The organism is Oculatella sp. FACHB-28 (genome assembly GCF_014696015.1).
GTDB lineage: Bacteria > Cyanobacteriota > Cyanobacteriia > Elainellales > Elainellaceae > JAAUTN01.
This window is the reverse complement of the sequence record NZ_JACJPJ010000082.1, coordinates 57,196-151,888: the sequence shown is the minus strand read 5'-3', so window position 1 is coordinate 151,888 and position 94,693 is coordinate 57,196. Positions and strand designations below refer to the sequence as shown.

General features: G+C 49.4%; 80 protein-coding genes and 5 pseudogenes (1 of these 85 cut by a window edge). 49 read left to right on the top strand and 36 right to left on the bottom strand.

Annotated features, from left to right (window positions below; translation table 11 throughout):
* A pseudogene (locus tag H6F88_RS20185) lies at positions 1 to 105 on the top strand (IS1 family transposase); the annotation flags it as partial.
* Between the two features lie 11 nt (positions 106 to 116).
* Here H6F88_RS20185 and H6F88_RS20180 read toward each other — a convergent pair.
* From H6F88_RS20180 to H6F88_RS20150, 7 genes are all read right to left on the bottom strand, one after another.
* Entirely contained in the window at positions 117 to 464 is a 348-nt protein-coding gene (locus H6F88_RS20180) for a PAP/fibrillin family protein (RefSeq protein ID WP_190644513.1), read from the bottom strand.
* Positions 465 to 519: 55 nt separating this feature from the next.
* On the bottom strand, positions 520 to 882 hold the full coding sequence (locus H6F88_RS20175; RefSeq protein WP_242050620.1) for a hypothetical protein: 363 nt from the start codon (positions 880 to 882) through the stop codon (positions 520 to 522).
* Positions 883 to 1,044: 162 nt separating this feature from the next.
* Positions 1,045 to 1,443 (bottom strand): RidA family protein, encoded by a 399-nt coding sequence (locus tag H6F88_RS20170; RefSeq protein ID WP_190644512.1) that lies wholly within the window; start codon positions 1,441 to 1,443, stop codon positions 1,045 to 1,047.
* A 108-nt stretch (positions 1,444 to 1,551) separates the two neighbouring features.
* Positions 1,552 to 1,803, bottom strand: a complete 252-nt coding sequence (locus H6F88_RS20165) for a helix-turn-helix transcriptional regulator (RefSeq protein WP_242050619.1) — start codon at positions 1,801 to 1,803, stop codon at positions 1,552 to 1,554.
* A 39-nt stretch (positions 1,804 to 1,842) separates the two neighbouring features.
* On the bottom strand, positions 1,843 to 2,208 hold the full coding sequence (locus H6F88_RS20160) for a nuclear transport factor 2 family protein (RefSeq protein WP_190644511.1): 366 nt from the start codon (positions 2,206 to 2,208) through the stop codon (positions 1,843 to 1,845).
* A 177-nt stretch (positions 2,209 to 2,385) separates the two neighbouring features.
* Complete coding sequence (locus H6F88_RS20155; protein ID WP_199333711.1) at positions 2,386 to 2,871, bottom strand: SDR family NAD(P)-dependent oxidoreductase; 486 nt, start codon at positions 2,869 to 2,871, stop codon at positions 2,386 to 2,388.
* Positions 2,868 to 3,665: an alpha/beta hydrolase gene (locus H6F88_RS20150; protein ID WP_199333720.1), complete on the bottom strand. Its 798-nt coding sequence runs from the start codon at positions 3,663 to 3,665 to the stop codon at positions 2,868 to 2,870. The genes H6F88_RS20155 and H6F88_RS20150 overlap by 4 nt, the downstream gene beginning before the upstream one ends.
* On the opposite strand from H6F88_RS20150, the gene H6F88_RS32765 reads away from it, so the two are divergent.
* Entirely contained in the window at positions 3,620 to 3,760 is a 141-nt protein-coding gene (locus H6F88_RS32765) for a hypothetical protein (RefSeq protein ID WP_199333710.1), read from the top strand. The genes H6F88_RS20150 and H6F88_RS32765 overlap by 46 nt on opposite strands.
* Positions 3,761 to 3,862: 102 nt before the next feature.
* On the opposite strand, the pseudogene H6F88_RS20145 reads toward H6F88_RS32765, so the two are convergent.
* The 4 genes and pseudogenes from H6F88_RS20145 to H6F88_RS20130 all read right to left on the bottom strand — a co-directional run.
* Positions 3,863 to 3,997: pseudogene (locus tag H6F88_RS20145) on the bottom strand (cupin domain-containing protein); the annotation flags it as partial.
* 284 nt (positions 3,998 to 4,281) lie between these two features.
* Entirely contained in the window at positions 4,282 to 5,217 is a 936-nt protein-coding gene (locus H6F88_RS20140; RefSeq protein ID WP_199333709.1) for an MBL fold metallo-hydrolase, read from the bottom strand.
* A 946-nt stretch (positions 5,218 to 6,163) separates the two neighbouring features.
* Entirely contained in the window at positions 6,164 to 6,988 is an 825-nt protein-coding gene (locus H6F88_RS20135) for a PIN domain-containing protein (RefSeq protein ID WP_190644509.1), read from the bottom strand.
* 2 nt (positions 6,989 to 6,990) lie between these two features.
* Entirely contained in the window at positions 6,991 to 8,508 is a 1,518-nt protein-coding gene (locus H6F88_RS20130) for a site-2 protease family protein (protein WP_190644508.1), read from the bottom strand.
* Between H6F88_RS20130 and H6F88_RS34110 the strand changes: the two genes are divergently transcribed.
* From H6F88_RS34110 to H6F88_RS20120, 3 genes are all read left to right on the top strand, one after another.
* A complete protein-coding gene (locus tag H6F88_RS34110; protein WP_277881925.1) occupies positions 8,501 to 8,632 on the top strand; it encodes a hypothetical protein in 132 nt (43 codons plus the stop codon). The genes H6F88_RS20130 and H6F88_RS34110 overlap by 8 nt on opposite strands.
* A 406-nt stretch (positions 8,633 to 9,038) precedes the next feature.
* Complete coding sequence (locus H6F88_RS20125; protein WP_190644507.1) at positions 9,039 to 11,114, top strand: NACHT domain-containing protein; 2,076 nt, start codon at positions 9,039 to 9,041, stop codon at positions 11,112 to 11,114.
* 756 nt (positions 11,115 to 11,870) lie between these two features.
* On the top strand, positions 11,871 to 12,179 hold the full coding sequence (locus H6F88_RS20120) for a hypothetical protein (protein ID WP_190644506.1): 309 nt from the start codon (positions 11,871 to 11,873) through the stop codon (positions 12,177 to 12,179).
* Here H6F88_RS20120 and murQ read toward each other — a convergent pair.
* Together murQ and H6F88_RS20110 are read right to left on the bottom strand one after the other, a co-directional pair.
* The gene (gene murQ / locus H6F88_RS20115; protein ID WP_190644505.1) at positions 12,176 to 13,111 is read right to left on the bottom strand and encodes an N-acetylmuramic acid 6-phosphate etherase; all 936 of its coding nucleotides are present in this window, start codon (positions 13,109 to 13,111) and stop codon (positions 12,176 to 12,178) included. The two genes, H6F88_RS20120 and murQ, sit on opposite strands and share 4 nt — an antisense overlap.
* Before the next feature lie 3 nt (positions 13,112 to 13,114).
* Positions 13,115 to 13,513, bottom strand: a complete 399-nt coding sequence (locus tag H6F88_RS20110) for a DUF3110 domain-containing protein (RefSeq protein WP_190644504.1) — start codon at positions 13,511 to 13,513, stop codon at positions 13,115 to 13,117.
* An 847-nt stretch (positions 13,514 to 14,360) separates the two neighbouring features.
* Here H6F88_RS20110 and H6F88_RS20105 point away from each other — a divergent pair.
* Positions 14,361 to 19,259 (top strand): translocation/assembly module TamB domain-containing protein, encoded by a 4,899-nt coding sequence (locus H6F88_RS20105; RefSeq protein ID WP_190644503.1) that lies wholly within the window; start codon positions 14,361 to 14,363, stop codon positions 19,257 to 19,259.
* Positions 19,260 to 19,409: 150 nt separating this feature from the next.
* Here the strand turns inward: H6F88_RS20105 and H6F88_RS20100 are convergent, their stop codons facing one another.
* The 3 genes from H6F88_RS20100 to H6F88_RS20090 are packed head-to-tail and all read right to left on the bottom strand — an operon-like array spanning position 19,410 to position 21,917.
* The gene (locus tag H6F88_RS20100) at positions 19,410 to 20,450 is read right to left on the bottom strand and encodes an aldo/keto reductase (protein WP_190644502.1); all 1,041 of its coding nucleotides are present in this window, start codon (positions 20,448 to 20,450) and stop codon (positions 19,410 to 19,412) included.
* A 15-nt stretch (positions 20,451 to 20,465) separates the two neighbouring features.
* A complete protein-coding gene (locus tag H6F88_RS20095) occupies positions 20,466 to 21,002 on the bottom strand; it encodes a nuclear transport factor 2 family protein (RefSeq protein ID WP_190644501.1) in 537 nt (178 codons plus the stop codon).
* A gap of 18 nt (positions 21,003 to 21,020) precedes the next feature.
* Positions 21,021 to 21,917, bottom strand: coding sequence for a glucose 1-dehydrogenase (locus tag H6F88_RS20090; RefSeq protein WP_242050618.1), 897 nt, complete (start codon positions 21,915 to 21,917; stop codon positions 21,021 to 21,023).
* Positions 21,918 to 22,043: 126 nt separating this feature from the next.
* On the opposite strand from H6F88_RS20090, the gene H6F88_RS20085 reads away from it, so the two are divergent.
* From H6F88_RS20085 to H6F88_RS20065, 5 genes are all read left to right on the top strand, one after another.
* Entirely contained in the window at positions 22,044 to 24,452 is a 2,409-nt protein-coding gene (locus H6F88_RS20085) for a response regulator (RefSeq protein ID WP_190644526.1), read from the top strand.
* 87 nt (positions 24,453 to 24,539) lie between these two features.
* Positions 24,540 to 26,549, top strand: coding sequence for a PAS domain S-box protein (locus H6F88_RS20080; RefSeq protein ID WP_190644500.1), 2,010 nt, complete (start codon positions 24,540 to 24,542; stop codon positions 26,547 to 26,549).
* A gap of 34 nt (positions 26,550 to 26,583) precedes the next feature.
* Complete coding sequence (locus H6F88_RS20075) at positions 26,584 to 26,970, top strand: response regulator (RefSeq protein ID WP_190644525.1); 387 nt, start codon at positions 26,584 to 26,586, stop codon at positions 26,968 to 26,970.
* 52 nt (positions 26,971 to 27,022) lie between these two features.
* Positions 27,023 to 28,489 (top strand): xylulokinase, encoded by a 1,467-nt coding sequence (gene xylB, locus H6F88_RS20070; protein ID WP_190644499.1) that lies wholly within the window; start codon positions 27,023 to 27,025, stop codon positions 28,487 to 28,489.
* A gap of 222 nt (positions 28,490 to 28,711) precedes the next feature.
* Positions 28,712 to 29,074 (top strand): hypothetical protein, encoded by a 363-nt coding sequence (locus H6F88_RS20065; protein ID WP_190644498.1) that lies wholly within the window; start codon positions 28,712 to 28,714, stop codon positions 29,072 to 29,074.
* Here H6F88_RS20065 and H6F88_RS20060 read toward each other — a convergent pair.
* Positions 28,994 to 29,956, bottom strand: a complete 963-nt coding sequence (locus H6F88_RS20060; protein WP_190644497.1) for a sugar-binding transcriptional regulator — start codon at positions 29,954 to 29,956, stop codon at positions 28,994 to 28,996. The two genes, H6F88_RS20065 and H6F88_RS20060, sit on opposite strands and share 81 nt — an antisense overlap.
* Positions 29,957 to 30,129: 173 nt before the next feature.
* Positions 30,130 to 30,945 (bottom strand): SDR family NAD(P)-dependent oxidoreductase, encoded by an 816-nt coding sequence (locus tag H6F88_RS20055; RefSeq protein WP_190644496.1) that lies wholly within the window; start codon positions 30,943 to 30,945, stop codon positions 30,130 to 30,132.
* A gap of 238 nt (positions 30,946 to 31,183) precedes the next feature.
* On the opposite strand from H6F88_RS20055, the gene H6F88_RS20050 reads away from it, so the two are divergent.
* The 8 genes from H6F88_RS20050 (at position 31,184) to H6F88_RS20015 (ending at position 42,654) form a co-directional block, all read left to right on the top strand.
* On the top strand, positions 31,184 to 32,557 hold the full coding sequence (locus tag H6F88_RS20050) for a sugar ABC transporter substrate-binding protein (protein WP_190644495.1): 1,374 nt from the start codon (positions 31,184 to 31,186) through the stop codon (positions 32,555 to 32,557).
* 172 nt (positions 32,558 to 32,729) lie between these two features.
* The gene (locus H6F88_RS20045) at positions 32,730 to 33,635 is read left to right on the top strand and encodes a sugar ABC transporter permease (protein WP_190644494.1); all 906 of its coding nucleotides are present in this window, start codon (positions 32,730 to 32,732) and stop codon (positions 33,633 to 33,635) included.
* A gap of 16 nt (positions 33,636 to 33,651) precedes the next feature.
* On the top strand, positions 33,652 to 34,482 hold the full coding sequence (locus tag H6F88_RS20040; RefSeq protein ID WP_190644493.1) for a carbohydrate ABC transporter permease: 831 nt from the start codon (positions 33,652 to 33,654) through the stop codon (positions 34,480 to 34,482).
* Positions 34,483 to 34,514: 32 nt separating this feature from the next.
* Positions 34,515 to 35,621 (top strand): sn-glycerol-3-phosphate ABC transporter ATP-binding protein UgpC, encoded by a 1,107-nt coding sequence (gene ugpC / locus H6F88_RS20035; RefSeq protein ID WP_190644492.1) that lies wholly within the window; start codon positions 34,515 to 34,517, stop codon positions 35,619 to 35,621.
* A gap of 39 nt (positions 35,622 to 35,660) precedes the next feature.
* Positions 35,661 to 37,151 (top strand): mannitol dehydrogenase family protein, encoded by a 1,491-nt coding sequence (locus tag H6F88_RS20030; RefSeq protein WP_190644491.1) that lies wholly within the window; start codon positions 35,661 to 35,663, stop codon positions 37,149 to 37,151.
* Positions 37,152 to 37,414: 263 nt separating this feature from the next.
* Positions 37,415 to 39,124, top strand: coding sequence for an urease subunit alpha (gene ureC, locus H6F88_RS20025; RefSeq protein WP_190644490.1), 1,710 nt, complete (start codon positions 37,415 to 37,417; stop codon positions 39,122 to 39,124).
* A 369-nt stretch (positions 39,125 to 39,493) separates the two neighbouring features.
* Complete coding sequence (locus tag H6F88_RS34575) at positions 39,494 to 40,969, top strand: imelysin family protein (RefSeq protein ID WP_347277715.1); 1,476 nt, start codon at positions 39,494 to 39,496, stop codon at positions 40,967 to 40,969.
* 206 nt (positions 40,970 to 41,175) lie between these two features.
* Positions 41,176 to 42,654 (top strand): di-heme oxidoredictase family protein, encoded by a 1,479-nt coding sequence (locus tag H6F88_RS20015; RefSeq protein WP_190644489.1) that lies wholly within the window; start codon positions 41,176 to 41,178, stop codon positions 42,652 to 42,654.
* A 90-nt stretch (positions 42,655 to 42,744) separates the two neighbouring features.
* Here the strand turns inward: H6F88_RS20015 and H6F88_RS20010 are convergent, their stop codons facing one another.
* Entirely contained in the window at positions 42,745 to 43,419 is a 675-nt protein-coding gene (locus H6F88_RS20010; RefSeq protein ID WP_190644488.1) for a Fe2+-dependent dioxygenase, read from the bottom strand.
* A 169-nt stretch (positions 43,420 to 43,588) separates the two neighbouring features.
* Complete coding sequence (locus H6F88_RS20005; RefSeq protein WP_190644487.1) at positions 43,589 to 44,071, bottom strand: DUF2243 domain-containing protein; 483 nt, start codon at positions 44,069 to 44,071, stop codon at positions 43,589 to 43,591.
* A 234-nt stretch (positions 44,072 to 44,305) separates the two neighbouring features.
* On the opposite strand from H6F88_RS20005, the gene crtO reads away from it, so the two are divergent.
* From crtO to H6F88_RS19990, 3 genes are all read left to right on the top strand, one after another.
* Positions 44,306 to 45,997 carry a beta-carotene ketolase CrtO gene (gene crtO / locus H6F88_RS20000; RefSeq protein WP_190644486.1) on the top strand — a complete coding sequence of 564 codons (1,692 nt, stop codon included), beginning with the start codon at positions 44,306 to 44,308 and terminating at the stop codon, positions 45,995 to 45,997.
* A gap of 599 nt (positions 45,998 to 46,596) precedes the next feature.
* A complete protein-coding gene (locus H6F88_RS19995; protein ID WP_190644485.1) occupies positions 46,597 to 47,400 on the top strand; it encodes an iron-containing redox enzyme family protein in 804 nt (267 codons plus the stop codon).
* 79 nt (positions 47,401 to 47,479) lie between these two features.
* Positions 47,480 to 48,406, top strand: a complete 927-nt coding sequence (locus H6F88_RS19990; RefSeq protein ID WP_190644484.1) for a glycosyltransferase family 2 protein — start codon at positions 47,480 to 47,482, stop codon at positions 48,404 to 48,406.
* Positions 48,407 to 48,458: 52 nt separating this feature from the next.
* Here the strand turns inward: H6F88_RS19990 and H6F88_RS19985 are convergent, their stop codons facing one another.
* Positions 48,459 to 49,628 carry a zinc-dependent alcohol dehydrogenase gene (locus H6F88_RS19985; RefSeq protein ID WP_190644483.1) on the bottom strand — a complete coding sequence of 390 codons (1,170 nt, stop codon included), beginning with the start codon at positions 49,626 to 49,628 and terminating at the stop codon, positions 48,459 to 48,461.
* A 210-nt stretch (positions 49,629 to 49,838) separates the two neighbouring features.
* Between H6F88_RS19985 and cobN the strand changes: the two genes are divergently transcribed.
* Positions 49,839 to 53,705, top strand: a complete 3,867-nt coding sequence (gene cobN / locus H6F88_RS19980) for a cobaltochelatase subunit CobN (protein WP_190644482.1) — start codon at positions 49,839 to 49,841, stop codon at positions 53,703 to 53,705.
* Between the two features lie 381 nt (positions 53,706 to 54,086).
* A pseudogene (locus H6F88_RS19975) lies at positions 54,087 to 54,443 on the top strand (hypothetical protein); the annotation flags it as partial.
* 347 nt (positions 54,444 to 54,790) lie between these two features.
* Here H6F88_RS19975 and H6F88_RS34105 read toward each other — a convergent pair.
* Positions 54,791 to 54,913 carry a hypothetical protein gene (locus H6F88_RS34105; RefSeq protein ID WP_277882207.1) on the bottom strand — a complete coding sequence of 41 codons (123 nt, stop codon included), beginning with the start codon at positions 54,911 to 54,913 and terminating at the stop codon, positions 54,791 to 54,793.
* A gap of 48 nt (positions 54,914 to 54,961) precedes the next feature.
* Here H6F88_RS34105 and H6F88_RS19970 point away from each other — a divergent pair, with 48 nt between their 5' ends.
* Positions 54,962 to 56,608, top strand: a complete 1,647-nt coding sequence (locus H6F88_RS19970) for a tetratricopeptide repeat protein (RefSeq protein WP_190644481.1) — start codon at positions 54,962 to 54,964, stop codon at positions 56,606 to 56,608.
* A 77-nt stretch (positions 56,609 to 56,685) separates the two neighbouring features.
* Here the strand turns inward: H6F88_RS19970 and H6F88_RS19965 are convergent, their stop codons facing one another.
* Both H6F88_RS19965 and H6F88_RS19960 read right to left on the bottom strand, forming a co-directional pair.
* Positions 56,686 to 57,918, bottom strand: a complete 1,233-nt coding sequence (locus H6F88_RS19965; RefSeq protein ID WP_199333707.1) for a M20 family metallopeptidase — start codon at positions 57,916 to 57,918, stop codon at positions 56,686 to 56,688.
* Between the two features lie 113 nt (positions 57,919 to 58,031).
* Positions 58,032 to 58,547, bottom strand: a complete 516-nt coding sequence (locus H6F88_RS19960) for a GNAT family N-acetyltransferase (protein ID WP_190644480.1) — start codon at positions 58,545 to 58,547, stop codon at positions 58,032 to 58,034.
* A 214-nt stretch (positions 58,548 to 58,761) separates the two neighbouring features.
* Between H6F88_RS19960 and H6F88_RS19955 the strand changes: the two genes are divergently transcribed.
* The 8 genes and pseudogenes from H6F88_RS19955 to H6F88_RS19920 all read left to right on the top strand — a co-directional run bounded on the left by H6F88_RS19955 (position 58,762) and on the right by H6F88_RS19920 (position 65,411).
* Positions 58,762 to 59,457: a hypothetical protein gene (locus H6F88_RS19955; protein ID WP_199313827.1), complete on the top strand. Its 696-nt coding sequence runs from the start codon at positions 58,762 to 58,764 to the stop codon at positions 59,455 to 59,457.
* Positions 59,458 to 59,497: 40 nt separating this feature from the next.
* On the top strand, positions 59,498 to 59,953 hold the full coding sequence (locus tag H6F88_RS19950) for a hypothetical protein (protein ID WP_190644479.1): 456 nt from the start codon (positions 59,498 to 59,500) through the stop codon (positions 59,951 to 59,953).
* Between the two features lie 6 nt (positions 59,954 to 59,959).
* Positions 59,960 to 61,690 (top strand): serine/threonine-protein kinase, encoded by a 1,731-nt coding sequence (locus H6F88_RS19945; protein ID WP_190644478.1) that lies wholly within the window; start codon positions 59,960 to 59,962, stop codon positions 61,688 to 61,690.
* Between the two features lie 10 nt (positions 61,691 to 61,700).
* A pseudogene (locus H6F88_RS33480) lies at positions 61,701 to 61,910 on the top strand (nucleotidyltransferase family protein); the annotation flags it as partial.
* On the top strand, positions 61,907 to 62,260 hold the full coding sequence (locus H6F88_RS19935; RefSeq protein WP_190644477.1) for a HepT-like ribonuclease domain-containing protein: 354 nt from the start codon (positions 61,907 to 61,909) through the stop codon (positions 62,258 to 62,260). The pseudogene H6F88_RS33480 and the gene H6F88_RS19935, both read left to right, overlap by 4 nt.
* A gap of 103 nt (positions 62,261 to 62,363) precedes the next feature.
* Complete coding sequence (locus H6F88_RS19930) at positions 62,364 to 62,639, top strand: UBP-type zinc finger domain-containing protein (protein WP_190644476.1); 276 nt, start codon at positions 62,364 to 62,366, stop codon at positions 62,637 to 62,639.
* A 44-nt stretch (positions 62,640 to 62,683) separates the two neighbouring features.
* Positions 62,684 to 64,018 carry an FAD-binding oxidoreductase gene (locus H6F88_RS19925; RefSeq protein WP_242050615.1) on the top strand — a complete coding sequence of 445 codons (1,335 nt, stop codon included), beginning with the start codon at positions 62,684 to 62,686 and terminating at the stop codon, positions 64,016 to 64,018.
* Positions 64,019 to 64,034: 16 nt separating this feature from the next.
* Positions 64,035 to 65,411, top strand: coding sequence for a heterodisulfide reductase-related iron-sulfur binding cluster (locus H6F88_RS19920; RefSeq protein WP_190644475.1), 1,377 nt, complete (start codon positions 64,035 to 64,037; stop codon positions 65,409 to 65,411).
* Between the two features lie 185 nt (positions 65,412 to 65,596).
* Here the strand turns inward: H6F88_RS19920 and rsmI are convergent, their stop codons facing one another.
* Positions 65,597 to 66,445, bottom strand: a complete 849-nt coding sequence (gene rsmI / locus H6F88_RS19915; RefSeq protein ID WP_190644474.1) for a 16S rRNA (cytidine(1402)-2'-O)-methyltransferase — start codon at positions 66,443 to 66,445, stop codon at positions 65,597 to 65,599.
* A 431-nt stretch (positions 66,446 to 66,876) separates the two neighbouring features.
* Here rsmI and H6F88_RS19910 point away from each other — a divergent pair, with 431 nt between their 5' ends.
* The 7 genes from H6F88_RS19910 (at position 66,877) to H6F88_RS19880 (ending at position 74,258) form a co-directional block, all read left to right on the top strand.
* Positions 66,877 to 67,563 (top strand): sugar transferase, encoded by a 687-nt coding sequence (locus H6F88_RS19910; protein WP_190644473.1) that lies wholly within the window; start codon positions 66,877 to 66,879, stop codon positions 67,561 to 67,563.
* 355 nt (positions 67,564 to 67,918) lie between these two features.
* Positions 67,919 to 69,001 carry a hemolysin family protein gene (locus H6F88_RS19905; RefSeq protein ID WP_190644521.1) on the top strand — a complete coding sequence of 361 codons (1,083 nt, stop codon included), beginning with the start codon at positions 67,919 to 67,921 and terminating at the stop codon, positions 68,999 to 69,001.
* A 461-nt stretch (positions 69,002 to 69,462) separates the two neighbouring features.
* Positions 69,463 to 70,446, top strand: coding sequence for a hypothetical protein (locus H6F88_RS19900; protein ID WP_190644472.1), 984 nt, complete (start codon positions 69,463 to 69,465; stop codon positions 70,444 to 70,446).
* A 149-nt stretch (positions 70,447 to 70,595) separates the two neighbouring features.
* A complete protein-coding gene (locus H6F88_RS19895) occupies positions 70,596 to 71,744 on the top strand; it encodes a hypothetical protein (RefSeq protein WP_190644471.1) in 1,149 nt (382 codons plus the stop codon).
* A 26-nt stretch (positions 71,745 to 71,770) separates the two neighbouring features.
* Entirely contained in the window at positions 71,771 to 72,157 is a 387-nt protein-coding gene (locus H6F88_RS19890) for a VOC family protein (protein WP_190644470.1), read from the top strand.
* A 27-nt stretch (positions 72,158 to 72,184) separates the two neighbouring features.
* Entirely contained in the window at positions 72,185 to 73,231 is a 1,047-nt protein-coding gene (locus tag H6F88_RS19885; protein WP_190644469.1) for a dipeptide epimerase, read from the top strand.
* Between the two features lie 19 nt (positions 73,232 to 73,250).
* The gene (locus H6F88_RS19880) at positions 73,251 to 74,258 is read left to right on the top strand and encodes a DUF1611 domain-containing protein (RefSeq protein WP_190644520.1); all 1,008 of its coding nucleotides are present in this window, start codon (positions 73,251 to 73,253) and stop codon (positions 74,256 to 74,258) included.
* A gap of 154 nt (positions 74,259 to 74,412) precedes the next feature.
* On the opposite strand, the gene H6F88_RS19875 is transcribed toward H6F88_RS19880, so the two are convergent.
* A complete protein-coding gene (locus H6F88_RS19875) occupies positions 74,413 to 75,039 on the bottom strand; it encodes a fasciclin domain-containing protein (RefSeq protein WP_190644468.1) in 627 nt (208 codons plus the stop codon).
* Between the two features lie 298 nt (positions 75,040 to 75,337).
* Here H6F88_RS19875 and H6F88_RS19870 point away from each other — a divergent pair, with 298 nt between their 5' ends.
* Positions 75,338 to 76,633 (top strand): damage-control phosphatase ARMT1 family protein, encoded by a 1,296-nt coding sequence (locus H6F88_RS19870; RefSeq protein ID WP_190644467.1) that lies wholly within the window; start codon positions 75,338 to 75,340, stop codon positions 76,631 to 76,633.
* Here the strand turns inward: H6F88_RS19870 and H6F88_RS19865 are convergent.
* Positions 76,593 to 77,429 carry a cyanophycinase gene (locus H6F88_RS19865; protein ID WP_190644466.1) on the bottom strand — a complete coding sequence of 279 codons (837 nt, stop codon included), beginning with the start codon at positions 77,427 to 77,429 and terminating at the stop codon, positions 76,593 to 76,595. The genes H6F88_RS19870 and H6F88_RS19865 overlap by 41 nt on opposite strands.
* 304 nt (positions 77,430 to 77,733) lie before the next feature.
* Between H6F88_RS19865 and malQ the strand changes: the two genes are divergently transcribed.
* The gene (malQ, locus tag H6F88_RS19860; RefSeq protein WP_190644465.1) at positions 77,734 to 79,245 is read left to right on the top strand and encodes a 4-alpha-glucanotransferase; all 1,512 of its coding nucleotides are present in this window, start codon (positions 77,734 to 77,736) and stop codon (positions 79,243 to 79,245) included.
* A 202-nt stretch (positions 79,246 to 79,447) separates the two neighbouring features.
* On the opposite strand, the gene H6F88_RS19855 is transcribed toward malQ, so the two are convergent.
* Positions 79,448 to 80,056 (bottom strand): HdeD family acid-resistance protein, encoded by a 609-nt coding sequence (locus tag H6F88_RS19855; protein WP_190644464.1) that lies wholly within the window; start codon positions 80,054 to 80,056, stop codon positions 79,448 to 79,450.
* 246 nt (positions 80,057 to 80,302) lie between these two features.
* Between H6F88_RS19855 and H6F88_RS19850 the strand changes: the two genes are divergently transcribed.
* The 4 genes from H6F88_RS19850 (at position 80,303) to H6F88_RS19835 (ending at position 84,510) form a co-directional block, all read left to right on the top strand.
* Complete coding sequence (locus H6F88_RS19850; RefSeq protein ID WP_190644463.1) at positions 80,303 to 81,286, top strand: protochlorophyllide reductase; 984 nt, start codon at positions 80,303 to 80,305, stop codon at positions 81,284 to 81,286.
* 92 nt (positions 81,287 to 81,378) lie between these two features.
* On the top strand, positions 81,379 to 82,572 hold the full coding sequence (locus H6F88_RS19845) for an NAD(P)/FAD-dependent oxidoreductase (RefSeq protein WP_190644462.1): 1,194 nt from the start codon (positions 81,379 to 81,381) through the stop codon (positions 82,570 to 82,572).
* Between the two features lie 45 nt (positions 82,573 to 82,617).
* Positions 82,618 to 83,304 (top strand): HAD family hydrolase, encoded by a 687-nt coding sequence (locus H6F88_RS19840; RefSeq protein WP_190644461.1) that lies wholly within the window; start codon positions 82,618 to 82,620, stop codon positions 83,302 to 83,304.
* A gap of 189 nt (positions 83,305 to 83,493) precedes the next feature.
* On the top strand, positions 83,494 to 84,510 hold the full coding sequence (locus H6F88_RS19835) for a TOBE-like domain-containing protein (protein ID WP_190644460.1): 1,017 nt from the start codon (positions 83,494 to 83,496) through the stop codon (positions 84,508 to 84,510).
* 38 nt (positions 84,511 to 84,548) lie between these two features.
* On the opposite strand, the pseudogene H6F88_RS33475 reads toward H6F88_RS19835, so the two are convergent.
* A pseudogene (locus tag H6F88_RS33475) lies at positions 84,549 to 84,872 on the bottom strand (dihydroorotase); the annotation flags it as partial.
* A gap of 461 nt (positions 84,873 to 85,333) precedes the next feature.
* On the opposite strand from H6F88_RS33475, the gene lepB reads away from it, so the two are divergent.
* Positions 85,334 to 85,867: a signal peptidase I gene (gene lepB / locus H6F88_RS19825; RefSeq protein WP_347277327.1), complete on the top strand. Its 534-nt coding sequence runs from the start codon at positions 85,334 to 85,336 to the stop codon at positions 85,865 to 85,867.
* Between the two features lie 50 nt (positions 85,868 to 85,917).
* On the opposite strand, the gene H6F88_RS19820 is transcribed toward lepB, so the two are convergent.
* From H6F88_RS19820 to H6F88_RS19800, 5 genes are all read right to left on the bottom strand, one after another.
* Positions 85,918 to 87,156 (bottom strand): NupC/NupG family nucleoside CNT transporter, encoded by a 1,239-nt coding sequence (locus H6F88_RS19820; protein WP_190644459.1) that lies wholly within the window; start codon positions 87,154 to 87,156, stop codon positions 85,918 to 85,920.
* A 28-nt stretch (positions 87,157 to 87,184) separates the two neighbouring features.
* On the bottom strand, positions 87,185 to 88,000 hold the full coding sequence (locus tag H6F88_RS19815) for a creatininase family protein (protein WP_190644518.1): 816 nt from the start codon (positions 87,998 to 88,000) through the stop codon (positions 87,185 to 87,187).
* Positions 88,001 to 88,264: 264 nt separating this feature from the next.
* On the bottom strand, positions 88,265 to 88,909 hold the full coding sequence (locus tag H6F88_RS19810; protein WP_190644458.1) for a hypothetical protein: 645 nt from the start codon (positions 88,907 to 88,909) through the stop codon (positions 88,265 to 88,267).
* Positions 88,910 to 89,393: 484 nt separating this feature from the next.
* Positions 89,394 to 91,193: an alpha/beta hydrolase gene (locus tag H6F88_RS19805; protein ID WP_190644457.1), complete on the bottom strand. Its 1,800-nt coding sequence runs from the start codon at positions 91,191 to 91,193 to the stop codon at positions 89,394 to 89,396.
* 15 nt (positions 91,194 to 91,208) lie between these two features.
* Positions 91,209 to 92,303: a tetratricopeptide repeat protein gene (locus tag H6F88_RS19800; RefSeq protein ID WP_206756457.1), complete on the bottom strand. Its 1,095-nt coding sequence runs from the start codon at positions 92,301 to 92,303 to the stop codon at positions 91,209 to 91,211.
* Between the two features lie 316 nt (positions 92,304 to 92,619).
* Between H6F88_RS19800 and H6F88_RS19795 the strand changes: the two genes are divergently transcribed.
* Both H6F88_RS19795 and H6F88_RS19790 read left to right on the top strand, forming a co-directional pair.
* Positions 92,620 to 92,946: a YbjQ family protein gene (locus tag H6F88_RS19795; RefSeq protein ID WP_190644456.1), complete on the top strand. Its 327-nt coding sequence runs from the start codon at positions 92,620 to 92,622 to the stop codon at positions 92,944 to 92,946.
* 126 nt (positions 92,947 to 93,072) lie between these two features.
* Positions 93,073 to 93,699 (top strand): hypothetical protein, encoded by a 627-nt coding sequence (locus H6F88_RS19790; RefSeq protein ID WP_190644455.1) that lies wholly within the window; start codon positions 93,073 to 93,075, stop codon positions 93,697 to 93,699.
* Between the two features lie 124 nt (positions 93,700 to 93,823).
* Here H6F88_RS19790 and H6F88_RS19785 read toward each other — a convergent pair whose 3' ends face one another.
* Together H6F88_RS19785 and H6F88_RS19780 are read right to left on the bottom strand one after the other, a co-directional pair.
* Positions 93,824 to 93,985, bottom strand: coding sequence for a hypothetical protein (locus H6F88_RS19785; RefSeq protein ID WP_190644454.1), 162 nt, complete (start codon positions 93,983 to 93,985; stop codon positions 93,824 to 93,826).
* Between the two features lie 63 nt (positions 93,986 to 94,048).
* A protein-coding gene (locus H6F88_RS19780; RefSeq protein ID WP_190644453.1) for a pentapeptide repeat-containing protein crosses the window boundary here: on the bottom strand, positions 94,049 to 94,693 show its 3' portion. 1,500 nt of this gene lie beyond the right edge of the window; 645 of the gene's 2,145 nt are visible here — the last part of the coding sequence; the start codon falls outside the window, past its right edge; the stop codon is at positions 94,049 to 94,051.

Below are 94,693 nucleotides of genomic sequence, written 5' to 3'. Positions count from 1 at the left end.
CACCGTAAAACCTTGTGCTACTCCAAATCCCTTGAGATGTTGAAATGTTCACTCCGTTTGCTGCTTCACTATTTGAAGTATCGAGCTATTCCTCTACCTACTTAACCATTACGGTTTCAGCAACGCCATAGCAGCAATTCCAACTCTGCGCCATTGGTAGCAGAGAGTGTTGCTTCACCCGCTGCGCTCAACGTCTGCCAAATTGCATTAATAGTGATGCCACCCATTAGTCTGCGAGTGACCACTGTGCCGTTAGAGGCATAGAGCAGTTTCCAATCGCCCAGAAGCAGCGATCGATTCTCAGGAGCGAGGGGTAACGGTGTGGGATTCAGAGTTTCTAGCTGCTGCACGATCGCATCCAGTTCACTTTTTTCGGTTGGCAGCAGCGCCTGTTGTCCTAAAGTGGTTGTCCGATCCAGTAAGTCTTGTTTTAGGATTTGTCGTGTTTCAGTGTTTAAACTCATGAATGAGGAGTCCGTCTCTGCTTGATCGCTAGAACAGTTTGTAATCTAGTATCCCTTAAACCGGTATTGTCTCCAGCTGCTCAGGAGTTGTATTGAGGTAAGCTAAGAGATACAACTGCTGCCGGATCGGTAAACTGGCAATGCCATCAACGACAAAATTGTGTTCAGTTTGAAATCGTTGAATTGCCACGATCGTGAGCGTATTGTAGAAGGGATAATTATCAAGAATATGTGTCCCGAAAACCTGGTTTAACTGGATATGAATCATACTCATCTTGCGCTCTGCGGTTGCCATCGTTTGTGAACTTGCAATGCCATCCGAGACGAGATGAAAATAGGTAACTTCATAACCATTTATTCCGGGCATTTGAATATCGAGAAAAATCAAATCGGGAACCAATCCTTGAACGCCGATCAATGCTGTTGACCCGTTATTAACGCAACGCACTTCATATCCTTGCTCATCAGCATGGCAGAGAGCAATCGAAGACTATCTAACGCATTATCAACGATCAGAATATCTCCCTTGACAGGTTGAGTACACACATCAGCTCAACAGCTATGAACAGTTGAACATTGGTTATTGAAGTGCTGCTGTTGCCTCAATCTCAACCAACATCTCTGGAGAGGCAAGTGAGGAAACACCGATACCAGTAACAGCGGGGCGTGATTCTGCCAGAAATTGCGCGACGATGGGTGCGATAGTTCCCATAAGGTTTCCAAGCTCACCCCGAATATAGATGCGAAGGCTAAGCAAATTCTCGACAGAGCTTCCTGCTGCGTCCAGGACGACCGTTAGGTTATTGAGCACGTTTGAGAGTTGCCCCTCGACGGTATGGCATGAAACTTGGTAGTCCGCGTCCCAGTCAACCTGACCAGAAATGTAAACGATACCCGATGCGGTATCAACAACAGCATGGGACATTCCATGTGGTTTTCCATCATAGAGTTGTGGTGGATTAACAAGTTGTTTTCTCATTGTGTCTAAGTTCTTTTTCTACTGATCTGGAGTGTAACCAGTTCTAATGCTCGGTTTCTTTCAGATTCTTACAACGGTTTATTAGATTTTTATGGTGTTAGCATCGTGTTAGCGAACTTGCTTGGGTGTCATTCCAGTGATTCGCTTAAACTGTTGTGTTAAGTGGTTTTGGCTGGAAAAGCCGACTTGTAAGGCAATGTCTGCGATCGCCAAATTTGTTCTCTTCAACATCAATTTCGCCTTCTCTACTCGCTGCTGAATCACGTACTGATGGGGCGAAATTCCCATTGCCTGTTTGAATAAACTTGCGAAATAAGTGGGGCTAATATTGATTACGCCTGCAACCTCAGCCAGTGACAAATCTCAATCGAGGTGAGTTTGGATATAATCGATCGTGAACTACGGAAGCGAACAGATCTCCATGCTTTGAATCAGTCCATGCTCAATGGTGAAACGATGTCCCACATGCTCATCGGCAAGGATCGTTCCAGCCAAGTCGCGTACAATCTGATGCACCTCAACTACAATACGTCCGGCATCCTCCGGTTGGAAGATCGTCGGCTCCACATGCGGGTCGATCTCGCTCCATTGCTCCGTCCAATAAGCGCGGACTTCCTCCGATCCACGAACAAATCCACCCTTGAACGCTCTCGGCCAAGCCACGTCGGGAGTCATAAGGGCAAGGGCAGCATCGATGTCTCGCGCGTTGAAGGCGGCGTAAGCTGCGTGCAGCAGCTCAATTTCTGGTACAGGTTGATTTGACATAAAGTAGATGGTTGAAGACGAGAAACAGTGTCTAACTATCGTAGATCAGGTGCTATCTCCCTGAAGTGTAATGAGTTTCAACGCTCTACTTCTTTCAGATTCTTACAGTGATTTGTCGATTTTTATAGTGTTAGCGAATCTGTTTCGATATCATTCCAATAAATTGCTTAAAAAGTACTAGACAGTGATTCCGCCATCAACGCTCAACCTAGAATAAGGACGAATCCCCAGAAAAGAAGCTGTGTTAACGATCGCACCGCCGCCAGATTTGAGTGTGACTTCTGTCATGGGAGCAGATTCGGGAAAAACACCCGCGTTGTTGAAGCCAATGTCTGACCTGCCGAACGATTCCAGGTTTTTTGCTACCATTGCGCCAACATCAGCTTCGATTGAGACATCCGCTTGGACGAAAAGTCCTTTACCACCCGCTTGCTCAATTAGCGCAATGGATTCTGCGCCCTCACCTTCTCGTCGTCCAACAACGCTGGCTCCTTCTTGAGCAAAGGCAAGAGCAGTGGCGCGTCCAATACCAGAGATGCCGCCGGTAACAAGAACTACTTTGCCGATAAATGCTTTCATCAGGCTACACAAATGAATTGTTATGGCGATCGTGTAAATGAGAAAGTGAATCTGTAATGAGTCATGGCTAATGTGCTTTCTCAAGATGCAGAGTGAACCAGAAATTTAATGAGCAATTGATTGACCTCTGTCGGTCGTTCTTGCTGAATCCAATGTCCCGCATTGGGCAGCAATACCTGTTTTCTCAAGTTCGGCATTGTTGTTTCTAGCTGGTTGATCAGATCTTGATTCATCATCACGGCTGCATCAAACTCTCCCCCAATAAACAAAGCAGGTTGTTGCAGCTTTGCGCCACTCAGAAAGGACGTGAGTTCCCAATCTCTATCCAGGTTGCGATAGCGAGCCAGCCCACCTCGAAATCCGGTTCGCTCAAACTCTTGGGTGAGAAAATCAAGGTCCTGCTCACTCAACCAGCTTGGTAGCTGCTCCGGTTCAGCCATACTGTCCAAAGATGTTTCTGATTTGTCGAATAGAAACCGCCACCGTTTTTCAGCAGGTGCATTCCCAGAAGCGGAATAGAGCATCCTGCGAAGCGATCGACGAACGTTATCTTCTAGTTCCGCCTCTACTTTGCCCAGTTCCTGAAAATACAACACATAGAGCTGTTGTTCACCCGCCATCCGTTTTAGTATTTCTGTCGGAGGGCTACTGTCCCAGGTTCTGGCACGATAAGGAACACTCAACAGGGCGATCGCCTTGAACAAATCTGGGCGCAATAATGCACAATGCCAAGCCAAAGGGGCACCTTGATCATGCCCGACAATCATCGCTTGTTCGTGATCCAGTGCATGAACAAGCCCAACGATATCGCTCGTAAGCTGAAGAATGTTGTATGCCTCAACAGACTTTGGTTGATCGGTTTGTCCGTAACCCCGCAGATCTGGCGCAACAACGTGAAATCCAGCTTCTGCAATTGCACCAATTTGATGCCGCTAAGTGTACCAGCACTCCGGAAACCCGTGACACAGGATGACAAGATCGCCTCGACCTTGTTCAGCAATATGCATTTTGATGCCATTTGTCTCGATGAAGCGATGATTTATGGCTTGCATCATTTTCCTCCTAAGTCATCCAGTTAACCTGAAACAGGTAAAGCTTTTCCCTGCAACACCGCTAAATCTTCCGCATCCAGTCCTGTTGGGGTACCGCTGTAAATCAGCTCAGCAAACTCTTCATTAGGCACCATCACTGTCAAAGTATACAGACGGTTTTTCCTATGTTCCCAATGATATGAGTGCCGCGCAACGAGATGGGTAGCGATTCGGTATCTTCGAACAGAGTCTCTGGCTCAGACTACTGAAAAATCAGACTTTGTCATTAACTAAATAGCGATCGCCCCCATTAGAATCAGGGCTAATAGAGGCAGTCAGTGCCCCTCCGCTAGAGAAGGCTTGATAACAGTGGCGCGATCGCGTGCGGCAATTCTCACGGTGTTAGAACGTAAGGTATAGATCCCTGGTTGCGGAGGAACAGTAATTTCTGTAATCAAAGGCGTTAATCGCGCCAGCGATAATCCATAGGCACCCAGGCATAACCCTGATCTTCTGCGCGGATGTGCCCCACGCCTGGAAAGGGCAAATGTGCCGTAGCGACTAGACGGCGTGATTCTGCTAAACGGCTAAACTGTCTAGCTCGTTGCTCTGCTGCGGCATTAGCATCGACATCGTAGGCAACAGTAATTTCAGGATTTGGAAATTGGATCGAACCGAAATGAAGAATATCGCCACAAAACTCAATGCTCTCGCCCCTACTTTCCACGACATAAAAGCTGTGTCCGGGGGTGTGTCCGGGGGTTGGCAACGCAGTGATGCCCGGTAAGATAGTTGTCTCGCCAGAAAACATTTCCAGCTTGCCTGCATCAAGGTAGGGTTTTACCGTTGTGACGGCTTCATCAAAATATCTGCGATCGAGATGCGATCGCTCTGCATTCACGGGATCGAGCCATAAATCAACATCAGGCTTGCCCACATAAACAGTGGCAGTTGGAAACATGAGTTGCCCGTTTTCGACCAAACCGCCACTGTGATCGGAATGAATATGAGTCAGAAGAATCATGTCGATCTCATCGGGTGTGTAGCCTGCTGCCTCTAGCGACAGTTGCAGTTTGCCACCTTGCCCGCCAAACAATTGTCCAACCCCTGTATCTATCAATACCTGCTTATCTCCGGTATCAATTAGAAACGTATTAATTGAGGCTTCAACAGGGTTTGTCAGGAAGTTGCGATGGAGGAGCTGCTCAACCTCTGCCGAGTTTGCGTTTGTTAGCACCTGATTGAGATCTTGCGATACTGTACCATCGCTCAGTGCTGTAATCGTGAATTCTCCTAACCTAAATGAGTAAACGCCGGGTACTTGAGTTTTTGCAGTTTCACCTGTAGCACTTCCTGAGGAAATGGATGAAGTTGCAATAATCAGTGCTACGGTTATCACAGCGAAAATCGCTCTAAAGAGCATGATAAATGTACTCCAGAATCTTTAACAAGAATTGTGGAAAAGGCAGCTACAGTGGTTCTGAAGTCGCTTCTACGTCCTATTTACCTGATAGTGTAATGAGTTCCAATACTCAACTTCTTTCAGGTTCTTACAACGCTTTATCAGATTCTTATGGTGTTAGCCTGAACGTTCACCTTGCCCTTGAACTTTTCGGAGTGGTTGCTTCGCAGTTGCGCTTCGCGCTAAACGCCGCAATCCTGTCAACCGACTGCAAGCGATCGACAAGGGGATGAATGAACTGGGGCAATTGCTGATTTATGTTGCTCCGTCCCATCGCCTGTTCTAAACAATTGGGCGAACTGAAGCAGCAAAACTCACAGCTCCAGCTCACCCGCGACAGATTGCCAATCTGGAACTGATTTTAACTGAATTTGCTGGGCGACGAAATGAATGGCTCCTTTGGGCGCGGTCGCTACTCCCTGTCAAGTCGGCTCTACTGGAGTCTGCTCAACTAGATTCAACTAGCGATCGCTCTCCCTAACAAAGCAATCTGCTCTCAATAGAATTTCTACTCATAGGATTACTTTATGAACGATAGGCGAACGCGGCGTTGAGGGCAGCACTGCTCTGACAAAATGACACATCATCCTTCGGTTAGGTTTTCTCTAAAAATTGATGGCTTAAAAAACCTTAAGACCTTATCCTGCAAAATTTTGAGCCGAAGAGCGGTTATGACCTTCCTTCCTTCAGTTTTGGCACTTATTCCTTCGCTCTACAAATGCCATGATCCGAGACAACAAAACCTGGCCATCTCCGGCTCAGCCCGCTGCATCACCAACTTACGACAAGATAACGGGTCGCTAAACCCGTCATCTTGCCATGAACGTCTACAGATTAGAACTTTTTCCTGCTTTCCTCTTGACTCCCAAGACAATCGCTACTTCTAGCTGAATGTTCCTGTAGTTTGCTCTGAGGAATTGGAGGAAGGAATAATCTGCTGTGGGTTAAATTCTTTGCCTAAAAATAGTGTCCAAACAATCCAAGCGACAACTGCCAGTGCTCCCAGGGTAAACCCGATCGCAATCAGTTGAGACACCAGACCTGAGATCCCTAAAGAGGGGCGCATTAGAGCTCTTTTGGGCGTGATGCTGGTGTTGTGGGTAGGCGAAGCTGCTGGAATGGAAGTCTTTTTAATTCCAGTTGTGGCAGTTTTGGAGCTAGTAACAGGTTTAGTGGAGCCAACAGCTGTCTTGGTACCCACCTTTGCCCGTAGCTGCTGGATTTTTTGAATGACGGCGATCGGTCGCTGTCCGCTACGGCTCCACTGGATCAGCCCTGAGCCAGGAATGGCACAAAGATTATCAACCTGCATGTCATAGACTTTTTGCTGCAACTCGCGATCGCTTGCAACCAGCACAATCAGATTTTGCGGAAACTCTTGCGCCAGCCCATACGCACACTTTGCAACGGCCAGAGACACCCTGGCCCGTTTTGTTAAAGCATGGGACGTATTCGTTTTGAGTGCCGCGTGATGCCCCACTACATCTGTAATCTTCCAGCCGCTATGGGGATAAAAGCGGTTAAATTCCCGTGAAATTCTCTCTAGATCAGGATCAGGAGAGCGATCAAACAAAAGTCGCATTTCCTCATAAATTACTTGAGGAATACAACAAGTCCCTACCCGCGAAAACTCTATCCACTCCCGTGGAGTAGCCGACGAAAGCGTACTAATATCCAAGACCAGCATAACAGGAGGAATCGCTGCCATTCCTAACCTCCAATTCCGAGACGACCCGCCAGACTGGGGGTGATAGGGAGTAAAGTCGCTGCCATTAAAAACAGAACTAGTAATCCTAAAGCTGCCCTCGCATCATCTGGCTCAGAAAGTTCATTGAGACTGGGACGCTCCAGGTCGCGTTGTAGAAATAGAAGTACAACCGCCCAATAGAGCGCTAACGGATTAACCAAAGATGCCAAACCCAGTACAATCAAAGTCGCGATTGTAGTGCGTCTGGCAACTTTACGACCATAGATAGAAAGAACAATCCTTCCACCGTCCAACTGTCCAGCAGGCATCAGGTTGATAGCTGTGATGACTAACCCTAGCCAGCCGATCACAGTGAGTGGATGAATGTCTACCAGGGGCTGTTGAAGAGCAGATCCTAACACAACCCGTGCCAGCGTCCCAACTAAAATCGAACCTTGAAAAAACTCTGCTGGAATTTGGAACTGACTCCCCTGATGGGATAATAATAACCCGATGATTAGCATACCGAGCGAAATTATTCCAGCGGCGGCCGGTCCGACAAAGGCTATGTCAAATAGCACGCTGCGGTTTGGCAAGTTTGACTCAAATCGGGTGAGCGCTCCAAAGGAGCCAATTTGCCAGGTGGGGATGAAATAGGGAGGGCTGATTCGTGCCTGATGGTAACGAGCGCTGATTCGCCGCCCAATTTCGTTAACTGCCAGGACTATGAGAATGCCGCTGGCAATCGGTAAAACTTCTCGAACTCGACCTAGCTCCATTGACAGGTCAAAGCCCAGCAGCAAACCAGCCGTTTCTAAACTGGTGGCGATCGTTGCTAATAGCAGAATCAATGCAATGTTCCACTGCACTAGAGTAGTTGGCTTGGGATCGTTAGTGCTGGGCAGGATGACGACGACTGGCTTGCCGTCAGGGCCTTCGACAAAGAATAGACGGTAGCGATCGCCCACTCTTTCCTTCAAAACTGCTGACAGGTGACTATAGCTCGACTCCACTTCACCACGCAGATTGCCCTTAAAGATCGCTCCATTCTGATAAGGGATCGTCTCGGTCGCAAAGAACGTATCCGAACCAAAGATCCCCTGAATGGCTTTGAGGTCATCCGCCGGAATCGCCATAGCATCTTCACGCACAGCGGCAACGGGTTCTGCCTTTTTCTCTACAGGTGCAGCATCAGCTTGATTATCGGGGTTAGCCCCTGTCGTAGCCGGATCTGCCTCACTGGAGGGTGGGGCATCTGTAACGGCAGAAAAGTTTTTTAAGGCAGCGAGATCTTGCCCCGCTTCCCTCAACCGACCTCCTAGAAAAATGTACAGCCCAATAGAAACCACAAGCAGCAGCAGCACACCCGCCAAATTCAGGTAAATTCCTGCTGCAAACAGACCAAAAAACACCAGCCAGGGAGCCATCAGCACTACGGACTGAAGCCACGCCAAAATACCCAGCTTGCCAAACGGCCTAGCTCGGTAGAAGCCCCAACCCAATACCCCTAAAGCAATTAACAGAATTAAAACAGTGACCATCGTTAAATTTTCTCTGTTCTATAAGACAGAGCCAAAGCAGGACAAGCCAATGGAGATGTCACGCTTGCCTTACCCTAAACCTAGCAAGCCACCCACCGTAGTTCAACGGATGGAGCTAGGATAAGCGATCTTGGTCAGCAGTGGAAGATTGCTGTAACCACTGTGTTAACAAAGCTTTCGGTTGGGATTAGAGGCTGAATGCTGAGGGTTGTTTTGCAGTAAACGGTTTACAAAACTTGAGATTTTGGGGCAACAGGGGTGGGGATTAGACGCATCCTACTGTTACAGCAAGCTTAAGGTGTTGGGTTACGCTCTGCTCCACCCAATCTACGGTTTTACTACAAATTCCCCCTTCTTCCCTCACAGCCGTTTTTACATGGGTCGTGTAGCAGTGTAGGTTGGGTAGAGGAACGAAACCCAACAAGTGCAAAGGTTGTGTTGGGTTCCGCTTTGCTTCACCCAACCTACAAATTCTCTATTTGCTAAGCTGTGCCTAAAAATGGCTGGTTGCTTACTCCACAGGTGCCTTCATGACAGGACTTGAACCCTTCTTGCTGGAAGCTGCCAAAGGTCTGACAGGACTGGTGATCAAAGCGGGATGGGAAATGGCAAACATCCCGATCGATAAACCTGTCAAGCAGTTAATTTTTAGAGCCTCGCAGCAATATGTTCGCAGCTACACTGAGCGACACGGCATCTTGAAGGTGCTGGGAATGCGGGAGCCAATTCCGCTGGGGTCGGTTTATGTGGCGGTGCAGTGTTTGGATAACGCGACGCTGCGCGGATATGAATCAATTGAAGGTTTAGAGCAGGCGTATCGGGAAAGCAAGCGGCGACAGTTTGGGGTCAGGGAGCCGTCGAAGCAGCCAGGGTTAACCATCGCGAATCAGAAGCAATACCTGATGGTGCTGGGTGGGCCAGGAATGGGGAAATCAACTTTCCTGAGAAAAATGGGGCTGGAAGCCCTGAAGGGAAGGCGGAAAGAAGGATTTCATCATGCTTGTCTGCCTGTCTTTGTGGAACTGAAGCTGTTTCGGGCTGGGGAGATCGATATTCAGAGTGCGATCGCCCACGAGTTCGCCACCTGCGGCTTCCCCGACCATGAGCGGTTTACCAACACGATGCTAGAGCAGGGCAGACTGCTGATTTTGCTAGATGGGCTGGATGAAGTGCCCACCGATCGCATGAGCGATGCGATTACCAAGATTCAGGACTTTGTAGACCTTCATGACAAAAACCGTTTCATTGCGTCGTGTCGGGTTGCAGCTTATCGTCACAACTTTCGGCGGTTTACAGATGTGGCGATCGCAGACTTTGATGATGACCAGATTCAAGCTTTTATCGCCAACTGGTTTCACAGTCAGCCAAAGCTAGGGCAGGAATGCTGGGAGAAGTTAACCAGTGCTGAGTATGCCGCCGCAAAGGAGCTAACACATACGCCGCTGCTGCTGACTCTAGCCTGTCTGCTGTATCAACGGGCAGGACAGTTTCCAACGAATCGCGCCACTCTCTATGAACGAGCGCTGCGGGTGCTGCTAGAGGAATGGGCGGCTGAGAAGGAACTGCCGCGAGACAGTTTTTACAAAGGGTTAGACACTAAGCGCAAGGAGTTGATGCTGTCGGAGATCGCTTACGAAGCGTTTAAGGAAGACCGTTTGTTTCTCTCGAAGCGGGAAGTGGTGGAGCAGATTGAGCGATCGCTCAAGGACATGTTGCCGGATGAGAAGTTTATTGATGGGGCAGCGGTACTCAGGTCAATTGAGGTTCAGCATGGGGTGCTGGTAGAGCGAGCAGAGGGAATTTACTCGTTTTCGCATCTGACACTTCAGGAGTTTTTGACGGCTCAACATATTGTGGAAGACCATCGCCAGGTTGAACAACTGGTGGTCGATTATTTGAGTGATGAGCGCTGGCGAGAAGTATTTCTGCTGCTAGCTGGATTGAAAAAAGCAGATGACTTACTGGTGAAAATGCAGCAACAGGCTCAAACTTACCTCACCCCGAAGCTGCAAGAGTTACTGCGTTGGGCTGACTGGATAACAACTGGTTCAGAAGGAAATTATGACCCTGTTGCTAAACGTGCTGCTGCAATTTATTTCACTCGCGCCCGCGCCCGCGCCCGCGCCCGCGCCCTCGGACTCGCCCGCGCCCTCAACCTCGACCGCGCCTTCGCCCTCGCCCTCAACCTCGACCGCGCCCTCGCCCTCGACCTTGACCACGACCTCAACCTCGACCGCGACCTCAACCTCGACCTCAACCTCGACCGTACCCTCGACCTCGACCTCGCCCGCGCCCTCAACCTCGCCAAAATCTTCAAGAATGTGAACTTTAAAAGCTTAGTCGCTAAATTAGAGGTTTTGAGAGCGCGGTTCTCAAACCGAAAGCTGTCCGGAGAAGAAGCCCTTAACTTGGCTAAAGACATTCAGAAGCTCTGGTTCGATGCTCTACATCTCAATCCAGAGCTAGTCAATTTGTCCGAAGCAGAGGTAGAGACACTCACCACCTACCTGAATGCTAATCTTCTCCTGGTGGAGTGCAGGCAGTCTGCCGTTCGGGTATCTACGGCAGTATGGGAGGCGATTGAGGCGCAGATGCTACGAGCTTAAAGGTAGGACGAGCAGGCATTGCTGATTTGATGCATGGATCTTGTAGGGGCGTTTCGCGAAACGCCCCTACAGTTGGAATGAATACTTGGTGAGTGATATCTACGTTCAGCAATGCCACAAGTGAGTTTGAGGACTTGGGCTTTAGAATGCAAGTGCTGTACCTAGAAGAACGATCGCCCCTATCGCCCCTATGGATGCCTTACCGTCGCTCTCTCTGCTAACTGCTCTAGCGGTTTCTGTTGCTTTGACTGGAATTGTTTTTATGGTGCTGGTGTTGCGCGATCGCTCCTCAAGCTAGTTTTACTGGGGCGATCGGAGGTAGGGGCGAAGCGTTTGGACACAGAGCTTGCAGCTCGATCACAATTTCCCTGCCGAACGCTTCGCCCGTACACAAGGACAATGCCTCGTTACGAAGTCGATTCTGTATTAACGTGAGTTCGGGATAAGAAATCGTCAGAACCCCTGATTTTTCGTACCTCATTTCGTTGCAGTGAATCAAGCTATTGTCAGCAAGGTCCACAGATGCAATTTTTCTCAATAAACAACCTTATTGAGAAGAGCCTACAGCAATACCCTTTGCCTAAAGCCTTTTATACCAAACCTTGCAGCGTTTAGCTTAACCCGAACTCACGTTGTATTACAGGGTTGTTAAGTCTTTGCCATTCCGCGCGGAAGGTTTAGTCTGTACGTTGCATCACCCGCTATCGACGGGCATTGATTCAGGAGCAGTGCAAAATCATTCAGGAGCAGTGCGGAATGATTCAGGAGCTATACAAAACTACTCAGGAGCTATACAAAACTACTCAGGAGCAGTGCGGAATGATTCAGGAGCAATGCAAAACTACTCAGGAGCAGTGCAAAACTACTCAGGAGCAGTGCAAAACTACTCAGGAGCAGTGCGGAATGATTCAGGAGCTATACAAAACTACTCAGGAGCAGGATTTTCTAGAAGGGCGTAGCATTCGGGCAAAAATTTGGGGCGATCGCAAAGGTTATCTGCCGAATGCTGCGCCCCTACGTTGTTTCCTGAACCTCCAGAATCCCGTTAAAGAAGGCGTGACCTAGACCGCCTTACTCTGCAATGCCTGACGCAAGTTCCCCTGATGGTCTGCCAACAGCCGATCGCCCTCTTCCGCACTCACCCCTGCCCAATGCATCAGTAGGGCTAGCTTGACGCGGCGATCGCTCTTCTCTAGCAGGACGGCGGCGGCTTCGCGGTTCAAACCGGTCAGGTCTTGGATCATTCGCATCGCTCGGTCGTGCAGCTTGCGATTGGTGACAGCGACATCAACCATGCGATTGCCGTAGACTTTGCCCAGCTTCACCATAACTCCGGTTGAGAGGGTATTGAGGGCGAGTTTGGTGACAGTTCCAGCTTTGAGTCGAGTGGAGCCAGCCAAAATTTCAGCGCCGACCAGCAGGCGAATGTCGATGTCTACCCCAGCGCTGACCTGCTCAGCGGGCACACAGGCGATGAAGATGGTGGTGGCTCCGCGCTGACGGGCGGCTTGCAGTGCGCCATGCACGTAAGGGGTGGTGCCGCCAGCGGTGATGCCGACAACGACATCCAGGTCGTGAATTTGGTGATGGGCGATCGCCGCTGCGCCATCTTCTGCAAGATCCTCTAGCCCTTCGGAACTGCGAACGAGTGCCCCTGCACCACCTGCAATAATCCCCTGCACTAGCTCTGGCGGGGTGCAAAAAGTAGGAGGGCACTCTGCGGCATCCAACACGCCCAGTCGACCGCTGGTGCCTGCACCGATGTAAAACAGCCTTCCACCCTGACGTAATGCTTCAGCGGTGTGGTCGATGGCAGCCGCCAGGGGTTCACGGGCAGCGGCGATCGCCTCAATCACCTGGGCATCTTCCCGGTTAAACAGATCGACTAGCTCCAGGCTGCTAAGCTGGTCAAGATTTTGGCTATTAGGGTTGCTTTGCTCGGTCAGCAAGTGCCCCCGCTCGTGGGTCGGTTCAATGTCCGGCACAGATTCCTGCATGAACTACAGCAGTCCTTCTAGCTGACGGCGAATTCGGTCTAGTTCAGAATTGGAGAATTCTGGCTTCTCAGAGGCGCTCGTTCCCGGCTCAGAGAATTCGGGAGGGTCCGCCTCAGGTCGCCAGTCGGGGCTGTCTACATTGGTTTCGGGGGGAACGGCGAGCGAGCCGTCGGGCACCAGTTTAGATTCGTACCCGGCGCTCTGGCAAAACTCTTCGACTTCTTCAGCCTCTAGACCTTCCACATCGGGACTGCCAAAGTCCTGCGCCTCTAGCATCATGGCGTAGCGGGTGGCATCGTCCTCCGTCTCAAACATGAGAACGACATTGCGATCGCCAATCTTTAGCGTGTGGATGCCTTCGTTTTCTGTTCCGGCGTTGTAAAGTAACACAAAAACTTGCATAGATCTTTAAGCTTGGTTAGAACTAACTGAATTTGAAACTTCTGAGCCAAGATTTCATTCGTTTATCTATGTTCGTCCATCAAGTGGGGATCAGTTGTTTCTGGTTTAGAAACGTAGCAAATTAGGACTTGCAGACCTGTTAAGATACACGTCTCAACGTCTAAGATGCCTGTCTCAATGTTCGTACTGCTGGCTTAATCTACCGTAAATCGTGACTGATTGAGCGATCGCTCCTCAAATTAGATTCAGAAATTTGTAGGTTGGGTAGAGTTTTGCAAAACCCAACATCCCTGGAACCTTGGGTTTCATTCTTCAACCCAGCCTACGCAGGTTCTTCAGCCCGCAATTCTGAGATTCAGAAAAACAACTTCTCTTCCCCAAAATGCAACTTAATTTGGCGATACCTATATAGATCCACTCGTTTAAGGAACGTTTAAGAAGTCCAACCTTGAGCTCAAGAATACGTAGGGGTCATAGACATTCGGGCAAGGAATCCCGGCTCTCTAGGATTGACCTGCCGAATGCTACACCCTTACAGAGGATCTTGTTTACCTCTCAGCTCCTCTCAAGCCCTCTACCAAGACTGCATGACTTCAAGCAGGGATGCTTCAACTCGGTGCAGCTTCATTCCGAACGACGCAAATAACTTCCTGAAAAAGTACAACCTGATCTGTGGAAATAGTTGGCTCCTCCGTTATTCTGTCTTTGGCAGCATTCTGGTTGAGTCTGTAAAGTTCCCCTGTATTTCTCAGCACTAGGTTTTATTGCCCGTTTGCCCGTCAGCGATGCAGCCTTTTTCGCCATCAACCCTTGAGTCTTAGACACCTGGTCATCCCCCAAGAACGACATGACGAATTCGCCGAATTCAGGTCATGAACCTGAACCCACTCCACAACCCACTCCAGAACCGACTCCACCTAGAAGAAATCGTCGTTTGAGGAGGTTCTTGTTTCGCACGACCTTATTGTTCAGCAGCATTGCCGTTGTCGGTGGGGCAGTCGGGGCATGGTGGGTCTGGATTTTTATTCAAGAGCGACTGTCTCCCCTGGTCGAGCAAAATCTCACCCAGACGCTCAATCGTCCGGTCGATTTAGGAGAGGTCGAGAGCGTTTCGTTCAACGGAATTCGCTTTGGACCGTCCTCTATGCCCCCTACCGAAACTGATGCAGATCAGATTTCGGTAGAGGCAGTCGATGTTGGCTTTAGTCTGCTTCCCGTGCTGTTAGACCGCAGGCTAGGGCTAAACATTACCCTGATCCGTCCCGATGTCTATGTAGACTCTGCACCGGACGGTCGCTGGATTGGTACCCAGATTCGGACCCAGGAAGGCGAAGGGGGACTCAAAACCGAGCTAGAAACGATTCGCTGGCAAAACGCCAAGCTGGTGCTAGCGCCTGAGCCTGAAATTGTTGAACCAGAGATCGAAGAAGAAGTTGAAGCCGCCGAGGGTTCGGATAACGACGCTGCAACACGTGACACTGCCAGAGATGAGCAGGCTGCGGAAGAAGCGGTTACCACTCCAACTTTGGTAACGGTTGAGAATCTGAACGGGGTTGCCAGCTTTTATGACAACAACGATCGCATTGCCTATGAGCTAACCGGACAAATTGCCTCCGGCGGTACACTCCAGCTTGATGGTGAAACGCTGGTGCCAGATCAGGCAACCAATTTAGTGGTGCAGGGTCAGGAGCTATTAGCCACCGATGTTGGGGCGCTCTTGCCCTTGCCCTTGCGGTTTCGGGCAGGACGCCTGGGCGGCAATTTAAAAGTTCAGTTTCGGGCAGACCAACCGATTGAGCTATTTGGGGCAGCTCGATTTCGCGACGTGACAATGGAGATTCCTGGCGTTCCCAACCAATTCAGCGAAGCGGACGGGGGACTGCGGTTTGAGGGACAGCGAGTGGCGCTGGAGGACATTGAAACGCTGTATGGGCAAATTCCGGCGCGAGTCGGCGGCAGTTTGCACACTCAGGAGGGCTATGACATTACCGCTCAGGTAGAGTCAGCTAGCGCTAAGGACGTACTGGAAACCTTTGATTTAGAGTTTCCGATCGCCACTTCAGGCAATTTCAGAGCTGACCTTAACCTCGTCGGCCCGATTGACAAGCCGCAACTGAATGGCGTTGCCGTCAATCGGACGGTCGCTAGGGTTGACCGAGTTGACCTATCAGCAGTCCGTGCCGAATTTAGCGTCACACCTCAAGCACTGACCTTCACTCAAATTCAGGCGACTCCTGCCGATGGCGGCTCGGTCAGTGGCAATGGCGAAATTGCCTTTGGCGACAATGGCGGACTGGTGTTTGATTTTGAAGGCAGAGATTTGCCGGGAGATGCACTCGCTCGTTCCTATGGCGCAACTTCTTCCAACTTTACGGTTGGGACAGTTGGCGCTGATGTGCAGGTCTTTGGACCGCTAGGAGATTTTCAGGTGGTGATCGATTGGCGTGCCCCTGGTGCAACCTATCCCGGTCAGGGCGAAATTTTGTATGCGGGTGGCGGACTTCAGTTTAGAGATACCGTGCTTCAGGTAGCAGGCGGGACGGTCACGGGCACTGGCTCCGTTTCTGAGGGACGCTGGCAGGCGGCGGTGAGAGGGGCAGGCATTCGGTTAAGCCAGTTCTCTGACCAGTTGCAGGGGCTATTTAGCGGCAACTTGACGCTGTCGGGCAGCCTGGATGCACTAAATCCGGCAGGCGTTCGGGCAGAGGGTCAGGTCAACTTTTCAGAAGGACTTGGACCGCTCAATCGTCCCATCACTAGTGCGATCGCCTGGAACGGGGAACGGCTCCAGATTCGTCAGGCGACCGGTCCTGGCTTTAGCGCCAATGGCTTTATTGCTGCACGGCTCCAGGGTGCAGGTGCGCCTGCGGTTTCTAACATCGACCTGAACGTGCAGCTTCAGGACTACAACCTGGCAGCGCTGCCTGTACAAACTCCGCAAAACATCCAGGTTGCAGGACTAGCTGACTTTGCCGGACGCATCACGGGCACTCCCGCTGCGCTCAACGTGGTCGGAAGAACCGGGCTGAATAATTTCGTGCTAAATGGCGTCGCCTTTGATCCGGTGCTCTCTGGCGATGTTCGCTATGCCGGGGGGCAAGGGTTACGGCTCGACCTGAGGGGCAACCAGGATCGGATTGCAGTAGCGCTAGATGGCAACAATCGCCCAATCTCCTTCTTTGTGCAGCGCGATCAGGCGATCGCCCAGGGTAGACGGGAGGGCGATCGCCTCCTGGCAAATCTGGAAAGATTCCCGCTAGAAATTCTCAACCTCACACCAGCCGCCACTGTTGGGCTAGGAGAAGTGGGTGGCGAACTGACGGGCAATCTGGATATTAACCTGAATACTTATGCAACTGTGGGTGAAGTGGCGATCGCCCGTCCGGCTTTGGGCTATCTCAGAGCCGATTCCTTTGCCGGACGAATTCACTACGCCAATGGGGTAGCCAGCCTGACAGGTGGTGAACTGCTGCGCGGTGGCAGTCGTTACCTGATTACGGGCAATGTTGACCAGAATGCCGGTTCTCAGTTTGAGGGGCAGATTATTGCCGACCAGGGCACGGTCCAGGACATTCTCGAAACTCTGCAAATCTTTGAACTGGCGGACTTTTCCAGGGGCATCGCGCCACCCACCTATGGCAATGCCTCCGCCGTTGCACCGATTCCGATTAGCGTTCCAGATGAACCGCTGATTACCCAACTGCGCCGATTTTCAGAAATTGTGGCCCTGCGGGATCAGCAAATTGAGCAGCGGGAAGAAGCCTCAATCTTGCCTGACCTCTCAGAACTGGAAGGCACCTTTACGGCTGAGCTCAATCTTTCCGGCTCACCCCAAACAGGCGTAGCGCTGGACTTTAACCTATTGGGCGAAGGCTGGACCTGGGAAAACTACGACATCGATCGCGTCATTGTCGATGGCACCTTTGCGGAAGGCGTTCTCACCCTATTGCCCCTGCGATTAGAATCCGATGAAGCGCTGCTAGCCTTCTCAGGACAGGTCGGCGGCGAACAGCAGTCCGGTCAGTTGCGGGCTGAGAATATTCCGGTTGAGGCACTGCGCGATTTGTTTGAGGTTCCGGTTGATGTAGAGGGTGGGTTAGACGCAACTGCAACGCTGGCTGGCAGTTTGGGCAACCCTCAAGTATTGGGTGAATTTAGCCTGAATAACGGAAGTATCAACGACACGCCTGTGCAAGAAGCGCGAACGGTGTTTGGCTACAACGATGCGCGACTCAACTTTGACGGTCGAGTGGTAGTGTCAGAGCCAGAACCTTTGACGATCGCAGGCAGCATTCCCTATGCGCTGCCGTTCATGGACGTAGAATCAGACGACAAGAGCATCCGGCTAGATGTCGATGTGCGAGATGAAGGACTGGCGCTGTTGAATCTGTTTACCGACCAGGTCGCCTGGGAAGGTGGGGAAGGCTTTGTCAGCCTGGAAGTAGACGGCACCTTGAAAGAGCCGATCGCCACTGGCATTGCTGAGTTTGATGGCGCGACTTTTTCGGCTAGAGCGCTGCCTGACCCACTCACTGACGTTAGAGGCAGGGTAGAGTTTAACGGTAGCCGCATTCAGGTTGCCTCGCTTCAGGGGCAGTTGAGCAACGGTCAGGTGACGGCTCAGGGGATCATTCCTATTTTCAATCCGTTTGATACAGAACTTATACCGGGAACAACCACTCCAGCCAATCCGCTAGTGGTGACGCTTGACCAACTAGCGCTTAATTTCAAAGGACTTTATAACGGTGGCGTGGATGGTCAGGTGACGGTGAGGGGTTCGGCGATCGCCCCGGTCATTGGCGGTGAAATTCGGCTGGCAAACGGTCGCGTCTCTCTGGCAGGCAGTGGTGAAGATGCTGCCGCACCCCCTGTCGTCACAGAAGAACCTGCTGAAGAAGGCTTTACCTCCCCTCCCCGTCTAGATGACCTGCGAATTGTGCTAGGCGATCGCCTGCTCATCACCCGTGAACCGCTGCTCAACTTTGTCGCCACCGGAGAGCTAAACATCGACGGCACCCTGGATGACCTGCGGCCCGACGGCACGATTAACCTGCGAAGCGGTCAGGTCAACCTGTTTACCACTCAGTTCAACCTGGCACGAGGCTATGAGCAGACGGCAACCTTTGAACCCAGCCGAGGGCTCGACCCATTCCTGGATGTGCGACTGGTGGCTTCTGTCCCAGAAGTTACCCGAACCCCCATCACCACCACCTCCCCCTTTGTCAGCTCCGAGATTGCCGATACTAGCTCAGTTACCACCTTTGGTGCAGTAGAAACGGTACAAATTGAAGCCTCGGTTGTTGGCCCTGCCAGCCAACTGTTTGACAACCTGGAGCTAACCAGCAGCCCCTCCCGCAGTGAGAACGAAATCATTGCCCTGATCGGTGGCGGCTTTGTTGATACGCTGGGCCGAGGAGATACGACTTTGGCGATCGCCAACCTGGCTGGTTCAGCCCTGCTCACCAACGTACAAAACCTGGTTAGCGACGCGTTGGGTCTGAGTGACTTCCGCCTCTTCCCCACGACGCTTACTTCTGAGGAGAACGAATCTACCTTTGGTCTTGCTGCCGAGCTAGGAGTCAACATCACCGGCGACCTCTCTGCCTCAGTGCTGCGAATCCTCACTGCTCAAGAACCCACTCAGTTTGGTCTGCGCTATCGCCTGAGTGACGAATTCTTGCTGCGTGGCTCTACTAATTTGGATGACGACAGTCGAGTCATTTTGGAATACGAGACCCGATTCTAATACGGAATCTGTTTCGTAAAGAGACACTATCTTTGTGTAGGGGCGAAGCATTCGGCAAAAGAATTGTGCTTCAGTTGCAAGGATTGTAACCGAATGCTTCGCCCCTACCGATGTCGCTACTCCACAGACAGATTTGGTATGAAATTTAGGTTAATGACTATCTGAACCATCCAAAGCCGATTTCACCTTGGCATCCCATCCTAATGGCTGCATCCATCCTGGATAAACAGGACGAGGAGCGGTTAGCTGATCAAGTTGCTCAATCTCTGTGGTGGAGAGGGTAAGATCTGCGGCTTTCAGGTTGTCCTCAAGCTGGTGCATTTTGTTTGCGCCAACAATGATTGAGGAGATGAAAGGTTTAGTGAGAATCCAGGCGATCGCCACCTGTGCCGGGGAAGCCCCATGTTCCTGAGCAATTTGGCGAGTCACGTCCACCACGTCATAGCCCTGTTCCACATCAATCGGGGGAAGTTTAAACTCATTTAACCTTCCTCCCTCCGGGTTTGGATTGTCGCGAGTGTATTTACCGCTCAAAAAGCCACCTGCTAAGGGACTCCAGACCAACACGCCAATTCCCGCATCTTCCACAAAGGGAACCACTTCATACTCCAAATCACGTCCCAACAGTGAGTAATACATCTGAGCCACAACAAATGGAGCATAGTTGTACTGTTTCTGAATTCCTACCATCTTGGCCGCTTTCCACGATGGGAAGTTGGAGTAGCCGATATAGCGCACCTTACCCTGCCGCACCAAGTCCTCTAGAGCGCGTAAGGTTTCCTCTAAGGGGGTAATCGGGTCAGGAATGTGAAGCTGGTAGAGGTCAATATAGTCTGTGTTTAGCCGTTTTAGGCTGGCTTCGGCTGCCACCATGATGTGACGATAGGAAGAACCTGTATCAGTAATCGCGTTACCTACTCGAAAGCCCGCTTTAGTGGCAATGATTACCTCATCTCGGTGATTTGCCAGGGCTTTGCCGAGGATAACTTCAGATTGTCCATTGGTGTAAGCATCCGCCGTATCAAACAGGTTAATTCCAGCCTCCAGAACTCGTCCGATCATTTGATCTGCTGCCATCTGGTCAATATCGTTGGTCACTCCAGGCACAAGTTGACCTTCGCCAAAAGTCATTGCGCCAAAGGAAAGGCGTGAAACAACTAAACCTGTTTTTCCAAGTGTGGTGTATTGCACAAAAAAGATCCTCTACTACACTAATCGGTCTGGGATGGGCTTCAGATCATAGGTCTTCCAGAAAAATGCGTCAGCCACGTGTTGGTTTCCAGGAAAATTGATGGCTTCTGCAATGCGGCTATTTTCAATCCGGAATAGCAGCGACCATAGCTCATCAATATTTTCGCCTTGTTCCAAATTACTCCAACCGCGATGTACATCTACAACATAATTATCGTTACCCCCAAGAAAAAGCACCTCTGCTCTAAACTGTGCTTTGGCAAGCTGATCAAAAAAAGCAAGTACTTCATCTACTCCACGCTTAGTTCCAGCGAGAGGGTGATGACCTGGAATAGTCCATGTAATATCTGGAGCAAAAATTTCTCGAACTGCCGCTAAATCACTGCGCCCATAGGCTTGATAATAGCGCTGCACGATCACCACATTAGGGTGATCAGTTGATGGAGTTTGGGCAATCGCCTCTCTAGAAGAACTCTGGCTTCCCAGAAATAATGAAGCAGCAGAAACGGCTCCAAATTTCAGAAAATCTTTGCGGGTTTGTCCATTAGCCATTGTTATGTTCTGCGTAAGTTATTTTGTGAGATAACCGCCTGTTGCATCTAAATCTGTACCTGTGATGCAGCTTGCATCATCAGAACTGAGAAACATAACGCTTCTCGCAATCTCCTCAGGCATAACAATTCGCTTAATCGGATAGTCTTGTGAAACAGTTTCAAAGTCAGTATTCCATGCAGCTAGAGCACGTCGTAGCATGGGGGTATCGACTGCACCTGGAGCAATTGAATTGATGCGAATGTTTTGATCTGCATATTCTAGCGCTGCCACTTTCGTGAGTGAGAGTACAGCGTGTTTACTGGCACTGTAAGGAGCAATTGTGGCAAAGCCGACATGGCTAGAAACAGATGCATTATTGACGATCACTCCACCTCCCTGACGCACCATGTGGGGAATTTCATACTTCATAGACAGGAAAACGCCTGTAGCATTGGTCATCATGACGTCCATCCAATCAGATAGGGAGCGATCGGCAATGGTGTTGGGAGAACTTTCAATTCCAGCATTGTTGAAGGCGATGTCGATCTTTCCGTGTTGCTCCACACAGGTATCAACAAAAGATTTCACATCCTCTTCAACCCGCACGTCAGCTCGTTGATAAGTGGCATTGCCGCCGCCATCCCGGATACTTTGAGCCACCTGCTCTCCTAAGGTTTCGCGCCGACCACAAAAGTGAACGGTAGCACCTTCAGCAGCAAAGGCGCGAGCGGTGGCTTCTCCAATTCCAGATGTGGCTCCTGTAATCAGGACGACTTTACCCGCAAAGCGACCATTAGGATTCACACTTGCCTGCGGCTCTGGCGGATTTTGGGTGTTGGCTTGAGCGGTTTGAGTGGCTATCGCCGCTGCAAATCCAGCTGCCCCAATTGCTCCCGTAGTCAGGATTCGGCGACGACTAATATCTGACATCATGCTTCTACCTATCTTGCTCAAAAATCGGTAATCAGCAGGATACAGGCAATGTTCTCAAACAGTCTAGGAAATTCTTGCTATTTTGTTGCTAGGGCGATCGCCGCTTTAAAGTTGCGCTTTAAATTCATGAAGATTTTAGTAGTAGAAGATGACAAACTCACAGCCGAAGCACTAGTCGCAACACTTGCCAACCAAAACTATACGGTCGAAACAGTCGCAACAAGTGAAGCAGCCTGGGATTTAACAGAAGCCTTTGCCTATGACCTGATTTTGCTAGACGTGACGCTGCCTAAACAAGATGGGATTAGCCTATGTCAACAGTTGCGATCGCACGGACATCAAATGCCTATTCTCCTGCTAACGGCTCGAAATAGTAGCCAAGACAAGGCGATCGGCTTAGATGCAGGCGCAGACGATTACGTCGTAAAACCCTTTGACCCAGAAGAATTAGCCGCCCGAATTCGAGCCTTGCTGCGTCGCAACCAGGGAATCGCCCAATCAGTGTTGGAGTGGGGAGACTTGCAGCTTGACCCCAAAAGTTGTGAGGTAACATATCGTGACAAACCAGTATCGCTCACAGCTAAAGAATACGCACTGCTAGAGCTATTTTTGCGAAACAGCCGCCGTGTATTTAGCTGTGGGGCAATTTTGGAAAATCTCTGGTCATTTGGAGAAATTCCCAGTGACGAAGCCGTTAGGACTCACATTAAAGGACTGCGACAAAAGTTAAAAGCAAAAGGTGCCCCGCCCGATTTGATCGAAACAGTTTATGGCATCGGCTATCGCCTGAAACTTGGAAAACAGCAAGTCGAAAAAAGCCACCCAGACTCAAAAGAGCAGCGAGACACAGAAACACTCCATTCTTCTATCCAAAATTCACTCGCTCAAATTAGTCAGCCGACTCAACAGCAAACTCTGGCACTGGTCAGCAAAGTCTGGTATCGGTTTAAGAAGCGGGTGGGTGAGCAGGTTGGGGTATTAGAAACAGCCATTTCCGCGCTACAGCAGCAGCAATTAGACTCAGAATTATGGCAACAAGCCAAGCAGGAAGCTCATACGTTAGCAGGTTCTTTAGGCACATTTGGCTTATCCGAGGGGTCGCAACTAGCCCGATGGATTGAACAAACGCTCAAAACCGAATCGCCCTTGAGCCAGGATGAAGTCACCTATCTGCAAGAGTGGGTCAGCTTGCTGCGGCAGGAGGTTGAGCGTTCCACAACTGAAGATACAACCCAAACCCCAATCGAAGACGAGCATCCATTGCTGTTGATTGTAGATCGCGATCGCCCCTTAGCCAACCAACTCATTGCTGAAGCGCCAGCCTGGGGATTTCGGGCCGAAGTTGCAGCGAACTTGACCCGTGCTAGAGATAAGATTCATCTACAACCGCCCGATATCGTGCTCCTAGATCCAGCCATTTCTCCAACGATGGCAGAAAGCCTCACTTTGTTGGCTGATTTAAATAAACAGGTTCCTCCCATTCCGGCGATCATTTTCACCGAACATAATGAGTTAACGGAGCGCTTGGAGGTAGCACGATTGGGAGGACGCACCTTTTTGCAAAAATCGCTGCCGCTTTCACAAGTGCTGGAGTCGATCAACCAGGTTCTACATCAGGCAGATCAAGCAAAAGCGGGCGTGATGGTGGTTGATGATGATCCAAAGCTGTTGGCAATTGTGCGATCGCTGCTAGAACCCTGGGGACTCAACATCACAACCCTTGCCGATCCACGCCAGTTTTGGGAAACCTTGGAAGCCACCTCCCCTCGCCTGCTGATTCTAGATATTGAAATGCCGCAAATTAACGGCATTGACCTCTGCCAAATCGTCCGAAATGACTCCCGCTGGAGCAGCTTACCGATTCTGTTTCTCACCGCGCATACCGATGCTGACACTGTAAACCAGGTATTTTCGGTCGGTGCCGATGACTTTGTCAGTAAACCGATTGTCGGACCAGAACTCGTCACACGCATCATCAATCGTCTAGAACGAATCCGGTTCTTGCAAAACTTAGCTGAAACTGACCCACTCACTCAAGTTTCAACTCGGCAAAAGGCAGCTCAAGAGCTGGATAAGTTGCTCCGGTTGGCAAAACGGCATAATCAACCCCTATGCCTATTTGTTCTAGGTTTAGAGCAATTTGAGCAGGCTGGCGATCGCCCCCATCACTCCCTGACAAGTCACTCCCCGGCAAATGAAATACTACGCCAAACTGGAGAACTGTTGCGCCGCTCATTTGAGCCAGAAGATGTAGTGGCTCGTTGGAGTGAGAAAGAGTTCGTGATTGGTGTGTATGGCATAGACAAGCAAGACGGTGCACAGCGGTTAAAGAATCTGCTAAACGCCTTGCGGCAAGAGTCTTTTGCAGATTCTGGCATGCCTAACTCTAATACACCTAACTCTAATACGTCTAAACGGGCAGCCCAATCGCTCGATACTTCTCGGCTGACATTTAGTGCAGGAGTAGCTCAATATCCCGAAAATGGAGACAGTTTAAACACACTGTATCAAGCTGCAAATTCAGCACTTCTATGAGCAAAGACGACTGGTAATGGTCACATCACCGGAGTGTAGCTTAGACTACACCAATGGCTATAATTTAGCCTTCTTTCGAGAGGTATTATGCAGGATTTAATGCAAGTTTTTACTGCTGAGAGATTTATTCCCCACGGGCATTGTTACCTTTGGAAGCCAGAGTTGGTTTGGCTTCATGTCGTATCAGATACTTTGATTGCGATCGCCTACTATTCAATTCCTCTAGCCCTAATTTACTTTGTAGGCAAACGAAAAGATTTACCCTTTAATTGGATCTTTTTGCTCTTTAGTAGCTTCATCGTTGCCTGTGGTACGACTCATTTAATGGAGGTATGGACGCTCTGGCATCCAACCTACTGGTTATCAGGGACGCTCAAAGCAATCACAGCTGCAGTCTCGCTCTACACCGCAATTTGCCTCATCTTTTTACTTCCTAAAGCACTGGTTTTTCCGAGTTTGGCAGCCATTAATCAAGACCTTGAACGGGAAATGGGCGATCGCCAACAGGTAGAAGAAGCCCTAAAAGTGAGTGAACAGCGGTTGCGGCTAGCCTTAGAAGCAGTTCAAATGGGCACCTGGGACTGGAACTTGTTAACTCACCAACTGATCTGGTCTGAAGAACATGAACGTTTGCTAGGTCTAGCTTCCGGTACGTTTGATGGAACTTATGAAACCTTTGTTGCCTGTCTCCATCCAGAAGACCGTGAGAGTTTAACAGAAGCAGTCGATCGGGCCCGTCAAGAACAAACTGACTACAACCAAACGTATCGAGTTATCTGGCCCGATGGCAGTACTCACTGGATTGAGGGCAGAGGCAAATTTTTTTATAGTGAAACGGGTGAACCTGTACGAATGATAGGTACTGCCAGGGATGTCAGCCCTCGCAAACAAGCTGAAACAGCCTTACAAATTGAAAAAAACAATTTAGAACTGAGAGTTGCAGAACGCACTGCAGAACTACTCCAAGTCAATGAGCGATTGCAATCAGAACTGGAAGAACGGAAGCGTATTCAAGAGGCTCTGGAGGTTTCTCAGGCTCGGTTTGCTGGAATTTTGGATATTGCAGAAGATGCCATCATTTCCATCGACCGCAATCAGCATATTACTTTATTTAACCAGGGAGCAGAAAGAATCTTTGGCTATTCCGCAGCGGAGGTAATCGGGCAGCCGCTCGACATCCTATTACCCTTAGGCACTGCTCAAATACACCGCCACCATGTAGCTGACTTCGGGCACTCTGAGGTGCAGTCTCGCCGCATGGGAGAACGGCGCGAAATTTTTGGTCGCCATAAAGACGGTAGCGAATTTCCAGCAGAAGCCTCTATCTCCAAGCTGAACTTAGACAGAGAAGTATCCTATACCGTGTTTCTGCAAGATGTTACCGATCGCAAACTAATTGATCGGATGAAAAATGAGTTTGTTTCTGTGGTGAGTCATGAACTCCGCACCCCTCTAACCTCCATTCATGGTTCGCTAGGAATGCTTGCCAGTGGGCTACTCAAGGCAGACTCACAGCAGGGCAAACGAATGTTGCACATTGCAGTAGACAGCACCGATCGCCTGGTGCGCTTGATCAATGACATTCTCGACATTGAGCGCATTGAATCTGGACAAGTGCAAATGGAGAAACAATGCTGCAATGTTGATGACCTCATTACAGAAGCCGTGAATGTGGTACAAGCCCTGGCTGATAAAGGTGAAGTAACGTTGTCTGTTGCCAGTTTATCGATCCCACTTTGGGCTGACCCCGACCGGATTGTGCAAACCCTCACCAATTTACTCAGCAATGCAATTAAATTTTCTCTAACTGGAAATACAGTTTGGTTAACCGTTCAACAGCAGCAAGAACTGGTTTTGTTCACCGTTAAAGATCAGGGGCGCGGCATTCCTTTAGATAAACTGGAGAGCATCTTTGAGCGCTTTCAGCAGGTAGACTCCTCCGACTCGCGCAATCATGAAGGCACCGGCTTGGGACTAGCGATCTGTCGCAGTATTGTGCAACAGCACGACGGTCAAATCTGGGTTGAAAGTGTTTTAGGTGAGGGCAGTACTTTCTATTTCACTCTTCCAATTCACCCCTCTGATTCACCCTTATGAACAGCAGACCTAAATCAGTGACTCGGAGGAAATGATGACAGCAAAACGGATTTTGGTGGTGGATAACGAGCAGTATATTCAGGAGGTAGCGCAGGTATGCCTGGAAACTGTAGCGGGTTGGGAAGTGTTAATTGCCAGCTCTGGTCAGGAATGCTTGCATCAAGCCGAAGCTGAGCAACCGGATGCCATTCTGCTGGATGTGATGATGCCTGATATGGATGGCATTGCAACCTTTCAAAAACTTCAAGAAAATCCAGCCACAAAAGCGATTCCCGTAATTTTATTGACGGCAAAGATTCAATCTTCTGACCGTCGTCGCTATATACAAATGGGGCTGACTGCGGCGATCGCCAAACCCTTTAACCCGCTCGAACTGGCTGGTCAAGTTGCTACTGCGTTGGGTTGGACATTAGAACGCTGATAGCATGGACGTGTGGGGGAGATTGATAGAAGCCATAAATTAGGACAAAAAGATGGGTGATATCGTCATCGGACTGGATTTAGGGACAGGGGGTGTACGGGCGATCGCCGTCGATCTGCAGGGGAGGTTAGTCGCGCAGGCAGTAGGCAGCTATCCATTGCTTACCCCAAAACCAGGTTGGACAGAGCAACATCCATCCGACTGGGTAACGGTCAGCCTAACTGCCTTGTCCACTCTGGCTCAACAGCTAGAAAGTCATCGAATCATTGCCCTGGGGCTATCCGGTCAGATGCACGGCATGGTTCCTCTCGATGCAGCAGGAAATGTGATTCGTCCGGCAATTTTATGGAATGACCAGCGTACCGGCAAGGCAGTAGAAGAGATTGAACATATCATTCCCCGACAGAAATTAATTCAACGCACTGGCAATCCTGCCATTACTGGGTTTCAGCTTCCTAAATTAGTGTGGCTGCGGACAGAAGAGCCACAAGCCTATGCTCAGGTACAACAGATTTTGCTGCCTAAAGATTATCTGGGCTATGTACTAACTGGAGAATCGGTGACGGAGCCATCTGATGCATCGGGTATCGGCTGTTTAAACCTGGCAAAACGCCAGTGGGATACTGATTTACTCGATGCACTACAGATTTCACCGAACTTGTTTCCTCAGGTCATTGCGTCTACAGCGATCGCAGGTCGCTTAAAACCTGATATTGCCAGTCAAATAGGACTTCCCGCTGGCTTACCCGTAATTGCAGGTGGGGGCGACAATCCCGCTGCTGCGATCGGGCTGGGTATCTCATCCAACAACTTGAACCGGGGAGGGTTGAGTATTGGCACGTCAGGGGTAATTTTTGTTCCGTGCGATCGCCCCACCCCAGACCCAGAGGGACGTGTGCATCTGTTTTGTCATGCGGATGGTGGCTATCATTTATTGGGAGTCACTTTAGCGGCTGGAGGTGCGCTGCGCTGGTATCGTGACACATTTGCTCCCAAAGTAGACTTCAAAGAGTTGATGGTGTTAGCGGAGCAGTCTCCACCGGGGGCAAATGGCGTTTTGTTTTTGCCACACCTATCTGGAGAACGCAGTCCCTACCTCGACCCAGATGCCCGTGGGGCCTGGGCAAACCTATCTCTCGCCCATACACAGGCAGATTTAGTAAGGGCAGTGTTAGAAGGTGTAGCGTTGGGCTTGCGCGAGGCATTGGAAATCGTGAATGCGATCACATCAGTGCATCAACTTACGGTTACTGGAGGTGGAGGGCGATCGCCAGTATGGGTCAAAATTCTGGCTGATGTTCTCAGTACAGAACTGGTCATGCCCCAAACCGAAGAAGGAGCCGCCTATGGAGCCGCACTACTAGCAATGGTAGGGGTTGGAGCCTATGCCGATTTAGAAAGTGTGTTTAAACTAATTCCCGATAGCAGCGCAAGAGTTCAACCTGAACAAAATTCTGTTTATGACACAGCACTTAAGCAGCATCGATCTTTGTACAAAGCCTTTAAAGCTATCCGCTAAGGAATGAAAATTAAATAACAGGCAGAATTCGTAGTAGCGCAGCAAGTCTAAAACGTTGGGTTGCGCTGCGCTTCACCCAACCTACGGTTCTGCTATTTGTAGGTTGGGTGGAGCAGAGCGAAACCCAACATCTTAAGTTCGACATACTACTACTGAATGTGGCTCTTCCTGCAAACAATGATGCTCTTGAGAAGGTGCGATCGCTCTTCCTAACCTACAGCAATGATCAAATGGTTAAGTCCCGTAGGTAACGGCACGCAAACTGCCCTTACAGAAATTTGTGGTTTACCCAAGCGAAAACCACTGCAAGGAAAGCGACCGTATGAAACGAGGTTAGTTAGCAATGGCGATCGGTCTTTGCCTCGTTTCCAGGCTTTACCTGAAAATGCCAAGCTGGAGGCTCTGCCTCCTCTAGCTGTAGGAGGCAGAGCCTCTAGAACTGCATTGCTGGCTGGAAGCCAGGAACGAGAGAGCAAACGAGAGAGCGAGGGATATTTCCCACGCTCAAATTTTGCTGAGAATTGCTTCAGCGGCGGCTTCGTCAGTAATCAATCCGGTGATCAATTTACCGCGCAGAGCCGCTAAGATTGCATCGGCTTTTTTAGCGCCATTCGCTAAACCGATTGTTAGCCGCTTTGCCGGTTGTTCCAGCGGAACGCCAGCCACTCGGTTGTTGGTTCCCTGTTTCAGCAAAATGCCGTGCTGGTCGTATGCCCATCCAGCAATTTCACCCGTAGCGCCCAGTTCAATCAGTTCGGTGAGTTCGTTGTCATTAATGAATCCATCATTGTGCAGCGGGCCATTCCAGGCAATTTGACCAATACCAACATAGGTTGCTTTTGCCTGCTCTACCAATGTTTTGACCGCAATAAACGATCGCTGCGTTTGCAGTAGATCTCGTTCTTCAACACTGGTAGCCACGACCGGAGTTGGAACTGGGTAAACCTGAGAACCGACGCGATCAGCTAAGTGAATCACGACTTCGTAGCGTCCCGCTCGCCCATACTGAGACATGTTGCCAATGATGGAGACAATTTTGTGTTGGGGCTGGTACATAGACGAGATTTGATCAACCATTGCTCGCAGTGTCCGACCTGACGAAAAGGCGATTATCGTCGGCGTTTTGTTGACCAGATAGGATTCTAAATGAGTGGCTGCACACACTCCAATTCCTGTCAGGTTATCCTGATTAGCTGCATCAGTGGGCACGACTTCACACAGCGCCAACCCAAACTTATCGCGCAGAGACTCCGCTAGCGCAATGCACTCACTCAAGGGATGATCGAGCCGAAACTTAATCAGCTTCTCACTCACCGCCAGGGCAACCAATCGCTGTGCGGCTTGGCGCGACACATTGAGTTTTGTCGCGATCTCTTCTTGAGTGTTTCCAGCAATGTAGTAGAGCCAGGCCGCATGAGCTGCCAGGTCAAGTTTGCGATCGCGCCGTTCTGTCCAGGGTTCTCTCATATGCCGTTGATCGAAAGGAGGGCTAAGAAGACAATCACTTTCACCGTCAAAATATCGTCTATGCCCAAAATTATGACGTTTCTAAAGCAACTCAGAGAGAACATCTACTGAATGAGAGATTTACGTTCTGGGCATATCAACAAGTATGAAGCTTTTGCTCAAGAGGCGATCGCCTATATTCCCCCTGTCACCTCCAAGTTGAATCCTGTAATATAGCTCGACTCATGGCTCATCAAAAAAGCGACCCCATTGGCGACTTCCTCCAAATGCCCCAAACGTCGCAATGGAACAGAGTTAATCATCTGCTGCTCAACTACTTTGGGGTCGGCATCAAAGTACTGAGATCCTACCGCTGCCTGTAGTTCGGTCTGTCGTGTCCACATTGCCCCAGGTCCAATCAAGGCGGGAGCAAGCGAATTCACCCGAATTCCATAGGGAGCCAAATCCCTTGCAGCCGTTTGCGTCATCCCCACGACTGCAAATTTAGAAGTGCCATAGGCCAACATATTAGGGGGACCAGAAACCCCTGCATGACTCGCCATGTTGACGATCGCTCCCCCACCTGATTGGCGCATCTGTCGTGCTGCCGCCTTCAGCACATGAAAGACCCCAAGAACGTTAATCTCTATCACCTTTTGGAAGTCATCTTCGGGATATTCATCTGTTGTAGCGAATACTCCCTGATACCCTGCATTGTTGAACACATAATCAACTTGGCGATCGCTCTGTTTCAATTGTGCTGCCGCTTTGGTAAAGGCTTGGGTCACATCGCTGGAACTCGTTACATCACAGCACAGCGTGACAACGGGAACATCAAAGCTTATTAATTCCTGTGCCACATCTGCCAGCTTTGCTTCATTCAAATCGACCAGTACCACACCTGCCCCATTTGCTGCAAAGCGATGGGCCGTTGCTCGCCCAATATCTCCAGCACCACCCGTGATCAGAATGGCTTTACCTGAAAAGTTATAGGTTGCTTGAGTCGTCATCTTTTAATTCCTTGTGAATAAATATTGCAAATGTTGCTTTCTTTCTCAGTAATCTTCGAGAGACGGATATGATTTCAATTATTGAGCAAATGCTCAGCATTGGAGCATAATATCAACTTCTGTAACAAAGAAAGCCCCTCCACATTCAACTTAATGCTGCCAATTTAGATTCAGTTGTGCGGACGTTTCATGCACAGTTTGTCGTGATTGGATTTTTAATAAAAAAAGGAGTCGTGCGATGCGTCAATTTCGCTTCGCTAAAATGATTGCGGCATTCCTGATAGGAATTCTGCTAGTCCAAATCCATGCCTGTTCGCCCAGTTCACAGGATTCCGAAGGAGCATCGGGTTCGCAGGCAAATGAGAATACAACTTTGACGATCGCCACAGTCAACAACAGCGACATGGTGGTCATGCAAGATCTTTCAAAACAGTTTGAGGAAGAGAACCCTAACATCAGCTTGAAATGGGTGGTGTTAGAGGAAAACGTGCTGCGTCAGCGCGTCACCAACGACATTGCCAACCGGGGTGGTCAGTTTGACGTACTCACTATTGGCACCTACGAAACACCTATCTGGGCAGAGCAGGGCTGGTTACTTCCGTTTGAGAATTTGCCCGCAGAGTACGACGTAGAAGACATCCTGCCACCTGTGCGCGATGCACTTTCCTATGAAGACAAGCTCTATGCGCTGCCTTTCTATGCGGAAAGTTCAATGCTTTACTACCGCAAAGACTTGTTTGACGCAGCAGGTATCACGGTGCCCGATCAGCCGACCTATGAGCAGGTGAGAGAATGGGCAGGAGCGGTACATGATCCTGATAATGGCGTGTACGGCATTTGTTTGCGCGGTAAGCCCGGTTGGGGTGAGAATACGGCGTTCTTTACCACAATGGTGAATACCTTTGGCGGCAAATGGTTTGATACAAACTGGCAGCCTACTTTGGATAGCCCACAGTGGAGAGAAGCGCTAACGTACTACGTTGATATTCTTAACCAGTATGGACCGCCGGGAGTCAGTTCTAATGGGTTTAATGAAAACTTGGCTCTGTTCTCGACCGGCAATTGTGGGATGTGGATCGATGCAACCGTTGCTGCGGGTAAACTTGCCGATCCAGATGAATCTCAGGTAGCCGATACGGTTGCTTTTGCTCGTGCGCCTGTCGCAAGCTATCCCAACGGTTCTAACTGGTTGTGGGCATGGTCGCTGGCGGTTCCTGCTTCGACCCGATCGCCTGAAGCGGCACAAACCTTTATCCAATGGGCAACCTCTAAACCTTATGTGCAACTAGTGGCTCAAGAGCGGGGCTGGGTTGCTGCACCTCCCGGAACTCGACGCTCAACTTATGAGCAGGCAGAGTATAAAGAAGCGGCTCCGTTTGCTGATATTGTGTTGACCTCGATCGAGTCTGCTGACCCTAGCAAACCAACCGCTGACCCGGTGCCTTACAAAGGAGTGCAGTTTGTTGCAATTCCTGAATTCCAAGCGCTTGGAACCCAGGTCGGACAAACGCTTGCAGCAGCTCTAACGGGGCAAGTTTCGGTGGATCAAGCGTTGCAGCAAGCTCAAGCTAATGCAGTAGAAACGATGAAACGAGCAGGTTACATATCGTAGCTTAGTTCTCGTTATCGGGTAGGGTGCGTTAGCGTTCAGCGTAACGCATCTCGGTTAGCTCAAATCACGCCTGATGTAAGGCGATCGCAACAAGTATGCCTTCAATTACAACGGTGCGTTACGGCGCTGCCTGACGCACCCTACGGGATTCCCACATTAACTCTTAAAAGCTATGTCCTCTACATTGGCAGTTAAGCCTCACAATACAAAGACCTCTAAACGGCAGGTAGCAACGCTGCCGCTGGTTGCACCTTCTGTCTTGGTTTTGCTGATCTGGATGATTGTGCCGCTGTTGATGACGCTGTGGTTTTCACTTCAGCGGTACAACCTACTTAACCCAGCAAATACTGGTTTCGTAGGGCTAAACAACTACATTTCGTTGCTTTCCACTTCGTCACTGTGGATCTCGATCTTCAATACGCTGGTACTGGTGGGTTCTGTCCTGGTCATTACGATCGCCCTGGGAACTCTTTTAGCCGTTCTATTCAACGAAGAATTTTGGGGACGCAGCATTGCCCGACTGTTGGCGATCGCCCCTTTCTTTGTGATGCCAACAGTGAGTGCCTTGATCTGGAAAAATATGCTGATGCATCCGGTCAACGGACTGTTCGCCTTTGTGACGCGATCGCTAGGCTTGGGGTCGATCGACTGGTTTGCCCAATATCCCATGCTGTCGGTGATTTTGATCGTGTCGTGGGAATGGTTGCCGTTTGCCCTGTTGATTCTACTCACAGCAATTCAATCTTTGGATCACGAACAGGTAGAAGCCGCTCGCATGGATGGGGCAAAGTCAACGGCAATTTTTCGGTTTATCACCCTGCCTCACTTGGGACGGGCGATCGCAGTTCTGGCAATGATTGAGATGATATTCTTTCTCACCATTTTTGCCGAAATTTTCGTCACCACCTCCGGTGGTCCTGGACTAGCAACAACAAACCTCGCCTATTTCATCTATCTCAGAGCCTTGTTTGAATTTGATGTCGGTGGCGCGTCTGCCGCAGGTTTAATTGCCGTCATTCTGGCGAACATTGTGGCGATCTTCTTAATGCGTCTTGTTGCTCGTAATCTAGACGTTTAGTGAGGGAATTCAACTCATGTCATCCGCATCCTCAAAACGCTATCGTTACCTATTTGTAACTGTTCTGGGCTGGCTGGCAGCCGCACTTTTGTTTTTTCCAATTTTCTGGATGGTTCTCACTAGCTTCAAAACTGAAGTTGAAGCGATCGCTCTTCCTCCCAAACTCTTTTTTCAACCGACCTTTGAGAATTACATCACGATTCAGGAACGGGCAGATTATTTCTCATTCGCCATGAACAGTATTGTCATATCCGTTGGCTCTACGCTGTTGGCGCTTATCCTAGCGATTCCTGCTGCTTACGCAATGGCGTTCTTTCCCACGAAACGCACCAAAGGCACATTGCTGTGGATGCTCTCCACAAAAATGCTGCCGCCTGTGGGGGTATTGGTTCCGATCTACCTGTTATTTCGGGACTCCAATTTGCTTGACACACGAATTGGATTAACCATTATTTACACCTTGATCAATTTACCAATCGTGGTCTGGATGATTTACACCTTCTTTAAAGACGTTCCCAAAGATATTCTCGAAGCGGGACGGATGGATGGTGCATCCCCTAAGCAAGAAGTGTTTCATGTGTTAATGCCGCTGTCGTTACCGGGTATTGCATCGACCGCACTACTTGCCATCATTCTGTCTTGGAATGAGGCTTTTTGGAGCTTGAATTTAACCACCACTAATGCTGCTCCATTAACCACTTTTATCGCGTCCTTCTCCAGTCCTCAGGGCTTGTTTTGGGCACAGTTGTCTGCTGCCTCTACGCTGGCGATCGCTCCCATCCTAATTTTTGGCTGGCTCAGCCAACGGCAGCTTGTTCGGGGTCTGACTTTTGGGGCTGTGAAATAGATTCTGGTTAAATGCATCAATAGGAGTCTTCTATGTCAACCGTTACGTTACGAGATATTCGCAAGCGGTATACCGACGCTGATGTAATCAAAGGAGTTGATCTCGATATCAACGATGGTGAGTTTGTGGTGTTTGTAGGTCCCTCTGGATGCGGCAAATCAACCCTGCTCCGCATGATTGCTGGATTAGAGGAAATTACGTCTGGTGACTTGCTGATTGATAGCGATCGCATGAATGATGTGCCGCCCGATAAGCGGGGATTGGCAATGGTGTTTCAAACCTATGCGCTGTATCCACACATGACCGTTGCTGAGAATATGGCATTTAGCCTGCGCTTGGCGGGTGTGCCCAAAGCAAGACGGCATGAACGGGCACAGGACGTTGCCCGGATTTTGCAGTTGGAACCGTTGCTCAATCGCAAGCCCAGAGCATTGTCTGGAGGACAGCGACAACGGGTGGCGATCGGCCGGGCACTGGTGCGAAATCCAAAAGTATTTTTGTTTGATGAGCCTTTGTCAAACCTGGATGCAGCCTTGCGGGTTCAAATGCGAATTGAGTTGGCTAGCCTGCACGACACTTTGAAATCGACCATGATCTACGTGACTCACGATCAGGTAGAAGCAATGACTCTGGCAGACAAAATTGTGGTACTGCAGGGTGGCGTGATCGAGCAGGTAGGTTCACCCTTAGACCTGTATCATCATCCCCATAACTTGTTTGTGGCTGGATTTATTGGTTCACCCCGCATGAACTTCTTGACGGTAACCGTCACAGATGTCAACAGTTCTGCAACAATGGTCAAACTTCCGGGTGGCGAAACGATTTCTATTCCCGTACAGCCCAGAAACCTAACCGTGGGCGATCGCCCCACGCTTGGTATTCGTCCTGAACACCTGCGGTTTGATCGCACCAATGCCACCATTCACGGGGAAGTCAAAGTGGTTGAGCGGCTGGGAGGAGAAACTTTTGCCTACGTCAACTTACCTGGTGGCGACACGATGGTTGTGAAAACGGACGGAGATACTCCGGTGCAACTCCACGATCAGGTGCCGATTTATCTGAATGGCGATCGCTGTCATTTATTTGACCCTCAGGGAATGACTATTCCTAGAGCCGAATTACGTCCTCTCACTGTTTGAATAAACCGCGTAAATAGAAAAACTGTGTAAGTAAACGATATGAATACTCATCGCACAGCAGTGACAAAGCTGAATGAGCAATCTCTACCCCATTTACCCGATACCGTTCAAATTCCTAAATACGATCGCCATCAGGTCACAAATGGCATTGTTCACATTGGGGTCGGTGGATTCCACCGCGCTCATCAGGCGTTATATCTCGATAACTATCTACATCAAACGAGCGATCGCCACTGGGGAGTTTGTGGGATTGGCTTGCTGGAATATGACAAGAAAATGCGGGATGCGCTTCAGTCTCAGAACTGCTTGTACACATTGGTGGAGCGATCACCAGAGAGCGATCGCGCCCGCGTCATTGGTGCAATTACAAAATACCTGTTTGCTCCGGACGATCGGCAAGCCGTGATTAACGCAATGGTTGATCCAAAATGCCGAATTGTCTCACTCACCATTACCGAAGCAGGATATTACTACATTGAAGGCACGGGCGAACTGGATGTCAATCATCCCACCATTCAGCACGATGTACAGTATCCGAATGAGCCTATTGGGGTGTTTGGTTTTCTGACCGCTGCCCTCAGTCAACGCTTGCAAGCAGGATACAAGCCATTCACCGTATTGTCCTGTGATAACTTGCAGGGAAACGGCAAAATTGCTCAAAAAATGCTGATTTCCTTTGCCCAGTTGCAAGACCCAGAATTAGCTCATTGGATTGCTGAGAATGTCACCTTTCCAAACAACATGGTCGATCGCATTACACCTGCAACGACTCCTGCCGACGTTGAAATGGTGAGAACTCAGTTTGGCATTGAAGACGGGTTTCCAGTGGTTGCGGAGCCGTTTTTACAGTGGGTAATCGAAGATAATTTTTGTGCCGGAAGACCTGATTGGGAAAGTGTTGGCGTTCAAATGACCGACGATGTTCATCCCTACGAGATGATGAAAATTCGCCTGTTGAATGCCAGTCATCTGCTGATTGGTTGTCTCGGCACATTGGTCGGTTACACCTATGTGCATGACGTAATGGCTGATCCACTGATTCGGCAAGCAGTCGATCGCCTGATGAACGAGGTCACGCCTACCCTGCAGCCAGTTCCTGGCATCGACCTGGATGATTATAAGAAAACTTTGATTGAGCGGTTTGCCAACCCAAAAATTCGTGACCAACTACCGCGTTTGTGTCTCTACAGTTCCGCCAAGATTCCCAAGTTTCTCTTAGGTTCGGTGCGAGATGCATTGAACCAGAATGGAGCAGTTGAATACATGAGTTTGGCGATCGCCGCCTGGTTTCGCTATCTCAAAGGACAGGATGAGCAGGGCAACCCCATTCCCATTGACGATGCAATGGCAGATGTGTTGACCCAGCGGGCTAACACGGGTGGCTCTGATCCTCACTCTTTGTTTGAACTCACTGAAATTTTTGGAGACTTATCCCAGTCGTCTCACTTCGTCAAAACGGTTGCAAAACACTTACAAAATTTTGATCAACTTGGAGTCAAAGAAACCCTCGCTCAACTCATGCAGCATTAACTGTAGTAGTACGTCTAACCTAAATTTGTAGGTTGGGTGAAGCAAAGCGAAACCCAACACAATCTTTACGCTTGTTGGGTTTCGTTCCTCAACCCAACCTACGTCTGCCTGGTAACTCTAAGTCTTCTGACAAAGATCGCTCAACCAAGCAACGCGATGTATCCCAATTTGCTGTAGGCTGTTTGACTATATATCTAGTCAGACTTGCTCTATAGTACTTGGGGCGAGTTGCCATTCTTGTTGTGCTGTGAAGGAGTGCCCCGATGAGTTACCGCATGGATCGCCGTGCCTACGCTGAAACCTATGGACCGACGGTAGGCGATCGCATCCGTCTAGCTGACACCGAGTTAATCATTGAGGTGGAAGAAGACCGCACGACCTATGGTGATGAGGTCAAGTTTGGCGGCGGTAAGGTGATTCGGGATGGCATGGGACAATCTCCCATTTCCAATGCAGATGGAGCGGTAGATGCAGTCATTACAAATGCGCTAATCCTGGATTGGTGGGGCATTGTTAAAGCAGACATTGGGATTAAAGACGGCAAGATTTTCAAAATTGGCAAAGCTGGAAATCCTTACATCCAAGACAATATCGATATCATCGTTGGACCTGGAACAGAGGCGATCGCTGGAGAAGGGTTAATTCTCACTGCGGGTGGAATCGATTCTCACATTCACATGATTTGTCCCCAGCAAGTTGAGGTGGCGATCGCTTCTGGCGTAACAACCTTGATCGGTGGCGGCACCGGACCCGCCGCAGGCAGCGCGGCCACAACTTGCACACCTGGACCCTGGAACATTTATCGAATGATGCAAGCTGCCGACGCGTTCCCGGTCAACATTGGACTGCTTGGCAAAGGCAACAGTTCTCAGCCCAAGGGATTAACCGAGCAAGTACTCGCTGGCACAATCGGCTTGAAGCTGCATGAAGACTGGGGAACCACTCCCGCGACAATCGACACCTGTCTCAGCGTTGCCGATGACTATGACATTCAGGTCGCAATTCACACCGATACTTTAAATGAGTCTGGATTTGTCGAAAATACCGTTGCTGCGTTCAAAAATCGCTGTATCCACACCTACCATACGGAAGGAGCAGGCGGTGGACATGCTCCAGATATCATTAAGGTTTGTGGTGAGTTAAATGTTTTGCCCTCTTCCACCAATCCGACCCGTCCTTATACCCTCAATACCTTAGAGGAACATCTGGACATGCTGATGGTTTGCCACCACCTCGATCGCGGCATTCCAGAAGATGTGGCGTTTGCTGAGTCACGGATTCGACGAGAAACGATCGCGGCTGAAGACATCTTGCACGACTTGGGTGCTTTCAGCATGATTTCTTCTGACTCGCAGGCGATGGGGCGGATCGGAGAAGTGGTGATCCGCACCTGGCAAACGGCTCACAAGATGAAAGTGCAGCGAGGTGCATTAGCTGAGGACTCCGATCGCAACGATAATTTCCGTGCCAAGCGCTACGTGGCGAAATACACGATCAATCCTGCGATTACTCATGGCATTGCTGAATATGTTGGCTCCGTTGAGGAAGGGAAAATCGCCGATTTGTGTCTGTGGCGACCGGCGTTCTTTGGGGTAAAACCAGAGATGGTGATCAAAGGAGGTTTGATTGCTTGGGCACAAATGGGCGATGCCAATGCCAGCATTCCTACGCCACAGCCTGTTCACATGCGACCAATGTTTGGTAGTTTTGGTGGGGCGATCGCCACTACCTCTTTCACCTTTATTTCTCAAGCGGGTTTAGACAACGATATTCCCAAACGCCTGAAGCTACAAAAAGCCACCCTTCCTGTTTCCGGGATTCGCAAACTTACCAAGCGCGATATGAAACTGAACGATGCGCTACCGCAGATGGAAGTCGATCCCGAAACTTACGAAGTTCGAGCTGATGGGGAGTTGCTCACCTGTGAACCCGCTACTGTTTTACCAATGGCTCAGCGATATTTTCTGTTTTAGGAAATTGTTTTAGAGTTCTGATACCCTACATCCTAAATATAGAGATTCTCAATTGCGTGGCATATAGCGGCGATACACCTCACTGCTGCTGTATGCCACATTTCGTATTCCGCTCAAGTAACCGCTCATAGAGCTTACACAGTATTTACTGCTATTCCAGAGACGGATTTAGGATTAGATTCTGAAGCATCTCTCACTTCTGTTGCTCTAGCTTAAGTGACTAGACTTCTGAACTGGCGCGAGAATTTAATTTCTTATTGGGAAGAAATCTCAATAATTAGGGGTACAATACTTCATGCTTATGACACGTCCCAGGTAAAAAGCTGGGGAATTAATGCATTTTTATTCCAAAAAAGCAAGGAGAAAACTGTGGGGAAACGGCTAAAAATTTGGACAGGAATTGGTACCTATGCCCTGGCTCATGCAGGGGCGATCGCCTTTACCATTGCAGATCCTGCCAATGCTGAAGTTTCAGAGAGTCTGAGCGAAACACCTGTGCTAATCAGCCAGAGCAATACTTGCGCCGCTGTAGCCGTTGAAGGGGGCGGTGAAGGCGGTGAAGAACCCGCACCAACTGAGCAAGTCCAAGGTGGCGAGGGCGGTGAAGGTGGTGAAGGTGGTGAAGGTGGCGAAGCTGCTGCACCCACTGGACAATCCGAAGGCGGTGAAGGTGGCGAAGGTGGTGAAGCCGCTGCACCTACCGGACAAGCCGAAGGCGGTGAGGGCGGTGAAGGTGGCGAAGCTGCTGTACCTACTGGACAAACCGAAGGTGGTGAAGGTGGCGAAGGCGGCGAAGGCAGCAGCGCTACTGGTGCACCAACGGGTGTAACAAGGATATTTTTACCGCCTGCAAGACAATTTCGCGATCGCCAAATCATTACAGATTTTGTTGACCAACTGATCATCCCCAACTACCAGCTTTTGACAGAGCGTTCGGGTAACTTAGCCACCGCAATTGATGCATTTGTCAGCAATCCTGATGAGACAACGCTAGAAGCTGCTCGTCAAGCATGGTTGGCGACCCGCGCCCCTTGGGAGCAAAGTGAAGCATTTGCCTTTGGCCCAGCCGCATCCCTGGGACTAGATGCAGAGTTGGATGACTGGCCGCTGAACGAGGCAGATGTGCAAGCTGTTCTCAATAGCTCAGATACACTCACGCCAGAATACGTTGACAGTTTGCAAACTAGTCAGAAGGGCTTCCATGCCATCGGATTTTTGCTATTTGGCACCGAAAGTGATAAGTCTTTGCAGGCATTTACTCCTCGCGAACTGGAGTATTTGGGGGCGATCGCTCCCGTTTTCGACCAGACCGCCAATGATCTGTTGAGCAGTTGGACAGAAGGCGTAGACGGTTATTCCGCTTATCGTAGTGAGTTTGTCAACGCGGGTGAAGGCAGCAGCGCTTACCCCACCGTGCAGGCAGCTGGGGAAGAAATCGTTCAAGGCATTATGGGCATTTTGGACGAACTAGGTAACGTCAAAATTGGCGAAGCGCTAGAAGCCCAAAACCCCTTCCTGCTAGAGGGACGCTTTGCCCAAAGCTCTCTGCAAGATTTTCAGAATAATTTGCTCAGTGCCAAAAATGCTTATCTGGGAGAATTTCCCGCAGCAGGTACGGATGGTCGCAGCCTCAGCGATTTTGTTGTAGCAATCGATCCCAGCCTGGATGCCCAAATTCGTCAGCAGATGGAAACCGCATCAACCGCATTAGCAGAAATTCCTGCACCGATCGAGCAAACCCTGTGCGATCGCAGCGCCCGACCACAAATTGAAGCCGCTCAAACCAGCGTCATCGAACTGTTTGAAACGTTTGAACAGCGTGTTTTACCTCTGGTGCAACAGTGATAAATAGAGAATAGGGTGTAAACATAAGTCCTTTCAGCCCCGTTAGGTCCCCATTCTGAGGTACTTGGAGTCACTTTAAATCCTTTATGGATGCGGCTCAAAAGTCCTTCAGAATGCGGAGTTAGGGGCGAAATGAGAGGTTTGAGTCCAATCACAAGTAATGTGTTTACACGGTAGGAAATGAGAGGAGAGGAAATAGGGAAGCAATGGTAAGACAATCGATTCAGGGGAATAACAGAGAGCCATCTCACCACTCAAAGCAGAGACTCAGTTTCTCTGTACGCCCTATTCTCTTTCCTCAGCGCCATCTCATTCTGGGATTCGTGGCTGCGATCGCCGGAATCTTCCTCTCTACGCTGCTCCACCTGCCAGCACAGTCCCAAATATCACCCCCCTTGGCAGGAGGGGAAACAACCATCCAAAATCGCACTTCTCGTGCCTTTGAACAGCCTGCTCCAAACCTGGATGCCTATTGGCTTGACCGCCATGCTGTGGGGGATCTGGCTTTTGAAGCGGCGTTTGTGACAGCACCCGCCAACGTCAATCCAGGTTTGGGCCCCCTATTCAACGGCACATCCTGTGCTGGATGCCACATCAAAAATGGGCGAGGAATGCCAGAAAAAGGGCAGCGAGTCGTGCGCCTTAGCCAACTAACTGTTGAGCAGACAGCCGAGAATTCTGGCGCTCCCCCTGAATCCGGCTCTTTCCATGCCTTGGAAACCGAAGCACCAGGAGAAAATATATTACCCGTCCTGGGAATTGGTACTCAGGTGCAGGAACAAGGCGTATATGGATATGAACCAGAAGCGGTGGTGCAGTTAGACTGGCAAGAACAGCAGGGCACCTATGGAGATGGCACCGCTTACTCGTTGCGATCGCCCCAAATACAACTGTCCCTCTGGGATGGCACACCTTTTCCAGAAGGGGTCGCTATTTCCAACCGAATTCCTCAACCTGTCTTTGGGGCGGGACTATTAGAAGCGGTTCCAGAATCTGAAATTTTAGGGTTAGCAGACCCTGAAGATGGCGATCGCGACGGCATCTCTGGTCGCCCAAATCGAGTGTGGGATGTAGTTCAGCAAGCCGAGGCATTGGGGCGATTTGGCTGGAAAGCAAACACACCCACCTTGCTACAGCAGTCCGCATCCGCCTACGTTAATGACATGGGGGTTACCAATCCCCTGTTTCCAGACACAGATAACACCCAGGATATTAACCAAGACATCCTCGAAGCGGCTGCGGTCTACGTGCAAACAATCGCGGTTCCTGCTCGTACCCTGTTAGACAGTCCACAGGTGCAGCAAGGAGAACGGTTGTTTGCTGCGAACTGTGCTTCCTGCCATGTGGCTGAGCTACACACAGGCGAACACGAAATTCCAGCTTTGACGAACCAAACCATTCATGCCTACACCGACCTGTTGTTACACGATATGGGAAGCAAGTTAGCAGATGGTCGTCCCGACTTTCTTGCTGACGGAAATGAGTGGCGAACACCACCCTTATGGGGCGTTGGACTGACGCAAACTGTATTACCCTATTCGGGTTATCTACATGACGGTCGTGCCCGCACCCTGGAAGAAGCTATTCTTTGGCACGGGGGCGAAGCCGCTACCGCAAAAGAGTCTTTTCGCACCCTATCAGCAGAAGACCGTGCTGCCTTGATTCAGTTTTTGCGATCGCTTTAGTCCACTTTCCTAGACTTAGGATAGGAGAAAAAAGGGACAAGGAAAAGCCTTGTCCCTTTTCTCTCCTATCCCGTATGACTCAGCTATAAGTCACACCTCAACCCACTTTCTCAGTAAATTCGCATGAGTTTTAGAGAGCAAATCAAACTCTCTCGTTTTTCCCTGTTGCTTGAACAATGCCTGCCGTGCCGTATCCAGGTCAAACAAGATTTCTCGCTCCTGCGGGTCACGGATCAAGCTTTGCACCCAACTGACTGCCGCCAAACGTACTCCACTCGTGACCGTTTCAACCCAATGAAGTGTAGAAGATGGATAAACGATCATGGCACCTGCCTCTAGTTTGTAGGGTTGTTCGCCTTGAGTGCTGTCGATTACCAGTTCACCCCCCTGATACTCTTCTGGTGAGTTAAGAAACAGCGTAAAGGAGACATCCGATCGCATCAACTGCTGTTGAGAATTCATCAATGCATCGTCGGTGTGGACCCCATAAGCCATACCAGTTTGGTAGCGGCTGATCAGCATTGGGTGAATTCGCTTTGGACGCACCGCCATCTGAAATAACCGATTGCGCTGCAACGCTGCGCTAATCAGCTTGCGAATATCATCCAGTTCTGGTGCGTCTTTGGGAAGTTGAGTGTTGTGCTTGACCAGGCTGGCGTGCCAACCTGCTGTTGTTTTGCCATCGACAAACTCAGCTGCTTCAACCATTGACGTAATTTTGCTTAGTTCATCAGGCGTTAAGACATCGCCAATGCATACAATCATGCAACGTTAGATTAGTTGAGAATACTCCCTCTAGCGTATCTTGATACTGGCAATTTGATAGCAATCTTTGCTTCGCCCACCTACGCTTAATCCACTGTTTTAGCCATGCTTTAAAGCAGGAGTTGGGTTCCGCTCTGCTCCACGCGACCTACATCAGAAGATTTGTCAGTCAATCAGCCGTTTCTGCATTCTGCTTGCCAGACTGCAAAGTCAACCAACCGATCGCCAAAATTACAGCGTTAACGATTAGAAAGCCTATATCCCAAGCCAACTCATGGGGACCTGACTTAACATGATGAATTCCTAAAACTTGATGGTCGAGGATGCCTTCAACTACGTTAAATAGTCCAAAACCCAGCACAAAAGCACCGAGAAAAGTTTGCGTGGAAAAAATTACGTTGCCCTGCCTGCCTGCCCGCCAAAGCAAAAAAATTCCTGTCAGTGTAATCAGCCAATCTGCCAGATGAAACAGCCCATCTCCAAGCGTGTTTAACTCTAATCCCGAAACGGTTGTATCGGTGGCAACACTGCTAAACATGTGATGCCATTGCAGCAGTTGATGCAACACAATGCCGTCAAAAAATCCTGCTTGCCCAATACCCAAGACTATTCCCGCTAAAACGATGGGGCGATGGGTAAGAGTCTTCTCCACTAGCTTTCCCTGATCTACGTTCAACACAAGTTTTAAAGGTGTTTAGTTTCATTCCGACAGGCAAGTTGAATTTGACCAACTCTCCAAAGACGTAGATCTTTGAGATTCTCATAAAGTTGTTACTAATTGCAAACTTCCCTCTTCAGTCAGAGGTCCAGCATTGCTCCAACAACCTACGTTTGGAATCACGATTAAATTGACATCGTCGGTTAGTAGGTTGGGGAAACGGTTTAGATGGAATTTGATGTTGTTGTCATTGGGGCAGGTCACAACGGTTTAATTTGTGCTGCCTACTTATTAAAGGCAGGTTATCGAGTACTGTTGCTGGAAAAACGAGAGTTTCCGGGTGGAGGAGCAACCACAGAAGAGCTACTGCCAGAAGACGCTCCTGGTTTTCGGTTTAATCCTTGTGCGATCGACCATATCTTTATCCATCTTGGCCCCGTTGTTCAAGAATTAGAGCTGCATCGATACGGGTTAGAGTATCTGTTCTGCGATCCGGTTGTTTTTTGTCCGCATCCAGACGGCAAATACTTTCTGGCTCACCGCTCAGTTGAAAAAACATGCGCTGAAATTGCACGATATAGCGCTCGTGATGCTCAGAAGTATGCTGAATTTACTGACTTTTGGCAACGTGTAATTGGGATGTTGACTCCTGTTTTTAATGCACCTCCCAAATCCATTGTTAACATTCTGAGTAACTATGACATCGGCAAGATTAAAGACGTATTCTCGCTGGTTGGTTCACCAAACAAAACGTTGGATCTGGTCCGTACCATGTTCACCAGTCCAATGGATGTAATTGATGAGTACTTTGATTCAGAGTTCCTGAAAGCTCCTCTGGCTCGACTAGCGGCTGAACTCAGCACTCCTCCTTCTCAAAAGAACATGGCTATTGGCTCGATCATGATGTCGTTGCGGCATGACCCTGGCATGGCACGACCTAGAGGTGGAACTGGGGCATTAACAGAGGCGTTGATTCGACTGGTGCAAAGCTTGGGCGGTACGATTTTGACCGACCAGCAGGTTAAGCGAATTCTGGTAGATGATGGTCGAGCCGTAGGGGTGCAGCTTGCCAACGGGCAGGAATACCGGGCAAAGCAAGGTGTTATTTCTAGTCTGGATGCAAAACGTACCTTTTTACATTTAATGGATGAGGCGGACGTCAAAGCTGCTGATGCCCAGTTGGGCGATCGCCTCTCTCGTCGCATCGTCAACCACAATGAAGCCATTCTCAAGATTGACTGTGCTTTATCAGAAGCGCCTCGCTTTGAACATCACAATCACCAGGATGAGTACTTGATTGGATCTGTTTTAATTGCAGATTCAGTTAATCAGGTAGAAGTTGCTCACACTGATCCAAACGTCGGTAAGATTCCACTCGAAGATCCTTCGATGTATGTGGTGGTGCCAACCATGCTTGACCCCTCAATGGCTCCTCCCGGTAAACACACGTTGTGGATTGAATATTTCGTGCCCTACGAAATTGCTGGAGCGGCAGGTACGGGAATAAAAGGTACGGGTTGGACGGAAGAGCTAAAGAATCAGGTCGCCGATCGCGTCCTTGACAAGCTAGCAGAATATGCTCCCAATGTTAAGAGCAGTATCATTGCGCGCCACATTGAAAGTCCACCAGACCTAGAAGAACGGCTAGGAATGCTGAAGGGCAACTACTATCATTTAGATATGACTTTCGATCAAATGATGTTTTTCCGTCCGTTGCCAGAACTGGCTAATTACGCCACACCGATTTCAGGCTTGTTTCTGACAGGTGCTGGAACTCATCCGGGCGGCTCTGTTTCGGGAATGCCAGGACGTAACTGTGCTAGGGTATTTTTACAACATCAGCGATCGATAACCAAAACGCTAGCTAATGCTGGAACTTCTCTAAAATTGACGGCAAAATCAGTCTTTAACCTGCCCTAAAAATTTGCTTGAAGCCCTTTTCCTTAGAGACTTTTAAGGTGATAAGAGTAAAGTGTTTCGAGATAGCTTGTGAGCGGGAACACAAGCATACTTAACATAGATAAGCGTAAGACACCACCTTTGGATCTAGATTAAACAAAAAGGTGAACTGTACAGTGTAAGGGTAATCAACATAACGTGTAAACACTCTCTATCCTGTTACTTCACTCGTCTGGATGCTCAAGGGAATGTTTGCAAAGCCGCAAAATATTATGGTTTCCGCTCTTAAGGCTCCCAAAATAGGATATTCTCGCAGCAATCAATTAGATATTGCAAACTATGCGCAAGCTGAAAAGTATCTAGACAGTCTATTTAAGCAGAATTCTAATCAAGTTCTATCTCTATCTTCACAGGTAGAGTTCTTTCAAAATACGGTGTCTGAAGCGATACTAAAAGCATTTGCATCTGTATTGTCAGGAGCAGATAGAAAAACACCAGGTTCGCACCTTGCTCATCGATTTTTACAGAGAATTCTGTATCAGATCAACGTTCAGCTTAGTCGTCTTAACGCTGATCATTCACAGTTTCTTACGCACGAATGCAGCACTTACTTACACAGTTTGCGGAACCAGATTGAAAAGGTTTGGCAACGGTGGGAATTAGCTCAGTTTGAGCTTGATGCATTAAAAAAAGTGAGTGTTGAAAAAACACTAAATGAGCGAATTGCAGCGGATTCAAATTCTATTTCGGCTGAAAATGATCGTTTCTTTCGCACTCAAATGACTCAGGCTGGCTATCAACGCTTGCTGGCGATCGCCTCTATAGACGGATTAGCCGCAGTCAGTCATCTTTGTCGTACTCTAAACGCAACCAGTAAAGATCACTCCATACCAACTGAATTCACAAGGTTATTTCTTCAAGAAAATTACCTTGCCCCTTTAAACCGTCAATATTCTACTTATTTCAACAAGATGCTTGCCGCCCTTGGTATGGATACAGAACCAGAAACCTATTTTGATGTGGTTCCGTGGGAAGTGTTTGCTCTGCACAATCAAGCCTTTCTGCTGACCCGAGAAAAAAATTATCTTCTCCAGTATGTAGGTGGATTGCTCTATCTGGAGGTTGCGGTGCCAGCAGCATTTACTCACTATCAAGTAGCTGCCCAGCGTCTCAGGCTCCCATCGGTTGTAATTAACTATTGGGATTTACATACACGGCTTCATACAGAAGATGGTTACCAAATGTTGGATAAGGTTGTCCTACCTGTGGCAAACCAATGTCCTCAACAGGCTTGGGAACTAGTTTTAGGATATGACCAGCAGCGAGCAATGAGTAGACGAGCGGTGGCAGCGATCGCCTCTTCTGTGAGAGCCGCAGAACGAGCAGAACGAGCCATCGCGAAATCTTCCGGAGCAAAAAATTAGGAGTATTTAATTAGCTAGGAGTACCAATATGATTCCCTGTTGCACTTACCTCCTGCCAATTCGCAGGGTAAGCGTATCAATGGCGGAGTTAGCGGACTTTGCTAACTACTTTCAGATGTTAGCTGAGGCGGGTTGTGAAGTATTAGTTGTTGATGGTTCACCTCCCAATGTTTTTGCAGAAAATGAGCGGGTATGGGGCAAGTTATGTCGCCATGTTACGGTTGATCCGCAATACCCTTACCTGAATGGAAAGGTGAATGGAATCCACACTGGGGTTGCGCTGACGGACTGTGAGCGCATCATTGTCGGAGACGACGACATTCGCTACACACCCGAAAATGTAGCTCGAATGGTTGCCTTGCTTGAGCAGTATGAACTGGTGCGTCCCCAAAACTACTTCAAACCGCTACCCTGGTGGGGAAGGCTAGAAGCAGCTCGAATGTTGCTCAACCGAGGCATCTTACCAACCGGCGATTATCCCGGAACCTGTGGTTTCAGACGCAGTACGATGCTGCGAGTGGGTCACTACGACGGAGACGTGCTGTTTGACAACGAGGAAATGGTGCGTCACTTTGTCGTAAAAGGAGCAAGTATCGGTTACGCCACAGACTTCTTTATCCAAAAGCTTCCTCCAACCCTGCAAAAATGGTGGGAACAACGCCCTCGTCAGGCTTACGAAGATTTTGTCATGCGATTTAAGACGACCCTATTTCTAGCACTCATTCCCGTTGGCATTCTGCTGGCGTGGCTTTGGGGTACAAAAGTAGCGTTGGGGTATGGACTGGGAGTGGCGATCGCCTCTATCCTCATCGCGTTTAAAGGACGCAGCGGAGCCGAGCCATTTTTCCCAATTAACATCTGTTTTTTTGCGCCACTTTGGGTAATGGAGCGATCGCTAAGTATATATTGGGCGGGTTACTGGTGGCTGGTTCACAAAGGTTATCCCTTTGGTGACAAAGTCATTGCTAAAGGCACAGGGCGAGACTGGATAGCAGGGGCAAGATAGGAAAAATGCAGGTGGCATCGCTCACCTGCATTTTTCTTACGTGTCATAATTGTTAGGGTTTCAACAAGACTTTGATACAGTTATCTTTTTTGTGCTTAAAGATCTCGTAGCCTTGCTTTGCTTCCTCTAGTGGTAAATGATGAGTAAACACAACGGAGGGATCAATTTCTCCCTTCTGAACGCGATCGACCAGCATGGGAATGTACTTTTGTCCAAACATCTGCCCCATGCGGAAGGTTAGTCCTTTGTTCATCGCTGCGCCCATCGGCATCTTGTCAAGGAAGCCTGCATAAACTCCCATAATCGACAGGGTGCCGCCCTTAGCACAGGACACAATCATCTGCCGCAATACGTGGGGGCGATCGGTTTCCAGTCGCACAGACTGCTTGGCTTTGTCATAGAATCCTTCTAAACCCATACCGTGGGCTTCCATGCCGACGGCATCGACGCAGGCATCGGGACCGCGACCGCCCGTCATTTCCTTGAGTGCTTCCCCTGCGTCTACTTCTTCGTAATTAATCACTTCGGCCTTGCCAAACTCTTGCGCCATTTTCAGTCGCTCAGGGATGCGATCGATCGCAATCACTCTTTCCGCTCCCAACATGTAAGCGCTACGCATCGTGAATAGCCCTACTGGGCCACATCCCCAAACGGCAACGATATCTCCTGGCTGGATGTTACACAAGTCTGCTCCCATAAAGCCTGTCGGGAAGGCATCGGAGATTGGCAACAACTGTTCATCGCTAAGTTCTTTAGGAACGGGAATTGCACCATGATCAGCAAAGGGAACGCGCACATATTCTGCCTGCGCGCCTGCATAACCGCCAAACAAGTGAGAATAGCCAAAAATGCCCGCTGTGCCAAAACCAAACAACGGTTCTTGCATCCAGCTATTAGGGTTGGAGTTATCACAGAGCGACCACTTTTGATGCTGGCAATAGCGACACTGACCGCAGCCAATGATCGAAGAGACAACGACGCGATCGCCTATTTTCAGCTTCCTGACTTCTGAACCAATCTCGACTACTTCCCCCATAAACTCATGACCGATGATATCTCCTGCTTGCATAGAGGGAATATAGCCATCGTAAATATGTAAATCAGAACCACAAATGGTAGTGGCTGTTACCTTCAGAATGGCATCACGGGGGTTGAGAATCTTAGGATCAGGAACTGTCTCAACTCGAACATCATTGGCACCATGCCAGCATACTGCTTTCATTAGCTCACAGGAGATAAATTAGATTTTGATACCTGTCAAGGTAACAAGTGCTGATTGAGGCTATCGTCTTCCTTTGGAAGGAGAGTCCTGCCGTATTGTGGTAAAGTGGGCAACGCTCATTGTTTAGCCAGCATCGTAGGTTGGTTTGCGCATTCGCTTCACCCAACCTACATTTTCATCAACACCAAGTAACACAAGTAACTTTCATTTATGCATCGTATTGCTGCAACTCCGGGAGGATGGAATCCTGAAACTGAGGGTGTTGTTTTTATCGAACAAAATCCGGCTCCGCTGGTATTTTTAACAGCGGCTGATACAGAGATTCAAACGTTGGCAAAAGCATTGCCCCTACTTCCATCTGGCTTTCCAGAGTTGCGAGTCAGCAATCTGCTACAGCTTCAGCAGCAGTTGAGTATCGATACTTATGCTGAGGAGGTGTTGACAGAAGCAAAAGTAATTGTCCTGCGCTTACTTGGAGGAAGAGCTTATTGGTCTTACGGGTTGGAAGTGGTGAAACAAACAGTAGAGGAAACTGGAGCCGCTCTGTTTGTTTTACCGGGAGACGATCGCCCTGACCCTGACCTGATCAGCCACTCCACCGTTCCACTCACTGCCGTTAATCAACTCTGGCGCTACCTGATCGAAGGCGGCATCGAAAACACCATTAACGCCTTCAAATTCATCGCAAACACCAGTTTGGGTCAGCACTACGATCTGCGTCCCGCCCAACCTATTCCGCGTGTAGGTTTGTATGAATGGCGACCCCTTGCGAGTATCTCTCCGAGATCGCCCCAACCCCCAACCCCCAACCCCCAAATCGGTATTCTCTTCTACCGAGCCCACTACCTTTCTGGCAACACTGCCCCGATTGATGCCCTCTGTCAAGCATTAGTCGAACGACAATTAGAACCAGTCCCTGTCTTCGTATCTTCCCTACGCGATCCAGATGTGCAAACCGATTTACTCACTCACTTTCAGCTTAAGGATGGGTGTCCAATTCAGGTGTTGCTCAACGCCACCAGTTTTTCATTGGCTCGACTAGATAGTGAAACGCCCAATGTAGACCTGTGGAAACAGTTAGATGTCCCTGTAATTCAAGTCATTCTCAGTGGTGGAACGGTAGAGAAGTGGCGATCGCAGACCAGAGGACTCTCGCCACGAGATGTGGCGATGAATGTGGCATTACCCGAAGTTGATGGACGCATCATCAGTCGTGCCATTTCCTTTAAGACTGTTCAAGTCCGTAACCCATCCTTAGAAACTGATGTGGTGGGCTATGAACCTGTAGACGATCGCATTCAGTTTGTCGCTGACCTGGCCGCAAACTGGGCACATTTGCGTCAAACGCCAGTAGGCGATCGCCGAATTGCACTCATTTTGGCAAACTACCCCACTCGTGACGGTCGCCTTGCCAATGGGGTTGGGTTAGATACTCCGGCAAGCTGCATCGAAATTCTCAAAGCTTTAAAACAAGCAGGTTACTCTATTGAAAATATTCCCGCATCAGGCGACGAACTGATTCAACGCCTTACTCAAGGCATCACCAACGATCCCGAAGGACAAGACCTACGCCAAATTCATCAAAGCCTTCCTTTAGAGGACTATCAAAAGTATTTCGCCACCCTTCCCAAAGCCGTTCAGCAGGGCATTGGCGATCGCTGGAACACCCCACTTTCCCACTTTCCGATCTCCGGACTCCAACTCGGCAACATCTTCATCGGCATTCAACCTGCTCGTGGCTACGACCTTGATCCATCATTGAACTATCACGCGCCCGATTTAGAGCCGACTCATGAGTATTTAGCTTTTTATCACTGGCTGCGATCGCACTTTAAAGCGCAGGCGATCGCCCACATCGGCAAACACGGCAACCTGGAATGGCTCCCCGGCAAAGGAGTTGCGCTCTCCGAAACCTGTTATCCCGAAGTTGCATTAGGTGCATTACCTCACCTTTATCCATTTATTGTGAATGATCCGGGTGAAGGGGCACAGGCAAAACGTCGCGCCCAAGCAGTGATTCTCGATCACCTCACACCACCGATGACTCGTGCCGAACTTTATGGGGCTTTGCAGCAGCTAGAAGGCTTGATTGATGAATATTATGAGGCGCAAAGCCTTGACCCAACTCGGTTATCTGTAATTAGCGATCGCATCACTGCACTGGTGCTTCAGGAAAACCTACATCAAGATTTGGGAGTACAAAATGACAACCTGGAAACGATCGATCAGTCCCAACTAAAAACCTTTATCTCAGAATTTATCACACGTGCTGATAGCTATCTGTGTGAACTCAAAGAAGCCCAAATTCGTGACGGTCTACACATTTTTGGGAAATGTCCTCAGGGGCGACAACTGCGAGATTTAATTGTGGCGATCGCTCGTCATCCAGGGCAAGGCAGATTAGGGTTAACTCGTGCGATCGCTCAACACTGGCAGCTCGACTTTGACCCCCTCACCGCCAACCCTGCTGATTCCCTCTCATCTTTAGGAACTGTTTTTTGGAACGCGATGTGTTCAAAAAATTCATCCTCTCAATCCCCTACGCATCGCACTGTTGGTGACGCAATCGAACAGCTTGAGCAGCTCGCCGCTAGCCTGGTTGAATCCCTTCTAACTCCTGACTTTGATCGATCTGAAGATGTTTTTGAGCGTGAAGTCTTCGATTTCACGCTCAAAAACACTGCTTCGTTAAGCAATATTCCCGACCTCCACTGGATCGCCACTCACCTTCTCCCCAGCCTCCAACAAACCGAACAAGAAATCACTCACTTCCTGCATGGACTAGATGGGCGTTATGTTCCCAGTGGAGCCTCTGGCGCACCCACTCGTGGCCGCCCTGAAGTACTCCCGACTGGACGCAACTTTTACTCCGTAGACATTCGTGCCATTCCCACTGAAAGCGCCTGGGATGTCGGACGCAAAGCGGCTGAAGCGCTGATCGAACAGTACACTCAGGAACATGGCGATTATCCAAAAACACTAGCGTTATCGATTTGGGGAACCTCCACCATGCGAACGGGGGGAGATGATCTGGCAGAAGCACTGGCGCTGTTAGGAGTTCGACCTGTTTGGGATGGGTCAGCCCGAAGAGTCGTGGACTTTGAGGTTTTGCCGCTATCTGTCTTAAGTCGTCCCCGTGTGGATGTCACTTTGCGGATCTCAGGTTTCTTCCGCGATGCCTTTCCTAACTTAATCGACCTGTTTGACCAGGCTGTGAGAGCAGTTGCAGCACTCAATGAACCCGCTGAGCAAAATCCACTGGCAGCTCAGGTACAGCAAGAAGTAGAAACCTGGCAGACAGCCGGATTGACCCCGGAGCAAGCAGAACGGCGATCGCACTATCGCATCTTCGGCTCAAAACCGGGTGCCTATGGAGCCGGACTACAGGGACTGATCGAATCGCAAAACTGGACAGACGACCAAGATCTTGCCCGTGCCTACATTAACTGGAGCAGCTACGCCTACACCGGACAGGGAGAAGCCCGAACCGACCCAGAAGCCTTCAAACAGCGACTACAACAGCTTCAGGTCGTGTTGCACAACCAGGACAACCGCGAACATGATTTACTCGACTCCGATGATTACTACCAGTTTCAGGGTGGGTTGACTGCTGCGGTGCGATCTCTGACCGGCGCAAATCCCACCACTTATTTTGGCGATCACTCGTTGCCCGAAAATCCGAAAATTCGTAAACTTCAGCAGGAAATTGCCAAAGTTTACCGTTCTCGTGTGGTGAATCCGAAATGGATTGCGGGTGTGATGCGTCACGGCTACAAAGGTGCTTTTGAGATGGCTGCAACGGTGGACTACCTGTTTGCTTACGATGCAACCACTCACTGCGTTGAAGACCACATGTATCAGGGCATTGCTCAGGCTTACCTGTTTGATTCTGAAGTTCAACAGTTCGTTGAGCAAAAGAACCCTTGGGCTTTACGCGATATGGCAGAGCGACTGCTGGAAGCGAATCAGCGAGGACTATGGCAGAACGTTCCAAATAAAACGTTGGATGAATTGAAGGCGATCGCCCTTCAAGCTGAAGCAGTAATTGAAAGCAATACAGATAACCAGTTTCGTTAGCTTCCTGCAAGTTTAGAGTACTTCACTAGTAACTTCAGCAAGACCTGCATAAGTGGAGCAACTTTAGTTAAGCATCAGTGAGGGGCGATCGCTACACTCATCACATTCCCACCTGGAGAAACATTTGGTATTGCTGATCTGATGCATGAATTTCGTAAGGGCGTTTCGCGAAACGCCCTTACAGGAGAATGGATACCTGTGAATCATCTTTAGCAACGCCAAACAATTTACCCCAACATTTAGGTTTTCTCTGAGGGGATGATTCATCATGCCAAGAAGGAGTATTCAATGACAACAGTTGAAACCAATGAGAGCTTACTCAAACCTGATGCAGCGCAAAAGAAAAAATCCTTCAAACTAAGCCTTCAACAAAAGAATTGGATTTTATCCTTTCACATTGGCTTTGCGGCACTCTGGACTGGCACAGTTCTCAGTATGTTTCTAATTTCGCTAAGAAACCAGAACACCGTGAACTCAGACATTCTCTTTGCCCTGAATTCAGCGATTAATTTGCTTGATGATGTGATTGTGATTCCTGCGGCAATTGGTTCAGTGGTGACCGCAACTATCCTTTGCTGGCAAACTAACTATGGCTTCTTCAAATTTTATTGGGTCATTGCCAAGTGGATTTTGACGACTGGTTTGATGATTTTTGGCACTTTTTGGCTATTCCCCTGGGGAAACACGGCTGAAGGAATTGCATTATCAGAGGGATTAAATGCGTTCCAGAATCCTATTTAACGTGAGTTCGGGATAAGAAATCGTCAGAACCCCTGATTTTTCGTACCTCATTTCGTTGCAGTGAATCAAGCTATTGTCAGCAAGGTCCACAGATGCAATTTTTCTCAATAAACAACCTTATTGAGAAGAGCCTACAGCAATACCCTTTGCCTAAAGCCTTTTATACCAAACCTTGCAGCGTTTAGCTTAACCCGAACTCACGTTATTTATAGGTTTGATGCTGAAGGAATTCTGATTGGATCAGTGCTTCAAGTCTCATTCCTGTTCATAATCATTGCAATCTCTACCCTGAAGCCTTGGGGAAGACGAATTGCTAAATCTAAAGAAACACAAGAGTAGTACTATCAAATCCGTTTAATTTGCCCTCTGACTTGTTGAGCAATCTTGTGTAATCCAGCGATCGCCTCCACAGATTCTAATTGATTGCGATCGCCTCTTGTTCTTCCCGCAAGAGAATAAAAAACCATTTATACTCAAATTCTTCCCTCAACTAGCAAGAAGGGTAGAGATTGATTATGCTTTCGGTTGCCGTCTTCGTCTTTGTCGGTTGGATTATATCGGTTTGCCTGCACGAATTTGGTCATGCCGTTGTAGCGTATTGGGGCGGCGATACCTCGGTCAAAGAGAAAGGATATTTGACCCTCAACCCGCTGAAATATACTCATCTCTCCTACAGTTTGGTCTTACCCCTTGTATTCTTGCTGATCGGTGGCATTCCCTTACCCGGAGCAGCGGTCTACATTGATGTGAAGCGATTGCGGAGCCGCGCCTGGGAAAGTGCCGTTTCCTTCGCAGGTCCGGCTGCCAGTATCCTGGTCACCTTACTGCTAGCCCTTCCATTTTTTCTAGGACTCGCTCCCGCTGTGCCCAACCACTGGATCTGGGAGGCACTGGCATTTCTGATTCTCCTTCAGGTGGCGGGGGTATTTCTCAACCTGCTGCCTATCCCACCCCTAGATGGCTACGGCATTATCGAACCCTGGCTCGCGGCTAATGTGCGATCGCAGCTTAATGGTTGGAGCCGCTATGGAATCTTTGTCGTCTTTGGTTTGTTGTGGTTTAGCCCAGAGGCAAATCGGGCATTTTGGCAGACCGTCGAGACCGTTAGCACTTCCTTAGGGGTGCCAATGGAGCTGGCTTGGATGGGCTATGACCTATTCAACCAATGGGCAGCAGCCATGCTGGTCAGCTTAATTGTGATTGGGGTAGTGGCGCAACGAGTGATACCAGAACCCCTCCAGCACTGGCAGGAACAGGGCTATCAACTCTTGGAGCAGCAGCACTATGAATCGGCGATCGCCGCTTTTGACCAAGCGATTCGCAAATCTCCCGGTTCGGCTGAAGCCTGGTATCACCGGGGCAATGCTTTGAGGGGGCTACAACGCTATGAAGAGGCGATCGCTGCCTACGACCACGCGATTCAACACCAATCAGGCTACCGAGCCTGGTACATGAAGGGAAACACCTTAGCGGACTTGGGGCAGTATGAGGAAGCGATCGCTGCCTATGATCACGCGATGCAACATCAACCTGATTCGCTCAATTTGGGGTCACTGCGCGGACAACTGTTGACCCAACTCCAGCGACATGAGGAAGCACTCACTACTTACGATCGGCTGCTGCAATTCCACTCTGATCACGCTCACACCTGGATTCGACGGGGAAATGTTTTGCGTCATTTAGAGCGGTATGAAGAAGCGATCGCTGCCTATGATCGGGCGATCGCCCTCCATTCCAATAATTACCTCCCCTGGCTCAATCGCGGCTTGGCTTTAGGGCAACTCCAGCGCCATGAAGAGGAGTTAACTGCCTATCAAACGGCAAAGGAACTGGCTCCTGACGAGGCGGCAGTTGGGTATGCCGTGAGCCAGGTCTTGTTTGACTTGGGTCGCTATGAAGAGGCGATCGCCACCATTGACAAGACAATCTATTCGAATCCTGAGCTTTATCAGTTCTGGTATTTGCGAGGACTCATTCTATTCCATCTGATGCAACCCGAACGGGCGTTAGCTGCTCTTGATCAAGCCATTCAAATTCAGAGCAATGACGCTGATCTGTGGATAGAGCGGAGCAAAGTTCTACACGCTTTGGAACAACATGAAGAGGCGATCGCCAGCTACAATCATGCGCTTCACCTTTCGTCAAAGATAGGGATTGACTAACTCCACTGAGAGAAGATTTAATTCTGCAATGCAACTTTGACGGAATGAGTTCTTACAAAAATAGGAACTCCTGCTGCTCAGCTACACCACCGTTCTGCAATATGAGTATAGATTTCAACTGCTTCCTCAATTTTTGAAACGTAGCAAAACTCATTGGTTTTATGGGCCATTGTAGGTTCTCCAGGGCCCAAGATCACAGTGGGTGGATGACCAAACGCAGGGGTGAATACAGACGCATCCGTAAAGTAAGAAGCTCCTTTAGCAACTGGGGCAGTATCCAGATAGGGTTTAGCAATCTCAAAGATGGTTTTTATCCAGTCGTGAGAGGCTGCTGTTGCAACACTTTGAGCTTGATTAAGGCAAGTAATTTCAACCTCTTCACCTAAAAGCATTTGGAGTTGCTGTTGAATAGCTTGGTGATCCTGTCCTGGAATGGTGCGAATATCGACTCCAATCGTGGTCTCATCGGGAACTGAGTTAATGTTTTGCCCACCAGTAATGGTTCCGACGTTTAAAGTTGGTTTTCCTAAGAAGGGATGAGGCTCAATGCCAAATTCAAAGGACTGTAGTTTGAGAATCACCTGAGCCGCCTTGTAAATGGCGTTGTCTCCCAGTTCTGGCATGGAAGCGTGAGCCGTAATTCCTTTAGTGCGAATGGCAAAGCGAACGGCTCCTTTATGTCCAATCCAGGGGTAGTTGGTGCTGGGTTCACCCACAATCACGGTGCCTGCTTCATCCAGGACATTTCCTAGCCCTGCCAGGTGATACGCGCCTTCGCAACAAGTTTCTTCCCCTGCCGTCAAAATTAATTTCATTCCTGCTTTTCTGCCGGGCTGCTGGGCAAAACGGGAAGCGGCAATGACCATAGCAGCAATGCCAGCCTTCATATCTGAAGATCCTCTGCCGTAGAGTTTGTTTGCTTCGGTTTCACCTGCAAAGGGATCTTTTTCCCATGTGGTTGCTCCGAGCGGCACAGTGTCGATGTGTCCGGTAAAGCAAATGGGTAATTGCTCTTTTTCCCCGTTGAGGTGAGCGACAACAGTGGTGCGATCGCGCGCAAATTCATAACAGCAGGTTTGAAAACCGATGTCTTCCAGCACCTTGGACAGATATTTGGCGCAATCTCGCTCCTGTCCAGGTGGATTGGTGGTGTTAAAGGACAGCAGTTGGCGGGTGAGGGGGAGAGACGTGAGGTTGGTCATTAATTTTGATAAAGTCCGTATAGGGTTCAATCCCGTCTGCATAGCCAAGCGATCGCCTGTTTCCACAGTTTGCTGTATCCTTCCCAGGTGGTGAGGACTTCTGATCACCAGTGGAGTCCAATATCGGATGTCCAGGCGATCGCCCTAACACCAGTATCTTTGCCAGGAATCGTAAATAGAAATAGGTTTACGAGTTTAAAACCTGATTGACGAGCTTGAAATCACGTTTTACTCCGCTCAACCTTAAAAAACGTGAGAGGATTGCCATTTACGATTCTCTCTTCTACTTCTTTCATACCGATTCTCTCGGCAACTTTGCGGGATTCTAGATTTGGGCGATCGCAGCTTGCCACCAAATATTGATAGCCAAGTTCGTCAAAACAATACTCCAGAATCCTGGCTGCGGCTTCGGTTGCATAGCCTTTCTTAGTTGCCTGAGGCAGCAAAGCATAAACCAGTTGGGGCTGTTCCTCCTCAAAGAAGTACCACAAACCCGTCATTCCAATAACTTCCTCATTATCTCTAGTTCTGATTAGCCAAAGCCCAAAGTTTTTCTCGTTAAAGAGCTTTTGACTCTCACTCAACATTTCCTCAACCTGCTGCAAAGCCCAGGACTCGTCATCACACAAATACCTCCTCACATACGGGTCAATAAAGATTTTGTGGAGGACATCAAGCTCTTCTTCTAAAACGGGACTCAGTTGCAATCTCTGAGTCTCAAATACTGGGTTGATCATCCCTTTGCCTGAGTCAACGGCTAGAAACTAGTATTGTCTAAAAATTCGTACTTCAATTCTTACTTTAAAGCTCTACCGAGTTAGGGGTGCATCGAAGAGGGACAGAGTTATGATGTTGTTTGTAGTGTAGGCATCCATTTGACCCTTTGGTGGACATGGCGATCGCACTTCACTGTGAGGATCGAAGCTGCCTACGGTTTGTAGGACTCAATCTATGCGGTTACGATTTAGCCAACTCCTGATTAGCCTTGGAAGTCTTGGATTTGTACTGGGTTTGGGAATGCTGCCCGCACAGGCTCAAGTCTCAAATGGACAAGTTGCGGCGTTGGTCGAAGCGTTGCGCCAGGCATCCCCCCAAACGGGCAACGCCAATGACGGTTTATATAGTGACTGGCAAATCATGGGAGCCAATATTCCCCGCTGGTCAAGATCCTGTCTGGGCAGAGAGCTAACTCCAGCTCAGTTTGAAGCTGACCCCAATGCTGCCCGAAGTGTCGTCACCTGCGTCATGCGTGACGTGCTGCAAGATGAATATCGTGCCAGCAACAATAACGAACTGCTGGCGGTGCGTCGATCTGCCGCTTGGTGGATGCGGGGCGACCCAGAACAATATAACAGCGCCGAAATTTCAGACTACGTGCAGCGAGTCGTAACTGCTTATCAACAGCAAGAAGGACGGGCTGCGGCTGCACCCACTACACCTGCTCAGCCTGCAACGCCACAACAGCGCGCCCCTCAGGACTCTGACTACGATCGCTACATGCGAGCAGGCTATGCCGCAACGCAAGCGAGAGAGTTTGGGACGGCGTTGCTCTATTTCAGAAGGGCTTTGGACGAACGACCGGATGATTCTTACGCCGAGCAGGCGATCGAAAACGTCGAAGATTATCAAGATTCTCGTGCCCAATAGCAATTAGCAATTCATTTTGGTTCACTCATTCACTGAAAATATGAAACGGTTATTGATTGGTTTGACCGCCCTGTGTGCAGTAGTTTCCTTTGCCCCTGTTGCCCTGGCTGTAGAAGATTGGGTTGAGGTTACAGAGAATGAGGTGGGCGATCGCTTCCTGGTCGATCGCAACTCGATTGAAAACCGAGAAGGCATCATCTGGTATTGGGAATATCGAGACTTTCAGGAACCCAACAACGCCTTTGTTGGAGTCGAGCTAGAACAGCCCGTCTATGGCGCACTGGTTTATCGTTCAGTAGATTGCACCAGCCTGGTATCACGGCTCAGACGCATTACCGTTCATGGAAGAGGTAGACAGGTGATTCACCGTGCCGTTTATGATGACAATGGGCGACTAGTGCAACCCATGCGGGGCAGCAGTTCCGCAGAGGTGTTGCAATTCGTCTGTGATCAGGATCAGGCAGATGAAGCAAATGCAACGGATGAGAGCAACTAAAGGGTAATGAACGCGCTAGTAGGCAAATCGCTGCAAGACGGCAAATATATTCTGGAGCAGCCTTTAGGACAGGGTGGGTTTGGCATCACCTTCAAGGCCGTGCATCGAGATTTGAGGCAAGCGGTGGTGATCAAAACCCTTACTCCAGCCAGCCATCAGATCCCACAGTTTGCCGAACTAGAGCGACAATTTCGCGATGAGGCGCGGCGGTTGGCGATGTGTGTTCATCCCAATATTGTGCGGGTGAATGACTTTTTTACCGAAGAGGGCATCCCTTATCTGGTAATGGACTACATTCCCGGTCAAACGTTGGAAGAAGTCGTCTTTCCTGATCATCCATTGCCAGAGGCGATCGCCATTCACTACATTCGCCAGATTGGAGCCGCCTTACAGGTGGTTCACCAAAATGGTTTGCTGCACCGAGACGTAAAGCCGCAAAACATTATTTTACGCCAGGGTACTCAAGAGGTGGTGCTAATTGACTTTGGCATTGCCCGCGAGTTTACCCCCGGCACCACTCAGACCCATACCAGCCTGGTGTCGGTCGGCTACGCGCCAATTGAGCAGTATATGTCGCAGGAAAAACGCACTCCTGCCACCGATGTTTATGGTTTGGCAGCAACGCTATACGCCTTGCTCACCGCAACTGTGCCGATCGCCTCAGTTTTGAGAACCCGCCAAACCCTGCCAGCACCCCGTGAGCTGCAACCTCAAATTAGTCCCGCCGTCAGTCAGGCTGTCTTACGCGGCATGGCAGTCGAGGTGCAATATCGTCCAGCAACCGTCGCAGAATGGCTAACGTTGCTGCCAACTTCCTCAGCTATTGGGATGGCTGCAGGGGAAAACGGAGCTATTCCCAATCCAGATATTCCCCCTTCCCCGACGACCGCAGCAACCGTAGCGGTCGCGCCACGCCAGGTGAATCGGGCTGTCCCAGCTCCTGGTGCAGCTACAGTTGGCCCCGCTAAAAGAACGGTCGGAACTCCTGCTAAAACGGCAGCAGCTATTCCCCCAGTTCAAAAACCTCAACGCTCAAACCGAATGGCACCTCTGCTGTTAGTCGGAGTGGCGATCGCCGCTGCCATCGTTGGCGGAGTCAGTGCAATTGTGACGCGATCGCCCCAGACCGCCCAGGCTCCAGAGCCAACCCCCACCGAAACCCCGATAGACTTTTCTCCACCCGAACCAACCGAACTGTCACCCACTCCAGAAGCTTCTCCTTCACCAGAACCTGAGCCAGAGCCAGAACCACCCATCGCAGAGACTCCAGAACCCAGCCCAGAACCTTCACCGTCACAAAGTCAGCAAGGAACTGCCGCTGCATTATCCGACCGCAGCGTTCCTGGATTCGCTACAGGCACATCAATATCTGAGGTGCAGAGTTTACTCGGTGAGCCAACTCGTTCCAGAGACGGCTACTGGCCCAACACCCGTTCTGACCTATACGAACTGGTGCCCAACCAAGTCACCCTTGCCTACATCTACGACAAAAGCACCGAGCGCATTCGCCAAACCGAAGCCTCCTTTGCCCAATCCGTCGATCCGCTGATGATGCGGGTGACGCTAAACGGAATGCTCAACGGCAGATCGACCGAAGAAATTGACCAAGCCCTAAGCCAAATTCGCGATCGCCAACGCAACGATTTTTCCTTCACCTCTGGCAATTTAGAAGGTGTAATCGAGCGAAATGATAGCGATCGGATTTACATTGGCATCTGGGAGGAAGATTTACATTAACCTGTAAGTCATTTTCGGCTCTTATGTTAGGCAAGAGCAAACAGAAACTAGCGATGTGGATGTGTTAGTAGAGTTCTCTGAAATACCAAGTCTTTTGAAGTTCGTTAACCTAGAGAATTATCTCAGCGACAATCTGGGAATCAAAGTCGAGCTAGTGCACAAATCTGGCTTGAAACCTCGCATTGGAGAACGAGTTTTGGCAGAGGTTGTTTACTTGTGACCACGCGGCACGTGGAGGATTATTTACAGGATATTTTGGATGCTGTCGTCGCGATCGAGCAATTTACAGCAGGGATCGAATTTGAGGCTTTTTCAAGCAATTTGGAAAAAATCTTTGCGGTTCCAAGGGCAATCGAAATTATCGGTGAAGCGGTAAAGCGAATACCAGATTCTGTGAGAGATCAATACCCTGATATTCCTTGGCGGGATATTGCCGGAATGCGAGACAAACTAATTCACGATTATTTCAATACAGATATAGAAATTGTTTGGAAAGCAGTTCTGGAAGACGTACCACAGTTAAAAATAATGATTTCTAAAGTTTTAGCTGATTTGCAAGGTCAGATTTAAGCGATCGCCACCACTTCTCCTCAGTTTAGATTTGCTACCAAACTACAATACTGTATTGCCCAAATTCCTTATAGAATTGCAAGCATCCCAATACCTAACTCCTATGTCTTGCCAACATCTCGGTCAAATCACCCCGGACAACCTAATTCCAAAAGCTAACTATCCAATGTTTCGGTGTGAAGAATGCATTTGGACAAACGATCGCTGGGTACATCTACGAATTTGCCAAAGCTGCGGTAAGATGCTGTGCTGCGACTCTTCTAAAAATCAACACGCCCGTCGTCACTACGAGGAGACTGGGCATCCCATCATTAGTTCAGCAGAACTGGGGGAACAGTGGCTATGGTGTTTTGTCGATAAGCAAATGCAGCAATATTGATACATCGCAGCCCTCAATCAGTTGTAAGATGAGCGGGTTGTAATTTGGCTGCACGAATGAGTGCGATCGCCTCTCAGTTTGAGAAAATTGTCGGCTCCGTTGGGGTTTCTACTTGGGAAAGCTTGAACTCCGAGCAGCAGGTTCAAATTAGCGCAGCTCTGGTTCCTGGTACTCAAATCGACTGTGTGATTTATCCTGCAACTCCAGCAGAGCTAGCAGAAGTGATGACCTGCGCCAGTCAAAATCGCTGGCGTGTTTTGCCCTGCGGCTCTAGCAGCAAATTGCACTGGGGCGGCTTGGCAGAAGGCGTTCAGATAGTGGTAAGTACAGCGAAACTGAACCGTTTGATCGATCATGCGGTAGGGGATCTCACTGTTACAGCGGAAGCGGGAATGCGGTTTGCAGAGCTTCAGGCGACGCTGGCAAAGGTAGGGCAATTTTTGGCGATCGCCCCCACCTATTCCGATCGGGCGACCTTGGGAGGAATTGTTGCCACTGCCGACACGGGTGCCTTGCGCCAACGCTATGGTGGCATTCGAGATATGCTGATCGGGCTTTCCTTTGTGCGATCGGATGGGCAAATTGCCAAGGCAGGTGGGCGAGTTGTGAAAAACGTCGCAGGCTATGACCTGATGAAGCTGTTCACCGGGTCTTACGGGACCTTGGGAATCATCGATCAGGTAACGTTTCGGGTATATCCGCTGTCAACTGCCTCTCAAACGGTCATCTTTACAGGAACGCCAGATGCGATCGCCCAGGCAACTAAAACTCTGTTAGCTTCAGCCCTAACTCCGACAGCGATCGAGCTACTTTCTGACAGTACTGTTGCTCAGCTACAGCTAGGGCAGGGCATGAGTTTGGTCAGCCGCTTTCAAGGAATTGCGGTCAGCGTCGAACAGCAAGCCGCCAAACTTCTAGAAGTGGGTCAAGCGCTAGACTTAAAGGGCGAAGACTTGACCGATGATGATGAGTCCAATTTATGGCACAGATTATCAGAAAGATTTGAAGACACTGCTGCCGCACCCGTGATTATTTGCAAGATAGGAGTATTGCCCGCTAACGCAGTCGCAACTTTAGCAAAAGTGAGTGAAATCAGGCAGAGTGAAATGACCGAGGCGATCGCCACGATTCATGCAAGTAGCGGCTTAGGCAAACTTAAAATGAGTGGGGACGCGACTCCTGAAACGCTGCTCAAAATTCGCCAACTTTGTGAATCTCAGGGTGGTTTTCTCACGGTGCTATCGGCTCCACAATCGCTCAAACAGCAGTTTGATGTTTGGGGCTATTCAGGCAATGCGTTGGAGTGGATGCAGAAATTAAAACAACAGTTTGATCCACAAGATTTGCTCAGTCCCCATCGTTTTATCCGCAACATTTGAGGGGTGCGATCGCCAAATGAACACTTCAGACACAACCAAACCTGCTGATCAATTCAATCAAAACCTGGACAATCAAAACCTGGACTCCTTTCCCAGCTTTGATGCCAAACATCCGCCCGACCAAAAACTGGTTGATGCCTGTGTCCACTGCGGCTTTTGCTTGACGACCTGTCCCAGCTACCGAGTGATTGGCAAGGAAATGGATTCGCCTAGAGGTCGAATCTATTTAATGAATGCGATTAATCATCACGAAGCACCGCTGTCCACCGCGACTTCACAACACTTTGACTCTTGTTTAGGCTGTCTCGCCTGCACCACAGCCTGTCCATCCGGAGTGCAGTATGACCAGTTGATTGCTGCGACTCGTCCCCAAGTTGAGCGGAATGTGCCCCGGTCGTTGGGCGATCGCCTCTTCCGCCAACTCATCTTTTCCCTCTTCCCCTACCCTAATCGCCTGCGGTGGTTGCTGGTGCCGCTATTTGTTTACCAGAAGCTAGGACTGCCAAAGCTAGTGCGTTCTACCGGATTGCTCCAGCGGTTCTTGCCACGACTCGCTGCAATGGAATCTTTGTTGCCCAAAGTCACTGCTGAATCCTTTCAAGACACATTACCGACTGTAATTCCAGCGCAGGGAGAGCAGCGCTATCGAGTGGGAATGATTTTGGGTTGTGTACAGCGATTATTCTTCTCAGAAGTGAATGAAGCGACAGCCAGAGTCCTCAGCGCTAATGGCTGTGAGGTGGTCATTCCCAAATCTCAGGGCTGCTGTGCAGCACTGCCTCAACACCAAGGACAGGAAGAACAGGCACAGGCGATCGCCCGCCAGATGATCGACAGCTTTGAAGGCACAGACGTAGACGCAATCATTATTAATGCCGCAGGCTGCGGACATACGCTGAAGGAATACGGTCACATCCTTCAAGATGACCCTGACTACCGTGAGAAGGCGCATGAATTTGCCAGCAAAGTGAAGGATGTTCAGGAGTTTTTGGGAGCGATCGGACTCACTGCCAAACTCTCTTCCCTCACTGACGCACCTTTAACGCTTGTTTATCAGGATGCTTGCCACCTGCTGCACGGGCAAAAGATCAGCCTGCAACCGCGTCAGCTTCTGCGTCAAATCCCGAATGTGCAGCTTCGAGAACCGATGGATGCGGCTCTTTGCTGCGGCAGTGCAGGCGTTTACAACATGCTGCAACCCGAAGTTGCAGACGAGTTAGGGCAGCAGAAGGTACAGAATTTACTCAACACAGGCGCGACGCTGATTGCTTCCTCTAATCCTGGCTGCTCATTGCAAATTCAGAAGCACCTCCAGCTTCAAGGCAAAACCGTGCCATTGATGCATCCAATTCGCCTGCTAGATTACTCGATTCGTGGCGTGAAACTAAACTGATACCGATTTAAATAGATTTCACGACACATCAACTCCTTGTAAGGGCGAATGGCCATTCGCCCCTACGGGCATCTGCATCCTTTTCCAATCAAGTTGGTATGAGATTTTGCACCAGCAGCAAAAGGCGTTGCACTAGAGCCTTAAGATCTCGTTCTCATGTAGAGCCTGGAAACGAATTTGGTCAATCACTCTGGGTTAGCTGCATCTGGAATTGCCAAAGCTAACTGATAGATTTGACGACGCGACAGCGATGTTTTTTGGGCAAGCTGGCGACTGGCTTGCGATCGCGACAATCCCTGACTCAACAAGTGCTGCAATTCTGCTCTCAGCGCTGACTCTGACAACAGTGGCTCTGCCAGTTCGTTTCCGGCGATCACCAGGGTGAATTCCCCTTGAGGTTCTCGATCGCTGTAATGGGCGATCGCCTCCTCTAAACTGCCGCGCCACACTTCCTCATGCAGTTTGGTCAATTCCCGTCCCAGAGCGATCGCTCGGTCGGTTCCCAACACATCTGCCAGATCCTTCAGGGTTTGCCGCAAGCGATGGGGAGATTCGTACAGAATCAGCGTTCTAGCCTCGGTCTGCAAAGCTTCCAGGCGATCGCGTCGTTCCTGTCCTTTGGCGGGCAAAAAGCCTTCAAAAATAAAGCGATCGGTCGCTAAACCCGACACGCTAAGCGCTGTCACGCCTGCACTGGCTCCCGGAATAGGCACCACTACAATTCCCTCATCGGCACAGGCTTTTACCAGTTCGTATCCGGGGTCGGAAATTCCTGGCATTCCGGCATCGGTCACGAGGGCGATCGCCTTGCCCTGACGCAGCCGCTCTAGCAGTTCGGGCAAACGGCTGTGGCGATTGTGGTCGTGATAGCTGACCTGCGGGGTAGAAATTTGAAAATGCTGGAGCAGTTTTCCGGTGTGGCGAGTATCTTCGGCGGCGATCGCATCCACCGTTTGCAAAATCCGCACTGCCCGGAAGGTCATATCTTCCAGGTTGCCGATCGGGGTTCCTACTACATACAGAGTGCCATGCATGTAGGCATCGTAGCTCAGAGTGAGAATGAGAAACGCTGAAAACTGCTTAATCTCTCAGTATTTCTAGCGATCTGACGCTTGCTAAAAGCTAAAATCGCGAATCTCTGTTCTCAAAACTTGTAAAAGTACCTGTTTAAGTAAAGTTTTATTTACTGAGAAGATACTGATTTCGCTGAGCCTTTTTGTTGCCTTGTTGAAGCTTTCAACAAGGCAAAGCTCCGCTGCGCGGTTTTAAAGATTTGCTAACCATACTGTTTATACGTGGAACTTGGCTGAACGGTTTTAAAAATTTGAAAATTCTTTTCCTTACATTGCTTAAAAAATAGCTTCATCAGAGTGCCGCTGACCTTAAAACCCTTTGTCAGTCTCCACAATTGCTTGCGTTCTTGGCTCTTCTTTAATTCACATTTACCTGTAAACCACTCCAAATCATGGTCACTACCAGTTCTGAATTCGCCGCTGTTTCTGCATCTGTTCGTTCTCAGGTTTATTCAAGAGGTTCGACCAACATCCATCCTTCGGTCAACAGCAAAGTGAAGCGATGTATCGATATTTTAGGAGCAACGATAGGGCTGATTCTGACTGCACTCGTGGTTGTGCCCATTGCGATCGCCATCCAGATTGACAGCCCAGGACCCGTTTTCTACAGCCAAACTCGCTGTGGGCATCGTGGTCGCTACTTCAAAATTTGGAAATTTCGCTCAATGGTCGTGAATGCTGAAGCACTCAAACAGCAGGTCACAAATCAGGCAAACGGTCACGTCTTTAAGAATGACAACGATCCTCGGATTACAAGAGTGGGTCAATTTCTGCGACGTACTAGTCTGGATGAACTGCCGCAGTTTTGGAATGTGCTACAGGGCGACATGAGCCTAGTGGGCACTCGTCCGCCTACAGTAAACGAAGTTAAACAGTACAGCAAGCATCACTGGAGACGGCTCGAAGTTAAGCCTGGTATTACGGGCGAATGGCAGGTCAATGGTCGCTCTCAAATCATCGACTTTGAAGCTATTGTGCAGCTTGACCTGAGATATCTTCATCGCTGGTCAGTAATGTATGACCTTTTTTTGATTGGCAAGACGATTTGGGTGGTTTTGTCGAAACAGGGAGCCTGTTAAATCCTTAGAAGAATCACAATCAATAGACCTTTTGCGTGAATGGTAGCGCGGCTCCGCCGCGCTACCATTCACGCTTTAAAAAGCGATTCATAGAGGTTTATTTAAATGACCTAAATTTTGATTTAGCTGTAGCTTAGTTCAAGCGTATTCGGTTCAAGGGTAGAATCCTCAAAAGTTGAGGGGGGTTATCATCTCAAGATGGACTCTCTCAACTTTCTTGCGTCTTCTTATACCTACTCACAATCTGGTAGCTTTATCGGCTCCACTCTTCCTCGTGATTTCCCTATTTCCCCCACTGCAATTGTTGGCGATCGCCCCTGCCTGGTTCTCCTACGCCTTTCTAACTCATCCGCTCATGGGTCAGGTTCAGCCGTTTTTAGGAGATGTTCGACTTGATTTGGCAGCTCTGGTTGTGATGCTGGCCCTTTCTGCCTGCTTTTCTGGGTCAGAAACCGCTATTACGGCCCTGGACAATCTGAAACTGAGAGCACTGATCAAAGAACAGGGTGATCCCGGTGGAATGTTTACCCTGGTGCTAGAAAATCGGGCTCGGTTCATCACCACACTCCTGATCGGCAACAATCTGGTTAATAATACTTCGGCTATTCTTACCAGTAATCTTTTCACGATCTGGTTTGGCAATGCAGCAGTGGGGATCGCTACAGGTGTAATCACGCTGCTAGTCCTGATATTTGGCGAGATTACGCCCAAGTCGCTGGCAATCAACAACGTCATGCCGATTTTTAGGGTGGTGGTACGCCCAATCTATTGGCTGTCTAGAGTGCTGTCATTTTTTGGCATTGCTCAGTTTTTGGAGGCGATCGCCCAATTCGCCATCCGCACTTTTCAGGGCCATGTGGTGCAGCAAGGAGAATCGATCAAAGACCTGCAGCTGATGATCGAAATTCTGGGCGGTAAGGGACAGCTTGACCTCGATCGCCATCAGTTGCTCAACAAGGCACTCATGCTCGATCGTGTGGTAGCGCGCGACGTGGTCAAACCTCGAATTGACATGCAAACGATTTCCCACGAAGCAACGCTACGCGAACTCGTAGATTTTTGCTTAAAAACAGGATACTCTCGCATCCCGGTTCAAGAGGAGTCAAAAGACCAAATTGTGGGCATCGTTCATCTAAAGCGAGCCCTGCAAGAATTAGACTCGGTTTGCCAAACTGACCAAACCGATGCGCCCGTAACGCAAGCAATGGATGCACCTATCTATATCCCCGAGCTAAAGCGGGTAGCTGACCTGCTCAAGGACATGCTGCAACAGCAGTTTCACATTGCGATCGTGGTAGATGAATATGGCGGCACCGTTGGACTCGTTACCCTGGAGGACATCCTAGAGGAGCTAGTTGGTGAAATCTATGACGAAAGTGACTTTCCTTCTCGGATTCGATGGCAGCGCAGCGTACCTACGGCTCGCCGATTAAGTTGAGCGTTTGCTAAACATGGCGTACAGCTAGAAACCTGCTTTGAACCAGTCAAGAGTCCTGCGTTACAATCAACAGCGCTAATTGTCGAGGAACGCTGTAAAATTGCGAAATCTGTTAAAGGGCAGTTTGCGAACCGCTCCTACCAGAGGGATGGATAGTTATAATCCATCCCTCTGTTCAACGACATCTAAATTCAGCAGAATCAAGCATGGAATAAGAGGCAGTATGAACCAATAAGCAAGCCCGATCTCTAGTAAAGCAACCAGTCAGGGTGATTTTTACCAAACCCTCTCAGCGTGACAAAGTGTAGGGACATCATGTGCGCTTCTAATTGACTGCTGTTGTCGTGTGTTGTCGCCCAGCAATTTAGTGAGATTCTCTGTAAGACTTTCCGCAGAAAGATTTATAGTGATCGCATCAATTGCTCAACCGTCCCAGCTTTGCATTCTGTAGGAGCGGTACCTTGAACAAAAAGACTTCTAATGATTCCTCTCTGTCCGTCCAAGTGATTGTCCTGTCCTTAACCGCTTGGGCAATTATTGCGCTCCTATTTTTTCTCTTATTTAGTGTGCCTTTACCCGGGCAAGGGCGACCGAGCTGGTACGGAGTGACGACTTACGTGCTTGAGGATGTGGCTTTTTTGGGAGCTGCCATCCTCTGTTTTCGGAACTGGCGCAGTAGCTTGATCGTCAGTGGTAGAACTGTTTGGTTGGCGATCGGTTTGGGAATGTTGTCTTACTTTATCGCTAACTTGCTGTTGGCTCAGTGGGAGTTGGGCTGGGGGCAATCACCCGACCTTTCCCCTGGAGACTTCTTTTTTATCCTGACTTATTTCTTCTTGGGCTGGGGAATGCTGCTGGCGGTTATCTCCAGGCGGCTGAATCTAGCTCTGTGGCAGTGGGCTACGGTTTTAGGAATTGCGATCGCAGGGATTTTGCTTGCCTATCTGCTGCTTTCCGCACCAGAAGAAACTGAACTTCCGGCTGCTCCTACCGGGATTGAACAAACTGCTCCTGCTAATCCCGGTGCTCCACCAGATGCAGCCCCAGCGCTGCCAGAGGGCTCCACCGAAGCCGATGCCCTAGAAGCAAATACCGCCCCAGGCTGGGTTACGAGTTTAGCGGCTGACCTGGAACCCCTGGGAGATATCGTTACTCTGCTCTACATCATTGGTGACATTATTCTGGTGGTGATGGCAACAACCCTGCTGTTAGCATTTTGGGGAGGACGATTCTCCCTATCTTGGCGGTTTATTGCCGCTGCCGCTTTCTCACTCTATCTGGCAGACATCTGGTTCTTCTATGCCACTACCTATGTTGAGGATTACGAAACTGGAGCTTTGCCAGAGGTATTCTTCATCTTTAGCGCGGTTCTGTTTGGCATTGGTGCAGCCTTAGAGTACGATCTGTCAACCCGTTCTCGCCGAGGAGGAAGGAGGAGAGCGTAGGATAAGGGATGAAAGAACTCCCTATAATCCTGATGAATTGGCAGAATGGTAGTAGTGGTAGTGATAAAAAGCAAAAATATAATTTGCTTCTCTACAGAAACGGTCTAATAGCTGACAGTCCGATCGCTGGCTGAGGAAAGATTTGCGGCATGGCTCCCCAAAAATTGTCTGATTCTGATAAACAAACGATTCTCACGTTGTATCGCCACCCAGAGGAGACGACCTCAACTCTGGCCAGTCGCTATGGCGTGAGCAATACCACCATTAGCCGCATCCTGAAGCAAGGCTTGTCGGAACAGGAGTATGAAACCCTGGTGCAGCAAAAGCGAGGTGGATTGTCTACCCGGTTTCTCAATTTTGCACCTGAGTCTTCTGAACCACCTGAAGTAGAATCTAAGCCGATTCAGCCACTTGAACAACCTTCTCAACCTGAACTCTTTGAATCATCTCCCCAACCTGAATTCTTTGAACAACCTTCTCAACCTGAACCCTTTGAACAACCTTCTCAACCAGAGCCATTGGTCTCTCAGTTAGCCGAAGCGAAGCCAAAACCTCAACTACGGGAGATTCCAGCTCCTCAACGGCGTGAGCGGAAACGCACGGCGATCGCCGAAGCAAATGAGACAACATTTGCGGCTCCGTTGACCAAAACGATAGAGGTAGATAGCGTTGAAGCAAAAATCGCAGAGGTGGCTGACAAAAACTTGTCTTCTGCGACGCAGATTCCACTGCTAGAGTTTTCAGCGGCAATGGAAGACCAAATTGCAAAGCCGCAGTCGGACCAAAACTATGGTTTAGAAGCAACTCCTCGTGTTGCAGAGACGCTAGCAGAAGATCTGTTGAATGAGGGAGAGGACTTTGAAGAACTGGATGATGATGAAGAAGATTTAGAAGACCTGGATGACGACCTGGATGATGACGAGGATGACTCGTATGGAGCAGGCGGAGATTCGCAAGATTTCACCGCTGTACATATTCAGTCAAAGGAACGGGTAAGCGTTTTGCCGTTGTCTGAAGCTCCGATTCCTAAGATCTTTTATCTGGTCGTTGATCGCGCCTCCGAGTTGATTACTCGCCCACTCAGAGATTTTGCCGACCTGGGGCAAATTCCTGATGAGGAAATTCAGGCAAGAACGCTGCCAATTTTTGACAACCATCGAGTTGCACGACGGTTTTCTCGCCGAATGCAGCGAGTCGTCAAGGTTCCCGATGGGCGAATGCTACACAAAGTTGGACCTTATTTGCAGGCAAAGGGGATCACGCGTTTGCTAATCGATGGGCAGGTTTACTCGATTTAACTTGCAGATTTAACTTGCAGAACACGGTGAAAATCGAGCGGCTGGATCATCTGGTCTTGACGGTGGCTGATTTACAAGCGACCTGTGATTTTTACGCGCGGGTTCTAGGAATGGTGGTGGTGTTCGGCAATTGCCGCTATGCCCTGCACTTTGGGCAGCAAAAGATCAACCTGCACCAAGTTGGCAAAGAGTTTGAGCCAAAATCTGCCCAGCCTACTCCTGGCTCTGCTGACCTTTGTTTGATTACAACTACACCTTTAACTGAGGTGATGACTCATCTGCAATCTTGCGGAGTAGAAATTGAGCAGGGAATTGTGCCAAGAACTGGAGCAATGGGGGCGATCGCCTCCCTCTACATCCGTGATCCCGATGGCAATCTGTTAGAAATTTCCAATTACCTCCAAGTCTCGTAAGATTGGAGCAACGCTTGCGGATGCATCATGCAGATTCGGGTTGAGACATTTACGGTTCACAAGCGATTTGCCCTGACCATTAGTCGCGGCACGTCGGCAGAAAGTACAAACGTCTGGCTGATTCTAGAACACGACGGAATTGAAGGCTGGGGAGAAGCTTCACCTTTTTCGGTAGGTCGTCCTCAGCCCACCGAAGAGCTTGTTCTTCAGCTTCAGCAAATTGCGCCTCAATTAAAGTCGCTGACTCCCTTTGACCAGCAGCGGATTGAGCAAATTTTGACAGATGCCAATCTACCCTCTGCTGCCCAGACTGCACTTGATCTGGCATTGCATGACTGGCGCGGCAAGTATCTGGGGCTGCCGCTGTGGAAACTGTGGGGATTGGAGCGCGATCGCATCGTGCCCACCTCTGCCACCATTGGTATCAGTTCTCCTGAAGCGGCTCAGCAACGGTTGCTGCATTGGTTACAGCTTGCTCCCTTTCAAGCCGTTAAGGTGAAACTGGGTAGCCCTAGTGGGATCATGGCAGACCAGGAAATGTTTAAAGCGGTGCAACAAGAAGTGCCCAAAGGGGCAAAAGTCAGTATTGACGCAAATGGCGGGTGGAACCTGGCAGATTCTATTTCTATGAGCCACTGGCTAGCGGAACAAGGTGTCACCTACATTGAGCAGCCACTCGATAAAGGGCAGGAGTCAGATTTACTGGAACTGTATCGTCAGTCGCCCTTGCCCATTTTCGTAGATGAAAGCTGTTTTGATAGTCGCGACATTCCCAAACTGGCAGATCGTGTTCATGGCATCAACATTAAGCTAATGAAATCGGGCGGCTTGAGTGAGGCACTCCGGATGATTCACACTGCCAAAGCCTGTGGCTTGCAAATTATGTTTGGCTGCTACTCTGACAGCGCTTTAGCCAATACCGCAGCGGCCCATCTGGCTCCTTTTGCAGATCATTTAGACTTGGATAGTCATCTCAATCTAATTGATGATCCGTTTGTTGGGGCCTCTTTGGAAAATGGCTGTCTAGTGCCAAACGACTTACCGGGATTGGGGGTGCAACGTGTTCACGGCTAGCGATCGCATTGCCCTGTTGATGCACGAAGGGCTGCAAGGGGCAAAAGGAAAAACGGGCATTTCTCTACTGCGTTATAGCGATCTGTCGATTGTGGCAGTTGTGGATGAGCAATCTCCAGGGCGATCGCTTTCAGAGCTGATTGGAATTTCGCGTCCGGTGCCCATTGTTGCATCAGTAGCAGAGTCACTCGCCTATCAGCCTACCGTGTTAATGATTGGGATCGCTCCCTCTGGCGGGGCGCTGCCCGAAGCCTGGTGGCAGGAAGTAAAACAAGCTGTTGCTGCGGGTTTGTCAGTTGTGAATGGACTGCATACACCCCTGGCAACTGATCCCCAACTTAGCAGCCTGCTAAAACCCGGTCAGTTGATTTGGGATGTGCGCCGAGAGCCACAAGGTTTAACAGTAGGCAGTGGTCAGGCGCGATCGCTTCCCTGTCTACGAGTTCTGACCGTTGGCACCGATATGAGCGTCGGCAAAATGTCTACCAGTTTAGAGCTAAATCGAGCTGCACAAGAGCGAGGCTTACAGTCCCGATTTTTAGCAACAGGGCAGACAGGGCTAATGCTGGGTCATGACGGCATTCCTTTAGACGCAATCAGAATTGATTTTGCCTCTGGCGCAGTCGAGCAAATCATGATGCGCTATGGATATGACTACGACATTCTGTTTGTCGAAGGGCAAGGATCGCTGATGAATCCAGCCTCTACTGCTACTCTTCCTCTGATGCGGGGCAGTCAACCTACTCACCTAGTACTGGTGCATCGGGCGGGACAAACTCACGTTCAGCAATTCGCAGATGTTCCCATCCCACCCTTACCCAAAGTTATTCAGGTGTACGAAACGGTTGCCTCTGCTGGCGGAGCATTTGCTGATGTGAAAGTGGTGGCGATCGCCCTTAACACCTTTCACCTGAGCGAAGAAGAAGCACAGGAAGCGATCGAACATGCCCAGCTAGAAACAGGGCTGCCTTGCACCGACGTGATTCGCTTCAACGCAGAACCCATTCTAGATGCAATTCTCAAGTGACCAATACTGCACTCACGACAAAACGAGAATATGTAAAACGAGGATATGGCTGGCATATCCTCGTTCAAGCTTAGTCTAGACAGGTGAAGCGGTATTAAACTCTAAAACTTAACTCGATCAGGAAAAGAGTCCTGAAGCTGAACAAGTCAGTTCTCTACAACTCGGCTCCGGGCGGTAGAATGACCTGATCGACAGCGTGAATTACCCCGTTGCTAGCCTGAATATCAGGCTCGATCACCGTTGCATTGTTGACCATGACTCCGCCAGCGGCTTCATCAACCTCAACGGTAACAGGTGTGCCCTCAACTGTTTCCACTTCTCCGGCTGCGATTTCGCTAGCAGGAAGCTCTTCTGGCACGACATGGTATGTCAAAACTTGAGCTAGGACGTCCTTATTTTCAGGAAGTAGAAGCTGATCCAGTGTGCCTTCGGGTAGTGCTTCAAAGGCTTCGTTGGTAGGTGCAAAAACAGTGTAAGGGCCCTCGCCTGAAAGCGTTTCAGTCAGTCCTGCGGCTTCAATGGCAGTCGCTAGGGTGCTAAAAGATTCATCAGACGCCGCTAGATCTGCAACCGTTTCTCCTTCACCAGCAGTTGCGCCCTCAGCAGTAGGGTCTTCGACAGCAGGGTCTTCAGTTGCAGGAACCTCTGTTGTGGTTGCAGGAACCTCAGTTGACTCGACCTCGGCAGTATCGGTGGGTTGGTTGCAGGCGGACAGAACGAGCGCACTGCTTAACCCAACTAGACCTAAAACCAAACGCTTAGAAATTTGGTTGCGAATCATAAATACCTCTTCAATTGTCACAGTAGTCTTGATGACCTTTACAGAACTTAAAGGATGTTCTCAAGCAATTCCCTCAGCCCCTAGATAGATGTTGTCTAGAATACAAAAAAGAAATTTATTGATTTGATTGGTTGAATGCTTCAACCGTAGGGGGTTGTGAGAAATGTCTTTACAGACAAAAGCAACAAACACACGCTGTGGCTGCATCCGGCAATCTCAAAAAGTGAAGTATTCTTAGTTTGCTAATGGATCTAAGCGATCGCCCCAATAATTCCAACGCTGCACCTTAACTTTTGCCATGCCTCCATTTCAGCATCCTCGATTAGCTGTGCCGCCGCCGCTGATGATGTCCGAGTCGGGGTCTTTTGCTCATCTGACCCTAACTCAGCGGTGGCCCGCGATCGCCCAACGCACAATCGATGAAAATGATTTCCCAACAGACATTGTTATCGCTCTGGAAACCCTTTTGCAGGAGCTATTTGAGGGCAAAGTACGACTGCTTGAAGATGAAAATGCCCCCGATTTAGCGGAGTGGTCAACCTATCTGCATCCTTACCTCAATTGTTCCTGGATAGAGGTGCCCTGGTTCTTTGCCGAGGTTTATTTCTACCGTCGTCTTTTAGAAGCAACGCAGTACTTCCAACCTGGAGCATGGCAAGGTTTTGATCCTTTTCACACCCAAAAACATGCCAGCTTAACCACATCTCTAGAAAAAGTTCGTGCAGTAAGTTCTCAAATTAACTCATTACATCAGTCACAAATTGTTCAGAGCAAAGAGGATGTGACGTGGGGTACAAACCTTGTTGTGCTACTTCATAACGCACTCTGGGGAAATCAAGCTGATTTAAGCTTAAAGCCTACTGTTGATTTGATTTTTGAAAGTGATGTTGAAACTGAATTTAAGCAGGCTCAAAAAACTCACGTTTTGGTAGACGATACGGATAGACTGTTGGATTGGTTCGGGAAGCAAGGGAAAGGGGAAGAGAGATGGCGATTGCACCCCCGAATTGATTTAGTCGCAGATAATGCAGGCTTTGAGTTAATTTGTGACCTTTTCCTGATTGATCTATTGCTAACTCAACCTTCTCCCTTTACTGTTTATCTGCATCTTAAGATTCATCCTGCGTTTGTCTCAGATGCCACCATTGCAGACGTTCATCATACCCTGACTGTTTTATCCAACGATAGGGACACGAGTGTCCAGAGTTTGGCAGAAAGGCTCAGGAGTTATTTGGCGATCGGACGACTACAACTCCTAGCAGATCCTTACTGGGTTTCACCTTTAGAGCTCTGGAAACTACCCCAAACACTGCATCATGAGTTGTCTCAGAGTAATTTAGTCATCCTCAAAGGTGATGCTAACTATCGCCGCTTACTAGGAGATCGGCACTGGTCATTTACGACCCGATTTGAAGAGATCGTATGCTACTTTCCCTCTCCTCTATTAGCATTACGAACCCTCAAATCGGAAGTCGTAGCAGGCTTACAGTCTGAACAAGTAGGGTTACTCAGTCAAATAGACCCAAGCTGGTTAACCAATGGAGAATGGGGAGTTATGCAGTTTGCTGACCTACCAGGTTTGGGGTTGCAATGACGGGTTGGCGAGTCCTCCAGTTAAACCGATAGCCGTGAGGCAGGATGTGGAGCTTAACACCACAAACCGCCAGAGGCTCATCTTTGAGTAATCCTTCCAGATTGTTGTGAGTGGTACCTGACTCATCTACAACTGTGATGGCTCCCTCACCCACAACTTCAAACTCATCACCCGTCACAATTACAGCCGTATTCTCATCAATGCCAATTCCTAACACGGCAGGCTGTTGTACCAAGGCTGAAATTAGTCGTCCTAACCGACCCCGTTGGGCAAAGTGTTGGTCAACCACGATGCCAGGAAGAAAACCCATTCCTGGTCCCATCTCGACTGCATCAACACTAGGGTTTGTTTCGGATTTTCCTTCAACAATCATCATGTCGGGCATCATTGCGGCTCCTGCACTAGTGCCCCCCACAACAATTCCTTCGTTGTAGCGTCTGTGAATCACACTGTCGAGTTTAGTGTCTTTAATCAGGTCAGTAATACGTGCCTGGTCTCCGCCAGTAAAGAATACGCCCGTTGCCTTTTCAGCCTTTTCTAAATTTTCAGAACGGTCTGCGTCTTCCCGATAATCAGTATCAATGACACAAACATCTTCCACTCCCAGACGCTCGAAAATCCGCACGTATTGGGTTCCAACTTCTCCAGGTAGGCTGGTCGCTGCGGTTAAAACTGCAATTCGAGCGTTGACCCCTCCAGCGCATCTTACAAACTCTCGAAGGATAGTGCAGTCTCCTTCTTTATCTTCCGCCCCACCAATGATGACTAACTGTCCCCGACTTTGACTCGGCTCCATACTGTGCCCTACCTTAATTTTTAACTTGGGATTTTTAATCGGTTCTCGATCGTAGCTGCTAAAGTGATTCGGAGAGAGCGATCGCCTTTAATGTACGTTTGAGAAATACCTTAATAAGCGTACTGCTGAAATCGGGTAAATCTGACCTCGCTTGAGATAGAGATTTTGGCGATTTCTGTAACCATTGTTGCAAATTAAGATTGTGATTCTATGAAATTCGAGTTGGAAATCTATCTAACGTCCTATTGAGACTTGTCCTAAATAAGAGATAGTTTTGGACTGATCTGTGTCTTTAGAAATCACCATGAGCTTTCAACGTGCTAGCGGCATTCTACTGCACCCAACCAGTCTACCCAGTCAATTTGGAATTGGTGATTTAGGCAAATCGGCATACGAATTTGTGGATTTCTTAGAGAAGAGTGGGCAAAAGCTGTGGCAAGTTTTGCCATTAGGCCCAACTGGATATGAGCATTCTCCATACACCATGAATTTCAGCGCTTTTGCCGGAAATCCTCTCCTGATCAGCCTGGAAACTTTGGCAGAAGAAGGTTTGCTGAACGCAGATGAACTGTCCCCACTACCCTCTGAGGAAAATGCTGCTCCTCATTTGGTTGATTTCGATCGGGTGATTCCACATAAGTTTAAGTTTCTCAAATTGGCTTACGAACGCTTTCAGAACCTCAGCACGCCGAATCCACAACTCGAACAGTTTTCTCAAGAACAGTCCTATTGGTTAGATGACTATGTGCTGTTCATGTCGTTGCTCGAAGCCAATGAGGGGAAAAGCTGGAATTATTGGGAAGGGGCGATCGCCCGACGAGAACCAGATGCACTCAAAGCAGCCGCAGAACAGTTGCAAGAAAGTATTCAATTCCATCGATTCTTGCAGTTCAAATTCTTTGAGCAGTGGTCAAAACTTCGGGCTTATACCAATCAGAAAAATATTCAAATTGTAGGTGATATTTCTATCTACGTTTGCCACAACAGCTCTGATGTTTGGGCAAGTCCAGAAACATTTAAACTAGATCCACAAACCTTTGAACCTGCTTACATCGCCGGAGTTCCGCCTGACTACTTTAGCGCTACTGGGCAGCTTTGGGGGAACCCCGTATATGACTGGGATCAAATTAAGCAAACCAACTATGCCTGGTGGGTAAAGCGGTTTCAGGCAACGCTGCAATATGTTGATATTGTTAGAGTTGATCACTTCCGAGGGTTTGAAGCCTACTGGCAAGTTCCTGCTGGAGAGGAAACCGCAATCAATGGTGAGTGGATCAAAGGACCGGACGCTGAGTTCTTTGAATCCCTAAGCGACCAGTTAGGCAGTTTGCCGATCATGGCAGAGGATTTAGGAATTATCACACCCGAGGTTGAGGAACTACGCGATCGCTTCCAATTTCCCGGAATGCGAATCCTACAGTTTGCCTTTGGTGAAGATCCTAAAAATCCCTACCTACCGCACCATTACATCAATAACTGTGTGGTTTACACTGGCACTCATGACAACGACACAACTTTAGGTTGGTGGTCAGGAGCCAGTGCTGGAGAAAAGCAATTTGTGGCTCACTATTTAGGCTATACATCTGCCGAAGAGATTAAACAGATCAATTGGGAATTCATCCAGCTAGCACTTGCTTCGGTTGGTGATTTGGCTGTTATTCCACTGCAAGATGTGTTGGGTTTGGATAACCATGCTCGTATGAATGACCCTAGCGTATCCGCAGGTAACTGGCGCTGGCGTTACACCGACTCTAATGTGTTGACTCAAGAATTGAGCGATCGCCTACTCCGTCTCACTCATCTCTATAGCCGATAAATCTTACCTACTCTGAATCCCTCTCCCGCAGTAGAAGAGGGATTTCAATTTTCTCTCATTACTCCCTTCCCGGTTAAAAATTAGGCACTAAAAGATCAGGGATGCCCCCGCGACGCGGAGGGCATCCCTGATCTTTTATTAGGAGAGGAGTAAGCCACTAATCAAATCTGCAAAAGACTAATGACTGTTAACAAAACTATCCTCAAGCCGAAGCAGCTGAGTCAGTTTGATTCATCGTAGAATCAGAACCACGGCCAAACGACAGCATTACCCGCGAAACGCCGCTAAACAAAACGCTTGCACCAACCAGTGTGCCAATTAGCCAAGGAGCGTTAAAGGGCCATTGGAACAAAACTATACCGCCAAATGCCAGCGTTACAATTCCATTCACTAAAGCCCAGGTCCAGTTTTGCTGCGGACGCAGACGAAACGCCAAGATTGTTTCAAACACACCTTCTGTCAGGAAAAAGCTACCCAGTAGCAAAGTCAGAGTAAGGATGCCCGTTCGAGGATAGACGAACAGCATAAGACCAGTCGCTACATAAAGGACTCCCAACAGCAATTTCCAGATGAAACCGCCGCGATCGCGCGTTTGAAACGCATAAACGACCTTAGCAGCCCCTGCAGAAATCAGGATGAAGGCAACCCAAGTCTCAGCAACAAGGGTTGAGAAGATGGGTAGGGCAAGCCCAACAATACCTAGAACAATGAGCAGGACACCCACTAAAGGAGAATTGTTTACCTGTTTATTAATGGTGTTAGTTCCAGCGTTAGTTTCAACGCTAGTTTCAGGAGACACGTTGGATGTCATAGTCGTTTTTTTCCTATCTGTAATAGCTTCTCTGCACAGGTTAGGGAAAAAACTACTTGTCTGGTAGGACCTTAGGGTAGACCTCTTTTCAACCCATAATTAGGGTTTGCTCTACAAAAGGTTACAAATTCTAAGAGTTTAGTTACAAATCAGTAACGACATCTTAATTGATATGAAATTTGTGAGAGCATAATCAGTGCCGATTACTGGTACTTAACCAAGTCTGAACAGAGAGTCTGAAGCGAGATGGATCAACATCAGAAGTCAACAGTCGTAATTACAGGTGCTTCTTCGGGAGTAGGTCTACAGGCGGCAAGAGCACTAGCTCAGCGTGGATGGCACGTAGTAATGGCTTGTCGAAATTTGGAGAAAGCAGAAAAGGCAGCCCAATCTGTAGGAATGTCGAAAGATAGCTACACCCTTCTGCATATTGATTTGGCTTCTTTGGAGAGTGTGCGGCAGTTTGTAACAGACTTTAGGGCAAGCGGCAGATCGTTAGAGGCACTGGTCTGCAACGCGGCGATTTACATGCCCCTGTTGAAAGAGCCATTGCGATCGCCAGAAGGCTACGAGCTAAGCGTTGCCACCAATCACCTTGGGCATTTCCTCCTGTGTAACTTGATGCTTGAGGACTTGAAGAAGTCTCCCGCATCCGACAAGCGTTTAGTCATCCTGGGCACCGTAACTCACAACCCAGATGAACTGGGCGGAAAGATTCCTCCACGCCCCGACCTGGGAGAGTTGCAGGGCTTTGAGCAAGGTTTCAAAGCACCGATTTCCATGATTGACGGCAAGAAATTTGAACCTGTAAAAGCTTACAAAGACAGCAAAGTTTGCAACGTCCTGACGATGCGAGAGCTTCATCGCCGCTTGCACGACTCGACCGGCATTATTTTCAGTTCTCTCTATCCAGGATGTGTGGCGACGACTGCTCTATTCCGCAACCACTACCCACTCTTTCAAAAGATTTTTCCGCTCTTCCAGAAGTACATTACCGGCGGCTTTGTGACTGAAGAACTATCTGGAGAACGGGTTGCAGACGTTGTTGCCAAGCCAGAATACGGTCAGTCTGGAACTTACTGGAGTTGGGGCAATCGTCAGAAAAAAGAAGGCAAATCGTTTGTACAAAAAGTTTCTCCCGAAGCCCGTGATGATGCTAAAGCAGTGCGCCTGTGGGAGCTAAGCGCAAGGCTAGTGGGGTTAGAGGAACCCGCAATGTCTGCTAAGTAGTTGTTGGACGATCGCTATGCTGGCTCCCAACAAAGCGGATTGCCTTGTTATCCTGTAAGTAAAGTTGTCCTGAGTGGATTGACTTCCTTACCATGACCCAACAACCCAAGCGTATTTGCATTCTCGGCGGCGGCTTTGGCGGTCTTTATACCGCGCTGCGGCTGAGCCAACTCCCCTGGAGCAAACTCGAAAAGCCTGAAATCGTGCTGGTTGACCAGCGCGATCGCTTCCTATTCTCGCCTCTGCTCTACGAATTGCTTACAGGTGAACTGCAAACCTGGGAAATTGCTCCTCCTTACACTGAACTGTTAGCAGGCACAGGCGTACATTTCTGTCAGGCAGCGATCGCTGGAATTGATGTGCAGTCAAAGCAAGTACAGCTTCAGGACGGACTAGAACTGTCCTACGATCGCTTAGTTTTGGCGCTTGGCGGCGAAACCCCTCTGGATATCGTGCCAGGGGCAACCGAACACGCGATTCCTTTTCGCACGATCGCCGATGCCTATCGTCTAGAGGAACGACTGCGAACCCTGGAAGCATCTGAGGCAGACAAAATTCGAGTTGCTATCGTCGGCGCAGGCTACAGCGGTGTTGAGTTAGCCTGCAAACTGGTAGATCGGTTAAAAGAACGAGGACGGCTGCGGTTGGTGGAACTAACCGACCAAATCCTTAGAACCTCACCAGAATTTAACCGGGAAGCAGCTCAAAAGGCCCTGGAAGAGCGGGGCGTGTGGATCGACCTGGAAACGAAGGTAGAAGCGTTGGGTGAGAACACGATTTCATTGGAGTACAAAGGGAAGGTCGACACAATCCCAGTTGAAGTGGTGCTATGGACAGTCGGCAACAAGGTTGCAGAGGTTGTGCAAAATCTACCGCTGAAGCATAACTCACGAGGACAGCTTGTAATCACGCCAACTCTTCAGGCGATCGAATATCCCGAAGTTTTTGCACTGGGCGATCTGGCAGAATGCCAGGATGTAGATGGACAGAAAGTTCCAGCGACCGCCCAATCCGCTTTTCAGCAAGCAGAGTATGTGGGTTGGAATATTTGGGCATCGTTAACCAATCGTCCGCTGTTGCCGTTCCGCTATCAGCATCTTGGCGAGATGATGACTTTGGGCACCGATGATGCAACCTTTACTGGCTTGGGAGTAAAGCTAGACGGACAGCTAGCCTACGTTGCGCGTCGTTTAGCATATCTTTACCGAATGCCTACTCTGGATCACCAACTTAAGGTCGGTTTGAACTGGATCGTGCGCCCGTTGCGTGAGATGCTTTCTATCTAGAGTCTTGATGTAACGTTAGCTATTGCTCTAGGTAGGTAGACGCTGATGAAGCATCCCAAGGTGATTTTTTTGGATGCCGTTGGCACGCTATTTGGCGTGAAAGGCAGCGTGGGCGAAGTTTATGGTTCGCTGGCTCGCCAATTTGGAGTAGTGGTAGAGGCTGAAGTCCTGGATAATGCTTTCTTCCAAAGCTTCCGGGCAGCCTCTCCAATGGCATTTCCGAGGGTGTCACGGTCAGAGATTCCAGAGCGAGAATTTGCCTGGTGGTGGGCGATCGCCGCTCAAACGTTCCAAAAAGCCGGAGTGTTAGACCAATTCACTGATTTCTCAGCGTTTTTTACCGTTCTCTACAGCCACTTCGAGACAGCTGAACCCTGGCTCGTTTATCCTGACATTCGCTCTACGCTGGTGCAGTGGCGCGATCAGGGCGTTGAACTGGGGGTTGTTTCTAACTTTGACTCTCGTATTTACGCCGTCCTATCTGCTCTGGAGCTAGCCGAATTCTTTAGCTCGGTCACCATTTCCACAGAAGTGGGGGCTGCAAAGCCTGATCCCCAAGTTTTTGCGACCGCATTGCAGAAACATAACTGTTCTCCCGGTGAGGCATGGCACATTGGCGATAGCTTTAAAGAAGATTATGAAGGCGCAAAAGCTGCTGGACTGAGAGCTATCTGGCTTAAGCGAGCAAGCGTCTCCATTCCGGCTCCTTCTCTCAGCGGGGTAAGGAGCTAGATACAGATTCTTGCTTAACCGATTCACCGTTTAGTTATAAGAATTTGTGGTATAAATCTACAGTAAATTTATAAAGTAGCTGGGGATCGTTGAGCGTGAGACAGTAGCATCAAATTTAAGGACTGAGATGAAGTGCTGATAATTTGCTGCTATCAAGGTCATTTCCCTTCAGCATGAGGTCTGGTTGCAGTGGGCATTGTTATTGAGAATGTTTCAAAGCAGTTTGGCAGCTTTCAAGCGGTCGATCAAGTTGATTTAAAAATCAAGACCGGATCGCTGGTCGCTCTGCTTGGGCCTTCAGGATCAGGCAAATCTACGCTGCTACGGTTGATTGCTGGGTTAGAACAACCCGACACAGGCAGAGTCATTCTCACGGGTAGAGACGCGACCCATGAAACTGTTCAGGACCGCAACATCGGCTTTGTGTTTCAGCATTACGCCTTGTTCAAGCACCTGACTGTGCGTAAGAATATCGCTTTTGGCATGGAGATTCGCAAAACACCCAAGGCGAAAGTCAAAGCAAAGGTGGAAGAACTGCTGGAGTTGGTGCAGTTGGCAGGGTTGGGCGATCGCTACCCCTCTCAGCTCTCTGGCGGTCAGCGTCAACGGGTTGCTCTGGCAAGAGCGCTAGCTGTGGAGCCAAAAGTGCTGCTGCTTGACGAACCCTTTGGGGCACTTGATGCCAAAGTGCGAAAAGATCTGCGGGCCTGGCTGCGTCGTCTACATGATGAAGTCCACGTGACGACCGTCTTCGTTACCCACGACCAGGAAGAGGCAATGGAAGTCTCGGATGAACTCGTCGTTATGAACAAGGGCAAGGTTGAGCAGGTCGGCAGTCCCGCCCAGATATACGACAATCCGGCTAGCGCCTTTGTGATGAGCTTTATTGGTCCAGTCAATGTGTTGCCCAGCACATCCCATATTTTTCAAGGGAATGGGTTTGACTCGGCTCACCCAGAGGTTTTTCTGCGTCCTCAAGACGTACTAATCGAAACGCAGCCTAACGGCACTACCGTTGCCGCCAGAGTTACTCGCCTGATTCATCTGGGTTGGGAAGTGCAGGCAGAGTTAGCGCTGGACGACGGACAGGTCGTCACGGCTCATTTGACTCGCGATCGCTTTGACCAACTCAAACTAGAGCCACAGCAGCGAGTTTTTGTGAAACCCAAAGAAGCTAAGGCATTCCCGCTGTATTACTCAATCTGATGAAGGTTTCGACGCAATTTGTCGTCCAGTGCAGCCTAAGTTGTAGTCAGCGGTCGTGTGTTAGGCATCTCCAGACAGGAAGTTACGCCCCCTTTGGCACAAGCACAGCTTGCAGCAAACAAGTATTCTCTATGTTCCAGACCAGGCTCGCGAAAGTGAACCTGGGGATCGAGCACTCCTGGCAACAAACTCAGACCCAGTGCGTCAATTTCCTGGACGGGCGATCGCTCCCCCGTAGATAGTTCTAGAGATAGGTCTGGAGCGATGCGAGTAATTTGGCGATCGCGAACCTCCATCTCTCTCAGCAAAAACTCACCACCTGGCAGCAAAATCTGGGCATGACGAATCAATAGATGGGTAATAACAGATGGGTAACACTAGACATGATTAGCTATAGTTTCTACGAGTAGTCAAATTTGTTTGTACAGTTGAAGTAGAGACAAAGTAGTTATAAGACCAATTTTCTAACGTTCTAATCAAAATTCTGGTCAAGGCAACCTCTAACTACTAGGCTAAAATCCTGATTCAACCTAAAACCTGCAGCTTAGTGCTCAAAATCGCTATATTTTTGTGACTAGTACAGTTTATGACCCGTTTTCAGCAATCCGTGCCTGATAACTTTGACCACAGTGAACACAACGGTGCTAATAGTTTAGAGCCCTCAATGCCTACTCCATCCGACCACAACCCCAATCCAGAAGCCGAGCTTCATCCTGTAACTAATCAACCTGTTCCCATCAGCCCATCAGAGGCAGATGGCTCACAGTTACCAGTTGCTCCCGAGCCACCGGGGGGGCATCACAAAGTCGCAGAAAATCCCTGGATAGAGGGGCTAAAGACGATTGGACTGAGTGCAATTCTAGCCTTTGGGATTCGTCAAATTGTGGCAGAGGCCCGCTATATTCCTTCTGAATCGATGCTGCCAACCCTGGAAGTCAACGATCGCCTGATCGTGGAGAAAGTCAGCTATCGATTTAGTAATCCTGAGCGGGGAGACATTGTGGTGTTTTGGCCGACAGATCGGCTGAAACAAGAAAATCCCTCGATGAAAGACGCGTTCATTAAACGGGTCATTGGTTTACCGGGAGAAACTATTGAGGTTCGTGGAGGGCGAGTTTATGTAAACGGACAAGCCCTGCGAGAAAACTACATCGCTGCTGAACCAGAGTATCAGTGGGGTCCAGAAGTCGTGCCCGAAGATTCTTACCTGGTTCTAGGTGATAACCGCAACAACAGCTACGATAGCCACTTTTGGGGCTACGTTCCACGAGAGAACATTATCGGCAGAGCTGCTGTGCGCTTTTGGCCACCCGGACGAGTTGGAGAGTTAGGACCGGAGCCGGAGTATCGGGAGTAGGATTTTAAAGGTTAGCTTTCGTGCGGGAAGCGGATGAAAAATTAACTTTTTTACAAAAGCATTCCAGCGATCGCTGCTGTCATAAAACAAGCTAGCGTGCCTCCAATCATGGCTCGAACGCCTAAGCGAGCGAGGTCATGTTGGCGGTCGGGAGCAATTCCGCCGATGCCACCGATTTGAATGCCAATGGAGCCGATGTTGGCAAAACCGCAGAGGGCATAGGTGGTAATGATTGCGGCTCGTTCTGAAATGGTGGCGGTTGTTTCTGTGCCTGCGGAACTGGTACCCGCGCCGATTAGTTCGCTCAGGTCTAGATAAGCAATGAATTCGTTCAGAATCGTCCTTTTGCCCAGTAAGGCTCCTACCTGAAGACAATCTGCCCAAGGAACGCCCATTAGCCAGGCGATCGGGGCTAGCAGGTAGCCGAGAATCAGCTCCAGGGAAAGGTTGGACAGACCAACTAAACTGCCCAACCAGCCCAACAAAGCATTAAACATTGCCAGCAAGGCCAGAAATGCAATGATCATAGCGGCAACGTTGAGGGCAAGCTTTAAGCCGTCGATCGCTCCACTTGCAGCGGCATCAATTACATTGACAGAAGTACGCTCGACTTTTATCTTGATATCGCCCGCTGTTGGTGAATCTTCGGTTTCGGGGTAAAGCAGCTTAGAAATTGCCAGAGCAGCGGGGGCAGACATCACCGATGCGGCGATCAGGTGCTCTGCTGGAATACCGAAGGAAACGTAGGCTGCCAGTACGCCACCTGCTATGGTCGCAAACCCACCTGTCATCACAGCATGTAGCTCTGACTGGGTCATGGAAGAAACGTAAGGCTTAATCAACAGCGGTGCTTCGGTTTGTCCGACAAAGATATTGCCTGCTGCTGAGAGCGATTCCGAACCTGAGGTTCGCATGGTTCGCATCATCAACCAGGCAATCCATTGGACGATGCGCTGTAAGATGCCGTAGTGATAAAGCACACCAATGAAGGCGGAGAAAAAGATGATGGTTGGCAAAACTTTGAAGGCAAAGAAGAAATCTTCAAAGTTTTCACCAAAGACAAAGGATGCGCCTGCATCAGAAAAGTTGAGAAATTGCGTCACTAAATTGCCGATGCATTCAAAAATGACAAAGCCGATGAGAGTTCTGAGGATAAATAGGGCAAAAAATAGCTGTAGCGCAACTCCCCACAGCACAGGCGTCCAGCGCACAGCTTGCCGATTGGTTGAAAACAAATAGGCGATCGCAATGAAAATCAGCAGCCCGAACAGTGAAATGAGACGCTCCATAAGCTTTCTGTAGGGGTAGATGTCCCAATTAGTATTTTCCTTTCCAGGCAGATGGCTGCTGAAATTTGTATATATCCTGGATGACCTGAACCCAACCGTCAGATACGGAGTCAAGCAGGCGATCGCCCTTTTCTTTAGTTGCCACTGTTGGATCGCCCAACACGCCACTCTGGCTTAGATCACGAGTCGTCCAGGCAAAAGGCAATTTTCCTTCCATGCTGAGTAAACTCTCTTCGGGCAACCCATGAGGATACTCTGCTACCGCTTTCTGCATTTGTACCTGGTCGGGCAAAATCGAGAGCATCAGGCTCGTTTCGGCATCACCTGCATGAATGCCCAGTTCTTTTTCCTTGGGCGAAAGAAACTCACTTGCACAGTGAGGCACTCGCCAGGTAAATAGGGGAAATACCATGAAATCTTCGTGCTGCTGGTGCAAATCTCGCGCCACAATTTCTATGACTTGAGGCTGTCCACCGTGGGAGTTAAGCAGCACCAGTTTGCGAAACCCCGCACGATACACGCTTTCAGCAACCTCAGTCAGAGTCGCGATTAAGGTTTGAGCGCTCAGGGTAATCGTTCCTGGAAAGTGCCAGTGCTCGTTGGATTTGCCGTAATACAACGGCGGCAACGCATAGGCAGGAATCTCAGAATTCAGTTTTTCTAAGGCCTTTCCCAAGACCGCTACCCCAATTGCGGCATCCACGATCAACGGCAGATGCGGGCCGTGTTGCTCGATCGCCCCCACGGGTTGAAGCAACACCACATTTGCCTTGTCGGGCATCGCTTGAACCTCAGTCCAGGTGAGATATGGAAAGAACCTGTTAGGTGGAATAAAGCTATGCATACAGTCCCCGTAGTCACAATCGGGCATTGCTGATGTGATGTATGAATTTCGTAGGGGCATGGCAATACCATGCCCCTACAGAGGGGATCAAGATCCGTAAATCATACCCACATTCAGTAACGCTCACGCTCGTATTCTACAAAGTCGAGGTGACTTCAGACTGTAGCGAAACGTCACTTCAGTCATCTACTGCAATCAATGCAATCAAGATTGAGAGCGAAACCTTCAGGTTTCACCCTTAATGCTTCAGAATCAGTAACCCAATTATCCGTTGTAGTCGATGTAATCGGTGCGTCGGGTTCTAGGTTGGGCAGGTGGTAAGAACTGCTGCTCAACGTAGGGATAGGAGGGGGGAATGTTGGGCTGATGAATGATGTGAGTGGTGTTTCGAGGTGGCTGGCGTTGGGGTAAGAGCAACACAATGATGACGCAAATAAAGACGACGCTGCCGCCTACGATCAGCACCAACACTAAACCGCCCACCATCCAAAGAACACCTGATTGAGAGGAGTTTTGATCCAGGGAGCTTTCGTCTGCTCGTCGAGTCGTAATATCTGCAACCGATTGCTGTTGTTCCTGAAGCTGAGCCAGGACTTGCTCAATCTCGTCTTCCTGGTTTTGCAGGCGCGACTCTAGCCTTGTGATGGTCGTTTCCTGATCGTCTAGCTTGTCTTCTAGAGCATCGGCGATCGCCCGCTGTCGGTCTAATTCTCGCTGCAACTGAGAACTATCAGAATCTCCTAGCCCGCTAGCTGAAGGGGGAACGGGTAATGGCGACTGCTGCTCTGTCACAGCCGGAGAAGACTGCATCTCAGTGGGGGACGAAAACGGCAAACCTGCTCGCAGCAACAACACTGCTGCGAATCCTGTGACCGCACAGCCAGCTAAAAACGCCGTAGTATCGCTCATGGTTTTGATAATTTTGCTGCGGTTAAACTACGGCAACGAAACCAGATACTCTATTCACCCCTTGACCCAGCCCTCGACTAAACCTGACTTGATGCATAAAGTCAACCGAGTAGATGCAGGATAAATACTAACACCATACTCTGCTCTATTCTTACCTCACCAGGATTTTCCGACAATTTAGACGGGCGATCGCAAAAAAAATTAATTTAACGTGAGTTCGGGATAAGAAATCGTCAGAACCCCTGATTTTTCGTACCTCATTTCGTTGCAGTGAATCAAGCTATTGTCAGCAAGGTCCACAGATGCAATTTTTCTCAATAAACAACCTTATTGAGAAGAGCCTACAGCAATACCCTTTGCCTAAAGCCTTTTATACCAAACCTTGCAGCGTTTAGCTTAACCCGAACTCACGTTAATTTAGTTGGAGCCACTAGTTCTGGGTTGAAGTTCCATTGCCTATCAGCCATCAACCGTTAGTCATCACCTAGTCATCACCCATTGAGCGCTGGGGCAAAAGCAGAATTTGGTCATGGGGGTCACATCGCTCCAGCTCCTGACGGATCTCTGCCTCAGAAGGATTGTCATTTTGCATGAGGAATTGCAAGAACTTGAAGGTCGGCGCGTAAGTGCGAAAGTAGCCACCGTGTACATCAATCTTGCCCAGCAGATAAGGCAGGATGTTTCCCAAATCGATCAGCAGGGCTGTGAATGGATTTAACCCCAGCCCGATCGCATTCACACCTACCATTCTGGAGCAGTCGAGATAATTGAAGCTTTCAAACAAGTCATAGGCAGACGTTGCTTCGACTGCCCGTCTGGAGAGCAGCGCGTTGCGAATCCACAGCATATCCTTTGGTTTGTTGGCTCGTCTGAGGTAGATATTGCCCAAGCGCAAACCTGACATTTCAATGCTGGGTTCGGTAAACCAGTTGCTCAAGATTGAGAGGTAGCGCAAGACGATATCGCGATCGCTCGACATCAGGTAAATTTGCTCACAGCGCCGAATTGCCGAGCGGACGTAGTTATTTCTGCCTTCCTGGATTAGCTCTAGCGGAATATCTGGAGATGCCAGGATCAGCTTGCCTAAATCCAAGCATTCGCCCATTTGCTTTTCTTGCTCGGTGGCGCGATCGTCTTTACCAAAGCGATCAGAAAGGACGCGCAGGGTGTTGACGACAACTAAACCACCCATGCTGTGTCCGACCAGGTTAACTTTGGTGCGAATGCTTTTGGGTAAGTCAACCGACTCTTTTAGGGAAGCCGCAGGGGCTTGAAGCTGCTTGAGAACCCGATCGAGCCGCCAAAAGAACTCTGCTAAATCAGGCGCACCATAGTGAACGGCTCGATAGCGATCGCGCTGATAGACAACTGCCCGCAACAGCCCAAAAGCAAGTAGCCACAGCACAAACACAATGACTGGAAAAGTCCAATACCAGCGAACTTGCAAGGGCAAGACTAAATCATAGAGCAATGCCAAAAGGAGACTGGGCAATAAACTGATGACAAAAAGACTGCCGACAAATTTGAGCAAAATTCCGACATTGCTAACCAAATCTTTGAGCAAACCCAGGTTAAAGAAGGGCTGTTCGCTGGGCCAGTGATAGCCGACGTAGAGATGCTGCGCTGAAATCGTGTTAGTGCTTTGTAAGGCATCTGCCTCCTCCGCAAAGCCGTCATAGAAGCCCTTGGCGGGGGTGGCATAGCCATGAGTACGCAGCGTCAGCGTGTTGACATTCTGTTTCTGAATTGTCCGAGCTAGCTCGTCTATGTTGAACAGGGGGCGAAAGCGATGGTTAGGCGGTAGCCGCCGTTCGACCTTTAAAGATACGGAAGCAGTGCTGACGACCAGGTAAACATGAGGATTCTGGCGATCGCCATACACTTCAAAGTTGCGACTGATTGCCTGAGTAAACTGTTTTTGCTTCCAGCTATTCAGAGTTTTGATCACAAATACTTCGTTTACTTCTTGGCAGAAACCAGGATATTTTTCGTGACATTCACCCAGATTCTGAAAGTCATTGTGGAGCTGGCAGTAGACCAGCAATTCCTGATGGAGCGCTTCAGCGATCGCTGCTTCACTCGATTTGCCTGCATAGGTTCTTGCATCAGCCCCATGCTCAGCCTTATAGGCAAGCTGCACCACACGCGCCTTTGTCCACCAGTCTGAGAAGGGGGCTGAGTTGCGAATGATGCCGCCGAGCCAGCGCTGATCGACCTGACTGGCTTCGGCGTTTTTCCACCGAAACGGTAGGGATTCAGAAGTGTAGCAGCGCTCAACGCTCATGGGTTTCTATCCAACTTAGCGAATTTCATCCAGCACTTCTTCCACCTTTTCTACGCCTTCGGCATTGTTTTGCTGTTGATAGAGCGTGAGTGCCTGCTCTAAATTGGCGATCGCTTCATCCGTGCGATTGCGCCCTTGCAGCGCCAACCCCAGCTCATAAAATCCTTCTGGATTTTGAGGGGCAAGCTCGACCAGTCGCCGATACGCCACAATCGCCCGAAGATAATCTCCCTTTTCCAGCAGCACGCTGCCGATCAGGGCTTGTGCCTCTGGTGAATTTGGTTCTGCCGAAGCACCCCGCTGATAGGACACAAGCGCCTGGTCTAAATTTCCTTGAGCCCTAAAGATGTCACCAATTTGCAAGTGAATTTGAGCATTGCGCGGTTCCAGGCTAGCGGCTTGTTCAAAAGCGGTTAGTCCATTCGCAAGGTCACCCGAATTTACCAGAGCTACCCCTAAATTTAGCTGAATACTGCCCCGTCGTGGGTTAAGCTGCAAGGCCCGTCGGAGGGTCTCCACTGCTTCTGTATACCGTTCTTGCTGAATTAGCACAGACCCCATTGACTCAAACACGACTGCATTGTTGGGGTTCAAAGCTGCTACCTGCTGATAGGCTTGCAGTGCGCCTTCATAGTCTTCTTGCCGAACTAGTACAACCCCCAAGCCGAGGTAAGCATCAACGTTGTTGCGTTCTAGCTGAGTGCTTCGGCGGTATGCTTCGGCAGCTCCGCTGTAGTCCTCCAGATTTGCCAGGCTGTAACCCAGGGCGTAGTAAAAAGCGGCATTATCATTGTCCAGGGCGATCGCCTGCTGATAAGCCGTTGCCGCCTCCTGGTAGTTATTTTGCCGCGCCTGCAAGTAGCCAATTCCTGAAAAGATGCGGGCATTTTCTGGGTCGATGCTAGCGGCTTGCTGATAGGTCGCCAGTGCTCCTGCATAATCTCCTGCATTAACCTGTTGCCGCCCTTGCCGCAGCAGGTCATTAAGCTGCCGATTATTATTTTGCGCCAGCAGAACACCCTGCGTTTGCCGACCCTGTACCTGAGCTTGAGTGGGTTGAGCGATCGCCCCCAACAGCCCTGACATGACTACACTGGCTGTCAATGTCATCAATGCAGCCGATCGTGGCCAATTTATGGCTTGACAGATGGCACCACCGACAGCTTGTTTATTCACAGCTTGCTTATTCACAGCCAACCCCGCGCATTTCCTACCGTTGTTTACTTTGTTGATTAGCTACAGCGATCTGAAAACCAGATCAGGACTCATTTACGATGACAGGTTAAACGGATTTCTAGAACAGAAATCTACCGAGAAACATATCCAGACACAAGACCTTGACTCCCAAGCATGATTTGATCCGCTTGATCGTTGTCTGATCGCAGAATGGTAGTGTCATGAAAGAATCTTGTGAGAGGGCAAGGGAATGATTTTATCAACAACTGACGTAATTCAGGGAGCAGTGGTCGAATCTTACCTGGGAGTCGTCACGGCAGAAGTGGTTTACGGCAGCAACGCGCTGAGAGATTTTTTTGCTGGAATTCGCGACATCATTGGAGGGCGCACTGCCAGCTACGAGCGAGTGTTTGAAAAGGGGCAGCAAGAGGCGATCGCCGAATTGGGGCTACGTGCTGAGCGACTAGGTGCCAATGCAGTCATCGGTATCGAAATAGACACAGGCACCATTAACATTGACGAAACTGGAGCCCTGTTGCTGATTACCGCCACCGGAACAGCCGTCCGGCTGCGCTAGTAGAATTCTCCCTTCCGAAAGAGCCGTGACCTCCCCTCAGGGGAGAGAAAAAGAGCAGTGGACTGATCCTAAAGTAGAGGCTCAGATAACTGCTAGAAAAACGAATTGGCAAGGGAGTTCACTTGTATGACATATGCAAATCGGCCCGGTGTAGTAGAGCCTGTTGTTGCAGCCACAGATTATCATGACCGGGTTAGATGGGGTCCCATCCTTGCTGGTCTGGTTATTGCCTTAGTCTCACAGTTGATTTTGAGTGCGCTTGGAGCGGCGATCGGTCTAACGACGCTTGCAGGTTCAAACGCACCTAACAGTGCTGCTGGAGAGGTGGGTACCGCTGTTGGCATCTGGACAGTCATCAGTTTATTAATCTCGCTATTTTTGGGTAGTTGGGTGATGGCTCGGAGTTGCGGACCCATGAACCGCAACACTGGATTGCTAAATGGTGCAATCCTTTGGGCAACCACTTTAGCGCTCAGCGCATGGCTGCTTACCAGCGGTGTGTCGGGACTGTTTGGTATTGTTGCGTCTAACGCTGGAGAAGTCATTAATCAGGTGCAGCCTGCCGGTGGTGTAGAAGTTCCTGACCCCAGTGTAGCTAATACAACACCTCAGGAAACCCGCGACATTGCAGGCAACGCTGCTAAAGCAGGTTGGTCGTTTGTAATTGGTTCTTTGTTGAGCTTAGCCGCTTCCCTGATTGGGGCTTCGGCTGGTACTCGGACTCCTCGCGTTGCAACGTATGTAGAACGCTAGAGGTACAGACCGCAGATTTAGTTGTGGTGTCTCTCCAATCAGCACGTTTTACAAACTTGGGTAAGACGTGCTTTTTCTATAAATGTGTTGTGTGAAGGGTAGCGTGGCTTTGCCGGGCTATCCTTCACGCTTTAAAGGAGTGATTAGCTTCTTTAGGATTTCGTATAGCTGCTCGATAGTTCCGCACAGCTCCTTTACGGTTCCGCGTAGCTTCTTGGCGATCGCGCATAGCTGCTGAATAGATCTCGTAGGATGCGTTGGGCGATCGCTGTAACGCATCATTCACCACTCGGTGCGTTACGCTGTCGCTAACACACCCTACACATTGAATGAGCAGGAGTTACGCTTCCTAAACCAGAACCCCTAATACCCGCAAAATCATCGGTAAGAGTTTGCTGCACGCCTCTACGATCTCCGCCGTCTCCGGTAAACCTTTCAAAGTCGCCTCAAACATCTTCTTTGCCCTTCGCACCAATCCCTCTTTCTGAGCGGGTTCTTCGGTTTGCTGTGCCGCTGCGAGGTTTTGCACCTGCTCTAGCAGGTCGGCTTTGTCAGGGTTGGGCAGGTCAGCGTCGGTTTCGATCGCCGCTTGCAGTTGAGTCAGTAGGTCTTTTAGGGTGGGGCGACCGCCACCTCCATCATCCGGCAACTGGTTAATCGTATTCGTTACGCTGCCGCTGATTTCGCCCAGGTTAAGCGTTGAACCTGTGAGCGTGAAATCTCTGCCAACACTAATGTTGCGGCTTTGGTCGCTGCTATTATTCATAAGCTTATTCTCATTAAGGATGCTGAGAGGTCTATTTGCCAGAGAGTTGATCACTCCCCACATATTGACGCTTTGTTCCCGGTAAATCGTAATTTCACTTTCTTTAGCTTGCAATTCAGCGCGATACTTAGCTTCTAAAGTTTTGAGAGCTAGTTCGTACTGCTGATTAAACTCATCGTGAATTTTTTCCTTATTTGCATCTGGCAGGACGCTGACCCGCACCACGAC

Coding starts and splice junctions, on each gene's coding strand:
- H6F88_RS19805 (WP_190644457.1), bottom strand. CDS start 91,193: ATGAGCGTTGAGCGCTGCTACACTTCTGAATCCCTACCGTTTCGGTGG.
- H6F88_RS19960 (WP_190644480.1), bottom strand. CDS start 58,547: ATGATCAACCCAGTATTTGAGACTCAGAGATTGCAACTGAGTCCCGTT.
- H6F88_RS19855 (WP_190644464.1), bottom strand. CDS start 80,056: ATGACATCCAACGTGTCTCCTGAAACTAGCGTTGAAACTAACGCTGGA.
- H6F88_RS19950 (WP_190644479.1), top strand. CDS start 59,498: ATGAAACGGTTATTGATTGGTTTGACCGCCCTGTGTGCAGTAGTTTCC.
- H6F88_RS19905 (WP_190644521.1), top strand. CDS start 67,919: ATGGGTCAGGTTCAGCCGTTTTTAGGAGATGTTCGACTTGATTTGGCA.
- H6F88_RS19870 (WP_190644467.1), top strand. CDS start 75,338: ATGCCTCCATTTCAGCATCCTCGATTAGCTGTGCCGCCGCCGCTGATG.
- H6F88_RS19840 (WP_190644461.1), top strand. CDS start 82,618: ATGAAGCATCCCAAGGTGATTTTTTTGGATGCCGTTGGCACGCTATTT.
- H6F88_RS20040 (WP_190644493.1), top strand. CDS start 33,652: ATGTCATCCGCATCCTCAAAACGCTATCGTTACCTATTTGTAACTGTT.
- H6F88_RS19895 (WP_190644471.1), top strand. CDS start 70,596: ATGGCTCCCCAAAAATTGTCTGATTCTGATAAACAAACGATTCTCACG.
- H6F88_RS20085 (WP_190644526.1), top strand. CDS start 22,044: ATGAAGATTTTAGTAGTAGAAGATGACAAACTCACAGCCGAAGCACTA.
- H6F88_RS19930 (WP_190644476.1), top strand. CDS start 62,364: ATGTCTTGCCAACATCTCGGTCAAATCACCCCGGACAACCTAATTCCA.
- H6F88_RS19955 (WP_199313827.1), top strand. CDS start 58,762: ATGCGGTTACGATTTAGCCAACTCCTGATTAGCCTTGGAAGTCTTGGA.
- H6F88_RS20125 (WP_190644507.1), top strand. CDS start 9,039: ATGACAGGACTTGAACCCTTCTTGCTGGAAGCTGCCAAAGGTCTGACA.
- H6F88_RS20095 (WP_190644501.1), bottom strand. CDS start 21,002: ATGGCTAATGGACAAACCCGCAAAGATTTTCTGAAATTTGGAGCCGTT.
- H6F88_RS34105 (WP_277882207.1), bottom strand. CDS start 54,913: ATGGTTTTTTATTCTCTTGCGGGAAGAACAAGAGGCGATCGCAATCAA.
- malQ (WP_190644465.1), top strand. CDS start 77,734: ATGAGCTTTCAACGTGCTAGCGGCATTCTACTGCACCCAACCAGTCTA.
- H6F88_RS20055 (WP_190644496.1), bottom strand. CDS start 30,945: ATGACGACTCAAGCAACCTATAACTTTTCAGGTAAAGCCATTCTGATC.
- H6F88_RS32765 (WP_199333710.1), top strand. CDS start 3,620: ATGCCTCAACAGACTTTGGTTGATCGGTTTGTCCGTAACCCCGCAGAT.
- H6F88_RS19845 (WP_190644462.1), top strand. CDS start 81,379: ATGACCCAACAACCCAAGCGTATTTGCATTCTCGGCGGCGGCTTTGGC.
- murQ (WP_190644505.1), bottom strand. CDS start 13,111: ATGCAGGAATCTGTGCCGGACATTGAACCGACCCACGAGCGGGGGCAC.
- H6F88_RS19800 (WP_206756457.1), bottom strand. CDS start 92,303: ATGACATTGACAGCCAGTGTAGTCATGTCAGGGCTGTTGGGGGCGATC.
- H6F88_RS20105 (WP_190644503.1), top strand. CDS start 14,361: ATGACGAATTCGCCGAATTCAGGTCATGAACCTGAACCCACTCCACAA.
- H6F88_RS20015 (WP_190644489.1), top strand. CDS start 41,176: ATGGTAAGACAATCGATTCAGGGGAATAACAGAGAGCCATCTCACCAC.
- H6F88_RS20010 (WP_190644488.1), bottom strand. CDS start 43,419: ATGATTGTATGCATTGGCGATGTCTTAACGCCTGATGAACTAAGCAAA.
- H6F88_RS20045 (WP_190644494.1), top strand. CDS start 32,730: ATGTCCTCTACATTGGCAGTTAAGCCTCACAATACAAAGACCTCTAAA.
- H6F88_RS20160 (WP_190644511.1), bottom strand. CDS start 2,208: ATGTCAAATCAACCTGTACCAGAAATTGAGCTGCTGCACGCAGCTTAC.
- H6F88_RS19865 (WP_190644466.1), bottom strand. CDS start 77,429: ATGGAGCCGAGTCAAAGTCGGGGACAGTTAGTCATCATTGGTGGGGCG.
- H6F88_RS19790 (WP_190644455.1), top strand. CDS start 93,073: ATGACATATGCAAATCGGCCCGGTGTAGTAGAGCCTGTTGTTGCAGCC.
- H6F88_RS20110 (WP_190644504.1), bottom strand. CDS start 13,513: ATGCAAGTTTTTGTGTTACTTTACAACGCCGGAACAGAAAACGAAGGC.
- H6F88_RS19920 (WP_190644475.1), top strand. CDS start 64,035: ATGAACACTTCAGACACAACCAAACCTGCTGATCAATTCAATCAAAAC.
- ureC (WP_190644490.1), top strand. CDS start 37,415: ATGAGTTACCGCATGGATCGCCGTGCCTACGCTGAAACCTATGGACCG.
- H6F88_RS19810 (WP_190644458.1), bottom strand. CDS start 88,909: ATGAGCGATACTACGGCGTTTTTAGCTGGCTGTGCGGTCACAGGATTC.
- H6F88_RS19885 (WP_190644469.1), top strand. CDS start 72,185: ATGCAGATTCGGGTTGAGACATTTACGGTTCACAAGCGATTTGCCCTG.
- H6F88_RS20120 (WP_190644506.1), top strand. CDS start 11,871: ATGATTCAGGAGCTATACAAAACTACTCAGGAGCTATACAAAACTACT.
- H6F88_RS19815 (WP_190644518.1), bottom strand. CDS start 88,000: ATGCATAGCTTTATTCCACCTAACAGGTTCTTTCCATATCTCACCTGG.
- H6F88_RS19820 (WP_190644459.1), bottom strand. CDS start 87,156: ATGGAGCGTCTCATTTCACTGTTCGGGCTGCTGATTTTCATTGCGATC.
- H6F88_RS20065 (WP_190644498.1), top strand. CDS start 28,712: ATGATCAAATGGTTAAGTCCCGTAGGTAACGGCACGCAAACTGCCCTT.
- H6F88_RS19970 (WP_190644481.1), top strand. CDS start 54,962: ATGCTTTCGGTTGCCGTCTTCGTCTTTGTCGGTTGGATTATATCGGTT.
- H6F88_RS20030 (WP_190644491.1), top strand. CDS start 35,661: ATGAATACTCATCGCACAGCAGTGACAAAGCTGAATGAGCAATCTCTA.
- H6F88_RS19795 (WP_190644456.1), top strand. CDS start 92,620: ATGATTTTATCAACAACTGACGTAATTCAGGGAGCAGTGGTCGAATCT.
- crtO (WP_190644486.1), top strand. CDS start 44,306: ATGGAATTTGATGTTGTTGTCATTGGGGCAGGTCACAACGGTTTAATT.
- H6F88_RS20170 (WP_190644512.1), bottom strand. CDS start 1,443: ATGAGAAAACAACTTGTTAATCCACCACAACTCTATGATGGAAAACCA.
- ugpC (WP_190644492.1), top strand. CDS start 34,515: ATGTCAACCGTTACGTTACGAGATATTCGCAAGCGGTATACCGACGCT.
- H6F88_RS19910 (WP_190644473.1), top strand. CDS start 66,877: ATGGTCACTACCAGTTCTGAATTCGCCGCTGTTTCTGCATCTGTTCGT.
- H6F88_RS20135 (WP_190644509.1), bottom strand. CDS start 6,988: ATGGCAGCGATTCCTCCTGTTATGCTGGTCTTGGATATTAGTACGCTT.
- H6F88_RS20090 (WP_242050618.1), bottom strand. CDS start 21,917: ATGATGTCAGATATTAGTCGTCGCCGAATCCTGACTACGGGAGCAATT.
- H6F88_RS19985 (WP_190644483.1), bottom strand. CDS start 49,628: ATGAAAGCAGTATGCTGGCATGGTGCCAATGATGTTCGAGTTGAGACA.
- H6F88_RS20060 (WP_190644497.1), bottom strand. CDS start 29,956: ATGAGAGAACCCTGGACAGAACGGCGCGATCGCAAACTTGACCTGGCA.
- rsmI (WP_190644474.1), bottom strand. CDS start 66,445: ATGCATGGCACTCTGTATGTAGTAGGAACCCCGATCGGCAACCTGGAA.
- H6F88_RS20180 (WP_190644513.1), bottom strand. CDS start 464: ATGAGTTTAAACACTGAAACACGACAAATCCTAAAACAAGACTTACTG.
- H6F88_RS19990 (WP_190644484.1), top strand. CDS start 47,480: ATGGCGGAGTTAGCGGACTTTGCTAACTACTTTCAGATGTTAGCTGAG.
- cobN (WP_190644482.1), top strand. CDS start 49,839: ATGCATCGTATTGCTGCAACTCCGGGAGGATGGAATCCTGAAACTGAG.
- H6F88_RS19850 (WP_190644463.1), top strand. CDS start 80,303: ATGGATCAACATCAGAAGTCAACAGTCGTAATTACAGGTGCTTCTTCG.
- H6F88_RS20075 (WP_190644525.1), top strand. CDS start 26,584: ATGACAGCAAAACGGATTTTGGTGGTGGATAACGAGCAGTATATTCAG.
- H6F88_RS20080 (WP_190644500.1), top strand. CDS start 24,540: ATGCAGGATTTAATGCAAGTTTTTACTGCTGAGAGATTTATTCCCCAC.
- H6F88_RS19880 (WP_190644520.1), top strand. CDS start 73,251: ATGCACGAAGGGCTGCAAGGGGCAAAAGGAAAAACGGGCATTTCTCTA.
- H6F88_RS20050 (WP_190644495.1), top strand. CDS start 31,184: ATGCGTCAATTTCGCTTCGCTAAAATGATTGCGGCATTCCTGATAGGA.
- xylB (WP_190644499.1), top strand. CDS start 27,023: ATGGGTGATATCGTCATCGGACTGGATTTAGGGACAGGGGGTGTACGG.
- H6F88_RS20130 (WP_190644508.1), bottom strand. CDS start 8,508: ATGGTCACTGTTTTAATTCTGTTAATTGCTTTAGGGGTATTGGGTTGG.
- H6F88_RS19945 (WP_190644478.1), top strand. CDS start 59,960: ATGAACGCGCTAGTAGGCAAATCGCTGCAAGACGGCAAATATATTCTG.
- H6F88_RS19875 (WP_190644468.1), bottom strand. CDS start 75,039: ATGATTCGCAACCAAATTTCTAAGCGTTTGGTTTTAGGTCTAGTTGGG.